The sequence below is a fragment of the Pseudomonas sp. LP_7_YM genome, from assembly GCF_004364435.1.
Lineage (GTDB): Bacteria > Pseudomonadota > Gammaproteobacteria > Pseudomonadales > Pseudomonadaceae > Aquipseudomonas.
Genome location: NZ_SOCT01000008.1, coordinates 56,732 through 172,074, shown reverse-complemented (window position 1 = coordinate 172,074; position 115,343 = coordinate 56,732). Strand labels below are relative to the sequence as shown.

General features: G+C 58.5%; 100 protein-coding genes and 4 pseudogenes (2 of these 104 running past the window's edge). 54 read left to right on the top strand and 50 right to left on the bottom strand.

Going from position 1 to position 115,343, the window contains the following annotated elements:
- Positions 1-1,117 carry the 5' portion of an acetolactate synthase 3 large subunit gene (locus EC915_RS18735; RefSeq protein WP_133752007.1) on the bottom strand. Its footprint begins 608 nt before the window's first position, so the window shows 1,117 of its 1,725 coding nt (coding positions 1-1,117); its start codon is at positions 1,115-1,117; its stop codon lies off the left edge, out of view.
- Positions 1,118-1,527: 410 nt separating this feature from the next.
- Between EC915_RS18735 and EC915_RS18730 the strand changes: the two genes are divergently transcribed.
- The gene (locus tag EC915_RS18730) at positions 1,528-1,953 is read left to right on the top strand and encodes a DUF4124 domain-containing protein (protein WP_133752006.1); all 426 of its coding nucleotides are present in this window, start codon (positions 1,528-1,530) and stop codon (positions 1,951-1,953) included.
- 3 nt (positions 1,954-1,956) lie between these two features.
- Here the strand turns inward: EC915_RS18730 and EC915_RS18725 are convergent, their stop codons facing one another.
- Genes EC915_RS18725 through mrcB form a run of 3 tightly spaced genes read right to left on the bottom strand, consistent with a single transcriptional unit; the run spans position 1,957 to position 5,363 of the window.
- Entirely contained in the window at positions 1,957-2,286 is a 330-nt protein-coding gene (locus EC915_RS18725; RefSeq protein WP_133752005.1) for a YqcC family protein, read from the bottom strand.
- Positions 2,279-3,025: a M48 family metallopeptidase gene (locus EC915_RS18720; protein ID WP_133752004.1), complete on the bottom strand. Its 747-nt coding sequence runs from the start codon at positions 3,023-3,025 to the stop codon at positions 2,279-2,281. Before EC915_RS18720 ends, EC915_RS18725 begins: the two co-directional genes overlap by 8 nt.
- A gap of 16 nt (positions 3,026-3,041) precedes the next feature.
- Positions 3,042-5,363 (bottom strand): penicillin-binding protein 1B, encoded by a 2,322-nt coding sequence (gene mrcB, locus EC915_RS18715; RefSeq protein WP_133752003.1) that lies wholly within the window; start codon positions 5,361-5,363, stop codon positions 3,042-3,044.
- A gap of 132 nt (positions 5,364-5,495) precedes the next feature.
- On the opposite strand from mrcB, the gene EC915_RS18710 reads away from it, so the two are divergent.
- The 3 genes from EC915_RS18710 to EC915_RS18700 all read left to right on the top strand — a co-directional run bounded on the left by EC915_RS18710 (position 5,496) and on the right by EC915_RS18700 (position 7,979).
- Positions 5,496-7,031, top strand: a complete 1,536-nt coding sequence (locus EC915_RS18710) for a bifunctional aminoglycoside phosphotransferase/ATP-binding protein (RefSeq protein WP_133752002.1) — start codon at positions 5,496-5,498, stop codon at positions 7,029-7,031.
- 100 nt (positions 7,032-7,131) lie between these two features.
- Positions 7,132-7,476: a pentapeptide repeat-containing protein gene (locus EC915_RS18705; protein ID WP_133752001.1), complete on the top strand. Its 345-nt coding sequence runs from the start codon at positions 7,132-7,134 to the stop codon at positions 7,474-7,476.
- A gap of 242 nt (positions 7,477-7,718) precedes the next feature.
- Positions 7,719-7,979 (top strand): TfoX/Sxy family protein, encoded by a 261-nt coding sequence (locus EC915_RS18700; protein WP_133752000.1) that lies wholly within the window; start codon positions 7,719-7,721, stop codon positions 7,977-7,979.
- 275 nt (positions 7,980-8,254) lie between these two features.
- Here EC915_RS18700 and EC915_RS18695 read toward each other — a convergent pair whose 3' ends face one another.
- Genes EC915_RS18695 through EC915_RS18685 form a run of 3 tightly spaced genes read right to left on the bottom strand, consistent with a single transcriptional unit; the run spans position 8,255 to position 10,958 of the window.
- Positions 8,255-9,022 (bottom strand): heme ABC transporter ATP-binding protein, encoded by a 768-nt coding sequence (locus EC915_RS18695; protein WP_133751999.1) that lies wholly within the window; start codon positions 9,020-9,022, stop codon positions 8,255-8,257.
- Positions 9,022-10,008, bottom strand: a complete 987-nt coding sequence (locus tag EC915_RS18690; protein WP_166651030.1) for an iron ABC transporter permease — start codon at positions 10,006-10,008, stop codon at positions 9,022-9,024. The genes EC915_RS18695 and EC915_RS18690 overlap by 1 nt, the downstream gene beginning before the upstream one ends.
- 50 nt (positions 10,009-10,058) lie before the next feature.
- A complete protein-coding gene (locus tag EC915_RS18685; protein WP_133751997.1) occupies positions 10,059-10,958 on the bottom strand; it encodes a hemin ABC transporter substrate-binding protein in 900 nt (299 codons plus the stop codon).
- 168 nt (positions 10,959-11,126) lie between these two features.
- Between EC915_RS18685 and EC915_RS18680 the strand changes: the two genes are divergently transcribed.
- Positions 11,127-11,456, top strand: a complete 330-nt coding sequence (locus tag EC915_RS18680; protein WP_133752022.1) for a Rieske (2Fe-2S) protein — start codon at positions 11,127-11,129, stop codon at positions 11,454-11,456.
- Positions 11,457-11,466: 10 nt separating this feature from the next.
- Here EC915_RS18680 and sfsA read toward each other — a convergent pair whose 3' ends face one another.
- Together sfsA and EC915_RS18670 are read right to left on the bottom strand one after the other, a co-directional pair.
- Positions 11,467-12,189 (bottom strand): DNA/RNA nuclease SfsA, encoded by a 723-nt coding sequence (gene sfsA, locus EC915_RS18675; protein WP_133751996.1) that lies wholly within the window; start codon positions 12,187-12,189, stop codon positions 11,467-11,469.
- Positions 12,189-13,361 carry a pyridoxal phosphate-dependent aminotransferase gene (locus EC915_RS18670; protein ID WP_133751995.1) on the bottom strand — a complete coding sequence of 391 codons (1,173 nt, stop codon included), beginning with the start codon at positions 13,359-13,361 and terminating at the stop codon, positions 12,189-12,191. The genes sfsA and EC915_RS18670 overlap by 1 nt, the downstream gene beginning before the upstream one ends.
- Before the next feature lie 347 nt (positions 13,362-13,708).
- Between EC915_RS18670 and dksA the strand changes: the two genes are divergently transcribed.
- The 12 genes from dksA to EC915_RS18610 all read left to right on the top strand — a co-directional run bounded on the left by dksA (position 13,709) and on the right by EC915_RS18610 (position 28,874).
- The gene (gene dksA / locus EC915_RS18665) at positions 13,709-14,152 is read left to right on the top strand and encodes an RNA polymerase-binding protein DksA (protein WP_133751994.1); all 444 of its coding nucleotides are present in this window, start codon (positions 13,709-13,711) and stop codon (positions 14,150-14,152) included.
- A gap of 220 nt (positions 14,153-14,372) precedes the next feature.
- Complete coding sequence (gene gluQRS / locus EC915_RS18660; protein WP_133751993.1) at positions 14,373-15,260, top strand: tRNA glutamyl-Q(34) synthetase GluQRS; 888 nt, start codon at positions 14,373-14,375, stop codon at positions 15,258-15,260.
- 124 nt (positions 15,261-15,384) lie between these two features.
- Positions 15,385-15,561 (top strand): hypothetical protein, encoded by a 177-nt coding sequence (locus EC915_RS18655; protein ID WP_002552060.1) that lies wholly within the window; start codon positions 15,385-15,387, stop codon positions 15,559-15,561.
- On the top strand, positions 15,545-18,499 hold the full coding sequence (locus EC915_RS18650) for a sensor histidine kinase (protein WP_133751992.1): 2,955 nt from the start codon (positions 15,545-15,547) through the stop codon (positions 18,497-18,499). Before EC915_RS18655 ends, EC915_RS18650 begins: the two co-directional genes overlap by 17 nt.
- 22 nt (positions 18,500-18,521) lie before the next feature.
- The gene (locus EC915_RS18645; protein WP_133751991.1) at positions 18,522-19,961 is read left to right on the top strand and encodes a sigma-54 dependent transcriptional regulator; all 1,440 of its coding nucleotides are present in this window, start codon (positions 18,522-18,524) and stop codon (positions 19,959-19,961) included.
- A gap of 842 nt (positions 19,962-20,803) precedes the next feature.
- On the top strand, positions 20,804-22,201 hold the full coding sequence (locus EC915_RS18640) for a polynucleotide adenylyltransferase PcnB (RefSeq protein WP_133751990.1): 1,398 nt from the start codon (positions 20,804-20,806) through the stop codon (positions 22,199-22,201).
- A gap of 17 nt (positions 22,202-22,218) precedes the next feature.
- The gene (gene folK, locus EC915_RS18635) at positions 22,219-22,698 is read left to right on the top strand and encodes a 2-amino-4-hydroxy-6-hydroxymethyldihydropteridine diphosphokinase (RefSeq protein WP_133751989.1); all 480 of its coding nucleotides are present in this window, start codon (positions 22,219-22,221) and stop codon (positions 22,696-22,698) included.
- 254 nt (positions 22,699-22,952) lie between these two features.
- On the top strand, positions 22,953-23,753 hold the full coding sequence (panB, locus tag EC915_RS18630) for a 3-methyl-2-oxobutanoate hydroxymethyltransferase (protein ID WP_133751988.1): 801 nt from the start codon (positions 22,953-22,955) through the stop codon (positions 23,751-23,753).
- Positions 23,750-24,604: a pantoate--beta-alanine ligase gene (gene panC, locus EC915_RS18625; protein ID WP_133751987.1), complete on the top strand. Its 855-nt coding sequence runs from the start codon at positions 23,750-23,752 to the stop codon at positions 24,602-24,604. Before panB ends, panC begins: the two co-directional genes overlap by 4 nt.
- A gap of 311 nt (positions 24,605-24,915) precedes the next feature.
- Positions 24,916-26,580 (top strand): glucose-6-phosphate isomerase, encoded by a 1,665-nt coding sequence (pgi, locus tag EC915_RS18620; RefSeq protein ID WP_133751986.1) that lies wholly within the window; start codon positions 24,916-24,918, stop codon positions 26,578-26,580.
- A 176-nt stretch (positions 26,581-26,756) separates the two neighbouring features.
- Entirely contained in the window at positions 26,757-27,626 is an 870-nt protein-coding gene (locus tag EC915_RS18615; RefSeq protein WP_133751985.1) for an oxygenase MpaB family protein, read from the top strand.
- Positions 27,627-27,695: 69 nt separating this feature from the next.
- Entirely contained in the window at positions 27,696-28,874 is a 1,179-nt protein-coding gene (locus EC915_RS18610; protein WP_133751984.1) for an acetyl-CoA C-acetyltransferase, read from the top strand.
- 130 nt (positions 28,875-29,004) lie between these two features.
- Here EC915_RS18610 and mgtA read toward each other — a convergent pair whose 3' ends face one another.
- Positions 29,005-31,740 carry a magnesium-translocating P-type ATPase gene (gene mgtA / locus EC915_RS18605; protein ID WP_133752021.1) on the bottom strand — a complete coding sequence of 912 codons (2,736 nt, stop codon included), beginning with the start codon at positions 31,738-31,740 and terminating at the stop codon, positions 29,005-29,007.
- A 710-nt stretch (positions 31,741-32,450) separates the two neighbouring features.
- Between mgtA and EC915_RS18600 the strand changes: the two genes are divergently transcribed.
- The 3 genes from EC915_RS18600 (at position 32,451) to EC915_RS18590 (ending at position 36,864) form a co-directional block, all read left to right on the top strand.
- Positions 32,451-33,467 carry a class I SAM-dependent rRNA methyltransferase gene (locus EC915_RS18600; RefSeq protein ID WP_133751983.1) on the top strand — a complete coding sequence of 339 codons (1,017 nt, stop codon included), beginning with the start codon at positions 32,451-32,453 and terminating at the stop codon, positions 33,465-33,467.
- A 112-nt stretch (positions 33,468-33,579) separates the two neighbouring features.
- Entirely contained in the window at positions 33,580-36,546 is a 2,967-nt protein-coding gene (locus EC915_RS18595) for a DUF748 domain-containing protein (protein WP_133751982.1), read from the top strand.
- Positions 36,547-36,582: 36 nt separating this feature from the next.
- A complete protein-coding gene (locus tag EC915_RS18590; protein WP_133751981.1) occupies positions 36,583-36,864 on the top strand; it encodes a DUF2845 domain-containing protein in 282 nt (93 codons plus the stop codon).
- Between the two features lie 51 nt (positions 36,865-36,915).
- Here the strand turns inward: EC915_RS18590 and EC915_RS18585 are convergent.
- Together EC915_RS18585 and EC915_RS18580 are read right to left on the bottom strand one after the other, a co-directional pair.
- Positions 36,916-37,201, bottom strand: a pseudogene (locus EC915_RS18585) (HlyD family type I secretion periplasmic adaptor subunit); the annotation flags it as partial.
- A gap of 30 nt (positions 37,202-37,231) precedes the next feature.
- Positions 37,232-37,570 (bottom strand): annotated as a pseudogene (locus EC915_RS18580) (type I secretion system permease/ATPase); the annotation flags it as partial.
- A 729-nt stretch (positions 37,571-38,299) separates the two neighbouring features.
- On the opposite strand from EC915_RS18580, the gene EC915_RS18575 reads away from it, so the two are divergent.
- The 11 genes from EC915_RS18575 to EC915_RS18530 all read left to right on the top strand — a co-directional run bounded on the left by EC915_RS18575 (position 38,300) and on the right by EC915_RS18530 (position 52,529).
- The gene (locus EC915_RS18575) at positions 38,300-39,280 is read left to right on the top strand and encodes a glycosyltransferase family 2 protein (RefSeq protein ID WP_256658782.1); all 981 of its coding nucleotides are present in this window, start codon (positions 38,300-38,302) and stop codon (positions 39,278-39,280) included.
- A gap of 582 nt (positions 39,281-39,862) precedes the next feature.
- The gene (gene rfbC, locus EC915_RS18570) at positions 39,863-40,408 is read left to right on the top strand and encodes a dTDP-4-dehydrorhamnose 3,5-epimerase (RefSeq protein ID WP_133751980.1); all 546 of its coding nucleotides are present in this window, start codon (positions 39,863-39,865) and stop codon (positions 40,406-40,408) included.
- Positions 40,408-41,235 (top strand): ABC transporter permease, encoded by an 828-nt coding sequence (locus EC915_RS18565; protein ID WP_133751979.1) that lies wholly within the window; start codon positions 40,408-40,410, stop codon positions 41,233-41,235. The genes rfbC and EC915_RS18565 overlap by 1 nt, the downstream gene beginning before the upstream one ends.
- Positions 41,225-42,574, top strand: a complete 1,350-nt coding sequence (locus EC915_RS18560; RefSeq protein ID WP_133751978.1) for an ABC transporter ATP-binding protein — start codon at positions 41,225-41,227, stop codon at positions 42,572-42,574. The genes EC915_RS18565 and EC915_RS18560 overlap by 11 nt, the downstream gene beginning before the upstream one ends.
- Before the next feature lie 7 nt (positions 42,575-42,581).
- Complete coding sequence (locus tag EC915_RS18555; protein ID WP_133751977.1) at positions 42,582-47,195, top strand: glycosyltransferase; 4,614 nt, start codon at positions 42,582-42,584, stop codon at positions 47,193-47,195.
- 37 nt (positions 47,196-47,232) lie between these two features.
- Positions 47,233-48,507: a DUF2142 domain-containing protein gene (locus EC915_RS18550; RefSeq protein ID WP_256658781.1), complete on the top strand. Its 1,275-nt coding sequence runs from the start codon at positions 47,233-47,235 to the stop codon at positions 48,505-48,507.
- A complete protein-coding gene (locus EC915_RS25340) occupies positions 48,494-49,120 on the top strand; it encodes a hypothetical protein (protein ID WP_256658780.1) in 627 nt (208 codons plus the stop codon). Before EC915_RS18550 ends, EC915_RS25340 begins: the two co-directional genes overlap by 14 nt.
- 12 nt (positions 49,121-49,132) lie before the next feature.
- Positions 49,133-50,233 carry a DegT/DnrJ/EryC1/StrS aminotransferase family protein gene (locus tag EC915_RS18545; protein WP_133751976.1) on the top strand — a complete coding sequence of 367 codons (1,101 nt, stop codon included), beginning with the start codon at positions 49,133-49,135 and terminating at the stop codon, positions 50,231-50,233.
- Positions 50,230-51,180, top strand: a complete 951-nt coding sequence (locus EC915_RS18540) for a glycosyltransferase family 2 protein (RefSeq protein ID WP_133751975.1) — start codon at positions 50,230-50,232, stop codon at positions 51,178-51,180. The genes EC915_RS18545 and EC915_RS18540 overlap by 4 nt, the downstream gene beginning before the upstream one ends.
- Positions 51,167-52,117: a WxcM-like domain-containing protein gene (locus EC915_RS18535; protein WP_133751974.1), complete on the top strand. Its 951-nt coding sequence runs from the start codon at positions 51,167-51,169 to the stop codon at positions 52,115-52,117. Before EC915_RS18540 ends, EC915_RS18535 begins: the two co-directional genes overlap by 14 nt.
- 4 nt (positions 52,118-52,121) lie before the next feature.
- Entirely contained in the window at positions 52,122-52,529 is a 408-nt protein-coding gene (locus tag EC915_RS18530; RefSeq protein ID WP_133751973.1) for a GtrA family protein, read from the top strand.
- A gap of 212 nt (positions 52,530-52,741) precedes the next feature.
- On the opposite strand, the pseudogene EC915_RS18525 reads toward EC915_RS18530, so the two are convergent.
- From EC915_RS18525 to EC915_RS18465, 13 genes and pseudogenes are all read right to left on the bottom strand, one after another.
- Positions 52,742-53,362: pseudogene (locus EC915_RS18525) on the bottom strand (IS66 family transposase); the annotation flags it as partial.
- A gap of 4 nt (positions 53,363-53,366) precedes the next feature.
- A pseudogene (locus EC915_RS18520) lies at positions 53,367-53,702 on the bottom strand (group II intron reverse transcriptase/maturase); the annotation flags it as partial.
- Between the two features lie 352 nt (positions 53,703-54,054).
- On the bottom strand, positions 54,055-54,417 hold the full coding sequence (gene tnpB / locus EC915_RS18515) for an IS66 family insertion sequence element accessory protein TnpB (protein ID WP_256658779.1): 363 nt from the start codon (positions 54,415-54,417) through the stop codon (positions 54,055-54,057).
- A 231-nt stretch (positions 54,418-54,648) separates the two neighbouring features.
- On the bottom strand, positions 54,649-55,110 hold the full coding sequence (locus EC915_RS18510; protein ID WP_133751972.1) for a hypothetical protein: 462 nt from the start codon (positions 55,108-55,110) through the stop codon (positions 54,649-54,651).
- Positions 55,111-55,183: 73 nt separating this feature from the next.
- The gene (locus tag EC915_RS18505) at positions 55,184-56,116 is read right to left on the bottom strand and encodes a glycosyltransferase (protein ID WP_133751971.1); all 933 of its coding nucleotides are present in this window, start codon (positions 56,114-56,116) and stop codon (positions 55,184-55,186) included.
- A gap of 32 nt (positions 56,117-56,148) precedes the next feature.
- Positions 56,149-57,039 (bottom strand): glucose-1-phosphate thymidylyltransferase RfbA, encoded by an 891-nt coding sequence (gene rfbA / locus EC915_RS18500; RefSeq protein ID WP_133751970.1) that lies wholly within the window; start codon positions 57,037-57,039, stop codon positions 56,149-56,151.
- On the bottom strand, positions 57,036-57,941 hold the full coding sequence (gene rfbD, locus EC915_RS18495; RefSeq protein ID WP_133751969.1) for a dTDP-4-dehydrorhamnose reductase: 906 nt from the start codon (positions 57,939-57,941) through the stop codon (positions 57,036-57,038). The genes rfbA and rfbD overlap by 4 nt, the downstream gene beginning before the upstream one ends.
- The gene (gene rfbB, locus EC915_RS18490) at positions 57,938-59,014 is read right to left on the bottom strand and encodes a dTDP-glucose 4,6-dehydratase (RefSeq protein ID WP_133751968.1); all 1,077 of its coding nucleotides are present in this window, start codon (positions 59,012-59,014) and stop codon (positions 57,938-57,940) included. Before rfbB ends, rfbD begins: the two co-directional genes overlap by 4 nt.
- A 196-nt stretch (positions 59,015-59,210) precedes the next feature.
- On the bottom strand, positions 59,211-60,548 hold the full coding sequence (locus EC915_RS18485; protein WP_133751967.1) for a DEAD/DEAH box helicase: 1,338 nt from the start codon (positions 60,546-60,548) through the stop codon (positions 59,211-59,213).
- Between the two features lie 61 nt (positions 60,549-60,609).
- Positions 60,610-61,509: a drug/metabolite exporter YedA gene (yedA, locus tag EC915_RS18480; RefSeq protein ID WP_133751966.1), complete on the bottom strand. Its 900-nt coding sequence runs from the start codon at positions 61,507-61,509 to the stop codon at positions 60,610-60,612.
- Positions 61,510-61,664: 155 nt separating this feature from the next.
- The gene (locus EC915_RS18475; RefSeq protein WP_133751965.1) at positions 61,665-62,279 is read right to left on the bottom strand and encodes a PolC-type DNA polymerase III; all 615 of its coding nucleotides are present in this window, start codon (positions 62,277-62,279) and stop codon (positions 61,665-61,667) included.
- A gap of 143 nt (positions 62,280-62,422) precedes the next feature.
- Entirely contained in the window at positions 62,423-62,902 is a 480-nt protein-coding gene (locus tag EC915_RS18470; protein ID WP_133751964.1) for an NYN domain-containing protein, read from the bottom strand.
- 172 nt (positions 62,903-63,074) lie between these two features.
- Positions 63,075-63,866, bottom strand: coding sequence for a DUF2076 domain-containing protein (locus tag EC915_RS18465; RefSeq protein ID WP_133751963.1), 792 nt, complete (start codon positions 63,864-63,866; stop codon positions 63,075-63,077).
- Between the two features lie 198 nt (positions 63,867-64,064).
- Between EC915_RS18465 and EC915_RS18460 the strand changes: the two genes are divergently transcribed.
- Together EC915_RS18460 and EC915_RS18455 are read left to right on the top strand one after the other, a co-directional pair.
- Positions 64,065-64,727 carry a YciC family protein gene (locus EC915_RS18460; protein ID WP_133751962.1) on the top strand — a complete coding sequence of 221 codons (663 nt, stop codon included), beginning with the start codon at positions 64,065-64,067 and terminating at the stop codon, positions 64,725-64,727.
- Between the two features lie 9 nt (positions 64,728-64,736).
- Entirely contained in the window at positions 64,737-65,828 is a 1,092-nt protein-coding gene (locus EC915_RS18455) for an endonuclease/exonuclease/phosphatase family protein (RefSeq protein WP_133751961.1), read from the top strand.
- A gap of 168 nt (positions 65,829-65,996) precedes the next feature.
- Here the strand turns inward: EC915_RS18455 and hrpB are convergent, their stop codons facing one another.
- The 3 genes from hrpB to EC915_RS24880 form a co-directional block, all read right to left on the bottom strand.
- Positions 65,997-68,528 carry an ATP-dependent helicase HrpB gene (gene hrpB / locus EC915_RS18450; protein WP_133751960.1) on the bottom strand — a complete coding sequence of 844 codons (2,532 nt, stop codon included), beginning with the start codon at positions 68,526-68,528 and terminating at the stop codon, positions 65,997-65,999.
- An 89-nt stretch (positions 68,529-68,617) separates the two neighbouring features.
- The gene (locus EC915_RS18445; protein WP_166651027.1) at positions 68,618-69,448 is read right to left on the bottom strand and encodes an ATP-binding protein; all 831 of its coding nucleotides are present in this window, start codon (positions 69,446-69,448) and stop codon (positions 68,618-68,620) included.
- Positions 69,360-69,893, bottom strand: coding sequence for a hypothetical protein (locus EC915_RS24880; protein ID WP_166651026.1), 534 nt, complete (start codon positions 69,891-69,893; stop codon positions 69,360-69,362). The genes EC915_RS18445 and EC915_RS24880 overlap by 89 nt, the downstream gene beginning before the upstream one ends.
- A 265-nt stretch (positions 69,894-70,158) precedes the next feature.
- On the opposite strand from EC915_RS24880, the gene EC915_RS18440 reads away from it, so the two are divergent.
- The 3 genes from EC915_RS18440 to EC915_RS18430 all read left to right on the top strand — a co-directional run bounded on the left by EC915_RS18440 (position 70,159) and on the right by EC915_RS18430 (position 73,431).
- Positions 70,159-71,973 carry a sensor domain-containing phosphodiesterase gene (locus EC915_RS18440; protein WP_133751958.1) on the top strand — a complete coding sequence of 605 codons (1,815 nt, stop codon included), beginning with the start codon at positions 70,159-70,161 and terminating at the stop codon, positions 71,971-71,973.
- 98 nt (positions 71,974-72,071) lie between these two features.
- Entirely contained in the window at positions 72,072-72,497 is a 426-nt protein-coding gene (locus tag EC915_RS18435) for a polyribonucleotide nucleotidyltransferase (RefSeq protein WP_133751957.1), read from the top strand.
- A 31-nt stretch (positions 72,498-72,528) separates the two neighbouring features.
- The gene (locus tag EC915_RS18430; protein ID WP_133751956.1) at positions 72,529-73,431 is read left to right on the top strand and encodes a cation diffusion facilitator family transporter; all 903 of its coding nucleotides are present in this window, start codon (positions 72,529-72,531) and stop codon (positions 73,429-73,431) included.
- Positions 73,432-73,499: 68 nt separating this feature from the next.
- Here the strand turns inward: EC915_RS18430 and EC915_RS25700 are convergent, their stop codons facing one another.
- A complete protein-coding gene (locus EC915_RS25700) occupies positions 73,500-74,585 on the bottom strand; it encodes a DUF6515 family protein (RefSeq protein ID WP_166651025.1) in 1,086 nt (361 codons plus the stop codon).
- A 517-nt stretch (positions 74,586-75,102) separates the two neighbouring features.
- Between EC915_RS25700 and EC915_RS18415 the strand changes: the two genes are divergently transcribed.
- Positions 75,103-75,582 (top strand): Lrp/AsnC family transcriptional regulator, encoded by a 480-nt coding sequence (locus EC915_RS18415; RefSeq protein ID WP_133751954.1) that lies wholly within the window; start codon positions 75,103-75,105, stop codon positions 75,580-75,582.
- A 77-nt stretch (positions 75,583-75,659) separates the two neighbouring features.
- On the top strand, positions 75,660-75,839 hold the full coding sequence (locus EC915_RS18410; protein ID WP_372237926.1) for a DUF2788 domain-containing protein: 180 nt from the start codon (positions 75,660-75,662) through the stop codon (positions 75,837-75,839).
- Positions 75,840-75,993: 154 nt separating this feature from the next.
- Here the strand turns inward: EC915_RS18410 and EC915_RS18405 are convergent, their stop codons facing one another.
- The 4 genes from EC915_RS18405 to EC915_RS18390 all read right to left on the bottom strand — a co-directional run bounded on the left by EC915_RS18405 (position 75,994) and on the right by EC915_RS18390 (position 82,115).
- Entirely contained in the window at positions 75,994-76,626 is a 633-nt protein-coding gene (locus EC915_RS18405; RefSeq protein ID WP_133751952.1) for a pseudouridine synthase, read from the bottom strand.
- A gap of 65 nt (positions 76,627-76,691) precedes the next feature.
- Complete coding sequence (gene amn, locus EC915_RS18400) at positions 76,692-78,188, bottom strand: AMP nucleosidase (protein ID WP_177413404.1); 1,497 nt, start codon at positions 78,186-78,188, stop codon at positions 76,692-76,694.
- Positions 78,189-78,342: 154 nt separating this feature from the next.
- Positions 78,343-79,992, bottom strand: a complete 1,650-nt coding sequence (locus tag EC915_RS18395) for an acyl-CoA dehydrogenase family protein (protein WP_133751950.1) — start codon at positions 79,990-79,992, stop codon at positions 78,343-78,345.
- Between the two features lie 170 nt (positions 79,993-80,162).
- On the bottom strand, positions 80,163-82,115 hold the full coding sequence (locus EC915_RS18390; RefSeq protein WP_133751949.1) for a hybrid sensor histidine kinase/response regulator: 1,953 nt from the start codon (positions 82,113-82,115) through the stop codon (positions 80,163-80,165).
- Between the two features lie 339 nt (positions 82,116-82,454).
- Between EC915_RS18390 and EC915_RS18385 the strand changes: the two genes are divergently transcribed.
- The 4 genes from EC915_RS18385 to EC915_RS18370 all read left to right on the top strand — a co-directional run bounded on the left by EC915_RS18385 (position 82,455) and on the right by EC915_RS18370 (position 86,173).
- On the top strand, positions 82,455-83,252 hold the full coding sequence (locus tag EC915_RS18385; protein WP_133751948.1) for a hydroxymethylpyrimidine/phosphomethylpyrimidine kinase: 798 nt from the start codon (positions 82,455-82,457) through the stop codon (positions 83,250-83,252).
- A 25-nt stretch (positions 83,253-83,277) separates the two neighbouring features.
- Positions 83,278-83,904 (top strand): thiamine phosphate synthase, encoded by a 627-nt coding sequence (gene thiE, locus EC915_RS18380; RefSeq protein WP_133751947.1) that lies wholly within the window; start codon positions 83,278-83,280, stop codon positions 83,902-83,904.
- 50 nt (positions 83,905-83,954) lie between these two features.
- Positions 83,955-85,238: a glutamate-1-semialdehyde 2,1-aminomutase gene (gene hemL, locus EC915_RS18375; protein ID WP_133751946.1), complete on the top strand. Its 1,284-nt coding sequence runs from the start codon at positions 83,955-83,957 to the stop codon at positions 85,236-85,238.
- Between the two features lie 371 nt (positions 85,239-85,609).
- The gene (locus tag EC915_RS18370) at positions 85,610-86,173 is read left to right on the top strand and encodes a tetratricopeptide repeat protein (protein WP_133751945.1); all 564 of its coding nucleotides are present in this window, start codon (positions 85,610-85,612) and stop codon (positions 86,171-86,173) included.
- Between the two features lie 35 nt (positions 86,174-86,208).
- On the opposite strand, the gene EC915_RS18365 is transcribed toward EC915_RS18370, so the two are convergent.
- Positions 86,209-86,535, bottom strand: coding sequence for a DUF1820 family protein (locus EC915_RS18365; RefSeq protein ID WP_062384926.1), 327 nt, complete (start codon positions 86,533-86,535; stop codon positions 86,209-86,211).
- Positions 86,536-86,670: 135 nt separating this feature from the next.
- Between EC915_RS18365 and miaB the strand changes: the two genes are divergently transcribed.
- The 5 genes from miaB to lnt all read left to right on the top strand — a co-directional run bounded on the left by miaB (position 86,671) and on the right by lnt (position 92,137).
- Complete coding sequence (gene miaB, locus EC915_RS18360; protein WP_133751944.1) at positions 86,671-88,026, top strand: tRNA (N6-isopentenyl adenosine(37)-C2)-methylthiotransferase MiaB; 1,356 nt, start codon at positions 86,671-86,673, stop codon at positions 88,024-88,026.
- A gap of 219 nt (positions 88,027-88,245) precedes the next feature.
- Positions 88,246-89,250: a PhoH family protein gene (locus EC915_RS18355; protein ID WP_133751943.1), complete on the top strand. Its 1,005-nt coding sequence runs from the start codon at positions 88,246-88,248 to the stop codon at positions 89,248-89,250.
- Entirely contained in the window at positions 89,243-89,743 is a 501-nt protein-coding gene (gene ybeY / locus EC915_RS18350; RefSeq protein ID WP_133752018.1) for an rRNA maturation RNase YbeY, read from the top strand. Before EC915_RS18355 ends, ybeY begins: the two co-directional genes overlap by 8 nt.
- Positions 89,744-89,748: 5 nt before the next feature.
- Positions 89,749-90,591 carry an HlyC/CorC family transporter gene (locus EC915_RS18345; RefSeq protein ID WP_133751942.1) on the top strand — a complete coding sequence of 281 codons (843 nt, stop codon included), beginning with the start codon at positions 89,749-89,751 and terminating at the stop codon, positions 90,589-90,591.
- Positions 90,592-90,616: 25 nt separating this feature from the next.
- Positions 90,617-92,137 carry an apolipoprotein N-acyltransferase gene (lnt, locus tag EC915_RS18340; protein WP_133751941.1) on the top strand — a complete coding sequence of 507 codons (1,521 nt, stop codon included), beginning with the start codon at positions 90,617-90,619 and terminating at the stop codon, positions 92,135-92,137.
- Positions 92,138-92,209: 72 nt separating this feature from the next.
- Here the strand turns inward: lnt and EC915_RS18335 are convergent, their stop codons facing one another.
- Together EC915_RS18335 and EC915_RS18330 are read right to left on the bottom strand one after the other, a co-directional pair.
- Positions 92,210-92,971 carry a YdcF family protein gene (locus EC915_RS18335; protein WP_133751940.1) on the bottom strand — a complete coding sequence of 254 codons (762 nt, stop codon included), beginning with the start codon at positions 92,969-92,971 and terminating at the stop codon, positions 92,210-92,212.
- A gap of 84 nt (positions 92,972-93,055) precedes the next feature.
- Positions 93,056-93,439 (bottom strand): hypothetical protein, encoded by a 384-nt coding sequence (locus tag EC915_RS18330; protein WP_133751939.1) that lies wholly within the window; start codon positions 93,437-93,439, stop codon positions 93,056-93,058.
- A 301-nt stretch (positions 93,440-93,740) separates the two neighbouring features.
- On the opposite strand from EC915_RS18330, the gene leuS reads away from it, so the two are divergent.
- The 5 genes from leuS to EC915_RS18305 all read left to right on the top strand — a co-directional run bounded on the left by leuS (position 93,741) and on the right by EC915_RS18305 (position 100,157).
- Positions 93,741-96,362, top strand: coding sequence for a leucine--tRNA ligase (leuS, locus tag EC915_RS18325; RefSeq protein ID WP_133751938.1), 2,622 nt, complete (start codon positions 93,741-93,743; stop codon positions 96,360-96,362).
- A gap of 88 nt (positions 96,363-96,450) precedes the next feature.
- Positions 96,451-97,056, top strand: coding sequence for an LPS assembly lipoprotein LptE (lptE, locus tag EC915_RS18320; protein WP_133751937.1), 606 nt, complete (start codon positions 96,451-96,453; stop codon positions 97,054-97,056).
- 42 nt (positions 97,057-97,098) lie between these two features.
- Positions 97,099-98,136 (top strand): DNA polymerase III subunit delta, encoded by a 1,038-nt coding sequence (holA, locus tag EC915_RS18315; protein WP_133751936.1) that lies wholly within the window; start codon positions 97,099-97,101, stop codon positions 98,134-98,136.
- 251 nt (positions 98,137-98,387) lie between these two features.
- Entirely contained in the window at positions 98,388-98,546 is a 159-nt protein-coding gene (gene arfA, locus EC915_RS18310) for an alternative ribosome rescue factor ArfA (protein ID WP_133751935.1), read from the top strand.
- Positions 98,547-98,831: 285 nt separating this feature from the next.
- Positions 98,832-100,157 carry a lytic murein transglycosylase gene (locus EC915_RS18305; protein WP_133751934.1) on the top strand — a complete coding sequence of 442 codons (1,326 nt, stop codon included), beginning with the start codon at positions 98,832-98,834 and terminating at the stop codon, positions 100,155-100,157.
- 196 nt (positions 100,158-100,353) lie between these two features.
- Here the strand turns inward: EC915_RS18305 and lipA are convergent, their stop codons facing one another.
- The 12 genes from lipA to EC915_RS18245 all read right to left on the bottom strand — a co-directional run bounded on the left by lipA (position 100,354) and on the right by EC915_RS18245 (position 111,892).
- Positions 100,354-101,352 (bottom strand): lipoyl synthase, encoded by a 999-nt coding sequence (lipA, locus tag EC915_RS18300; RefSeq protein ID WP_372237925.1) that lies wholly within the window; start codon positions 101,350-101,352, stop codon positions 100,354-100,356.
- Positions 101,353-101,395: 43 nt separating this feature from the next.
- Positions 101,396-102,043: a lipoyl(octanoyl) transferase LipB gene (gene lipB, locus EC915_RS18295; protein ID WP_133751932.1), complete on the bottom strand. Its 648-nt coding sequence runs from the start codon at positions 102,041-102,043 to the stop codon at positions 101,396-101,398.
- Positions 102,043-102,318 (bottom strand): DUF493 domain-containing protein, encoded by a 276-nt coding sequence (locus tag EC915_RS18290; protein ID WP_133751931.1) that lies wholly within the window; start codon positions 102,316-102,318, stop codon positions 102,043-102,045. Before EC915_RS18290 ends, lipB begins: the two co-directional genes overlap by 1 nt.
- A 99-nt stretch (positions 102,319-102,417) precedes the next feature.
- Positions 102,418-103,578 (bottom strand): D-alanyl-D-alanine carboxypeptidase family protein, encoded by a 1,161-nt coding sequence (locus tag EC915_RS18285; protein WP_133751930.1) that lies wholly within the window; start codon positions 103,576-103,578, stop codon positions 102,418-102,420.
- Positions 103,579-103,785: 207 nt separating this feature from the next.
- Positions 103,786-104,826 (bottom strand): septal ring lytic transglycosylase RlpA family protein, encoded by a 1,041-nt coding sequence (locus EC915_RS18280; RefSeq protein ID WP_133751929.1) that lies wholly within the window; start codon positions 104,824-104,826, stop codon positions 103,786-103,788.
- Positions 104,826-105,836, bottom strand: a complete 1,011-nt coding sequence (gene mltB, locus EC915_RS18275; RefSeq protein WP_133751928.1) for a lytic murein transglycosylase B — start codon at positions 105,834-105,836, stop codon at positions 104,826-104,828. The genes EC915_RS18280 and mltB overlap by 1 nt, the downstream gene beginning before the upstream one ends.
- A gap of 17 nt (positions 105,837-105,853) precedes the next feature.
- On the bottom strand, positions 105,854-106,957 hold the full coding sequence (gene rodA / locus EC915_RS18270; protein ID WP_062384967.1) for a rod shape-determining protein RodA: 1,104 nt from the start codon (positions 106,955-106,957) through the stop codon (positions 105,854-105,856).
- A 31-nt stretch (positions 106,958-106,988) separates the two neighbouring features.
- Entirely contained in the window at positions 106,989-108,887 is a 1,899-nt protein-coding gene (gene mrdA / locus EC915_RS18265; RefSeq protein ID WP_133751927.1) for a penicillin-binding protein 2, read from the bottom strand.
- A gap of 31 nt (positions 108,888-108,918) precedes the next feature.
- Positions 108,919-109,386 (bottom strand): 23S rRNA (pseudouridine(1915)-N(3))-methyltransferase RlmH, encoded by a 468-nt coding sequence (gene rlmH, locus EC915_RS18260; protein ID WP_133751926.1) that lies wholly within the window; start codon positions 109,384-109,386, stop codon positions 108,919-108,921.
- A 9-nt stretch (positions 109,387-109,395) separates the two neighbouring features.
- Positions 109,396-109,821 carry a ribosome silencing factor gene (rsfS, locus tag EC915_RS18255; protein WP_133751925.1) on the bottom strand — a complete coding sequence of 142 codons (426 nt, stop codon included), beginning with the start codon at positions 109,819-109,821 and terminating at the stop codon, positions 109,396-109,398.
- A gap of 69 nt (positions 109,822-109,890) precedes the next feature.
- Positions 109,891-110,523: a nicotinate-nucleotide adenylyltransferase gene (gene nadD, locus EC915_RS18250; protein WP_256658783.1), complete on the bottom strand. Its 633-nt coding sequence runs from the start codon at positions 110,521-110,523 to the stop codon at positions 109,891-109,893.
- 94 nt (positions 110,524-110,617) lie between these two features.
- A complete protein-coding gene (locus tag EC915_RS18245) occupies positions 110,618-111,892 on the bottom strand; it encodes a glutamate-5-semialdehyde dehydrogenase (protein ID WP_133751924.1) in 1,275 nt (424 codons plus the stop codon).
- A 323-nt stretch (positions 111,893-112,215) separates the two neighbouring features.
- Here EC915_RS18245 and EC915_RS18240 point away from each other — a divergent pair, with 323 nt between their 5' ends.
- Together EC915_RS18240 and EC915_RS18235 are read left to right on the top strand one after the other, a co-directional pair.
- On the top strand, positions 112,216-112,899 hold the full coding sequence (locus tag EC915_RS18240; RefSeq protein ID WP_133751923.1) for a DNA-3-methyladenine glycosylase: 684 nt from the start codon (positions 112,216-112,218) through the stop codon (positions 112,897-112,899).
- A gap of 3 nt (positions 112,900-112,902) precedes the next feature.
- Positions 112,903-114,219 carry a bifunctional DedA family/phosphatase PAP2 family protein gene (locus EC915_RS18235; RefSeq protein ID WP_133751922.1) on the top strand — a complete coding sequence of 439 codons (1,317 nt, stop codon included), beginning with the start codon at positions 112,903-112,905 and terminating at the stop codon, positions 114,217-114,219.
- A 101-nt stretch (positions 114,220-114,320) separates the two neighbouring features.
- Here the strand turns inward: EC915_RS18235 and EC915_RS18230 are convergent, their stop codons facing one another.
- Together EC915_RS18230 and EC915_RS18225 are read right to left on the bottom strand one after the other, a co-directional pair.
- Positions 114,321-114,911, bottom strand: a complete 591-nt coding sequence (locus EC915_RS18230) for an LON peptidase substrate-binding domain-containing protein (protein ID WP_133751921.1) — start codon at positions 114,909-114,911, stop codon at positions 114,321-114,323.
- 10 nt (positions 114,912-114,921) lie between these two features.
- Positions 114,922-115,343: the 3' portion of an LrgB family protein gene (locus EC915_RS18225; protein WP_166651028.1), read on the bottom strand. It continues 289 nt past the right edge of the window; 422 of the gene's 711 nt are visible here — the last part of the coding sequence; the start codon falls outside the window, past its right edge; it ends in the stop codon at positions 114,922-114,924.

Genomic DNA, 115,343 nt, shown 5'->3' with positions numbered 1-115,343 from the left:
CGCTACCGTCGCCACGGTTGTACGGGAACAGGTCACCGCCCGCGCGCCACTCCTCGATCTGCTTCCACCAGGTCGCAACCGAGTCCTTGTCGGGGGTCTCGCCGATTTCCTTGAGGGTGGCAACCATTTCGGTCAGCACGCTCTCCACAGGACCTACAATCGGCACGTCGGCCTTGATGGTCTTGGAGATCGAAGCGGGGTCGATATCGATATGGATGATCTTGGCGCCCGGGCAGAAACGCGACGGGCCATTGATGACGCGGTCATCGAAGCGCGCGCCCACAGCCAGAATCACGTCGGCATGGTGCATCGCCAAATTGGCGGTATAGCTGCCGTGCATGCCGAGCATACCGACGAATTGACGATCAGTACCCGGATAGGCGCCAAGGCCCATCAGGGTATTGGTGACCGGCGCGTTCAACAGCTGAGCCAGTTCGGTCAGTGACGCGGAACCGTTGCCCATGACCACGCCACCACCGGCGTAAATGACCGGGCGTTTGCCTGCCACGAACATCTCCACAGCCTTGCGGATCTGCCCGGAGTGACCACGGACAGCCGGACTGTAGGAACGCAGCTTGGCTTTCTTCGGGAAGACGTACTCAAACTTCTCCGCCGGGTTGGTCATGTCTTTCGGGATGTCGACCACAACCGGGCCTGGACGACCGGACTGCGCCAGGTAGAAGGCTTTCTTCAACACTTCCGGGATTTCCGACGGATGCTTGATCATGAAACTGTGCTTCACGATTGGCCGGGAGATCCCGATCATGTCGGTCTCTTGAAACGCGTCGGTACCGACCATAGTGCTCGCGACCTGGCCCGACAGAACGACCATCGGAATGGAGTCCATATAGGCAGTTGCGATACCGGTGATGGCATTGGTAGCACCTGGACCGGAAGTCACCAGCACCACACCCGCCTTGCCGGTGGCGCGGGCATAACCGTCAGCCATATGAGTGGCAGCCTGTTCGTGACGAACGAGGATGTGGCTCACAGCCGGTTCTTTGAACAGCGCGTCATAAATATGCAGGAGGGCACCGCCGGGGTACCCATAGATATGCTCTACGCCTTCGTCGCGCAAAAAGCGGACGACCATTTCAGCGCCAGATAAAAGCTCCACGTTGTTCACCTCTAAAACGCCAGAATACCGTCCACACTAACGAGAAGACGGGTCTTGATAGGTTTACTGCCAGCAGAGCATGAGCGACGGTGGTCGCCGACTACGTCAGCACTGACTGAGCAAGTATTGGGAGCTCCCCTAAGTGTTTCGGGGTCATCCCACCCAGCGCGAGGTAACGCGTTGCGGGTGTAACAGGTCGGCGCGGATGTGCGCCTCATGATCTACCGAGACGGTCTGCTTCTGGCAGTCCCTCTACAGCGAGCTTTGGATTGTTCTGATTCGCCCCCCGCAAGTCAAGTCATCGATGCGCTTTCTTCTACCCACCGGCCACGAAAAAGCACCCAATGAGGTCGTTCAAGCACGCCTGTGATAGGTTTCACCCGAACAACACACGACGTGAAGGAAGCCATATGCGCTGGATGATTCTCGCCGCCACCCTGACGCTGGCATCAGGCTCTGCGACGGCTCAAGCCGCACAGATCTATAAATGGGTCGATGCACAGGGCGTTACCCATTTCGACGCGCAGCCGCCAGCCGGACAGCCCGCGCAGGAGCTGGATACGCAAAAGCCAGTCGCCCCGCCGCCTTCGGCACATTCACGACCGGAGTCGGCGCAAGAACAACTGGATGTCGACGCCAAAGTGAGGAGGCAGGTAGCGGCCCAGGAAGCAAAGCGCAAGGACTACTGCGCAACCCAACGCACCAACCTTGCGCAATTGCAGAACAACCCTCGCGTGCGTCAGGAGGTGAACGGGGAGTTCAGGCGTTTTACTGAGCCAGAGCGTCAGGCACGTATCGCCCAGGTCAAGAAATCCCTCGACGATACCTGCAACTAAAGGTCAGTTTGACTCAGTGATCAGGCGGTCAAACTGCGCCAGCAGCTCCTGCAGATGGCGCGTCTCACGGGCACGATTGGCATATACCATCTGCGCCATTTCAAGGATCCCCGACGCATTGGGCAGCGCCAGGTCCTGCTCCAGGATGGTTTTCATTCGGGGCAGAAATATCCATTGCAGCCATTGATCGAAATCCAGCGTATCGACGCAAAACGGCTCGCGGCTCGCCAGAGCCTCGTCGCTGGGCGGCATGTCTGTCCACCAGTCCAGAACACGCAACTCGCGCTCGATCAGCAGTAAGTGATCAGCGATGGCCGGGAAACGCTTATCCATTGGCCTTCTGCCGTGCCAGCGCCGCGCCTGCGGCATCGCCCTGCTTCTCACGGGCCTGCGCAATCAACCCCCACAAGCTGGCTTGCAGACTGGCGCGGCCATTGGCATAGGTCAGACCGCGACGCGCCAGTTGCTCGGCCTGTGGAGCGTCACCCTGAGCCAGACGCACCTGCGCCAGCTTATAGAGAACCTGAGGTTCGCGGGGAGCGACACGCTGAGCGCGTTCCAGGCTCGAGGATGCGCCATTGAGATCACCACTGCTCTGCTGTTGCTGGGCGGTGGTCAGCAGCGCGAGGACCGGACCATCGAGTTGCTCATCAGCAGACAGGCCGCCAGCAGACGCCGACGGAATACCGGTCGGGGCGGAGGCTGGCATGTTGTAAGTGTTACTGGTTGCTGCCGGTGGCGCGTATGCGTTGTTAGCCGGCGTCTGGCTAACCGGTGTCGTGCTGATCGGCGCCGCAGTCGGCGGAACGAAGGTCGAAATCGGCGCAGCGCTGGCGTTTGCCCCCCCCGGGATCATCACCGTGACACCGGAGTCTTCCTGGATCGCCCGAGACTGGGCCTGTGACGCAGCCTGCACCGGAGCGCGCGCGGCGCCGTTGCGGCTAGCCGAGACATGCTCGCCATTGGAAATACGCGAACCGGCGTCCACCACCGGAATCGCGCTGCGCGTCTGGGTCGCACAACCGTTAAGCAAAGCCAGAGCCGTTAAAGCCGGAATCCACCACTTGTTCACTTCACATCCTCTTCGCTTAATTCAACCAGCCTTTGACCCAATCCATCACCGAGTCGGCAGGCGCTGCAGGTCCGCCACACGTCGGCCCGGGTTGTGGCTCACTGCCGCGAATATACGGCATCTGCACGGCGCCCGGGCAGCTCGCATCAGTGCCCTGTCCGGTAGACGCATTGACCCATGCCTGAACCACGTTATCAGGCATGGCCATGTCCAGCGGCAATGGATCTGCTTTTTTCATGAAGCTGGTCCAGATCTGCAACGCGCCGGTGGCGCCGGTGAAAGGCGTCTTGCCGTTATCGTCGCGCCCCATCCAGACAATCGCCAGCAGATCCTGGCTGAAGCCTGCAAACCAGCTGTCACGGGAATCGTTGGTCGTGCCCGACTTGCCGGCCAGATTCAGCGTGCTTGGCAGCACGTTGTATACCGACCTGCCCGTACCTTCACGCATGACGCGCTGCATGGCGTTTTGCAGCAAATAGATGGAACCCGGATCGAAGCGCTGCTGAATCTGGAACGGGTAACGCTTGAGCGGCTCACCCTCGGCGGTCAGCACACTGCGAATACCGCGCAACGGCGTATTGAAACCGCCACTGGCAATCGTCTGGTACATCGTTGCCACTTCGATCGGGCTCAATGCCCCGGCTCCCAGCAACATCGACGGAAAGGCCGGCCACTCACGAGTAACGCCCAGCTTGGTCAGCGTCTTGAAGACATTCGGCACGCCCAGATCCAGGCCCAACTTGGCGCTGGACAGGTTGTAGGAATGCGCCAGCCCCTGGTACAGGAAGATGTTGCCGTGTGCTTTATGATCGAAGTTCTGCGGTTTCCAGATCTGACCGTCCGCGCCTTTGACCTGGAACGGCTCATCCGGCACCCAAGTGGTCAAGGTGTATTGCTGCGGACGCTCCAGCGCCGTCAGATAAATCGCCGGCTTGACCAAAGAACCGATTGGCCGAATGGCATCCAGCGCGCGGTTGAAGCCTGCGAAGCCTGCCTGACGGCTGCCGATAAGCGCCTGCACCTCACCGGTCTCCGGGTTGGTCACCACCATGGCCGTTTCCATTTCGTCCGCACCTTTACGGCCAGAAATCCGGGCGAAGCTCTCGCGAACGGCTGCCTCGGACTTCATCTGCAGAATCGGGTCGAAACTGGTGAAAATGCGCAGCCCCTCTTCGGTCAAGTCTTCGTCGCGGTAATCCTGACGCAACTGACGTTTGACCAGATCCAGGAAGTCTGGAAACGAGCTGTCTGCCAGCGACCCGGTTTTGGTCACGCCCAGTGGCATTTTCTTCGCCGCCGCGACGGCGTCGGCCGAGGCGACACCTTGCTGCTCAAGCAGGTCGAGCACCAGGTTGCGTCGTTCCAGCGCACGGTCCGGGTTGCGCCGCGGGTTGTAATAGGAAGGCCCTTTGACCAGACCAACCAGCAACGCGACCTGATGGAGTTTGAGCTCCGACAAGGGTTGGCTAAAGAAGTACTGGCTGGCAAGACCGAAACCGTGCACTGCGCGCTGACCGTCCTGCCCGACGAATACCTCGTTCAGGTACGCCTCAAGAATCTCCTGTTTGCTGTAGTGAATCTCCAGCAGGATGGCCATCATGGCCTCGGTCAATTTTCGAGTAATGCTGCGCTCATTGGTGAGATAGAAGTTCTTGACCAGTTGCTGCGTCAGGGTAGAACCGCCCTGGCGCATCTGGCCCGCCGAAGCGTTGACCCAGAAAGCGCGTGCGATGGATTTGGGCGATACCCCGAGGTGATGATAGAAGTCACGGTCTTCGACCGTTACAAGCGTATCGAGCAGATAAGGAGGCGCCTGATCAAGCTTGATCAGAATGCGGTCTTCCAGGTTTTTCGGATAAAGACCGCCAATCATCAAGGGTTCGAGGCGTGCCACCGCCAGTTTTGCGCCATTGGCAGCCGTCAGGTCGGCGACGTAATCGCCGGAAAAACGCACGTGAATCTGCTGAGCAGGATCGGCGCCTTCGTAAAATTGAAAACCGCGGGTATTGAGATCGACACTGTTACCGTTCACGGCTGCCGCGCCCGGACCGTTGGCAACGCTTTCACGGCGATAGCCCAAGGCATCGAGTTCGAGCAGGAAGTCGTCGCGAGACAACTTCTGGCCAACGAACAATTCAAGCGGACGCGCGTAAACCTTGGCAGGGATGGTCCAGCGCTTGCCGGAGAATTTTTCCTGGACGATGGAGTCCAGGTAAACGGCGAAGCAGGCCAGAATCACCAGGCCGACGAGGCTGAGTTTCAGGGCCCAGCCCAACAGGCTGCGAAGGCGGTTGTTGGTGGGTTTGGAGGATTTTTTCGAAGTGCGGGATCGAGTCATGGCGGCGGATTATACGCACTTTCAGGGCCGTCGGCAGACCACCCTCGCAGCGGTTTGCAGCAATGCGCCGAGCGGCCATAATGGCCACCTTTAGTCACATCACTATCGACTTATCACCTTCAAGGACCGTCCGTGAGCCAGACACTGATAGCAGCGCTGCAAAATCCTGCCCTGTTCCCCCATCCGGTGGAGCAATTTCAGGTCATCGAGACGCATATTTCCTGGGTGCTGCTCACCGGCCCCTACGTATACAAGATCAAGAAACCGATGAACTTCGGTTTTCTCGACTTCACGACGCTGACCGCTCGCGAGCATTTCTGCCAGCAGGAGCTGAAGCTCAATCAGCGCCTGACCGAAAATTTGTATCTGGAAGTGTTACCCATCACCGGAAGCGCTGAGGCTCCACAACTGGGTGGCACCGGGGACGCGATCGAATACGCGTTGAAAATCCGTCAATTTCCACAGGAAGGTCTGCTCAGCACCTTGCAGGTCAAAGGCGAGCTGACCACTTCGCACATCGACGAGATGGCGCGGCAGATTGCCGAATTCCATCAACAGACGCCCCGTGTGCCTGCAGATAACCCGCTAGGCTCGCCGGAAAGCGCGATGGCGCCGGTCACGCAGAACTTCGAACAGATTCTGCCATTCCTGAGCGAAAAAGCAGACCTGACCCAACTGCATGCCCTGGAGGCGTGGGCCAATGCCAGCTACCAGCGTCTCAAGCCTTTGATGGGTCGGCGCAAGGCCGACGGTTTCATTCGCGAATGCCATGGCGATATCCATTTGGGCAACATCACCCTGATTGACGGCAAGGTGGTGATTTTCGACTGCATCGAGTTCAACGAACCGTTCCGCATGACTGACGTTTACGCCGACATCGGCTTCCTGGCAATGGACCTGGAAGATCGCGGGCTCAAGAGCCTGTCGCGTCGCCTGATCAGCCAGTATCTGGAACACACCGGCGATTATGCGGGTCTGCAATTGCTGAACTTCTACAAGGCCTATCGCGCCCTGGTGCGGGCAAAGGTCGCGCTGTTCAGCCTGTCGGCGGACGCCGATCATGTGCAGCGCGCCGCGACCCTGCGTCAATACCGCAACTACGCCAACCTGGCAGAAAGCTACAGCGCGATACCGTCGAACTTCCTCGCTATCACTCACGGTGTTTCTGCCGTGGGCAAAAGCCATGTCGCCATGCGTCTGGTCGAGGCGCTCGGCGCGATCCGCCTGCGTTCGGACGTCGAGCGCAAGCGGCAGTTCGGTGACAGCCGGGATCTTTATTCGGAAGAAACCAGTACCGCCACCTACAAGCGCCTGAATGACCTGGCGGCAATTGTGCTGCATGCCGGCTTCCCGGTGATAATCGATGCCACCTACCTGAAGCTGGAGCAGCGTCATGCAACAGCGCAAGTGGCCGAAGCCTCCGGCGCACCATTCCTGATCCTCGACTGCGCAGCGCCAAAGGCGGTCATCCAAGGCTGGCTGGCGCAACGGCAGGCCCAGAATGACGATCCTTCTGATGCCACCATGGAAGTCATCGAGGCTCAACTGGCAAAACGTGAGGTACTGACCGCAGACGAAACACTGCGCAGCCGCCACGTTGAAACCAACATCAGCAGCGACCTGGACAAGCTGGTCGATGACATTCGTCAGTACCTGCCGGGCCTGTAAAGAAAGCTGATCACCAGTCATCGAATCGTGGAGGCGGTTCTTCGCTATTCGATGGTGGTGGCATTACACTGGCGTCAGAATTCCAACAAGGAGGCGCCAGATGACTCAGCCCAAACAGCTCGACTCGCCGCTTTTTGCCTTGCTGCGAGCAGACGACATAAATGCTTTCAACCTTCAGCGGCCCAGCACAGGCCCTATCGATCTGGCGGGAGGTGATTTCCGCGGTCTGGATCTACGTGATCTTAATGCCGAAGACATCGACTTCACCGATGCCTACTTCCGCTCCGCCGATCTGCGCGGCGTCGATTTGCGAACCGCCACGCTAGAAGGTGCAAGCATCGCTCACGCGCAAATCTCCGGAGCATACTTTCCCGCCGAACTGAGCGCCGACGAGATTCTCATGTCGGTCAATTTCGGTACTCGTCTGCGCTACCGCACTCGCTAATCCAGAAGCGTCTCTCGCCCTGCACGAGTGTGCAGTCTCCCTCGTCCTGCATGCGCTGACATTCCAGATCTGCAACGCTTGAATTTCCTTCGAATACTACCGTCCGGCGGTTAAAGCCGTTTTTTTTGCTCATAAATCGAGAGAGTGCCAACGGGCATCTACACTCATTCCATGGCTTGCATCTGCAGTTTTTACAAGTCCAGGAGGTTAAAAAATACGGAGTTACACCTGCAGGAGGCAACATGGAAGACGAATTGTTACAGATGAAAAATCTGGGCAAAACAACGACCCAATGGCTGCATGCGGCGGGAATTCACAATGCCGCAGACCTTCGCCGACTCGGCGCCATCCACGCTTATCAAGCCATTAGAACCCGAGGTTTCCGCACCTCGAGGACCCTGCTCTATGCCATCGAGGGCGCACTCAGGGACAAGGATTGGCTCAGCCTCTCCGCCACTGAGAAGGCGTTACTGAATCAACAATTGGCCAGCCCGGAGAAGTAGCCGGACTGCCCCTTTTAGCCCTCTCGGGGAAAAGTTTTAGATTGCCTGTTGACATACAAATGAGAATCACTATGATTATCACATCCGGTCGCGAGACTGGCTGGTAAACTGAAAGGCTCCTTGGTTCGGACTCTCAGATTATCTCCTCATCAGGCTAATCACGGTTTTTGACCCGGCTCTTGCCGGGTCTTTTTTTGCCTGTGATTTGGCCTGGCGCCGAATCGGGCCGCCTCACAGACGATGGAAACAGGCGCTATCCATCCTGTCGATTCTGCTCAGCGGGCAATGATCAGCGGGTGTCCTCGCTCCGGGTGTGGCTGCACCAGCACCTCAAGGCCGAACACGCTTCTGAGCGTCTCCGGTACCAGGACTTCCTGCGGCGTGCCCAATGCAAAGGTCCGGCCTGACTCCAGCAATAACACGCGGTCGCAATAGCGTGCCGCAAGGTTGAGATCGTGCAGAATCACCATCACCGCTCCTCCTCGATTGGCAAACGCGCGCACCGCCTGCAGGATGGTGTGCTGATGCAGGGGATCGAGCATGGACGTCGGCTCGTCGAGCATGAGCGTCAGCCCGCCTTCCCCCGGCCACAATTGCGCCAATACCCGAGCCAGATGCACTCGCTGACGCTCACCGCCTGACAGCGCAAGGTAACTGCGGTCATACAGATGCAGTGCATCGGCAGCCTCGAGCGCCGCCTTTACGATCTCGGCGTCACGCTGCTGTCCGCTGTCATGAGGCAAGCGGCCCATGGCTACGACTTCATGAACCTCGAAGGCGAAGCTCAGCGTCGAGCTCTGAGGCAATACCGCCAAACGCCGGGCCCGTTGCTGGCCTGTCCAGTGAGTCAATGGTTGATCATCCAGCCAGAGCTGGCCCGATGTCGGTTTCAGCTCTGCGCACAACGCACTCAACAATGTGCTCTTGCCAGCACCGTTAGGGCCCAGCACCCCCAGGATTTCGCCAGGCTTGAGCGTCAGGTCGATATCGGCCAGCACGCACTTGCCGTCGCGATGAACGCTGATCTTTTCCGCTTTGATCATCAAGCCCGGCCTCGAACCAGCAGAAACAGAAAGAATGGCGCTCCGATGAACACCGTCACGATTCCGATTGGCAGCTCGGCCGGGGCCAGCACCAGGCGGGCGAATACATCGGCGAACAGCAGCAGACTCGCACCCGCCAGCGCTGAAGCGGGCAAAACTACGCGATGGTCAGGGCCAGCGATCAAGCGCACCAGGTGCGGCACCACCAGCCCGACGAAACCGATCAGGCCTGCCGCCGCGACTGCCGCGCCCACGCCCAGCGCAATGCACAAAATCAACTCGCGCTTGAGCCGCTCGACCTCAACACCCAGATGCCGGGCTTCCGACTCCCCCAGCAGCAGCGCATTCAGCGCCTTGGCCCGGCGCGGCAGCCACAGGATCACCAGCGCGCACACCAGCAGCAGCGGCCACAATCGTGCGTAGCTTGCGCCATTGAGGGTCCCCAGGTTCCAGAAGGTCAGGGTGCGCAGCGAAGCATCGTCAGCCAGATAAGTGAACAGACCAATGATCGAACCGGCCAGAGCGGTCATTGCAACGCCGGCCAGAAGCATGATGCCGACGCTGGTCTGGCCATCCCGGCGGCCCAATCGATAGACGATAGCGGTCACCATCAGCCCGCCCGTGAAGGCGCAGATCGACAGCAGATAGGGTGCCAGGAATTCGGGCATAGCGCCGCCCAGGGATGCGCCAGCGACAATTGCCACGGCTGCACCCAACGCCGCCCCGCTGGACACACCCACCAGGCCGGGGTCGGCCAGAGGATTACGAAACAGCCCCTGCATCCCCACGCCCGACAATGCCAGCACGGCGCCCACTGCAAGCCCGAGCAAGGTTCGAGGAACGCGAATCTGCCCGAGAATCAGCTCGGCCTGCTGCAAGTCTTCGCCAGCAACGGGCCAGCCCATCAAGCGCAGCCCTGCGCGCAGCAAATCCGCCAGCGGCAGGCTGACCGGCCCCAACGCCAGCGACAGCCACACAGCGAGCAGGCAGGCAATACTCAATACGATGAACAGCGCTCTGGGCGGAAGATGGGTCCTCATTGGCCGGATATAGCCTTGGCACCGAACGGGGTTTCGGTCGGATAGAAGGCTTCACTCAGGGTTTTGATGGCGTCAGGCAGACGCGGCCCCAGACCGCCGGCCAGCAGAGTCGGATCGACCTCGACTAAACGTTTGTCCTGGGCCGCCCGCGTCGCTGCCAGCAGCGGATTTTTCCTGAACAGCGCTTCTCGCGAAGGTGCACCGCTCTGCGCGCGATCGGTAAATACCAATACTTCGGGATCCAGTCCGGCCATCGCTTCAGCCGAGAACACCTTGTAACCGGCGTGAGTCGCCAGGTTACGCCCACCTGCCTGCTTGATCAGCCAGTCACCCACCGTGCCGGTTCCTGCCACCATCGGCGCCGCACCGGCGTGGCTGACCAGCAGCAATACACCCGGCGCAGCTTGACGCTGTTGCGCCTGCACCACCCAGTGGTGCTGGTCGGCCAACCGTTTGGCGTACTGCTCGGCCAACTCACGGGCTTGAGCTTCCTTGCCCAGCAGGACGCCGAGCGTTTGCAGATTGCCCTGTAGCGCACTTACATCAGCTGCAGCAGACAGCACGTCGACTTTTACCCCCGCAGCACGCAATTGCTCTAGCACCGGCGGCGGCCCCATTTCTTCAGTGCCCACCAGAATACTCGGACGCAAGCTCAGGATGCCTTCGGACGATAACTGGCGCTGATAGCCAATGCTCGGCAGGGCTTTTATTGATTCCGGATGCTGGCTGGTGGTGTCGATACCCACCAGCCGGGACTCGCCGCCCAACGCAACAACCCATTCGGTTAATGCGCCACCTGCACTGATCCAGCGGGCAGGCGGCTGCGTGTCAGCCAATGCCAGCTGGGTCAATAGAATCCCGGTCAGGATGGCGATCAGCTTGGCAACGAAGCGCATGAGCAAAGAGTCCTTTTATATAGAAGAAGCGCGTCTGCCGAGTCACTTAGGGCAGGGACCGGCCGGATCGACGCTTCATTTGCAAGTCTGTCAGACTAGGCCGCTCGTGACAGCCGGGCAATTTGATAATGACTTGCATTTACACGTCAAGCGAGAAGGAGATCCGTGCTGATTTACTTGTGTGACAAAAACGCACTCGCTGAAGGACAAAGCCGTGGTTTCGAGATGGCCGGCTTGCAACTGCTGGCCGTGAGACGCGCCGGGCAGGTGTACGCCTATCACAATCGCTGCCCCCATCGCGCCGTACCCCTGCACTGGCAACCCGACCAGTTTCTCGATGCCAGCGCCAGCCTGATCCAGTGCGCCACCCACGGCGCACTGTTTCTGATAGAAAGCGGGGAATGCATCGCCGGGCCGTGTGAGGGCAAATCCCTGAACGCCATCGAGTGCGGCGAAAACGCCCAAGGAATATGGGTCAAACTGCCGGAACAGGACTGAGCGCGCGCGGCTAGTCAGGTGTCTGGGTCAGGTGAACCTCAAGCCGACGGTCAACTCGCACTTCTTCAGGCGTCAGTTGCACGCCATACGCCAGCACTTCCACGCCAGCCGCCACCGCTTCTCTGAGCGCGGCCGCATAAGCGGCGTCGATTTCTTCGGCTGGCCTGACCGCTTCGACTCCGGTCAGGTTGACGCAATACAGCAAAACCGCACGCACACCCTCTCGCGCCAGCGTGGCCAACTCACGCAAATGCCTGGCCCCACGCTGAGTGACCGCATCGGGAAAAGCCGCAACATCGCTGTCATCAAAGCCCAGCGTCACGCTCTTCACTTCGAGAAATAACGGACCGTCCGGGTAATCCAGACGGAAATCGACGCGGCTGTTCTCCTGGCCGTATGCCACTTCCCGCTTGAGCGAAGTAAAGCCGTTCAACTCAGTGATCACGCCCGCCAGCAGTGCTTCCTCGACTAGCCTGTTGGCACGCGCCGTGTTGACACAGGCGAAGCGCCCTTGTGGGGTCTCGCTGATCTCCCAAGTGCCGGGCAACTTGCGTTTGGGGTCGTTGGAGCGGCTGAACCAGATACGCCCACCGGGCATCATGCAATTGAACATCGAGCCCGTATTGGGGCAGTGGATGGTCAGTCGTTCGCCACTGGGCGTTTCGATATCGGCCAAAAAGCGTTTGTAGCGTTGCAGCAGGCGACCTTCTTCAAGTTCGGGGGAGAATCGCATCAGCCTTGCCAGCTCCGCAGTCCGCGTTTTATCCGTTCAACCGCTTCCTGCAGACGCTGGAGATTTTGGGTGTAGGCGAAACGTACGTGGTGACCGGCCTGATAACGCCCGAAATCCAGCCCCGGCGTAAACGCAACGTGCTCGGTTTCCAGAAAATGCCGGCAGAACGCGAAGGCATCGCCACCGAACGCACTGACGTCTGCATAAAGATAGAAAGCGCCCTCGGGTTCAACGGCAATGTTGAACCCCAGTTCGCGCAGGGCCGGGAGCAGGAAGTCCCGGCGCTTGCCGAACTCGGCGCGACGCTGTTCGAGAATCTCGATCGTTTGCGGCGCGAAGCAGGCCAGCGCCGCAGTTTGCGCCATGCTGGGCGCGCTGATGTACAGGTTCTGCGCGAGCTTTTCCAGATCCCTGACAGCCGCTTCAGGCGCCACCAACCAGCCGAGACGCCAGCCGGTCATGCCGAAGTACTTGGAAAAACTGTTGAGGACAAAGGCGTCGTTATCCACCTCCAGCACGCTGGCGGCGTCGGTGCCGTAGGTCAGGCCGTGGTAAATCTCATCCACCACCAGATGACCTTCACGAGCCTTTAGCGATGCGGACAACGCAGCCAGCTCGTCGCGATGCAGCAAGGTGCCCGTGGGGTTGGCCGGCGAGGCGACCAACGCGCCTACGCTGTCCTGATTCCAGTGCTGTGCAATCAGCTCCGGGGTCAATTGGTACCGCACCTGCGGTCCGACCGGCACCAACTGCGCCGCGCCTTCTACCAGGCGCAGAAAATGCCGGTTGCAGGGGTAGCCCGGATCCGCCAGCAGCCAATGTTTGCCCGGATCGACCAGCAGACTGGTGGCCAACAGCAACGCCCCGGAGCCACCTGGAGTGATCAGAATCCGTTCCGGGTCGATGCCGAGGCCGTAACGCTGCTGATAGAAACCCGAAATGGCCTGACGCAGCTCAGGCAAACCGCGGGCTGCGGTGTAACGGGTTTTGCCCGCAGCCAACGCCGCCTGACCTGCCTTGATGATTGGTTCGGCAGTGTCGAAGTCGGGCTCGCCAATCTCCAGATGGATGACGTCATGCCCTGCCGCCTGCAATTCATTGGCGCGGGCCAGCAGCGCCATGACATGAAAGGGTTCGATGGCGCGGCTGCGCGCACTATAGGGCTGAGGCATGGGGCTTCCTTTAGTCGCTTGTGTCGGAACAGAAGCCGATTCTACCCAACCGCCTTCGGTGCCACAGGTTTTATCGATGCATTCGAAGGCAGCTTTCGGTGAGCCGCAAACACAGATGATGTCGCAAGAGGGGCTAGAATGATGGCAATGCAAAATAATATAAAACCGCGCGCTTTTGCTGCGGTCATAGTCCGCAGACGCGCTACCGGGCCAAGCTCGACAACCGGGAGTAGCGCGCCCTGATTCGATCTGGTAAGTTCGCCCGCTTGCAGCCGCAGGGCCGGCAGGCGTCGGCGATGGATCTTTACCCTGCGCAATGGCTTAGAAGAGTGAGAGGCGGTCCGTTCATGCCCACCGAAGAAAAGCAAAAAAGCAATCAAACGATTAGCGGTTTCGAACCCTACGTTCCGACGAAGGGCGAGGAGTACATGGGCGAGCCCATGCGCAAACACTTCACCAAGATCCTGACTAAATGGAAACAGGACTTGATGCAGGAAGTCGACCGCACGGTCGATCACATGAAAGACGAAGCGGCCAACTTCCCTGATCCTGCTGACCGTGCCAGTCAGGAAGAAGAGTTCGCTCTGGAATTGCGCGCCCGTGACCGTGAGCGCAAGCTGATCAAGAAGATCGACAAGACGCTGCAGCTGATCACCGACGAAGAATATGGCTGGTGCGAATCCTGCGGCATCGAGATCGGCGTCAAGCGCCTTGAAGCCCGTCCAACGGCTGACATGTGCGTTGACTGCAAGAATCTGGCTGAGATAAAGGAAAAACAGGTCGGTAAATGATCCTGTTTTCGAGCACGACAAAAGACGCTTCGGCGTCTTTTGTCGTTGGTGCGCCTTACCGATCTCGCATCAATCTCGTCGCAGCCAGGCTGCCGGCGGTAAGACCTGAAAACCGCTACCGACGGCGAGCCGTGGCGCTACAGCGCTCACAATGGTGTCCTGCACGAACCAGCATAGCGTCCGGTTTTTCGTACATTCGATTTCCAGTACCATCAGCCCCATGAAATCCCCCTCTTATATAGGGCGCTTTGCGCCAACTCCCAGCGGTTACCTGCACTTCGGCTCGCTGGTCGCGGCGCTGGCGTCTTATCTCGACGCGCGTGCAGCCGGTGGCCAGTGGCTGATGCGCATGGAAGACCTGGACCCACCACGCGAAGAGCCCGGCGCCCAGACAGCCATTCTCAACACGCTTGAAACTTATGGTTTCGAGTGGGATGGCGAACTGGTCAAGCAAAGCGACCGGCACGGTGCCTATCAAGACATCCTCAATCGCTGGTTCAGCCACGGGCTGGCCTATGCCTGTACCTGTTCGCGCAAGCAACTGGAAAATTTTCAGGGCCTCTATCCGGGTTTGTGCCGTAACGCCGGGCACTGGCCGGAAAATGCGGCGATCCGGATTCGGGTGCCCGAACTGGAATACCGCTTCGAAGATAGAGTGCAGGGCGAATTTGGCCAGCATCTGGGCCGCGACGTCGGCGACTTCGTGATTCGCCGCCGCGACGGCTTGTACGCCTATCAACTGGCAGTGGTGCTCGACGATGGCTGGCAAGGCGTTACCGACATCGTGCGCGGCGCCGACCTGCTGGACTCCACGCCACGCCAGCTGTACCTGCAGGCGTTGCTAGGCCTGCCCCAGCCTCGTTATTTGCACGTTCCATTGATCACTCAACCCGACGGCCACAAGCTGGGCAAATCCTATCGTTCTCCGCCCCTCGCCGCCGGCGAAGCCACGCCGTTATTGATTCGAGCGTTGCGCGCGCTGGGTCAATCGCCTCCGGCCGAGCTGTCATTCGGCACCCCGCGCGAGGTGCTCCACTGGGGAATCACTCACTGGAGCGCAGATTTGATTCCACGGGTCACTGCCCTGGAAGAAGCTCGAATAGACTGAGCCAGAGCGGTTGCCGAAAATCGCAGCACAAGGGTGGCAGAAACGTCGCTTGCAGCCTGAGAACCATCCGTTACCATGCCGCTCCTTCGGCTCACGTCCTGTCGCACTCAACCCGGGAGGCCAAATGTATATTTATCGATTGGTCCTGCTATTGGTGGTGGGCATCTATCTCTTCTCACCGGCCATCATGGACTGGTGGATCGACGCGACAGGCGCCTGGTATCGGCCTTACATGCTGTGGCTGATCCTGATCGTGGTGACATTCATATTGCAGAGCCAACGAGATGCCGATGAGCTTTAGCCTGACCCAGATGATTCTGGTCAGCGCCGCCTACTTGCTGGTGCTGTTCGGCGTTGCCTGGATCAGCGAACGTGGGCTGGTCCCGCGCTGGATCATTCGCCACCCCTTGACCTACACGCTGTCGCTGGGCGTCTATGCCAGCGCCTGGGCGTTCTATGGCACCGTAGGCCTGGCTTACGAATACGGCTACGGTTTTCTTTCCAGTTACCTGGGGGTGTCCGGGGCATTCCTCCTGGCCCCGGTGCTGCTTTATCCGATTCTGAAAATCACCCGCACCTATCAGCTTTCATCGCTGGCTGATTTGTTCGCTTTCCGCTTTCGCAGCACCTGGGCCGGGGCGCTGACGACAATCTTCATGCTGATCGGTGTTCTGCCGCTGCTGGCCCTGCAAATTCAGGCCGTCGCAGACTCGATCAGTATCCTCACCCGCGAACCGGTGCGCGACTATGTCGCGCTGGCCTTCTGCATCCTGATTATTCTGTTCACCCTCTTCTTCGGTTCGCGCCACCTCGCCACCCGAGAAAAACACGAGGGGCTGGTGTTCGCCATCGCCTTCGAGTCGTTGATCAAGCTGATTGCCATCGGCGGCATCGGTATCTATGCGCTGTACGGCGTCTTCGATGGCCCGCAGAGCCTAGAGCAATGGCTGTTACAAAACCAGAGTGCGCTGGCCGCCTTGCACACCCCGTTGCAGGAAGGCCCGTGGCGTACCTTACTGCTGGTGTTTTTCGCGTCGGCCATCGTGATGCCGCACATGTATCACATGACCTTCACCGAAAACCTCAACCCGCGCTCGCTGGTCAGTGCCAGTTGGGGGCTGCCATTGTTCCTGCTGCTGATGAGCCTGGCGGTGCCGCTGGTGTTGTGGGCCGGATTGAAACTGGGCGCCACCACCAGCCCCGAATATTTCACCCTCGGCATCGGCATCGCAGCGCACAACAAGTCGCTGGCGCTGCTGGGTTACATTGGCGGCTTGTCGGCTGCCAGCGGCCTGATCATTGTCACCACGCTGGCGCTTTCGGGCATGGCGCTCAACCATCTGGTCCTGCCGCTCTATCAACCGCCCGCCGAAGGCAATATCTACCGCTGGCTGAAGTGGACACGCCGTGGCCTGATCGTGGCCATTATCATGGCGGGCTACGGCTTCTACCTGCTGCTGGGCGCCAAACAGAACCTCGCCAACCTCGGCATCGTCGCCTTCGTCGCGACCTTGCAGTTCCTGCCCGGGGTGCTGTCGGTGCTGTATTGGCCTGCCGCTAATCGCCGGGGTTTCATGGCGGGGTTGATCGCCGGGATCGTGGTGTGGATGCTCAGCATGCTGCTCCCACTGATCGGCAACTTTCAGGGCTTCTACATCCCGCTGCTGAACATGATCTACGTGCTGGACGACACCAGCTGGCACATGGCGGCGATTGCTTCGCTGGCTGTGAACGTGCTGGTCTTCACCCTGATTTCACTGTTCAGCAATCCCAGCCCGGAAGAGGCCAGCGCCGCGGAGGCTTGCGCCGTGGACAATGTGCGTCGTCCGCAGCGTCGCGAACTGCACGCCGTTTCCCCTCAGGAGTTCGCCACGCAGCTGGCCAAACCGCTTGGGGCCAAAGCTGCGCAAAAGGAAGTCGAGCAGGCGCTGCGCGACCTTTACCTGCCGTTCGATGAGCGTCGCCCCTATGCCCTGCGCCGCCTGCGGGACCGGATCGAGGCCAACCTCTCCGGGTTGATGGGCCCAAGCGTCGCTCAGGACATGGTCGAAACCTTCCTGCCGTATAAATCCGGCAGCGAAAACTACGTCACTGAAGACATTCACTTCATCGAAAGCCGACTTGAGGATTATCACTCACGCCTGACAGGTCTGGCCGCCGAGCTCGATGCCCTGCGCCGCTATCATCGCCAGACCCTTCAGGAACTGCCCATGGGCGTGTGCTCACTGGCCAAGGATCAAGAGATCCTGATGTGGAACAAGGCCATGGAAGAGTTGACCGGCATCGGCGCCCAGCGAGTGGTGGGGTCGCGTCTGGAAACTATCGCCGATCCATGGCGACAGTTGCTGCTCGGCTTCATCAATGTGCCGGACGAACACTTGCACAAACAACGCCTGGGCCTGGACGGCCAGACCCGCTGGCTGAACCTGCACAAAGCCGCCATCGACGAACCTCTTGCTCCGGGTAACAGCGGTCTGGTGATTCTGGTCGAAGACCTGACCGACACCCAGATGCTTGAAGACAAGCTTGTCCATTCCGAACGCCTTGCCAGCATTGGTCGCCTTGCGGCGGGTGTAGCGCATGAAATCGGTAACCCGATTACCGGCATCGCTTGCCTGGCGCAGAACCTTCGCGAGGAACGTGAAGAGGACGGCGAACTGACCGAAATCAGCAGCCAGATCATCGAGCAGACCAAACGCGTCTCGCGCATCGTGCAGTCGCTGATGAGCTTCGCTCACGCTGGCGGTCATCAACACGCCGATGAAGCTGTCTGTCTGGCCGAGGTCGCTCAGGATGCCATTGGCCTGCTGGCCCTGAACCGGCGCAATTTCGAAGTGCAATTCTATAACCTGTGCAATCCTGACCATTGGGTCGACGGCGATCCGCAGCGGCTGGCACAGGTGCTGATAAACTTGCTCTCCAATGCTCGGGACGCCTCGCCTGCGGGCAGCGCGGTACGGGTCAGGAGCGAAGCGTCCGAACACACGGTCGATCTGATCGTTGAAGACGAAGGCACCGGAATTCCAAAAGCAATCATGGACCGCTTGTTCGAACCGTTCTTCACCACCAAGGATCCAGGGGAAGGAACGGGCCTTGGGCTCGCACTGGTCTATTCCATCGTTGAAGAGCATTATGGACAAATCACCATCGACAGCCCGGCTGACCCCGAGCAGCAACGCGGAACCCGTATTCGGGTGACATTACCGCGACATGTCGAAGCGACGTCCGCCGTGAACTGAGACCGTCGAGAGTATCGAATCAATGCCGCACATTTTGATCGTCGAAGATGAAACCATCATCCGCTCTGCCTTGCGTCGTCTGCTGGAACGTAATCAGTACCAGGTCAGCGAAGCCGGGTCCGTGCAGGAAGCTCAGGAACGTTTCAGCATCCCCTCGTTCGACCTGATCGTGAGCGATTTGCGCCTGCCCGGTGCGCCCGGTACCGAGCTGATCAAGCTGGGTCAAGGCAAGCCCGTGCTGATCATGACCAGCTACGCCAGCCTGCGCTCGGCCGTGGACTCGATGAAGATGGGTGCGGTCGATTACATCGCCAAACCGTTCGATCATGACGAGATGCTGCAGGCAGTTTCGCGCATCCTGCGTGATCGGCAGACAGTGCAGAGCATTCAGGCCGAACGCGCCGCCAGCGCTGGCAAGGCTTCTGCCTCCGACAAAGCGGCACCCGACAACAGCAATGGTGAAATCGGGATCATTGGTTCGTGCCCACCCATGCAGGATCTTTACAGCAAGATTCGCAAGGTCGCACCGACCGACTCCAACGTGCTGATCCAGGGCGAGTCCGGCACAGGTAAAGAGCTGGTGGCCCGTGCCCTGCACAACCTGTCACGCCGAGCAAAAGCGCCGATGATTTCCGTCAACTGCGCGGCGATCCCTGAAACGCTGATCGAGTCTGAGTTGTTTGGCCACGAGAAAGGCGCGTTCACAGGCGCCAGCGCCGGACGTGCGGGTTTGGTCGAGGCCGCCGATGGCGGCACCCTGTTTCTCGACGAGATCGGCGAACTGCCGCTTGAGGCACAGGCTCGCCTGTTGCGCGTGCTGCAGGAAGGCGAAATTCGCCGGGTCGGTTCGGTGCAGTCGCAAAAGGTCGACGTGCGCCTGATTGCAGCGACCCACCGCGACCTCAAGAGCCTGGCCAAGGTCGGCCAATTCCGTGAAGACCTCTACTACCGTCTGCACGTCATTGCCCTGAAGCTGCCGGCCTTGCGCGAACGCGGCACCGACGTCAATGAAATCGCCAGTGCATTTCTGGCCCGCCAAAGTGCCAAGGCGGGACGCAGCGATCTGCGATTTGCCCCGGACGCCGAGCAGGCCATTCGTCATTACTCTTGGCCGGGTAACGTGCGCGAACTGGAGAACGCAGTCGAGCGGGCCGTCATTCTGTGTGAGAGTCCTGATATCACGGCCGACCTCTTGGGTATCGATATCGAGCTGAGCGATCTGAATGTCAATGAATTCATCGGCCTTGCACCCCAGCAGGCGGGGTCCAGTTCCACCGCCCACGAGCCGACCGAAGATTTATCCCTGGAGGACTACTTCCAGCATTTCGTTCTTGAACATCAGGACCACATGACTGAAACCGAGCTCGCCCGCAAGCTTGGCGTTAGCCGTAAATGCCTGTGGGAGCGTCGCCAGCGCCTGGGCATTCCCCGCCGCAAGACCGGTGTTGCCAGCGAAACCTGATGCTTCTTCCCGTGTTTTTTCGGCAGCGGCGGTCTCAAGGTCGCCGCCTGCCAACTTCCCCCGCCAAGGACTCGCCAACCCTCCCCAAGGCTCTGGAACGCGCTTTACCGAATTTGTGAAAAAACTGTTACTTCGTCAACGATGCGTAACAAAAGCCGGGGTGTACGGTAACGTCACCCCGGCTTTTTCTTACTCATGCAAGATAGCGTCGTTTTGCCACACCCCTGCATTCAGGGTCCTGCAGCGTTTTTCACAAAAGTTGGCACACCTCCTGCTATATATATCGGTACAAGAACAACAAAAATCAGTCACCCGCAAAACCAACATAACAAGAACAATACGAACCGACTCACGCATAACAAAAACAACACGGCGGAGGCGTAGCTAACTGATTCTTTTGGAGAGGCGTTGCATTAGGGATTCGTCCCGCAACCAGGCTGAGAACAACAAAAACTACCCTGAGGTAGTGCCTGAACTGGTTGGATCGATTGATTACTGCAGCACAGCGACCAAAGCAATCCGTTTGCTCTTGGCTCCCGATTGGGAGATTTCACAGGCGAAAGCCGTGAATTGGGCGCTCAACAAAAATAAAAAGCCCAGCAGACAATAAAAATAAGAGCACACACTTTGGGGGAGCTTCGGCTCCCCCAGTAGCTTGCGAAACAGCGATTTAGAGCGGCATACCTGCTTCAACGCCTCGCATATTGTGCCCCCGCCCGAACCGCCTCCACACAGCCTTCGCGCTGCGTCCTACACCATCCCTCGACTAAATGCTAGAATCCCCGCCCATCGTGCGGTCATTCTTCGTCATTGGCCGAATATTCCTTCAAACAGTGCATCCCATGCTGAAGAAGCTGTTCCAGTCATTCCGTTCTCCACCGCGCAAACCGCAGCATCACATGCGTACAACGCCTGAAGTGCTGAGCAGCAGCCAGCATTCGCTGCAGCGCAACCAATTCAGCCGCTACGCGGTGAATATCGTCGAGCGTCTGCAAAACGCAGGCTACCAGGCCTATCTGGTCGGTGGCTGCGTTCGGGACATGATGCTGGGCATCACACCGAAGGACTTCGACGTCGCCACCAGCGCCACGCCTGAGCAAGTCCGCGCCGAGTTCCGTAACGCGCGCATCATCGGTCGCCGGTTCAAACTGGTTCACATCCACTTCGGGCGCGAGATCATCGAAGTGGCGACTTTCCGCGCCAATCATCCTCAGGATGATGAGGAAGAAGACAGCAACCAGTCTTCTCGCAACGAGAGCGGACGGATTCTGCGCGACAACGTCTACGGCACGCTGGAGGACGACGCTCAGCGTCGCGACTTCACCATCAATGCCCTGTACTACGACCCGGTCACTGAACGGGTGCTTGATTACGCCAACGGCGTACACGACATCCGCAATCGTCTGATCCGCCTGATTGGTGATCCTGAGCAGCGCTATAAGGAAGACCCGGTACGCATGCTGCGTGCCGTGCGCTTCGCCGCCAAGCTTGATTTCGGCATCGAAAAACACAGCGCCACGCCGATTCGTCAACTGGCGCCGATGTTGCGCGACATCCCTTCGGCCCGCCTGTTTGAAGAAGTGCTAAAGCTGTTCCTGTCCGGTTACGCCGAGGCAAGCTTCGAGATGCTGGTTGATCTGGAATTGTTCGAACCGCTATTCCCGGCCAGTTCCAGAGCCCTGGAATACAACCCGACCTATACCCACACGTTGATCAGCGAGGCCCTGGCCAATACCGATCTACGCGTGCGCCAGACCAAACCGGTAACCCCGGCATTCCTGTTTGCCGCCTTGCTGTGGCCTGCCCTGCCTGCGCGCGTGCTGCGTCTGCAGGAACGAGGCGCGCCACCTATTCAGGCGATGAACGACGCCGCCCATGAACTGATTGCCGAGCAATGCCAGCGCATCGCGATTCCGAAACGCTTTACCCTGCCTATCCGCGAAATCTGGGACATGCAGGAACGGCTGCCACGCCGTTCGGGCAAGCGTGCTGACTTGCTGCTGGATAACTCGCGGTTCCGTGCCGGTTACGATTTCCTATTGCTGCGTGAATCCGCAGGCGAGGAAACCGACGGTCTGGGCGATTGGTGGACCGAGTATCAGGACGCCAACGACTCAGGCCGTCGCGACATGATTCGCGATCTGGGCAGCAAGTCCGAAGCCACCGGTCAGGGTCCGCGCAAGCGTCGTCGCAGCGGCGTGGGCAAGCGTAAACGCGCGGGTGCCGACGCATCGGAATGATCTCGGGGCAATCGAGCATGGAACGTGTCTACATCGGCATGGGCAGCAACCTGGCCGCCCCTGCGGAGCAACTGCGCGGAGCGCTCAAGGCGATGGCGCAGCTGCCTGACTCCAGCCTTTCGGGCGTTTCCTCGTTTTATGTCAGCGACTCTCTTCTGCCTGGTCAGCCGCGTTACACCAATGCAGTCGCCGCGCTGGATACGGCGCTGGCGCCACTGGCCCTGCTGGATGCCTTGCAGGACATCGAGAATGGCCAGGGCCGCGAACGCCTTGAACGATGGGGCCCGCGCACCCTGGATCTGGACATCCTGCTATTCGGTGATCAACTGATCGACGAGCCCCGGTTAAAAACTCCGCACTATCACATGCAGGCCCGGGCGTTCGTGCTCTACCCACTTGCCGAGCTGGCTCCCGGCATTACCTTGGCTGACGGGCGCAAGCTGAACGAGTTGCTTGCCGATTGCCCGTTTGAAGGGCTGGAGCGCTTGTCAGGCTGACGCCTGGATATGATCGACATAACGACTCCGCTGCCGTAACCCCATCGGTAACATCCCGTTCAAACCGGTAGCACACGCAATTGACTTCCCGTCCCCTCCTCACGAAGATAAGCGTCCCGAAGCCGGACCACCGGCTTGCTAGGCGCCAGACAGGCCTTTTCAAACATCGCGAAACGACGATGTGCCTGGATTTGCAGAATGAATCACGCGTTGCTCGCCGTAGTATTCACAGCGCCTGAATGAGGATTTTTTTCATGCCGGATATCACCGTTACGTCCCTGCTGGGTCTGAAGCAGAAAGGTGAAAAGATCGCCATGCTGACCTGCTATGACGCAACCTTCGCCCACACCGCCAGCCAGGCGGGTGTGGAGGTGCTGCTGGTCGGCGACTCGCTGGGCATGGTCCTTCAGGGCCACGACAGCACGCTCCCTGTGACCACTGCCGAGATGGCGTACCATGTTGCCAGCGTCAAGCGCGGTAACAACGGGGCTCTGATTCTCGCCGACCTGCCGTTCATGGCCTACGCCACCGCCGAGCAAACCTTCGCCAACAGCGCGACGTTGATGCAGGCTGGCGCGCACATGATCAAGGTAGAGGGGGCGGCGTGGTTGGGCGAGTCCATTCGTTTGCTGGCCGAGCGCGGTATTCCGGTATGCGCGCACATGGGCCTGACCCCGCAGGCAGTTAACGTGTTGGGTGGCTATAAAGTGCAAGGTCGCCAGGAATCCCAGGCACGGCAGATGCGCGCCGATGCCATCACCCTGGAGCAGGCCGGTGCAGCGATGATTCTGCTGGAATGCGTACCCAGCGAGTTGGCGCAGGAAATCACTCACGCGGTAAAGATTCCGGTCATCGGCATTGGCGCGGGCAGCGCCACCGATGGTCAGGTGCTGGTGCTGCACGACATGCTCGGCCTGTCCATCACTGGCCGTGTTCCCAAATTCGTGAAGAACTTCATGGCAGGCCAGCCTGACATTCAGTCAGCCATTAGCGCCTATGTCGGTGCCGTCAAAGCTGTCAGCTTCCCCGCTCCCGAACACGGATTCTCTGCATGAACACAGTCAAAACCGTACGCGAACTGCGCGCTGCCATGGCCCGCGCGCGCAGCGAAGGCAAACGTATTGCGCTGGTCCCGACCATGGGTAACCTGCACAGCGGCCACATCGCTCTGGTCACCAAGGCAGCTCAACGCGCCGACTTCGTAGTGGCGAGTATTTTCGTCAATCCGCTGCAGTTCGGTCCCAGCGAAGATCTGGCCAGCTACCCGCGCACGCTGGCGGCCGATCAGGAAAAGCTGCTGCAAGCCGGTTGTCACCTGCTGTTCACGCCCACCGTTGAAGAAATGTACCCCCACGGCATGGCCGATCAGACCATCGTTCGTGTGCCTGTGGTTTCCGAGGGCCTGTGTGGCGGAAGCCGGCCGGGGCATTTCGATGGCGTGTCCACCGTCGTCAGCAAGCTGTTCAACATGGTTCAGCCTGACATCGCCGTCTTCGGCCAGAAAGACTTTCAGCAACTGGCGGTGGTCAGCGCGCTGGTGCGCGATCTGAACATGCCCATTCAGATCATCGGCGAACCCACGGCGCGAGCCGCTGACGGTCTGGCGCTGTCGTCGCGTAACGGCTATCTGACCGATGCTGAACGTGCCACCGCCCCCACGCTGTATCGTGTGATCCAACAGATCGGCGATGCGCTGGATAGCGGTGAGCCTAACCATGAACAGCTGCTGGCCGAGGGCAGGAAACAACTCGAAGCCGCTGGCTTGCGCCCCGACTATCTGGAAATCCGCCAGGCCGTAACCTTGCGCCCAGCCGCAGTGGGAGATCAGGATCTGGTAGTGCTCGGCGCGGTATTCCTGGGCAAGACGCGCCTGATCGATAATTTGCACCTGCCCCGGGAGCAATGACCGGCACAGCATGGAAGGCATTGTGCGATTGGCAGCTATGCTCACCATTCGATACCGGGTTTATGAAACTTTGCGCCATGGATGCCCTATCTGGCGCCGGGCAGTGAACTTTAGCCGCGGCCACAATGCCATATCGGTACAGGTCGCCTGAGTGGGCGACACCATCTTGTTAGAAAAAGTACCAAGCAAAGGGAAAACCAGGCGCAGACATCCGTGTTGTCGGGGATTAGTCTCTGTCTCCTTAAGAATTCAGTCCGGTCCTGGCTTTTCAGTGTCCAAAAGGCAGTCCAAGTACAAGGAAACCTGCAGCGATGGCGTACTACCGCACTCCTCATGACGTCACTACCCTGCCCGCCTGGCAGGCGCTCGAAGCACATCGCAAAGCGATGCAGAATTTCAGCATGCGCGATGCATTCAACGAAGATCCCCAGCGTTTCAATGAATTCACCCTCAGCAGTGCCGGCCTGTTTCTCGACTATTCGAAAAACCTGATCACCACCGAGACGCGCGAGCTGTTGGTCAATCTGGCCAATGAAGTGGGCCTGAAAGACGCGATCAAGGCGCAGTACGACGGCGAACTGGTCAATGCGTCCGAAGGCCGCCCGGCATTGCATACCGCGCTGCGCCGTCCGGTGGGCGACAAGCTGCAGGTCAACGGCATCAACGTAATGCCTGAAGTGCACAAGGTGCTGAACCAGATGACCGATCTGGTGGGCCGGATTCACGATGGTCTGTGGCGTGGCTATACCGAAAAACCGATTACCGACGTGGTCAACATCGGTATCGGTGGCTCATTCCTCGGCCCTGAGCTGGTGTCCGAAGCGTTGCTGTCCTACGCGCAGAAAGGCGTACGCTGCCATTATCTGGCGAACATCGACGGCACAGAGCTGCATGAGCTGACCAGCAAACTGCGCGCCGAAACCACGCTGTTCATCGTCTCGTCGAAGACCTTCAGCACGCTGGAAACGCTGAAGAACGCGACCGCTGCTCGGGCCTGGTATCTGGCCCAGGGCGGCTCCGAAGCCGAACTGCATCGTCACTTCATCGCCGTCTCGAGCAATAACGCTGCTGCGGTGGCTTTCGGTATTCGCGAAGAAAACATCTTCCCGATGTGGGACTGGGTCGGCGGTCGCTACTCTTTGTGGTCGGCCATCGGCTTGCCTATCGCTCTGGCCATCGGCATGTCGAATTTCAAGGAGTTGCTGTCCGGGGCCTACACCATGGACCAGCATTTCCAGAACGCATCGTTCGAGGAAAACATGCCGGTGCTGATGGGCCTGCTGGGTGTGTGGTACGGCAACTTCTGGGGTGCGCAGAGCCATGCGATTCTGCCGTACGACCACTACCTGCGTAACATCACCAAGCACCTGCAGCAGCTGGACATGGAATCCAACGGTAAAAGCGTGCGCCAGGACGGCGTGCCGGTAACCGTAGATACCGGACCTGTCATCTGGGGCGGTGTCGGCGCCAACGGTCAACATGCTTATCACCAGTTGCTGCACCAAGGCACGCTGCTGATTCCAGCCGACTTCATCGTACCCATCGTCAGCTTCAATCCGGTCTCCGACCACCATCAGTGGCTGTACGCCAACTGCCTGTCGCAAAGCCAGGCACTGATGCAGGGCAAGACCCGCGCCGAGGCCGAGGCCGAGCTGCGCGCCAAGGGCGTGCCGGAAGAAGAAGTGCAGCGTGTCGCGCCGCACAAGGTTATTCCGGGTAACCGTCCGAGCAACACCATTGTCGTCGAGCGCATCAGCCCTCGCCGCCTGGGTGCTCTGGTTGCGATGTACGAGCACAAGGTCTTCGTACAGAGCGTGGTCTGGGGCACCAATGCCTTCGACCAATGGGGCGTCGAACTGGGCAAGGAACTGGGCAAGGGTGTCTACAGCCGCCTGGTCGGTACTGAAGAGACCGCCGCCGAAGATGCATCGACTCAAGGCCTGATCAACTACTTCCGTGGTCGTCACCGCGGCTGATCCTGCCCTTTCACTGCAGCACCTAAAACCCGCCGGCTCGCAAGAGCGGACGGGTTTTGTGTTTCTGAGCCCTGTAGCAGTGCAGCTCACCGGCGGTGGCGTTATTGCAATCGCACTGCGGGTCGGCCGTTCTGATAAAGATGGTGCTTACCCACAGCCTGGCGTACCTGGAGCCTATGGAATTCATCCGCACTCGCATCGAAACTCAGGTCATGAGCATGACCGGTCTGGCCCTCGGGCAACTGGACATGGAAAACCCCAAAGGCGATCCCGGACTGTTCGGACCGCAGGCGGTGTGCTGGCAGGTGCATGGCGACTTTCCCAGCATGCTCATCGGCGGAATCTGCGCGTTAATGCTGCAAATGCTGCATTCACGGGTACTGGCGGGGGTGTGGGATCATTCGAATTTTCGCGAAGACATGCTCGGTCGACTGCGACGCACGGGGCAATTCATCTCCGGCACAACGTTCGGCTCGACCCACGACGCCAACTGGCTGATCGACAAGGTGCTGCATATTCATTCGAAGGTCAGCGGCATTGCGCCCGACGGCAGCGCCTATGCCGCCGATGATCCGCAGCTACTGACCTGGGTGCATGTAGCCGAAGTGAGCAGTTTCATGGCTGCGCACCTGCGCTACCTCAATCCTGACCTATCGCGTGCAGAGCAGGACCGTTATTACGCCGAAACCGCTGTCGTGGCTGCGCGTCTGGGCGCTCGCGACATCCCCTGCTCGACGGGTGAGATCGCCGATTACCTGCAGCACATGCGTGCGCAGTTGCTGTGCGATGAGCGTACGCGGGAAGTGCATCGCATCCTGCACAATGCCCCGGCGCCGAGTCGGCTGGCCAAACCGATGGGCAACCTGATGATGCAGGCCGGAGTAGAGCTAATGCCGGAGTGGGCCAGCGCAATGTTCGATATTCAGATGACCGATTTCAAGCGCAAAATGATTCGCGTCGCGGTGAACCGCACGGCGCCGATTCTGCGCTGGGCGGTGCGCAATGCGTCGGTGCATCGCGCCCGACGCAGAATGGGGATGGTTTGAGATCCACCTCTGCCCGGCAGAGTCAACGTCAGAATGCAGCCATCTGCTAACAATAATGAGGATTCGTACATGCAAGACGTCGTAATCGTTGCCGCTACCCGCACCGCAGTGGGCAGCTTCCAGGGTTCGCTGGCGAATATTCCTGCTGTCGATCTTGGCGCTGCCGTCATCCGCCAACTGTTGGCCCAGACCAGTCTGGACCCGGCCCTGATAGATGAAGTGATCATGGGTCAGGTGCTCACTGCCGGCGCCGGGCAGAACCCTGCGCGGCAGGCGGCAATCAAGGCCGGGCTGCCGTTTGCCGTACCCGCCATGACGTTGAACAAGGTCTGCGGTTCGGGCCTCAAGGCGCTGCATCTGGGCGCTCAGGCGATTCGTTGCGGTGACGCCGAGGTGATCGTCGCAGGAGGCCAGGAAAACATGAGCCTGGCCAATTACGTGTTGCCGGGCGCACGCACCGGCTTGCGCATGGGTCACGCAACCATGATTGACACCCTGATCAGCGACGGCCTGTGGGACGCGTTCAACGATTACCACATGGGCATCACCGCCGAGAACCTTGCGCAAAAGTACGAAATCAGTCGTGAGGCGCAGGATGCCTTTGCCGCATCCTCCCAGCAGAAAGCCGTAGCAGCCATTGAGGCTGGACGCTTCGTCGACCAAATCACCACGATCCTGATCCCTCAGCGCAAGGGCGAACCGATCCCGTTTGCCACCGACGAACAGCCACGTGCCGGAACCACTTCCGAATCCCTGGACAGGCTTAAACCAGCGTTCAAGAAAGACGGCAGCGTCACTGCGGGCAATGCTTCTTCGTTGAACGACGGCGCGGCTGCGGTGATTCTGATGAGCGCAAGGAAAGCCGAGGAATTGGGCTTGCCGGTCCTGGCGCGGATTGCGGCTTACAGCAACGCGGGTGTCGACCCGGCCATCATGGGCATTGGACCTGTCAGCGCAACACGTCGCTGCCTGGACAAGGCGGGTTGGTCGCTGGACGAACTGGACCTGATCGAAGCCAACGAAGCCTTCGCCGCTCAGTCGCTGTCAGTGGCAAAGGAGCTGGGTTGGGATATGGCGAAAGTTAACGTCAACGGCGGCGCCATCGCACTAGGCCACCCGATCGGTGCCTCGGGCTGCCGCGTGCTGGTGACCCTGCTGCATGAAATGATCAAGCGCGATGCCAAGAAAGGCCTGGCGACCCTGTGCATTGGCGGCGGGCAAGGTGTGGCGCTGGCGCTGGCGCGGTAATCCCTTACGCCGCGGATGGCTATGTGGGAGATTCATTCGCCAAAGGTGTTCCTGACCTAGGCCCAACAAGCCCTTGGCGAATAAATTTCCACTCAGCGATGTGCCGTCTTTCACAAGGTTGGCGGGTGGATCACTGCCAGCCAAACCTGCGCACATAAAACCCTTTCACTGCCTGAGTCAGCGCGACATAGGCCAGTAGAATCAGCGGCAGGATGACGAAGTACAACGGTGGCAGCGCCTGCAATTTGAAGTAGTGCGCCAGCGGCCCCATCGGCAGGAAGATACCCACTGCCATGATCATCCCGGTCATCACCATTAACGGCAGGGCCGCGCGGCTTTGCAGGAAGGGGATTTTCGGCGTACGGATCATGTGCACGATGAGCGTTTGGGTCAGCAGCCCCACGACAAACCAGCCGGACTGAAACAGGGTCTGATGTTCCGGCGTATTGGCGCCGAATACGTACCACATGACCGCAAAGGTGGTGATGTCGAAGATCGAGCTGATCGGCCCGAAAAACAGCATGAACCGCCCGACATCCGCAGGCTGCCAGCGCTGTGGTTTTTTCAGTAGCTCCTGGTCGACGTTATCGAACGGAATGGCGATCTGCGAGATGTCGTACAGCAGGTTCTGCACCAGCAGATGCATTGGGAGCATCGGCAGGAACGGAATAAACGCACTGGCCACCAGCACCGAGAACACGTTGCCGAAGTTGGAGCTGGCAGTCATCTTGATGTACTTGAGCATGTTGGCAAATGTCCGGCGCCCTTCCAGTACGCCCTCCTCCAGCACCATCAGGCTCTTTTCCAGCAGGATGATATCGGCTGCCTCCTTGGCAATGTCCACTGCGCTGTCCACGGAAATCCCGATGTCGGCAGTGCGCAGTGCAGGCGCGTCATTGATGCCATCGCCCATGAAGCCGACCACATGCCCGTTCGCCTTGAGCTGCCGTACGATGCGCTCCTTGTGCGAGGGCGTGAGCTTGGCGAACACGTTGGTGGTCTCAACTGCCACCGCCAGTTCAGCATCGCTCATGCGCTCGATATCGCCGCCCAGCAGCAAGCCTTGGCGCTCAAGTCCGACTTCACGGCAGATCTTTGCCGTTACCCGCTCGTTGTCACCGGTCAGCACCTTCACTGCTACGCCGTGTTCGGCCAGCGCTTTCAAAGCCGGCGCCGTGCTCTCCTTGGGCGGATCGAGGAAGGCCACGTAACCGATCAGCGTCAGATCGCTCTCGTCAGTCAGGCCATAGGTGTCACGCCCGGCTTGCATCGAGCGCGCAGCCACCGCCACCACGCGCAGGCCTTCTTCGTTGAACCCTGCGGTGACCTGAAGAATCCGTTCGAGCAGCTCGGGCGTCAGTGCTTCTTCGGCCTCGCCGTGACGCACGCGCTGGCACACGCTCAGCACTTCTTCCAGCGCGCCCTTGCACACCAGCAGATGCGGTTGACCCTGCTCCTGCACCACCACCGACATGCGCCGACGGTTGAAATCGAACGGCACTTCGTCGACCTTGCTGAACGCCGTACCGACCTGCAGTTCTCGATGAACCTCCACGTGTTCCAGCACGGCCACATCAAGCAGGTTTTTCAGGCCGGTCTGGTAGTAGCTGTTCAGGTAGGCCATTTCCAGCACGTCATCGGACTCGTCACCCCAGATATCCACATGGCGGGCCAGAAAGATTTTGTCCTGGGTCAGGGTCCCGGTCTTGTCGGTGCACAGCACATCCATGGCACCGAAGTTCTGGATCGCATCCAGGCGCTTGACGATAACTTTCTTGCGCGACAGAAACACCGCACCCTTGGCCAGGGTCGAGGTGACGATCATCGGCAGCATTTCCGGGGTCAGGCCCACGGCGATGGACAGCGCGAATAGCAGCGCCTGCGTCCAGTCGCCCTTGGTGAACCCGTTGATGAACAGCACCAGCGGTGCCATGACGAACATGAAGCGGATGAGCAGCCAGCTGACCTTGTTGACCCCGGCCTGGAATGACGTCGGCGCACGATCGGTAGCGCTGACCCGTTGCGCCAGCGCGCCGAAATAGGTGTGGTTACCGGTGGCGAGGATCACCCCGGTGGCGGCACCGGAAACAACGTTGGTGCCCATGAACAGGATGTTCTCCAGATCCAGCGGGTTGCCGGTATCGGCCTCCTGACGGCGGGCAAATTTCTCCACCGGCATCGACTCTCCGGTCATTGCCGCCTGGCTGACGAACAGATCCTTGGCACTCAATACGCGGCAGTCGGCAGGGATCATGTCACCGGCAGACAACACGATCAGGTCACCCGGCACCAGTTGCCGGATGGGCAGTTCGAGACGCTGTTGCTTGCCGCCTTGAGCCACATCCCGCGGCGCGTCCGCACGGCGCAGCACGGTCGCGGTATTGCTGACCATCGCCTTGAGCGCATCGGCCGCCTGATTGGATCGGGTTTCCTGCCCGAAACGCAGCAGAGTCGAGAGCACCACCATGGAGAAGATCACGGTGGCAGCCTTCATGTCCTCGGTCAGCCACGAGATGAGCGCCAGCAAGGTCAGCAGCAGGTTGAACGGGTTTCTGTAGCAGTGCCACAGATGCTCCCACCAAGGCAGCGGCTGCTCGTGCTCGACCTCATTGAGGCCATGTTGCTGACGCAGCGCCAAGGCTTCGGCCTCGCTCAGGCCATCGTGGTGACTGCCCAGACGCGCGAGCAATTCGGGCACCTCACTTGCGGCGCCACGGGTGAGGGTTTGCGCCAGTGTCGGCGGTACTTCGCGGCTGACGGTGGCATCGGTCAGGCTGTCGAGCATCGCCAGCCGACGGAAGTGCCGACCGAAGTGACGGGTCCGCAGAAAGCCTGCGAAGAACTCTTTAAGGAGGGCGAGCTTCATGGTGGTGAGCTTCATGGCTTTGTCCCCTGGACTGAAGGCTGAAGTTGCAAAGCGCTGCAAAAGTCCCAGGCAGGTACGACCGACCGTACGCGAAGCTCCGCAGAAGCGACACGCATAGCCCGGCCCGCAGCGCTAAAGGCTGCGCGGGTGTGACATCAGGAAAGGGACAGGGGCGATGGCTCTGGCTATTCGGCCTGCCAGCGATGGTCTCAAGGACGGCACCGCAGGCAAATCATGCTGCTGCAGGAACGATCGGCACCGCCGTTTCTCGCGCTTATCGGCGAGACAACGGCAGCGAAAAGACTGCGCGTTACCTTGCCGAGAATTGGCCGGTCATTGAAACCGGCTGACGTCTGTCACTCGAACAAGTACCCACTGTGGGTCTCCGCATTGGTTGAAAACGGGTGAAGAATACGTCCGGTTTTCATGAGAGTAAACCGCCATCATCAAGGCTGCCGAGACTTTTGCGCGGGGCTTCAGGGACGGTTCAGGAAAGCCATTTTTTGCAGTGTGATGTCGACCCACCGTGGGAGCGAACTCATTCGCGAGACATCTGCATGGGCGACATAGTGCTTGGCGTGTGGCGGCCTAGCGAATGAATTCGCTCCCGCAGACCTGCATCGGCCTGTGAGCCATGTGGCAGGCCGAAGACCGCAACACTGCTTACTGTTAAACTCGCACGCCTTTATTCCTGCCCCAAGGCGCCGAGCATGTCTTCCTTGAATCAGGCGCTCAGCGTCGCCCTCGACAATCGCCACTCCCTGCTTGCTGAGCTGCATGCCCAAGGCACGGACTGCTATCGCCTGTTTCACGGCAGTCAGGAAGGTGCCAGCGGTTTGACTGTTGATCGTTACGGCCCGCAATTGCTGGTGCAGAGTTTTCATAACAGCCTTGATCGCGACTCGCTGCTGACCCTGCAGGCGGCCATCCAGAAACACCTTGGCCTTGAACTGATGCTGGTCTACAACGACCGCTCCCACGGTAACTCCCGGGTTGATCGCAGCGACCCTGTCTATAAAGCCGACGACGCGGCGCTGGAAGATCTGGTCGGCCATGAGTGGGGCCTGAACTATCGGGTTCGGGGTCGTCACGCCGGACAGGACCCGTTGCTGTTTCTGGACCTGCGTACGGCCAGAGGCTGGGTCAAGGACCACGCCAAAGGCAAACGTGTGCTCAACCTGTTCGCCTACACCTGCGGCGTCGGCCTGAGCGCAGCAGCAGGCGGTGCGCGGGAGGTGTGCAACCTGGATTTTGCCGAAGGCAACCTCCTCGTTGGCCGCGAGAACGGCAAGCTGAACCCTCAGTTACCAGAGATGCAGTTCATTCAGTCCGACTACTTCCCGGCCATTCGCCAACTGGCGGGGCTGCCTGTTGCCTCACGTCGCAGCCAGAAGCTGCCGAGCTACGTGCGTCTTGAACAGCGCCAGTTTGATCTGGTTCTGCTCGACCCACCGGCGTGGGCCAAGAGCGCATTCGGCACCGTTGACCTGTTGCGCGACTATCAAAGCCTGCTTAAACCTGCGCTGCTGACCACAGCCGAAGACGGGGTACTGATCTGCTGCAACAATCTGGCTAAGGTCAGCATGGAAGATTGGCGTGATCAGGTATTGCGCTGCGCCAGCAAAATCAGTCGCCCGGTTCGCGACTGGCAGGTGCTCACGCCCGGCGCCGACTTTCCGTCAATGGACCAGCAACCGCCGCTCAAGACCTTGATCTTGCAGCTTTGATTGCGCGTTGAACCTGAGGGGTTTTCCTACAGGTATTGAGGCAACCGCCTTCGGAACCAGATTGACGTGCCATACTCAAAGGCACCTCACATCGAGAGAGTTGGCGACCTACATGCCCAAAGGATTGAAACGCGTCATCGGCGCGCTGCTGGCCATCTTCGCCATTTACAGCCTGTTGGGATTTTTCATCCTGCCCGGCATCGCGTTGCGTGTGATCAATCAGCAACTGGCCGATTACGCCACTGTCCCGGCAAAGCTGGACCGTCTGGAGCTTAATCCCTATACCCTGGAAGTGACGCTGTGGGGCCTGAACATCGGTGTTCCGGGCAAGGAGCAGATCGGTTTCGAGCGGCTTTATGCCAACCTGCAGATCGACAGCCTGTGGACCAGGGCTTTGCATCTTGAATCGGTGGAGCTGGACAAACCCAAGACCCAGCTGCTGTTTTCCAAAGACGGCAAGCTCAATCTGGCCGGGCTGTTCAAGCTGCCGGCCAGCGAACCGGCCAAAGCTGACGAGCCGCCGGGCAAACCCTTCCCGCTGCGTATCGGTGAAATCAAACTGGCCGATGGCTATGTGCACTTTCAGGATCTACGCCCCAGCGAGCCCATCGAGTTTCTCTACGACACGTTGAATTTCGAGCTGAAAAACCTCAGCACGCTCTCCGAAGACAACGCCGACATGACCTTGGTCGCGGCAGGCCCGGAAGGCGGAAAGATCGACTGGGTTGGCCGCATCAGTCTGATTCCGATCACTTCCGAAGGCACCCTGAAAGTCACCGACGGCAAGATGAAAGTCTGGTGGCCCTATGTGCGTGACGCCTTGCCGCTGGCGCTGAAAGACGGCGTACTGAATTTCGATACTCATTACAAGCTCAGTCTGGCGAAGGAAACCGAGCTGCTGCTGGACAAAACCAACCTCAGAATCGCGCCCTTTGCCATCGACACGCCGGATGGCCGACCGCTGGTTCGCCTGAAGAGTCTCGACGTCAGCGACACCTCCATCGACCTTGCCAAACAGCGGGTGACCGTCGGCAAGATCCGCAGCCAGGGCCTGGAAACCTGGGCCGCGCGTGAGGCGGATGGTCAACTGGACTGGCAGAAACTGTTCACCAGTCAGCCCTCAAGAGCCGAACAGAAAAAAGTCGAAGCCTATAAACAGCAACCCGCCACGGCATTGACTTCGCAAACCACTGCAAGCCAAGAGCCTGCCGCGCCGGGCAAGCCGTGGCAGGTTCTGCTGCACGATACCCAGCTGCGCGATTACCGGGTGCACCTCACCGACAAGGTTCCCAAAGCGCCTGTCGCGCTGGACGTCGGCCCACTCAATCTGGACATGACCGACTTCGACAGCCTCAATAAATCGCCTTTCCATCTCAAGCTCGACACCGGCCTGGGTAAGCAGGGCAAGCTGACGGCCGAGGGAGAGGTGAATCTCGCACCAGTACGCGCCAGACTCAATGTCACCACCCGCGACATCGACCTGCGCGTGGCTCAGTCGTATGTCACCCCGTTCATTCGGCTTGAAGTACGCAGCGGCATGCTCAATACCGATCTGGCCGTTGACCTGAAAAGTACCGAGCCATTGGCGCTGGGCATCACTGGTAAAGCTCAGGTCGATCAACTGCACACCCTCGACACCCTGAAATCCCGGGACTTCGTGAAGTGGCAGCGGTTGAATGTCGAAGGCTTGAACTTCCAGCTCGGCGACAGCCTGAGCATCGCCACCCTCAACATCGAACAACCCTACGCACGCTTCGTCATCGCCGACGACCGCACCACCAACATTGACGACTTGCTGGTTCCGCAACCAGCAGACGGTGCCCCTGCGACGTCGAAAACCGCCTCCAGCCCGAAAGCCGCCTCCACCGACAAACCGATGGGCATTCGTATCGGTGAGGTGAATATCAATAATGGCTCGGCCAATTTCGCCGACTTCAGCCTCACCCCGAACTTCGCGACCGCCGTGCAGCAGCTCAACGGCAAAATTGGCACCCTGGACAATCGCCAGGACAAACCGGCGCCGGTGAGCATTCAGGGTAAGGTCGATCGGTATGCGCCTGTGACCATCAAGGGTGCCCTCAACCCGTTCAACCCGCTGGCTAGCCTGGACATCACTACCAGCTTCCGCCGCGTCGAGCTGACCACGCTGACGCCCTACTCCGGCAAATTCGCCGGTTATCGCATTCGCAAGGGCCGCTTGAACCTGGACCTGCACTACCTGATCACCAAAGGCCAGCTCAAGGCAGAAAACAAAGTGGTGGTCGAGCAGCTGCAACTGGGCGAGAAGGTCGACAGCCCGGACGCGGTGAACCTGCCGCTGAAACTGGCGGTTGCCCTGCTCAAGGACGTCGACGGCAAGATCTCAATCGAACTGCCAGTAACCGGCGATCTGAACAACCCGCAGTTCAGCGTCATGCCGATTGTCTGGCAGACGTTGCGCAATCTGGTGGTCAAAGCCGCCGCCGCGCCGTTCAAGTTCATTGGTGGGCTGGTGAGCGGCGGCGGCTCGCAAGACCTGGGTACCGTAGCCTTTGCGCCGGGCTCGGACGAATTGAGCGGCGAAGCGCAGGCGTCGCTGAACAAGCTGGCCGCCGCCCTGAAAGAACGCCCTGCCCTGCGCCTGGAAATCGAAGGCACCAGCGCCGAGGCCAGCGACGGCCCGCTGCTTGCCCAGCAACGGCTGGAGCGTGAATACCAAAGCACGTACTACAAGATTCTGCAGCGCCGCGGCGACAAGGTCCCGGCTCAGGCGGGGGATCTGAAAGTGCCTGAGGACGAAAAACCACCGATGCTTGAAGGCATCTACCGCACTCGACTGAAGCAGCAACCGCCGGGCGAATGGGTCAGCCTGGGCAAGGAAGAGCGTCAGAACAAGCTGCGCGATGCTGTGCTCAAATCCTGGAGTTCCAGCGCGCTGTTGCTGCGCCAGTTGGGGCAGGCACGGGCCGGGAGCATCAAGGACTATCTGGTGGACAAGGGACAACTGGCGGACGAGCGGGTCTATTTTGTCGATGCGTCGCTGGGCAAACCGGAAAAAGACGGTCGCGTCATCAGCCCCCTGCATCTGGATAGCGAGTAACGAATTTTGAAGAATGTAATAACCAGGACCGTGGCGATGATCGGTCTGGCAGCGCTGGCCGGCTTTGCACACGCAGACTCGCTGCGTTGCGGCAGCCAGCTGATCAGCGTCGGTGATCGGATGTTCGAGGTGCAGCAGAAATGCGGCCAGCCGGTCAGTCAGGACATTGTTGGCTACAAGGAAACGGTCAACCACTTCCGTCAGGTCGATCAGGTACAGGTGCAGGAATGGGTCTATGGCCCGAACAGCGGGATGTATCAATATCTGCGATTCGAGGGCGGTCGACTGGTGCAGATTGACAGTAAACGGGGACGTTAATCCCGCGCCCTTGACTGCCGATCAGCAATCCATGGAAATGACCCTGCCCCATCAACGCTCGTGCAGTGCCTCGGCCCGCGCTTTCAGGACCGGCTTTAGCAGATAACTGAGAATGTTCTTCTCGCCGGTGATGATGTGCACCGAGGCCACCATGCCCGGGATGATCAGCAATGGGGGCTCATCGGCACCCAGGTGACTGCGTTCGGTGCGCAGTTTGATCACGTAGAAGGTGCTCTTCTTTTCTTCGTCCTGGAATGGTGTTGGCGCCGATCTGTTCCAGCTTGCCTTTCAGACCGCCATAAATGGTGTAGTCGTAGGCCGTGAACTTGATCATCGCCGGGTCGTCAATTTTATTGGTGAGCGTCAACGCGTCCATACCGCCGCTGTTCAGCGCTTTCCGGAAACTTGCGCGGTACACGTCGCGACTCAGCAATACATCCAGACGATTGCTGATGCGCACCATGATGCGCGACCGCACCCACTCCAGCGAACCCAACGTCAGCATCAGAATGGTGAGAATGAGGGTGAGCATGATCAGCGTGGACGTGCTGCTTCTGGGCACCACCCATCCCGAGACTTGAATCATGTAAAAGGTCGGAACCAGCATCAACGTGTTGACGAAAAGACTGAAGAACCCGACCGAGAGGAAACTCCCGCGACAAGCCTTGAGCGCCACTTGCATGTTATTTTCGTGTGAGCGGTTCATAGAATCCATGACTGAGGATAGAAGGCTGCGAAGGCGAGGAAGTGCGGCAACGGCTAAGGCCGGCAGCTTCAGAGCCGTCCACCGACGTAGCGTTCCGCGTTCAGATTCTTTTCCTGCTATCTCGACACTGGACAACTGATGTTATTCGTTGCGGGGCTGTAGACCCGACGAGCTGTCGACCCGTCACTCGCCCCGCTCAGGTACGGCGGATGCCGGTTCGATAGTGAAGCGGTTGGGGATGGCGTACCACTACCGTTGCTCGTTTACATTGAGCCGGGCCATTGGCTCAACAAGCGCCCCACACCATCGCTAGCCAACAGACAAATCCAGAACGCAATGACGAGGTTGGGGCAGCAATGTCGCGGCGAGATAATCAATCATTAGCGCCATCACCATCCTTTCAACATCAGGTTCTGATGAGCAGGCAGGCAATCAATGACATAGCGAGCCCGATGAGTACTGGCTGATCGAAAATCGAGCCCAGAATCAGCACTGGAATGCCCACTAAGACGATTGGGCTACGAAGGTGATTTAAATGCTTCACAACAAAATTCCCGGTTATAGAGGACCAGATTAGCTCACTGCGAGATAACCCGACATCGGTAGCGGTAGCGGTAGCGGTAGCGGACGTCAAGTCTGTGCTGACGATAATCCGAGCTGCAGGTAAGATACCGACCTGTCTTGGCAAATGCCTCATCAACATTCTTAACGGACGAGGTCCAGTCACTGGTGTTGGATCAGATTGAAGAACAAGGTTCGAGCGCCTCCACCACTTCTGGCGGAACGGCTCGACCGACTATTGCCATCCTTATGTGCACATTCAATGGCGGCCGGTTTTTGAGGGAGCAGTTCGACTCCTTCGAAACACAGAGCCTCACCGACTGGGTTTTATACATCTCCGATGATGGCTCGACAGACACGACCTTGCAGATCATCGATGAATATCAAAGCCGTTGGGGTGCCCGGCGCCTCATCTGTTTCGAAGGACCTAGAGCTGGCTTCGCTCAGAATTTTCTCTCTCTGATCCGTCGGAGCGCGGTAAATGCGGATTACTTTGCCTTCAGTGATCAAGACGACGTTTGGCTTGACGACAAGCTCAGCAGGGCCCTTTCCGCCCTTCAATATCTGCCCCTCGAGCGGCCAAACCTCTACTGTTCCAGAACCCGGTTGGTCAATGAGACTGGCAGTGTCATTGGACATTCACCTCTGTTTCACAAGCCTCCCTCCTTTTTTAACGCATTGGTGCAGAGTATAGCCGGGGCCAACACGATGCTTATCAATGACTCTGCTCGCCGGATCTTGAAGCAAGTGCCGCCGAGCATGGGGGTGGTCGCGCACGATTGGCTCACCTATCTTTTGGTAAGCGGGTGTGGCGGACAAGTTATTTACGATCCCCAGCCAAGTCTGGACTACCGCCAGCACGGAAATAACCTGATCGGCTCTCAAACGACGTGGAGGGACCGGGTTCGGCGGCTGGGCGGCTTATGGTCTGGACAACGACAGGCCTGGACTGACGCCAACCTCCATGTCATGGAAAGCATTGATGCGCCGCTAACGGTTGAAGCGCGCACGACTTTGATGCACTTCAAGCGAGGACGCAGCTTGGGCTTGCCGACCCGGCTGTACGAGATAAAGAAATCAGGGGTCTACCGGCAAACCCTTGCAGGCAGCTTGAGCTTGTACCTTGCTGCATGCATGGGAAAGGTGTGACAAGTGTCGGAAATTTCCGAATTGCTATTGGCAGCTGAAATACTCTTGCAGGCGGAACGTTAAAACCTTACCTTCGCCAGCGTTTTGCTTGCACCAATATGCCAAGAATCGCACGGGCGGTCAGCGGCCGGGCCAGAGTCGTGGTGTGATAATCTGCCGCCTGCAAGCCGCGTCATCACACGCTGCTACTTACCCAAACCGCCGATGTACAGAACAAGTGATGCGCTTTGCGGTCTGAGGGCCATGCACAAAACCAGCACAGGATAGAAAGAAGTCATTTGGCAAACCGTGATCACTGGCCAGCGCACTCCGAAGCGCGTTCTGCAGAACACCTGCAATGACCGCTTTGTTGGATGGCATCGGGCTCTAGGGGTGTACGCGATCCGGCACAGCCGCGACTTCTGATGCCCACTCACCGCGTACACCAAACAGCTCCGCCCTCATTGCGCGACGGCTTATCGAACAGGGATGTTCAGCGGCCCGTGCCGCTTGGCGCGCGGGGCGCATTTCAAGACAGTTTTTTATTTTCACCAGCGGAGCCGATAACCCCGGCCCTGGTCGTACATTGGAGATACAGAAGCAATGAGAGCCACCCCCCTCGCCATTCCGGACGTTGTCCTTTTCGAACCCAACGTCTTCGGTGATGAGCGCGGCTTCTTTTACGAAAGCTTCAACCAGATGGTTTTCGAGGAGGCGGTCCGCCGTCCAGTAAGTTTCGTACAGGACAACCACTCCCGATCGGTCAAGGGGGTACTGCGTGGCCTGCATTATCAAATTCAGCAAGCTCAGGGCAAGCTCGTTCGCGTCACTCAGGGGGAGGTGTTTGATGTCGCTGTGGACCTACGCCGCAGCTCCGCCACATTCGGTAAATGGGTAGGCGTGCATTTGAGTGCGACCAACCGTTCTCAACTCTGGATACCTGAGGGCTTCGCCCACGGTTTCGTTGTCCTTTCGGAAAGCGCAGAGTTCCTTTACAAGACCACTGACTATTGGGCGCCCGAATACGAACGCAGCCTTGCCTGGGACGACCCTACCGTGGCGATCCAATGGCCGTACCTTGGTCAGCCAACCTTATCGGCAAAAGACGCCGTCGCTGTGAATTTGCCTGAAGCTGAGGTGTTCCCATAGTGAACCCTCATCTCAGTCCTTCAGCGGGGCCTGTCAGCCTCGCGATCAGCCTCTGGAAAAACAGATCGTTGATCTCGCAGATGACAAAGCGAGAGGTTATCGGGCGTTACCGTGGCTCCGTCATGGGATTGACGTGGTCGTTTTTCAACCCAATCCTGATGCTGGCCGTCTACACGTTCGTGTTTTCGGAGATTTTCAAATCGCGCTGGGTAGGCGTTGATACCGGCAAGGGCGGCTTCGCGATTCTGCTTTTTGTGGGGATGATCGTTCACGGTCTTTTTGCCGAATGCGCCAATCGCGCGCCCTCTCTCGTCATGAGCAACAGCAATTACGTCAAGAAGGTGGTATTTCCGCTGGAGATCCTGCCAGTTATCACTCTCGGCTCCGCGCTGTTCCATAGCTGCATTAGCCTTTTGGTTTTGCTGATCGCTCAACTCCTGATCGTGGGCACGCTGTCTTGGACCGCATTGCTGTTCCCTTTGATACTTGTGCCGTTGATCCTCGCTACGTTGGGGATCAGCTGGCTACTGGCATCCTTAGGCGTTTACTTGAGAGATGTGGGCCATGTGATCACCGTTCTGACAACCGTCCTGCTGTTTCTTTCGCCAGTGCTTTATCCTGTGGCCGCACTCCCTGCCGCGTACCAGCCATGGCTAAAGCTCAACCCGCTGACGTACATCATTGAGGAGAGCCGGAGCGTGCTGCTCTTTGGTAACTTGCCAGACTGGGGCAGCCTAGCCATCGCAATTGCGGTCGGTGCGCTGATCGCAACTGTCGGTTTTTGGTTTTTCCAAAAAACACGCAAAGGATTCGCTGATGTCATCTGATGAATCGGTTATCAGCGTTCGTAACGTTTCCAAATGCTTTTATAGCTATGACAAACCTCACGATCGCTTGAAGCAGGCTATCGTCCCTAGATTCCAACGCTGGGCTGGCGATCAGGTCACTACTTATGGCAGAGAGTTCTGGGCGCTGCGTGACGTTAGTTTTGATGTCAGAAAAGGCGAAACCGTAGGTATCGTTGGCCGCAATGGTTCGGGGAAATCCACGCTGCTGCAAATCATCTGCGGGACTCTAACGCCGACCTTGGGCGAAATCGAGACACGGGGCCGCATCGCTGCACTTCTAGAGCTTGGTTCAGGCTTTAACCCCGAATTTACGGGCCGTGAAAATGTGTATCTGAACGCGGCCGTGCTCGGATTGACGCGTGATGAAGTGAATGAGCGCTTTGATGCCATCGCTGGCTTTGCAGATATCGGGGAATTTCTCGACCACCCTGTTAAAACCTATTCAAGCGGTATGGCGGTTCGGCTGGCGTTCGCTGTTCAGGCACAGGTTGAGCCTGAAATCCTGGTAGTGGACGAGGCGTTATCCGTTGGCGACGCACGCTTTCAGGCTAAATGCTTCGAACGTCTAAGGCAGTTGAAAGAAAACGGCACTAGCATTCTGCTCGTTACTCACTCCAGCGAGCAGGTTGTGACGCACTGCAACCGCGCCATTCTGCTGGAAAAAAGTCGCGTGGAAATGATCGGTGAATCACGTCCTGTTGTTAACCGATATACCGATATTCTCTTCGGCAGAGAAAAACAGGGCGAAACACTAGCCACAGGCTCCGAAGTTACGCTAGCGCCAGCGAATGTCACCGAAATTCCGACAGATGAGCTCTCGCTATCTCACGACGTGGATGTATATAGCACTCGACCTGGCTACAACCAACATGAGTACCGTTGGGGCGACGGTGGTGCAACTCTTACGGACTTCCACCTTAGCGCCGCCGGGAAATCTTACCCCAGCAGCGTCGAGCCAGGCGATGACATCACGCTAACGCTGGCATTCAGCTTTAGTCAGCAGATCATAAATCCCATATTAGGCTTCACGATCAAAACAAAGGAAGGCGTCACGGTTTACGGCACAAACTCCTATCTCCTTGATTGCCAAGAAGCCCGGGAGATGGCTGAGGCCGGCGCTCGCGTCCGTGCACGGTTGCAGTTCAAGAACAGGCTCGCGACCGGCGACTACTTCATTTCTATCGGTCTTGCCTCCAGAGAAGGCGAAGAAATTGTTCCTCATGACCGTCGATACGACTCCATTCACTTTGTCGTTGAGCCAACGCCCCGACTCTTGGGCCTGATCGATCTAGCTCTCACCATGGAAATCACCCGGTAAGCCCACGATGCATACACTAGAACAATATGGTTATACCAAAGACAGCGCTACTGGCGTGTGGGTGCGCTCTGATTTCCAAGGGATTGCCTACAGCGACGGCGATGATGCTGAAACGGAGTTGGCGAAGATCATTAGCGAAGCTGATGACGTTTCGGTCTTATCCGATGAATTACCGCAGTACTGCACTGATTGGGCAAAGCTCTACCACCTAAGCTCCACGCGGGGAAACATTCTCCGGCCATTCGAGCACGTGCTCCAAGGTCGAGTTCTTGAAATCGGCGCAGGCTGCGGAGCCATTAGCCGGTATCTGGGTGAATGTGGAGCCGATCTGCTTTGCCTGGAAGGGAGCCCGCGCAGAGCAGCCATTGCGGCAAGTCGGACACGTGACTTGCCCAATGTAACCGTACTCGCCGAACGCTTTGACGACTTCAAGGTAGAGGAAAAATTCGATGTAGTAACCCTCATCGGTGTCCTCGAGTACGCGAGCATGTTCAGCAGCGCGTCAGATCCGGCGCTCGCTATGTTGATGCGGATCAGGGAGTTGTTGAAGCCTGACGGCCATCTTTTCATCGCCATCGAAAATCAGCTGGGTCTGAAATATTTCGCAGGCGCTCCAGAAGACCATATTGGCGTGACCATGTACGGTATCGAAGGCCGTTATGAACATGGTCAACCAAAGACCTTCGGCAAAAGCGAACTTGAAAGGCTTATCGCGTCAGCAGGCTTCGCGACATCAGAGTTTCTGGCTCCAAGTCCTGACTACAAGCTACCTAATTCGATCATTACCGAGTCGGGCTTCAAGTGCACCGGCTTTGACGCAGCCGCACTAGCTTGGCAGAACGTGAAGAAAGACCCTCAGCTGCCGGAAGCAACCACATTCAACCTTGAAAAGGCTTGGCCTGTAGTCGTCAACAATCGACTGGGCATGGACCTTGCGAATTCGTTCTTGGTTGTCGCTGCCTGCCAGACGAGCGAGCCATTGGCGAAGAACATTCTCGCTTATCACTACAGCACTGGCAGGAGGACCCGTTATTGCAAGGAGTCTCTGTTCGTCAACACACCGCAGGGCATCCAGGTCAAATACAGGAAACTGGGCAAGCCCGAACGCCATCCGGTTGATGAAGAGCCGGGGAATTCCTTCAGGTACGTGCTGCCCAGGATCGATACCTATGTAAGTGGCAAGGTTCTGAGCCTTGAGTTTCTGGATATCGCCGCACGCCGAGACTGGAACATCGAGAGTTTCGTGCCGTTTTTGAATGAATATATCCTCGCGCTCAAAAGCCTGCTCGCAGATGATGGAGCCAGCCAGGACCTAAGCACCGTACATTCCGTGCTTCCTGGGAAATATATAGACGCGGTCCCACAAAACATTGTCATTACAGCGGACGGCACCCCGCAGCTGATTGATGTCGAATGGGAGATGATGGACGGCGTTGAACTTGGCCATCTGTTGATGCGTGCGCTTTTATTGCTTATGGCTGCCGCTAACCCTTTCTACCCGAGCGCAGCATCGTTCAGCAGGCAAGAATTTGTCACCAAGCTATTAGCCAGTGCCGGACTGAACATCAATTCAGAAGACTGTGATCGATACATCGCCATGGAGGCTGTGTTTCAGGAGAAGGTGACGGGAGCCAAGGCCGACCAGTTTCTAAACTGGGCACCCGAAGCCCATATTCACAAAGTGGGTGGAGCGAATGCGGCTCCACCTAAATATTCGAGCTTGTACATCAGCGACGATAATGGTGATTTCTCAGAGCAATCGGCGCTGCACCAGAAAGTAGAGTACGGGCAGCAGCGCGTGAGGTTCTCCCTTCCGGACCAGCTACCAGCATGCAGGATCCTACGTTTCGACCCGGTGAATCAGCGGCAAGGGTTTTCCATTGGTGCCATCACGGTATACTCTCGCTCAGAACCGGTCTGGGAATGGCAAGGTGATATCAACGACCCCCTTGTAGCCGCATTCGCAGTGAAGATCGCCCAGCTGGGGAATGACACGCTTTATCTGGCGCTGAGTGATGACCCTAGTGTGACGCTTCCCCTGACTGGTGAATCGCTCCAAGGCACAGACTCGCTTGAGCTGGAAGTAAGCCTCACTATATTCACGGAAGAGCAACTGGCTCACGAGATCAACGTGCTAAATGAATCTGGGCTCCTTAGCCCACACGCAGACTTGCAAAGCAAACTCGACCTCATCGTCGGCTCGAACAAAGAAATCGCAGATGCCCTGGAGTTTGTAAAAGCCTCAGTGAGCAGCACCGGCACCATAAGCGAGCTGAACCAATCGCTGCTCGAGAAGGAAAGAAAGCTCCGCGAGCTGCATGATGAGCGTCAGCGGATGGTTCAGGAGCACGAATCGCAGATTCAGGTGCTGACCGATCAAAAGCAGTTGGAGCTACAGGCGAAAGACCTGCAAGTGCAAGAGCTCATCGGATCAAAAGCTTTGGACAACGCTAACTCCGAGGAGGAGCGGCTTCAAATCATTGAGGCCCTCAGCGACCAGATTACTCTGAAAGACGAAGCGCTTCAGGCCACCTTGGATAAATGGCAGGAATCGCTTTCAGAAAAAGACGTTCACATCCGAAATCTGGAAGAACAGCTTCGCGTACAGCAGGTCGAGAAAGACACGCATATCCATAATCTCAACCTGCACCTTATAGCCATCCAGTCGTCTGCGAGCTGGAAAGCAATGGGCCCTGCCCGCAAAGCCAAAAGAATCGCTCGTCGTCTAAAGAAAGCGTCCTCTCTTTTGCCTTCTGTCATACGTCGGGGCGGCGGATTGCAAAATACAATCCGCAAGGCTATTGCCGTGTGGCGCCAGCAGGGCACCGCGGGGCTGGTAGCACGTGTCCGCTGGATCGCTGGGACAAGCAATTTTGAGTTCGTGGGCCAGGAAACCCGCGAGGTACTCAACCGTCACGACTATTCGACTTGGGTTAAGTACTACGACACCATGGATGACAGCGCTCGCTGGAGGATCAATGAGGAGATTCGAAAGTGGAAATCCAAACCGCTTATCTCGATCATCATGCCCGTGTATAACCCTCCGCTCTCTATGTTGCGTGAGGCAGTCAATAGCATTAGCTCGCAGTTGTACAAAGACTGGGAACTCTGTATCGCGGACGACGCATCCTCTGACCCTGAGGTCACTGCGTATCTTAAATCATTGCAAAAGCAGGATCGCCGCTTCAAAGTGGTGTTCCGTAAGGAAAATGGTCATATTTCCAACGCCAGCAATTCGGCGCTGGAGTTGGCATCGGGCAGATTCATCGCCCTGATGGACAATGACGATTTGCTTCCCGAAAACGCGCTGTACTGGGTAGCGCGAGCCATTCACGACAATCCTGACGTCGGGCTTATCTACTCCGATGAAGACAAGATCGACAATTCGGGCCAGCGTAGTTCGCCTTACTTCAAATCTGACTGGAATGAATTCCTGTTCCGCTCGCAAAATATGGTTTGCCACTTGGGCGTTTATAAGCTCGATTTGGTCAAGCAAGTAGGCGGGTTCCGCCCAGGTTTCGAGGGCGCACAGGATTACGATCTTGCTTTGCGTTGCGCAGAGCATTTGCAGCGTGACCAGATCGTTCACATACCTCGAGTTCTTTACCACTGGCGGATTCACTCCGGCAGCACAGCCCTCGGAGGCAGTGAAAAGCCATATGCAGCATTGGCCGGCGTTAAGGCACTAGACGAACACTTGCAACGCAAAGGCAACATCGGTATTACGGAACTCCTTCCGATGGGTATGTATCGCGTACGCTACATGCAGCCTACCGTAGCCCCGCTGGTCTCATTGATCATCCCTACCCGCAACGCATATGCGCTCGTCAAGCAGTGCATCGACAGCATCGAACAACTGACGACATACCCTAATTACGAGATCATTCTCATCGATAATGGATCCGATGATCCGGTGTCGCTGGAGTACTTCGCGGAGCTTGATCAGCAGGAAAACATCCGCGTAATGCGTGATGACGGTCCGTTCAATTACTCAGCGCTCAACAATAAGGCTGTACAGCTGGCACGCGGTGAGCTGGTCGGGCTTGTAAATAATGACATTGAAGTCATCACCCCTGAATGGCTTGATGAGATGGTGTCAATCGCTCTTCAACCCAATGTGGGCGCGGTGGGCGCACGTCTTTGGTATCCGGACAACCGTTTGCAACACGGTGGTGTGGTCGTCGGCGTTGGCGGAGTGGCTGGCCACTCTCATAAATATCTGCCAAAGGGTGATTATGGGTACTTCTGCCGGGCCTCGCTCATTCAGGAATTTTCCGCCGTCACTGCAGCCTGCCTGATCATCAAAAAATCAATCTTCGAGCAGGTCAACGGTCTGGATGAAGAAAACCTGAAGATCGCCTTCAATGACGTTGATTTTTGCTTACGGGTGCAGGAGGCGGGCTACATCAACGTCTGGACCCCTTTCGCCGAGTTGTACCATCACGAATCAGCAACCCGAGGTCTGGAAGATACGCCCGAGAAGAAGGAGCGGTTTTCCAAAGAGGTGCTGTACATTCAAGCGCGCTGGCCCAAAATCCAGGAAGACTACACGTACAATCCAAATCTTACACTTGATCACGAAGATTTCGGCTTGGCGTGGCCTCCGAGAGTCAAGATATAAATAAATAAAGATTTCCAAACTTTACAGGGCTTCTATAGTGCTTCAGCCACAGATCACCAACAGTTCCCCTGGACTAAATGACTTCCGCTGCCAGCTTTTGCTGGCAGCCTTTTATTTAATCTTGGTTTGTGCTTGGTCGATAGGAATCGCATTCAATGGCGCACCTGATGAATCGACTCATTTTTTCCTGCTGGAATTTTTGAATAAGTTCCACACACTACCGTCCGCCGTGGAGCCTCGAGAGCCGTTGCTTGGTTTGATTTCAGGGCGCACATGGCAACCCGGCGAATTCTGGTACCACGGACTTCCTTTCCCGCACGTGCTAGGTGCTTGGATCACGACAAAAATCAGCGCGTGGTTTCTGCCTGCCGACGTGCTCTACATAGGGGCTAGGAGTTTCAACTGGATCTTGGGCGGGATTTTCATTAGTTCACTATTTCGCGCTGCGCGCTCCCTAGGTTCTCCTCTCCTAATCTCGGCATTAATCGCGGCCTGCATTTCACTTATCCCACAAGTGACCTTTGTCTTTTCGTACTTCAACAGCGACGGCTATGGGCTGACCAGCATTGCTCTTTTATTGAGCACATCGATTAGTTTTATAAATTCACCAACGCGGAAAAGGGCGCTCTACCTAGGTCTCGCCATCGGGATGATGCTGATGGCAAAACTGTATTTTTTACCGGCACTTGTATTTGTGGTGGTTAATCTCTTGACTAACAGAGCATTCAAAAATAAGCGCCTGTTTGTGCACTTACCTACATCGATTATCGCTGCCAGCGTGGTAGCTGCCCCTATGCTGCTGCTTGTTTATTCAAGCTATGGAGAGATATCGGGGGTCTCTGGGCAGATCGACTTTGTAAACATGCATAAGACTAATCCTGCAGCAGGCTTTGGCACCTGCTATATTTTTTGCGGAGGTCAAACGCTCAATTACAGCAACCTACTCTCCTGGCTGGGTTTGACGCTCAGAAGCTATTTCTCTGTTACAGGGTGGATGAATATTTTTATTCCCAGTATTTACTACCCTGTTGCCGCCTCAATATTCTTACTGGCAGTGTTAGCCTCGCTGTACCAAGCCAGGCGAATGGGCAAGTCAGAGTCAAGTAAAGACATGGTGGTGAACTTCGTCCTCCCGGTCGTCATGATTTTGGGCCTGTATCCAGCCATGATCCTTTTAAGCCTCATTGCGTCGCAGAACTCTCTTCCACAGCCTCAAGGCAGATACCTGTTTGTCACCATTCCTTTCCTCGCCTTTCTGTTATCCATAACGACTCAACGCATACTGGAGAGGACAAACCATGAGCATGCGTAGCTATAAGTCTCACGCGTTAAAAAAGAGAATGTCCGTAATTCTGCTGCTCATTTTTCTTTTTCTCGCCGCAGCTAACATGGCCACGTGGAAGGAAAACATAACTTCACTATCCAATGCCCAGAACTCCGTCTTGGGGCGCTTCGCTCAGGAGGCTCTGGCCGCAGGCGACAAATCTACGACCGATCTGGGACTAACGCTGAGTGAGGCGGACCTCGTCGATCGTACGATGATTCCCGCGATTGAACACGCCACTCTGCTTTTGCCCGCGACGAGCAACACCGCGACAGTCGGCAGCATTGATGAAATCAGAAGAACAGATAAAGGCTGGGCGGTAAGGGGCTGGAGCTTTCCGACCGACACCGGCGAGCGCCCGGAATTCTTGATCGCGAGTCAGAACGGCAAGGTTATCGGCGCACTTAGGTTCAATCAAAAGCGGCCCGACGTCGTGAAAGCTCTGGGGCGACAAGACGCTTTGCTCTCTGGCTTTTCGGGCCAGATCACTACCGCGACGAAGCCAGCGGACTGTAGTATCACGCTTTTTACTTTAAGCTCTTCTCTTAAGCTTTACCCTATGCCTGACGCGTGTGAAAAAGCCGCTCACCCTATTCCCTGATTCGGACATACCATGGAAAATATTGTTCTTTTCTCCGCCACCAAGGCAAACGCAGGCATCGACTTCGTCACGCCTCTTAAAAAAGTTTTGGATAGCCACTGGTACATTCTTGGCAACGAAGTAAAGCTTTTTGAGGAAGAATTCGCGAGCTATGTGGGCGTTGAGCATTGCGTGAGCGTCGCAAACGGCTCAGAAGCGCTGGAATTGGCGCTTCGCGGGCTGGGTGTGGAGCAGGGCAACCGCGTCGTAGCGATCGCCAATGCAGGCTTCTATAGCAGTACCGCGATCCACGCGATCGGCGCAGAACCGGTATACATTGACGTTGACGCTGATACATTGACCATGTGTCCCAAGGCATTAGCATTAGTCATTGATACCAAACCCGCAGCAATCATCGTCACACATCTGTACGGCCAACTGGCAAACATCGAAGAGATTGTGCGCATTGCATCGGCTGCAGGTGTGCCAGTGCTGGAAGACTGCGCTCAATCCCATGGGGCTCGCCGTAATGGCAAGCAGGCAGGCAGCTTCGGAAACATCGCCTGCTTCAGCTTTTACCCCACCAAAAACCTCGGTGCTTTGGGCGACGGCGGTGCCGTTGTCACTCGTGACGATCAGCTCGCCGCCCGCATTCGCCAGTTACGTCAGTATGGATGGTCACAAAAGTATGAAGTCGCAATTCCTGGTGGCCGTAATAGCCGACTGGATGAAATGCAAGCTGCAATACTGCGCGTGAAATTACCCCTCCTTGACGAGTGGAATGCTCAGCGCCGTTCAATTGCTCAACGGTACAACACCGCATTTGCATCGCTGGATATGCAACTGCCGTCCTTCACCGCTGAAGACTACGTTGCCCATCTGTATGTGGTACGCCTCAACAATCGCGCGAAGTTCGCAGCGGCACTGAAAGAGAAATCGATCAACACCGATATTCACTATCCAATCGCCGACCATCGACAACCTGCGTACCATGCTTCACCAACAAATTCTCTCGCTGTCACAGAGCAGGCTTGTGACACTGTGATTTCGCTGCCTTGCTACCCAGGCCTTACGGATGAGGAAGTGGATCGCGTCATTGAGTCAGTAACGGCTTACTTCTCAAAGGAGCAATAATTTTGCTGACGCTGGTCATCCCGGTCTACCGCAACGAGAGCAACTTGCCGGATCTGCTGCTTGCGGTGTCGGCTCTCAACGTGCAGCTGCACAATGATCTGGAAGTCGTGTTCGTCGTCGACGGCAGCCCCGACCGCTGCTACGAGATTCTTAGGGCAGAACTGCCGCTGCAGCCATTCCGCTCCAAGCTCATTTTGCTATCTCGCAACTTCGGCTCGTTCATGGCAATACGCACCGGACTGCAGAATGGCAGTGGCGATCGATTTGCGGTGATGGCTGCGGATTTGCAAGAACCTCCAGAGCTGGTTCTGAAAATGAACCGTGTTCTGATGCGTCAGGATATCGACGTTGTGGTTGGAGTACGTGAGGGCCGTCAGGATCCATGGGCAACGCGTACGGCATCGAGGATTTTCTGGGGCCTTTATCGCCGTTACGTAATACCTGAGATTCCGCCTGGCGGCGTTGACATGTTTGCGTGCAACAAGGCATTCAGAGACACATTGCTCACTCTGGATGAACGTCACAGTTCTTTGATTGCGCAGATTTTCTGGTTAGGGTATCGCCGCGAGGTTGTCACTTATACTCGCCAAGAGCGAGTCCACGGTAAGTCGGCCTGGACATTACGCAAGAAAGTCAATTACCTGATGGACAGTGTCTTTTCATTCACTGATTTGCCCATCAGACTGCTAACCCGCGTAGGAGCCTTCGGATCTGCGTTGGCGGCGCTATTTGGCGTTTTCACCTTGATTGCCAAGCTAGATGGCATGATTGAGGTGCCTGGATACGCGATGATAATGCTCGCGATCACCTTTTTGGGCTGCCTGAATCTCTTGGGACTCGGTATCGTTGGCTCTTATGCGTGGCGCACTTACGAGAATACAAAGAACCGGCCATTGGCGATTCCAATGCGGGTTGAAGATTTTGGAGACAGGCATGAGCACTACTAGGGATTTCTTCGTCCATAGCCACGCGCTGTGCGAATCGGAAACAATTGGCAAGGAGAGCCGGGTGTGGGCGTTTGCTCACATATTGCCTGGCGCCACACTGGGCAGCGAGTGCAACGTCTGCGATAACGTTTTCATCGAAAACGACGTGGTTATCGGCGACCGAGTTACGTTGAAGTGCGGCGTGCAAGTCTGGGATGGCATCACCATCGAGGACGACGTCTTTATTGGCCCTAACGCGACCTTCACTAATGACCTCTTTCCTCGCAGCAAGGTCTATCCAGAGACATTCGCTCGCACGATCATCAGGCGTGGTGCTTCACTGGGCGCTAACTGCACTATTCTGCCCGGTATTACCATCGGCATAAACGCGATGGTTGGCGCCGGCGCCGTTGTCACCCGTTCAGTGCCGCCTAATGCAATCGTGGTTGGCAATCCCGCCAAGATCATCGGGTATGTTGACGCCAAGCCGGTTACCGCCAGTGTTGAAGGCATGCAGCAGGCAGATAAACCCGGTTCACTTCAAACATCCGTGAAAGGCGTCACGCTGCACACAATGAACGAAGTTGCAGACATACGCGGGAGTTTGTCAGCGGGAGAGTTCGAGCGCTCCGTGCCGTTCAGGACAGAGCGCTACTTTCTGGTCTATGACGTACCTACCGCTGAAACCCGCGGGGAGCATGCACATCGCCGTTGCCATCAGTTCCTGGTCGCGGTCAAAGGTTCCGTTCACGTCGTAGCAGACGATGGGGTAAATCGAGAAGAGTTCGTGCTAGACAAGCCGAACGTCGGTATTCACTTACCACCTATGACATGGGGCATCCAGTACCGCTACTCTGCTGACGCCGTGCTAATGGTCTTCGCATCCCACTACTATGATGCGGATGACTACATTCGGAATTACGATGAATTCAAGTCACTGATTCAAAGAAGTAGCTAGCCAGATGCTCAATCTGGCTCTATCTAAGCTTATGAAATTGGACTTTGCCCGATTCTTAGTTTCGGGCGGTTTCAATACCGTCCTTACTTATGGCATCTATTTATTACTGCTATTGGTCATACCTTATACGGCCAGCTACACCATATCCTATGCAATAGGCATATTGCTTGCTTATATTTTAAACAGGTTTTTTGTATTCAAAAGTCATCGCGGCTTGCAATCGGCCCTGCTTTTACCGCTGATTTACGGAATACAGTATGGTCTAAGCATGCTGATACTTTGGTTTTGGGTGGAGAAATTCGATCTCGATGAAAGGCTCGCGCCAATTGCCGCCGTTGTGATCACATTTCCCATTACTTATATTTTTTCGAAAATTGCCTTTTCAGATAAAGCAAAAAATATTGCAGATTGAAAAAAACGACATATCTGAGGCACATGCCCTTCTGCGTAGCGGACAGCATGTGTTTTAGAGAGCTCACTGCAACTGGCTTAAATGAGCGAGAGCCGATTGCCCAGCACCGTGATCGACAGTAATTAACGTCGCAAAAAAGCCCGGTACACCTGTTATGAAGTTATGTATCCAGCGCTTGCTTGGTAAGCGTCCGGGCATCACGCCTTGCGTGATTAAAACGGTTGCCAGTTATGCGGCAGCAGTTGGTCGATTTCACTCGCCCGCTGAGTCGGCAGCCGCGTGAGAACATCCTTCAGATACGCATACGGATCATGGCCATTCAGGCACGCAGACTGGATCAAACTCATGATCGCTGCCGCCCGTTTGCCGCTGCGCAACGACCCTGCAAAGAGCCAGTTCTTACGTCCAAGAGCCCATGGTCGGATCTGGTTCTCTGCCCAGTTGTTGTCTATGGGTACAGCCCCGTCATCGAGGTAGCGCGACAGCGCTGCCCAGCGTTTCAGGCTGTAATCGAGAGCTTTACTGATGGCCGAACCTTCAGGCACGAGGGCACGCTGGACGATCATCCAGACATGCAGCATATCCATTACCGGGACGGCTTTTTCTTGCCGTATTCGGCGTCGTAAGTCTGGTTCCAGGTCGCGAACTTCACTTTCGATTTCATACAGCAACTGGATGTAGCGCAGGGCTTGCTCGGCAAGCGTGCTTTTATTCGTAGCGTGCAGCTCGAAGAACTTGCGCCGTGCATGAGCCATGCAGCCGACTTCGGTCACGCCGAGTTCAAAGCTGGCCTTGTAGCCACCAAAATCGTCACAGACCAACTTACCTTTCCAGTCATCGGTATCCATAGGAATCCGAATGAAAAAGACAGTCTAGTCGCGGCTCTATAAGCAGCTTAACAACAGTCTGAGCCACCCGATCAGCCACAGTAGGAATACCCAGCTTGCGTTTGCCTCCTGATTGCTTCGGAATCTCTACCTGCCGAACCGGCGGCGGTAAGTAGGAACCTGATGACATCCGATTCCACAGCTTGTAGAGGTTCCATTGCAGCTTCTGCTCGAACTGGGCAATAGATTGTTCGTCTATCCCAGCGGCTCCTCGATTGGCTTTCACACGCTGGTAAGCCTCCCAAACTGTCAGTTTGGAAATGCTGTACGACTTTGCTGTACTCATACCACTCCTCCCCACCAAAGCGGGTTGATGGCATGAGCCAGCTGGGCAACGCCATCCCTTCGCTCCATTCTCATTACAAGAATTTCATCACTACTACGAATGGCTCCGCCACTCGGCCTTTGCATCGGTATTCTTCCTTGCGGTGGTAGCCGCTTGTCATTTCCCTTGGCATCAAAGGCGAGGTTCTCACGTTCCGAATCAAAGCCTGTATTGAGCTCATGCCGCCTATACACCGGCTGCCATCTGGACAGTAGACAGGTAGCTTCCGGACTGATCCCGAGGCTACTGGGCGACCTCGGTTTTGACAGCATTTGAATACTTAACGATGCGTCTTCGGACGGTTTGCTTTCGCTCATCTTCTCAATACGTACCTGACACCATCATTGGCGCCTTTTCCAACGGTCGCTCGCCACCACGCCTTTTGAACGCAGCAGCACCGGGTGGTTTGAAGCCAGCTCCTGCAAGCAGACTCCGGGAGACCTACTCCCATCTTTGATACAGCATCGCTGACTGACGTCAGCGTTCGTGACACACCCCAATACAGCACTTTGACTCGGTTGCGGTGGCGATTCAGGAAAACGAAAAGTACGGGGTCAAACACCGCCACCTTGATATCCAGTTCGACCAAGGCAGCCAAGCCGTCGATGGACTTTCGAAAGTCGACGGGTTTCGGGTAGAGGTACACTTTTTCAACTTTGGCATCGGGGCGCATCATGACGGCGGGCTCCTGAAGGATATCGGGAGCCCAGCATCAGGCGTCAAATGGCAGCTTTGAATGTGTAGGCGATGGATCGCTTACGTTATACCTGCCAAAGGCCTGCTGTTTGATCCCCGCAGCACCAGTCTGCGCTTTGGGATGTAGCGCGCGCTGAACTCGCTTTAGCTCTCAGGACCTTGATTGCGGGGTGATACCCTACGCGATCTCAATATAGGTACCACCTATCTACTACTGAACTACCAAGACTTTTTTTGGCTGGCACACCAGGAGCGAGTTTCCGTCTGGTATTTCTAATATGATGCCATAGCCGCCTGGTTCAAGCTTCGAAAGATCTGCTCTAAAGTTAAAACCCGTCTTGAGGAGCTTATCGTTGTTATAAGCCTTAACAACGTCCGGTCGGTCTGTCATGGTCGGGCCATCAAACGTAAAGGGAACTCCGGCAGCTCCGGTCAAGCGCAGTCTCAGTTTTTTGGGCGATATCCTCTTTGATGCGTCAATTGCCCATCCGGCAAAAACCACTGTGTCCCGATGAACATAGACTGTGGTATCGGGTTTGCCGCCAATGACATCTAGCGAGCAAAGATCCGTAGAATAGTGGGTGACGTTCTTATTCTCGACTTTGCTATCGCACCCTGCGATAGCCGTCAAACCAATGGCCAGCACACTGATAGTCGCTAAAGTTTTATGCATACTATTTCCCGATCTTGAATGTAGTTGAAATCGCTCAGTTCCAGAGCCTTCGCGTCTTATGGCTGTACGTAACTTATACCGCATGCTTCTTTAGGCTGGAGCCGAAAAGCTTCGCCATTAGGTAGAGAGCGGGAAAAATGAGCTGATCACGACGCTTTCGCCGACAGTCGCGGGACATTTGAAAGATCTGCCCGCATCTCAAACGTATGAACGAACTGTTATCCAAAAAACCTTTCACATCTTTTAACACCAACGAGCGAGTCAGCTCTATTTGCTGATACCACCAACCGTCGACTATTCGATGAAGTCTTGAAATGCCGGATGAGATTCCAGAGTTCACACCAATATGGTTATCCGCATGCTGCCGATAATCCATCCCGGGTACCGGATCAATAAACCACTTAAACCCATGGCTGCGCGCATATGCATAGCAAAACCAATCATGTAAAGCGATCTCCTGCACCCTTTCCCACTTATCCACGATCAGCTGCTTGAACCCTGATGCCAGCGCAGGCTTGAGCACATACGTGCATCCCGGCCCCGCTGCTTCGAACAGGTAATCCCATTGCACTTGAGGCTGGGCCTTGTCGACAAGCATTCTTCGGCCATTGGGCCAAAACGCGACGACGTTGCTGGAGTAACCATCGATATGGTCCGAGCGCAGTGTTGCAATCGCACGCTCAAGCTTGTCGGGGTACCAGATGTCGTCTTGGTCGGAGAAGGATACGAAGTGATACGCACTGAAGTCGACGTCGCGTATCAATCGGAAGAAGTTGCGCGCGGCTCCTTTGAATGGCCCGACAGGCGGGAGCAAGGTGACATTGGGATGGCTCAGCGCGTATTTGGCGCACCAGCTCTCGGTGCCATCGGTCGAGGGGTCGACGCTGATGTAGATGCTGACGTGGACATTGGTCTGCGCGAGGATAGAGGCCAGTTGCTCCTCTATCCACGGCATGCCGTTATAGGCAGCCAACAGCACAGCGACTTCGGGTAACTCAAAAGACATGCTGTTGGTAACCTGCTTGGTAAGGTTATTTATCAATCGACGCCGTGGTCCAGCATTTGCTGCAGGTATTGACCGTAACCGGTTTTCTTCAGCTTCTCGGCTTGGGAGGCAACCTGTTGTTTAGTGATCCAGCCGTTGGCGTAACCGATCTCTTCGAGGCATGCCACTTTCCAGCCTTGACGCTGTTCGATGGTGTGCACGAAATGGCTGGCTTCCAGCAGCGATTCATGGGTACCGGTGTCCAGCCAGGCAAAGCCGCGACCCAGCATCTGCACGGTCAGGCTCTTCTGCTCAAGGTATGCACGGTTTACGTCGGTAATTTCAAGCTCGCCGCGCTCGGAAGGCTTGATGCCTTTGGCGATCTCGACGACCTGGTTGTCGTAGAAGTACAAGCCGGTCACCGCATAGCTAGATTTCGGCGCGGTTGGCTTTTCTTCTATGCTCAGCGCTCGGCCGTCTTTGTCGAACTCGACAACACCAAAACGCTCTGGGTCATTTACGTGGTAGCCGAACACGGTTGCGCCTTCAGTCTGCTCGCCTGCAGCGCGCAGGTTGTCCGAGAAGTGTTGGCCGTAAAAGATGTTGTCGCCCAGAATCAGGCAGCAAGGGTCTTTACCAATGAACTCTTCGCCTATGATGAAAGCTTGGGCCAGGCCATCCGGGTTGGGCTGTTCGGCGTAGGTCAGTTCGATGCCGTACTGGCTGCCATCACCCAGCAATTTGCGGAAGCTGGGTAAATCTTCTGGCGTCGAGATGATCAGGATCTCACGCATGCCAGCCAGCATCAGAACCGACAACGGGTAGAAGATCATTGGCTTGTCGTAGATTGGAAGCATTTGCTTGGAAACGCCCAGGGTTAGCGGATGCAAACGCGTGCCCGAACCGCCGGCCAGAATGATTCCTTTACGATTGGTCGTGTTCATTTGTTAAGAGCTTCCATAAGCATGCGGGTTATGCCACTTTGCCAGTCCGGCAAGTGTAGAGAAAAGGTGTCGCGAAGCTTGTCCGTTGCAAGACGGGAATTCAAGGGACGGCTGGCTGGTGTGGGGTACTCGGTGGTCGCAATTGGATTAATCGTCTCGACCGCGAGTATCTCACCGTTGGCGCGAGCGAAATCAATTACGTAGGTCGCGTAGGCGTGCCATGACGTTTCACCTGTTGGCGTCAGATGATAGATGCCGCACAACTCAACGTTTACCAACGCTTTCTGCAATGCGGCAACGGCGACGTCGGCCAACAGATCGGCGCCTGTCGGCACGCCGATCTGATCCGAAATCACGTTCAGCGATGCCCGATCTTTCGCCAGCCGCAGCATGGTTTTGGCAAAGTTGTTGCCTCGCGCCGCATAAACCCAACTGGTGCGGAATATCAAATGCTTGCAGCCCGAGGCGACAATCAACTGTTCGCCTTCCAGCTTGGTGGCGCCATAGTAGTTAACCGGCGCAACGGCGTCGATTTCTTTCCATGGCGTCACACCGCTGCCGTCGAACACGTAGTCGGTCGAGTAATGCATAAGCAGAGCGTCGAGACGTTTCGCCTCTTCGGCCAACACCTGGCTGGCCAACGCGTTGATCGTATGCGCAAGTTCCCGTTCGGTTTCGGCCTTGTCCACGGCGGTGTAAGCAGCAGCATTGACGATGACCTGCGGCGACACGCTGCGAATGGCTTCGCGCAGACCGGCGAGGTCCGACAGGTCACCCACGAGGGTGCCGTAAGCGGTAGAAGTCGGGTGGCGATCCAGTGCAGTCACTTCACCCAACACGCTCAACGCGCGCTGCAATTCCCAACCGACCTGGCCGTTCTTGCCAAGCAGAAGGATCTTCATGGCGTGTCTTCTCGGGCTGCGTAGTTCTTGTCGATCCACTGCTGGTAGCTGCCGCTTTTGACGTGCGCCACCCACTCAGGATTGTCGAGGTACCACTGCACCGTTTTGCGGATGCCGGATTCGAAGGTTTCTTCCGGAACCCAACCCAGCTCGCGCTGAATCTTGCTGGCATCAATCGCATAACGCAGATCGTGACCCGGACGGTCCTGAACGTAGGTCAGCAGATCGACGTGAGGACGGAAGGCCGAATCAGGGCGCATCTCATCGAGCAACGCACAAACGGTGCGGACGACTTCGATGTTCTGCTTCTCATTATGGCCGCCGATGTTGTAGGTCTCGCCTACTTCGCCTTCGGTGACCACTTTGTAAAGGGCGCGGGCATGGTCTTCCACAAATAGCCAATCGCGGATCTGGTCACCTTTGCCATAGATCGGCAGCGGCTTGCCTTCCAGCGCGTTGAGGATGACCAACGGGATCAGCTTCTCGGGGAAGTGAAACGGTCCGTAGTTGTTCGAGCAGTTTGTGACCAGAGTCGGCAAGCCGTAAGTACGGGCCCAGGCTCGAACCAGGTGGTCAGAGCTAGCCTTGCTGGCCGAGTAAGGCGAGCTTGGCTGATACGGGGTGGTTTCGGTGAAGAGATCTTCCGGCCCATGGAGATCGCCGTACACTTCGTCGGTCGAAACGTGGTGGAAACGAAAGGCGCCCTTCCGGGCTTCGTCCAGCGACGACCAGTAGCCGCGCGCAGCTTCCAACAGCACGTAAGTGCCAATGATGTTGGTCTGAATGAACTCGGACGGCCCGCTGATGGAGCGGTCAACATGGGACTCGGCCGCCAAGTGCATAACAGCGTCAGGTTGATGTTCGCGGAACACGCGATCAAGGTCTTCGCGGTTGCAGATATCGACGTGTTCGAACGCGTAGCGATCGCTCTGATCAACTGTCTGCAGCGACTCGAGGTTACCCGCGTAAGTCAGCTTGTCGACGTTGACGACCGAATCGGTGGTGTTGGCAATGATGTGCCGTACGACTGCTGAGCCGATGAAGCCTGCGCCGCCAGTAACTAAGATCTTCACGCGAATTTCATACCCTGATTGTTGGCAGCGTGGGAGCTGCCGGATCCATGAAAAGCAAAGCTGACAGCGAACGATCAGCCATTTATGCAGTTCGTCTCTCGGATACGTCTCAACATTGACGCCTACGATCAACGAAATTAACAGACCGCATTTTAGCCTCAACGTCCGTTATTACTACAGCGGATTTGGATGACTCTTACGGCTTGCGCTTGCGCGGCCCGGTGTTGAACACAGGGACTTTCCTCACCGGTTTCGCAGCCGGCGCTTCGGCCACGCTTTCGCCGCTGTCGACCCACTTGCCGAGGTTGCGTTTGCCGCTACCGCCGCTGGTCTTGGGTTTCTTAGGCTTTTTCGGCTTTTTCAGAATCTGGCCGCTGGTGTCGGTGGCCGGCACACGATGTTCCGGCTCGAAATCCGGTTCTTCTCGGCGCTGCAGCGTCTGGCGAGTCAGCACCTCAATGGCGCTGAGCAACTCGACTTCGTCGGCGCATACCAACGAGATCGCCTCGCCCGTCTGCCCGGCACGACCGGTGCGGCCGATGCGGTGCACATAATCTTCAGCAACGATGGGCAAGTCGAGGTTGACCACGGTCGGCAGATCTTCAATGTCCAACCCGCGCGCTGCGACGTCGGTCGCGACGAGAATCTGCACTTCTCCGGCCTTGAAACGATCCAGCGCCCGTTGGCGAGTGGCTTGAGGTTTATCACCGTGGATGCCATCGGCATTGATGCTCAGGCCCTGAAGGCGCTCCACCAGTTGATCGACGCCCACACGGGTTTTGGCAAAGACCAGTACCTGGCTCCAGCGTTGTTTCTTGAGCAGGTGAATGAACAGCTCGCTCTTGCGCTTCTTGTCGACCGTCACCACCCACTGCTTGACCGACGACGCTGCGACATTACGTGGGCTGACTTCGATGCTCAGTGGGTTGTCGAGCATTTGCCCGGCCAGCGCGCGGATCGAATCGGAAAAGGTCGCCGAAAACAGCAGGGTCTGCCGACGCTTCGGAAGCGCAGCGTAGATATCGCGTAGCTCTTCGGAGAAGCCAAGATCGAGCATGCGATCGGCTTCGTCGAGAATCAGTGTCTGGACCTGGGAAAATTTCACTGCGTTCTGACGGTGCAGGTCAAGCAACCGGCCCGGTGTCGCCACCAGCACGTCGACGCCACGGCGCAGCTTCATCATCTGCGGGTTGATGCTGACCCCGCCATAAACGGCGTAGGTGCTCAGCGGCAGGTGCTCGGCGTATTGGCGAATCGCCTCATGAACCTGCTCAGCCAACTCGCGGGTGGGGACCAGTATCAGTGCCCGCACCGAATTGGCAGCGGCTTTCGGGCCTTCCATGGTCAGGCGTTGCAGCACAGGCAAGGCAAAACCCGCTGTCTTGCCGGTGCCGGTCTGGGCAGCCGCCATCAGGTCGCGACCCTCCAGCACCGGCGGGATCGCCTTGGCCTGAACAGGGGTTGGCGTCTGGTAGCCGAGCGTTTCAAGGGCGCGCAGCAGGGGTTCGATCAGGCCGAGTGAAGCGAATGTCATGGGAATACCGTTGGAAAAAGGTCAGCGCACGAGGGGCTGCGGATAGACAATGGCGCGCAGTTTACCCTTTCTGCACAGGTTTCTGCTTGCGCCACTGCGGCAGGCCGATCAGCACCACTGCGCTGATGATAACGGCCATGGCTGCGGCTTCCGGCGGGCCGATATGCTCATCGGCAAAGAGCACGCCCAGCATCACTGCCACTGCGGGATTGACATAGGCATAGCTGGTGGCTGCTGCCGGTCGCACGTTTTTCAGCAGGTACATATAAGCGCTGAATGCGACGATGGAGCCGAATATCACCAGGTAAGCCATGACCAGCCAGCCGGAAAGCCCCGGCGTTTGAGTCAGGCGCTCGCCGCTCAGGTAGCTGCCGATCAGCATCATAGCTCCGGCTATCAGCATTTCGCAGGCACTGGCCATCGGCCCGGGAGGCAGCGGCAGGTAACGACTCCATACCGAGCCGAACGACCAGGTGGCCGCAGCCAGAATGACCAGCGCCGCACCCAGCGGGCTGGCTTGCAGGTTCGAGCCAAAGTTGAGCAATGCGATGCCGATCAGGCCCAACACGATCCCAGCCCACTCAAGCCCGGTATTGCGATGCCCCCACAACAGACCGAACAGCAGCGTGAACAGCGGCACCACGGCAATCGCCAGCGCGGCGACACTTGAGGCAACGCCTGCATGTTCAGCCAGGGTTACTCCACCATTGCCACACGCCAGCAACAGGAAACCGATCATCCCCGCCGCTTTCCACTGTTTCCAGGTCGGCATGGGCGCACCGCGAAAACGCATGAACGCGAAAAGAATTGCGCCTGCGAGGGTAAAACGCACGCCCGCCATCATCAGTGGAGGCCAGGTTTGAACACCGATGCGAATGGCCAGGTAGGTGGAGCCCCAAATCACGTACAGCGCGAAAAAGGCCCCGATGAGCAGCAAGGGGAAACGGCGAGAGGCAGGCATGACAGGCTCGACTTTTTGTTCTGTGGCTGAGCCCAAGACAGCGGCTGGCAACCAGATTCTTTTGGAGCACCATCTTAGGAAAGCCAGGCACAGAGGATCAGTAACAAATAAGGTTTATTCGACCCGTACACTTTCCAGGGGCCTCGGGCAGCGCGTTAAACGCTGCGATGTTTGCTGATGGCCTCAGCGATTTTTTTCGCAGGAACCTTCTGTAAGGTGCAAAGCAAACGATGTGAAACCCCGCCAAGGCCATGGGTGTGGCGCAGCTCGCGACTCAGGTGCACCGTGAGATTGGCAGCCATTTCAGCATCGGCCATAGCCCGGTGAGCCTTTCCCGTATGCGGCAATCCTGCCCAAGAGGTCAGCGTGCCGAGTTTGTGGTTCGGTGCGCCGGGCATAAGGCGTCGCGCCAGGAGCATCGAACAGGCGAAACTCTGCTGACGATTGCGCTTGATGCGGGACAGCTCGTAGTCCCAGAACTTCTGGTCGAAAGACGCGTTGTGTGCCACCAGCGGCGTCAGCCCGACGAACTCTGCGACCTCGTTCATGACCCGATCGGCCGGCGGCGCAGTGCGCAGCATGCTGTTGCTGATCCCCGTCAGCGATTCGATGAACGATGGAATCCGCACGCCGGCGTTCATCAGGCTCTGATACCGCTCGACGATAACGCCCTGCTCCATGATCACCACGGCAATTTCAGTCGCGCGGCAGCTGTTGCCGGGAGAAATGCCGGTGGTTTCGAAGTCGATGACGGCGATGCGTTCCTGCATGGGGTTAAGCCTTTAACGGTGAAAGTTTTAATGGGCGTCGACTCATCCGAGGTCACCTGTCTTCGAGCGATGGGAATACGTCGAAGGGGCCGATGCCTGGCGAATGAACTCGCTTTGCAGGGCTGCATTTTTCCAAAAGAATCTCAGCTCTTGAGCAGCAAGCCGCCCTCGATTGGCACGTAACGACTGGCTGCACGGATCAGGGAGTTGGCCGTCAGCCCCGGCACGCCATACGCCACAGCTTCGACGCCGTGCTTGCTGATAATGCGGTCGAGCAGCAGGTCAAAATCCCCGTCACCCGACGCCAGCACGACCTCGTCAACATGGGGCGCAACGTCCATGATGTCGATGGTGATGCCTACGTCCCAGTCGCCCTTGGCCGAGCCATCGCTGCGCTGGATGTAGGGTTTGAGTTTGACGGTAAAACCGAGGTTGCGCAGGATCTGCTGGAATTGCTGCTGCTTGCTGTCACCGCGATCAATAGCGTATGCGTACGCTTCGACGATCTGCCCGCGCTGGCTGATATCCGCCCACAAAGCGGAATAGTTGAAGTGACACCCATGGGCTTGGCGCACGGTGTAATACAGGTTCTGTACGTCGGCGAACACCGCAATTCTTCTCACCAGGACTCCTCGATGCGCTGACAGGCGACGATGGCCCGCACATCGGGCCGGCGCTCAGTATGCCAGCTTGGGGAGGGATTGAAGAGAGGCGTCGGATTTATCCAGAGGCGCACAAACGGCTGTGGGGGCCAGCTTGCCCCCACAGGTCTTGCGCCAGCCTGGAAGTTATCGGTCAGACGTAAGAATCGTCATCATCTGCGCCAAACATACCGCTGTCATCGCTGCCGTAATCCGTATTCGCTATGCCGCCCGAATCATTGCCCCAGCCACCGTTGTCGGTCACGCGCTGCTGATCGTCGCCCCAGCCGCCGTTGCCGCTGTTGCTTTCACTGGCAGGCTGCGCCGGTTGCTGCTCGATGATCTCGACGATTTCCTGTGGCTGGCTGTTGTGGTGAAACAGACTGCTGATCCCTTCGGCCAGCATCACACCGCCTGCCACACCTGCCGCCGTTTTCAGGGCGCCGCCAAGAAAGCCTCTGCCCATCGGCGCGGCGGGCGCCTGCTGTGGCGCAGAGGCGTAGTTTGCCTGCTGCGGCGCGTTGTACGGTGGCGGGCTGCCCGGGCCGCTGTCACGCCAACCACCGGCAGACGGCTGCGCGCTGGCAGACCGGGAAAAGGGCGCCGCCGGCTGCTGGGCCTGTGGCTCGCGCGAGCCACCGCCAAAGATACTCGACAGAAACCCGCCACTGCCTTGCGCGGGTGCAGGCTGCGCCTTGGCGCGCTGAAGTTCGGCCTGCAACTGTTGAATCTGCTCGTCGCGCTGACGGCTCTGGGTTTCCAGCTGTTTGATCGCGACTTCCTGAACCAGGATCGCCTGCGCCATGTAGTAAGGCGCGGCAGGCTGGCGTGTCAGGTGCTCCTTGATCAGCGCCTCGGCTTGAGCGTCACGGGGGGCAGAGTCGGTTTCCGCTTGCTTGAGTTTGCCAAACAAGCCGTCGATCAGGGTTTGTTCTTCGCTGTTCATGGCGACCTCGTTAGATTGCCGTAGGAATTCTGTGACTGACCAGTGTCAGACACGAACAGTAATGGGGCGTTTCAAAGGCGTTTCAATAGGATGTAGAAAAAGTTAACTGCGCCCGCCACCGCCCGTCCGAAGGGCCAGCTTGGCCCGCCTGGCGCCTCTACGTTAGAGTGTCCGCCTGCTTTTACCTGTGACCCTTTCATGAATCCGCTGACGATCGTCCAAGACTCGCTGTACTTTTTTCGACGCAATGTGGTCAGCATTCTCGCGCTGTGCCTTCCGTTGGTGATCCTTGAGGCCCTGACCAGGCAAATGCTGTCCGGCGCCACGGACACTGACGGCTCAACGAGCTGGCAACTGCTGATCGGCCTGCTGTTCTACCCGCTCTATACCGGCGTGCTGATCCTGTTCATGAGCGCCAAAACCCGCGGCGATGTGCCAGCCAAACGCCATCTGCTGGCCACAACCTTGCGTATGTGGCCCACCTTCGCGGTCCTGACCGCCCTGAGCACCCTGCTGATCATGGCTGGGCTGTCGCTGTTCATCCTCCCCGGCGTGTGGGTGATGATCAAGCTGGTGTTTGCTGAGTATCTGCTGGTGCTGCACGGTCTTGGGCCGCTGGAGGCGATGCGTCAGAGTTTCCGCATGACGCAGGGCCATATGATGCGGATTCTGGGGTGTGTGCTGTTCGTGTACCTCCCGCTCGGGGTGCTCGAAGGCTTGAGCTACTACGTGCTGCCGGGCCAGCAAAGCCCTGCGTTGTCACTGGCTGTCGATAGCATTTCCAGTTTCCTGCAGCTGTTCATCAGCGTGGTGATGTTTCGACTGTTCATGCTGATCGACAAACCCGCGCGACCAGCCTGAGGAGCGCCGATGCAACGTTCAATGCGCTACATCGTTGCTTTTGCGCTGTTGATCGCGCTGGCTGCCGGGCTCCTATACGACGTCACCTGGCACCCGGCCAAGCATGAAAAGTCGCCGGTCACCTGCAACGCCAAAGACGCCCCACCTCCCCTGCTGGCGTCGGGTCAAGCGCTGAAAGTCATGACCTGGAACATCCAGCATCTGGCCGGCAAACGCTATGTATTCTGGTACGACATGGCCGACGGAAGCGGCCCGGACGAACGCCCTACCCCCGAAGACATCGCCTATAACCTGGACGAAGTGGCGCGGGTGATTCGAGATGAGCAACCGGATATCGTGCTGTTGCAGGACGTGGACGATGGCGCCAAAAACACTGACTACACCGATCAGTTGGCACTGCTGCAGGAACGCGTCACCGATCTGTATCCATGCAGTACCGAGGCGTTTTACTGGAAGGCCGATTTTGTTCCCAACCCGCATATTTACGGAAGTGTCGGCACCAAGCTGGCGATGCTCAGCCGTTATCGGGTAGATCGGGCCGAGCGTCTGCGACTGCCATCGCCCAAGGGCAATCTGCTCAGTCGCCAGTTCGAGCCTAAACGCGCTTTGCTGGTGAGTTATCTGCCGCTGCGCAACGGCGGGCAGCTGGCAGTGGTGAACACGCATCTGGGGGATTTGCGCCTTGGCGATGACACGTTGCAGCGCCAAGTGTCAGCGACGATCCAGCTCATGGAGAGCTTCGAACGCAGCGGGACGCTTTGGATCAGCGGCGGCGATTTCAATCTGCTGCCCAAAGGGCAATATGAACGCCTGCCTGTCGAGCAACGAGCGCCATATGCCCCACACAGCGAGCTGGGTGCTCTGTGGGAGAAATACCCGATGATCCCTAGTAACGACGACGTCAATGATGAGGATCGTGGCAAGTGGTACACCCGGTTCCCCAATGACCCACGGGTAAGCGGGCCGGATCGTACGCTGGATTACCTGTTCTACAGCCCGGCATTACAGCGGGTCGATGCGCAAGTGCGGCGGACCGATACGCTGCTGATTTCCGACCATCTGCCAGTGATCGGGCGGTTTTTGCTGCCGCTTGGAAGGTAGTTTCGAATGTGGCTTCCAAGGCAGCTCCGAGGTCACTCCAGCCCTCGTTGGGAGCGCGCTCATTCGCAAGCTGTCGTCAACGGTGGCATGGGTTAAAACGGTTGTACCGGCCTCTGGTGAACCCGCTGGCTTTTACAGAGTGATTGAGACCGGACGACAGCTCGCGGTTCAGTTTCTCGGCTTCACCCGCGCCGTCGGCTCTGCAATCAACGGGTCATCCGGCCAATAATGCTTGGGATATCGTCCCTTCAAATCCTTCTTCACCTCGGCGTAAGTGCTGCGCCAGAAGTTCGCCAGATCCTGAGTAACCTGCACCGGCCTGCGCGCCGGAGATAACAGGTGCAGCTTGACGATCTGCCGTCCGCCCGCAATCCGAGGCGTGTCGCACAGGCCGAACAACTCCTGCAGCCGCACCGCCAAAATGGGCGGGTGTTCGCTGTAATCCACACGCACCGACGACCCCGATGGCACACGCAAATGATGCGGCGCCTGTTCGTCCAGTCGTTGCGGCAGCGGCCAGGGCAACAGGTTATGCAGGATCGAAGACAGGTCCAGATTACTGAAATGGCTCAGCCGGGTGACCTTGCCCAGATACGGCAGAAGCCAGTGTTCAAGCGTCGCCAGCAATGCCTGGTTGCTGACATCCGGCCACTCACTGCTGTCCTGTTTCTGCAGATCCAGTTGCCGAAGCAAGCCGATCCGCGCTTGCCATTGGCGCAACTCTGCGGTCCAGGGCAACAGTTCCAGCCCCTTGCGTCGCACCAATGTCAGCAGCGCCTGACCGCGAGCGGCGTCATCCAGCCCGGATAAGGGCTCACGACTGATGATCAGCTCACCGGCTTTGCGCTGACGTTCGGCGCGAAACACACCTTCGCGCTCGTCCCAGTCCAGCTGATCAAGGAGAGTGACCTGCTCGGCAAGGATCGAACCGAAGAGTGCAGAATCGAACTCGGCCGCCAGATAGATGCGCTCTTCCCTCTGACCCTGACGGCTGCCCAGGTCCGCGACCACCAGCCACGGCTGTTTCATCAGCGCGTCGGGTTCTGCGAACAGCGCAGCGCGACCATTGGCCAGTCGGTATTCGGCGCCTCCAGCCTTGCGCTGTTGAGCAACGCGATCAGGGTACGCCAGCGCCAGCAAGGCGCCGAGCCAGCGTGGATGATCGGGATCGACCACCGGCTGCTTTGGGGAGACTTTCACATAGCTGCGATATTGCCGGGCCAGCTGTTTGGCCCGCTGCACCCCGCCTTGAGCGCCACGCGCTGCGCGTTCGGTGCCCGCCAACAGTGTCAATCGGCTGTGCAGGTCCGCCCCCGCACCGCGCAAGATGTCGCGCTCGCCCAGCAATGCCGCAACGTCACAGGCCAAGGCGCCAAGCCCCAGCTCCTGGCCGCGCAGCAGCAGATGAGCGATGCGCGGATGGGCCGGGACTTCAGCCATCGCCTGCCCGTGTGGCGTGAGTTTCCAGTCTTCGCCCGGCTTGCGGGAAAGCGCGCCGAGACGACCGAGCAAATCCTGAGCCTGTGCGTAAGCCGCAGCCGGAGGCGTGTCCAGCCAAGTCAGATGGGAAGGCTCGACACCCCAACGTGCCAGTTGCAATGCCAGAGCTGCGAGATCGGCCTGAAGGATTTCCGCAGCGCCATAGGCCGCAAGCTGGTCATGCTGTGCTTCTGACCAAAGGCGATAACACACGCCGGGCTCCAGACGCCCGGCCCGACCGGCACGCTGCGTGGCACTGGCGCGGGAGATGCGCTGGGTATCGAGTCGGGTCATGCCGCTGCCCGGATCGAAACGTGGCACCCGCGCCAACCCTGCGTCGATCACCACCCGCACGCCGTCGATGGTCAGGCTGGTCTCGGCGATGTTGGTCGCCAGCACCACCTTGCGCACGCCGGGCGGAGCCTGCTCGATGGCCGCACGCTGCGCATTTATGTCCAGTTCGCCGTGCAATGGACACAGCATCACATCGCTGCGCTCGCCCAGCATGTCAGCCAGCTGTTGATTGACCCGACGAATCTCCGCCTGCCCCGGAAGAAACACCAGCAGGCTTCCCGTTTCATTGCCCAGCGCGTCGAGAATGGTCTGGACGACCCGCGGCTCTATGAATTCGCCCGACTGGAATGGCCGCCCCCACTGCATCGTCACCGGGAACATGCGTCCTTTACTGCTGATCACCGGCGCGCCATCAAGCAGGCTCGACAGCCGCTCGCCTTCCAGGGTTGCCGACATCAGCAGGATCTTCAGCGGCTGTTCGTCGCGAAACAGCGCCCTGCCGTTCAGGCTCAATGCCAAGGCAAGATCAGCATCGAGACTGCGCTCGTGGTACTCGTCGAAGATCAGCAGGCCGACGCCCTCCAGCGACGGGTCTTCCTGCAGGCGACGGGTGAGGATCCCTTCGGTGACGACTTCGATCCGGGTATCGGGGCCGACCTTGCTATCCAGCCGGATCCTGTAGCCAACGGTCTGGCCAACCCGCTCGCCCAGCTCCGACGCCAACCGCTCCGCCGCCGCCCGCGCTGCAAGCCGCCTGGGCTCGAGCATAAGAATGCTTTGCCCGGTGAGCCATGACTCGTTCAGCAGAGCCAATGGCACGCGTGTGGTTTTGCCTGCGCCGGGAGGCGCCTGTAATACAACATCAGGGTGTTGACGCAAGGCTTGAAGCAGCGACGGCAAGGCGCTGTCGATGGGTAGAAAACTCATGATCACTCCCGAACAGGTGGCGCAGTATACGCCGTGCCGGGGTGGCCTATGCGAGGGTTAAACCGGTGCTGGTGCCAGTCCCAAAGGCATCAGGCTTCGCCGACCAGTTGATCGATGGCCGTCTTCAGTTCGCTCATCGCAAAAGGCTTTGGCAGCCAATGCACCCGCCCCTCTTCGAATGCCGCAGTGGGTACGGAGTTTTCAGAGAAGCCTGAGATAAACAGCACCTTGAGGCCCGGACATTTCTGCATCGCCAGCGATGCCAGTTCGTCCCCGCCGATACCTCCGGGCAGTCCGATGTCAGTGATCAGCAGCCTCAAGGTCGCTAGTTCGGGCAACAGTCTCAAGGCCTCGGTCGCTGTGGCCGCTTCGGTGACGAGGTAACCGATATCCTGCAGCGCCTCACCCACATGATCACGGATGCCAGCTTCGTCATCAACCACCAGCACCGCGCCCTGCGAACTGGAACCGGCGTCATTGGCAGCCACCCCGGTGCCCGGGACAACCGCTGGCAATACGCCTTGATACACCGGTAACAACAGGCTAACGGTGGTGCCCTGCCCCACCACCGAATCGATCTGAGCCTCGCCAGCGGATTGACGAGCAAAACCCTGGACCATCGACAGCCCCAAACCGGTGCCGGCTCCCCGCGGCTTGGTGGTGAAGAAAGGATCGAATGCTCGCTGCAGAACGCTGCCGGGCATGCCAAGGCCGGTATCGGTCACGCGGATCTGCGCATAGTCACCCTCGGGCAGCACCGCAGTGGCCTGCTGCGCAGCGATTTTGACCTCACTGACTTCAATGCGCAGCCGTCCACCCCGAGGCATGGCATCACGGGCATTGATGCACAGGTTCAATACCGCATTTTCCAGCTGATGCGCATCGCACAGGCACAGCAAGGCGGTAGCCGGTGCCAGCAATTGGAATTCGATGCGCGGCGTCAGTGTGCGGCACAGGTTGCAGACCATGGCCATTGCCAGGCTGACCAGACCAGACCAGACCCAAGCTGAACGTATTGACCCAACTGAACCAGTCGCTCTCGAAGCCCTTCGGGCCGATGAAAAAATACTGCGCTGCAAGTACTGCCAGCGCACAGCCCAACACCGACGCACCGGCACCGGCACCGGCACCGGCACCGAACCAGAATCCACAAAACATGAGCCCGGGAATAAAAAACAGGTAAGGCAGTGCCGTGCTGGGCATCTGGGCTCGTAACAAACCGCAAAGCGCGACGACAGCGATTGTCCCCAGATAGCGCGCAGCAGGACCGGGGTGCGTGCGCACCGGGCGACGGCCTTTATGCAGAATCGAAGCAAACAAATCGTTCACCAGCAGACGTTTGAAGGAGCCAGTCGATTCGGACATGCACTCGCCCCTCGGAGATCGGTTTGGCATGGGCGACAGTTAATGCCATCCCATGCCAGCGCGCTTACAGGATATCGGCAAAAACTACTCTAGACTTGAGTCGATCGTCGCCAACAGCCATGATGGCCATCTGATAGTCTTTGTCGAAGTACTCCAGTGAAAAGTCTGATTAGGCGTCGGGTTGGGTCATGGATAAGCTGCCCGAAATGAATGGGCCCTCATCCGACCCTGGCCGCCCCATTACGAATTACCTCAGGAAGGATCCATGCACAGCTCCAGCTCAACTCTCGACGAACGAGCACGTCTGGCTGAAGTCGATCGCCTGACCGCGGATCTGTCAAACGGCTCTGACCCTGTACTCAACAGCGTAGTGGCGATGATTTCGGCGCATTTTGGCGTCGCCACCGCGCTGGTCAGCATCGTTGACCGTGATTTCCAGATTTTCAAGGCCAAGATAGGCCTTGAATTACAGCGAACATCGCGAGAAGCGTCCTTCTGCGCCCACAGTCTTGGCGACGCCGACGTGCTGGAAGTATGTGATACGCATACCGATGCCCGTTTCGCCGACAACCCTCTGGTCTGTGGCGCACCTTTTGTTCGTTACTACGCCGGCGCCCCTCTGGTTGTTCAGCCAGGGCTGGCGCTGGGCAGCCTGTGCGTGATCGACCAGACGAAACGAGCGCCCATGAGCGCTCAGGACAAGGCTTTTCTGCAAAATGCAGCGGGCGTGGTGGTAGCCCGCCTGCAATCCATACATTCGCAGCACTTCTTCGATCAGATGACTGGCCTGCCCAACCGGCAACGCTTCGAGCTGGACATCCACAGTGTGAGCGACCCGCAATCGCAACGGGCGGCGATCCTGATCGAGCCATTGTCTGCGGTGGGCATGGACAGGCTGGTCAAGTCGCTGGGTCTGGATTTCTTTGTTGACTTCATGCGGGCGGTCAAAGAACTGCTGCTCGGGTTATTGCCCCCCGGCGTGAAGCTGTATCGGACCAATACTTTATGCTTCGCCATAATAGCGGACTGTCGTGTCCTGGACTCTCTGCCCCGCTTGCTTGACAGCATTACCGAAGCCCTCGGACGGCCAGTGAACAGCGGTAATGTACCGGTCCTGGCCGATGTCGGCATCGGCGTGCTGAATTTCGGTGCAGAAGGTCAAGTACCTGTTGATAGCTTGCGGTTGATGGCCAGCATTACGGATGCAGCGCGCAAGTGCACCCACCGCTGGCTTCACTACGATCCGGCGATCGATGCATCGTTACGCCGCAGCGTGACGTTGCTCAATGCGATCGAACCCGCATTGCTGGCCCCTGACCAATTGCGACTGGCTTATCAGCCTCGCGTTGACCTGAGCAGCGACCGCTGCGCGTCTGCTGAAGCGTTGCTGCGCTGGACTCACCCGACGCTGGGCGAAGTCAGCCCGGCAGAATTCATCGGCTTGGCCGAAACCACCGCCTCGATACGCAATATCACTCGGTGGGTCGTGCGCAACGTGTGTCAACAGCTGGCGCAATGGCGTAACCAAGGATTGACCATCAAGATCTCGTTGAACGTTTCGGCGCTGGATCTGACCGACGGCAGATTGTTCGATGAACTGACTCAGGCTCTGGACACCTACGGTATCGACCCGCAGTACCTTGAACTCGAGTTCACTGAAAACGTTCTGGTAACCGACTTTGCCGCCGTCCGTGAACAGCTTCTGCGCTTGCGTCGCTTGGGTGTAGCCGTGGGCATCGACGACTTCGGCAGCGGTTACAGCAACTGGACCTACCTGCGGCAGATCCCCGCCACCAGCGTGAAGCTGGATCGCTCGCTACTGGCCGACCTCCAACCGGGCAGCAGCGACTGGCACATCGTGCGCGGCTTGATCAGCCTGGCCAGGGACCTGAATCTCACCGTGGTGGCAGAAGGGATTGAAACCGAACTTCATTACCACCTGTTGCGCGGCTGGGGTTGCCACGAGGGTCAGGGTTACTACTTCGCAAAACCCCTTGCGCCTGAACAATTGGTCGATTGGCTGGCCAATGGACGTTGGCCCTCCAGCATTCCCATGACCGTACTCAACAGCGATCTCTGAAATTCGGTCTCTTCATACAGAACCGTCCAGTGCGCCGGATAGTCTTATTGCTTAGGCATTTGCCTTGTATAGTTGCGACTTTCTCTGAGGGGATCTCCATGCCAATCACTTCCCGTTTGATCGGCGGCGCTCTGGCCGTAAGCCTGCTGGCTCAACTGACCGCCTGCGGCAGTATTTTCTACCCTGACCGTCGCGGTCAGATTCAGGGCAATGGCCGGATGGACCCGGCAATCGTAGTGCTCGATGCTGTCGGTCTTTTGTTCTACATCATTCCCGGCGTCATCGCCTTTGCTGTCGACTTCGCGACCGGTGCAATCTATCTGCCTTCCGGTAAACAGGCCCGGATAGACCCGCAGAAACTGCAACCTGCCGTTAAGGCCGACGGTTCGGTGGACAACGCCAAGCTGCAAGCGATCATCCAGACCGAGCTGGGCCGCACACTGCCGCTGGACGATCCCCGCCTGATTCAGCACAAAGGCAGCGCGCAGCAACTGGCCTCGCTGGGTCTGGCACCGTCCGCTTGATGTCTTCGACGTTCTGCCTGAAGGAAGCACCATGAGCACCAGCCCTGAACATGCCCGGTTACTGCGTCTGGCGACGCGGGCATCGCTGGCGGTCGCCAGCATTCTGATCGTCGCCAAGGCCGTGGCCTGGTGGATGAGTGGCTCGGTCAGCCTGCTGGCGGGGCTGACCGACTCGCTGCTCGACGGCGCAGCGTCGTTCCTCAATCTGCTGGCGGTGCATTACGCGCTGCGTCCTGCCGATGATGATCATCGGTACGGGCATGGCAAGGCCGAGGCATTGTCGGGCATGGCTCAGTCCTTGTTCATCGCAGTCAGTGCATTTCTGATCGGTTTTCAGGCCTTCGAGCGCATTCAGCATCCGCAGCCTCTTGGGGCGCCGGGATTGGGCATTTTAGTGATGCTGTTGTCGATCGCCCTTACCATTGCCCTGCTGACGTTCCAGCATAAGGTGGTGAAGGAAACCGGCTCGGCGGCCATTCGTGCTGACTCGCTGCACTACCGTTCCGACCTGCTGCTCAATATCAGCATCATGGTGGCGCTGGGCCTGGCGTACTTCGGGTATGACCAGCTGGATGCGTATTTTGGTCTGGTGATCGCGTTCTACATCCTGTGGAGCGCGGTGTCGATTGCCCGGGAAACGATCTCGGTGCTAATGGATGCCGAGCTTGAACCCGGGGTCAGCGCAAAAATGCTGGAGCTGGCGCAGAACGTACCCGGCGTGCTCGGCGCTCATGACCTGCGTACGCGTATCTCCGGCAATCACTGGTTCGTGCAGCTGCATCTGGAATTGCCTGGGGCGCTGACGCTTCGGGTTGCGCACGGCCTGTGCGAGCAGGTCGAGCGCGCGATCATCGCCGAATACCCCAAAGCCGAGGTGCTGGTACACGCCGATCCACAGGAAGTACTGCAGGCCAATGGCCCGGTATTGAACTGATCTAACGTGCAGTGAAGATGATCGCCTGTGCAAGTGAGCCTCACTCGCACAGGCGGATCATCGGGTCATCACTGCTGAACGCTATACCCCCGCCCCGCATAACACCCGGCCATGGCCTGACGATAAACCCCGACCACGTCAGGCGCAGGCTGGTATGTGGCAGCCGCCGGATCAAAGTTGCTTTGCTGCACGGCATAGCGGTAGCAATCATAACGGTCCTGCTCGACCTGCTGCTGCGTCTGGCCATTGCCTGGGTACGCAGCCACGTCATAGGGGTCAGCAGGCTGTTGGATCTGTTGCGGCGAGTATACCGGCTGCGCACCCTGCGGCGGTTCGGCCACGATGTATTCGTTGGTACTCTGCTCGTAGCTGTAATAGGTGCCCGCTGCCAGGAAGAACAGAGCGCTGCCCAGCCAGACTTGCTGCGCGTAATCCGGCAGGTAGCGTACCCGCACACCACGCGGCGGAGCGATGACTACGTAACGCGGGCCTTGTGGGCGATACCAGTAGCCACCTGAATAGAAATAATCGTTACCGCGATACGGCACGCGCGAGTAGCCACCCGGCATGCGGTCTATCTCGTAGCCAGGCCTATAGCGCGGCCCGCCGCCCCAGCCATCACCACCAGGCTGACCGTTGCCTGGACGATGCTCACCGCCACGCCAGGGATTGTTTTCACGGGGCTGATCGCGGTAGAAGCCCTGACGCGGCTCTTGGGTCTGCACCACGGTGTCGGGGCGACCCTGGATCGGCAGGCTGCTCTGGCGATCCTGCAACTGGCGCTGCTGCAATTGTTGTTGCTGCTGGCGTTGCTGTTGTTGCTGTTGTTGCTGATTACGCTCGCGGTCCTGCTGCTGGCGCTGTTGATCGGCACGCTGTTGCTGGTTCTGCTGAACCTGACGCTGCTGCTGCTGCTGCTGCTGCTGCTGCTGCTGCTGTTGTTGGTTAAAGCTGCGCTGCTGATTCTGTTGCTGCTGACGCTGCTGCTCGAAGCCACGCTGCTGTTGCTGGCGTTGCTGCTGCTCATTGTGCTGTTGCTGCTCATGCTGTTGCTGTTGCTGTTGCTGTTGATTGTTATCGTCGGCCAGCACCTGAGCACTGATGCTCAAGGCCAGAAGACTGACACCTGTCAAACGCCAGATGCACGTGCTCATGCTTTCCTCACTGCGGCGCGGATACCTGTTGATAGGACTGCATTGTGGATGCGCCGTTCGCCGCACTGTATCAGCGCGCTGATCGAAACTGTAGGCACGCGCTTGCCCGCGATGGCGTTGAATCAACAAAAGATTCATCGGCTGACACACCGCAATCGCGTCCAGGCGCGCTATCAAGATCGTCTTTGCATAAATCGCAGGCACAAAAAAGAGGGCTCATCGGCCCTCTCGCGAATATTTCGTCCTGGCTCGACGCTTTTGACGCCGGCTCACCTCGCATCGTCTTCTGGACAGTGCGTAGCCCGGTGGCCTGATCAACCCTGTGGGGCTGGAGGCCGCGGCTGGCCTGATTCGGCGGGCCGCGCTGGACGCTGTGTCCGGGCAGTGATTCTGGTTAAAAGAATAGGCTTGGAAGCGCGCCACAGGATTGCGAATATTGCTGACTAAAACACCGCTTGCGCAATTTTTCACTTCGGATGAATAATTCGGCGCAATCGTTCTTAAAAAGGTGCCTTCCGTGAGCAAGCTCGATAGATATGACCTGAGTATTTTGGCCGAACTGCAGCGTGACGCACGCATCTCCAATCAGGAGCTGGCAGAACGCATCGGCCTCTCGCCATCGCCTTGCTCGCGACGGGTCAAACAGTTGGAAGACGATGGCTATATCGTTCGTCAGGTCGCGCTGCTGGATCGCAAAAAACTGGGGCTGAGTCTGACGGCCTATGTGTTGATCGGCATGGACCGCCACACCCCTGACCGTTTCGAGAACTTCGAGCAGCAGATACGCAATCTGCCGCAAGTTCTCGAATGCAGCCTGGTAACCGGTGTCGATGCCGACTATCAACTGAAAGTGGTGGTGCCGGACATGGACCACTATCAGAAATTCCTGCTAGGCCATCTGACCCGTATCGACGGGGTCACCAGCGTACGCTCGAGTTTCGTGCTCAATCAGGTTCTGGCCAGTACCGAACTGCCGCTGGTGCACCTGCGCAACTGATGTCTGCACGTGTTCTAACGTCAACGTCCGAGCACTCCATGGAGATGAGCGTGGAAACCGAGTTATTCGAACAATGGATGATGACCATTCTGATTACTGTGCTGGTCGGTTTCATGGGCTTCATCGTCTGGGACCTGGCGAAAAAATCCCAGGCAGGCCGTTATGGCACGGTGATTCTCTTCGCAGTGCTAGGCCTGGGCGTGCTGGCGTTCGTGATCAAGAGTGTGGTGATTGCTTATCTTGAACAGCATCCATAACCCTCTATTTCACGATTCTTAATGGGCGCAAATTCATTCGCGAAAAATGTTTCAGGCTACGAGGGCGGTTGGCTGTTCAATCCCATCGCGAATAATTTCGCTCCCATATGGGGTTGTGAACAACCTCGCAGAAACGTGATCGCCTGATCCACCCTTACAACTTCGCCGGCACTTCGCGCCACTGCCCTTGATCCAGATCCTCGATGCTCCAGTCGCCAATTCGCACCCTGACCAGCCGTAGGGTAGGCAGCCCGACCGCTGCAGTCATCCGGCGCACCTGCCGATTCCGGCCTTCTTTGATCACCAGTTCCAGCCAATGCGTCGGGACACTTTTGCGAAAGCGTACCGGCGGATTACGCGGCCAGAGATCGGGTTCGTCCAGTCGCCTGGCTTCTGCGGGCAACGTCGGGCCGTCGTTGAGCTCGACGCCCTCGCGCAGTTTTTGCAGCTGCTCCTCGCAAGGCTCACCTTCCACCTGCACCCAATACGTCTTGGCCAATTTGTGTTTGGGATCGGCGATGCGCGCCTGCAACTGACCGTCGTTGGTCAGCAAGAGCAGGCCTTCGCTGTCACGGTCCAGCCGTCCGGCCGGGTAGATTCCGGGGATCTCGATGAAATCCTTAAGCGTCGCCCGGCCTTCGCCATCGCTGAATTGGGTCAACACATCGAACGGCTTGTTGAACAGGATTAACCGGGGCTCTGCAGGCGGAGCCTTGGCGACACGGCGGGGTGCCCCGGAAGCATTCGGTGCCGGGCGGCGGGAGACAGGACGTTGATGGCGGGGCATATCGGCTCAAAGCATGAAAACGGAAAGGGCCACTGTAGTGGCCCTTTCCCTGAACAGCCAGCAAATCAGCGGAACGGCGGCTCATCGAAGCTGCGCAGTTTGCGCGAGTGCAGCGAGTTGAGCTGGGTGCGCATCAGGTCCAGTGCCGCAATGCCGATCTTCAAATGCTGAGTCACGGCGCGCTCGTAGAAGGCGTTGGCCGAGCCTGGCAACTTGATTTCGCTGTGCAACGGCTTGTCGGAGACACAGAGCAAAGTCCCGTACGGGACGCGCAAACGATAGCCCTGAGCGGCAATGGTGCCGCTTTCCATGTCCACAGCCACGGCGCGCGACAGGTTGATCAGTGGTCGCTCCTGCGCCCAGCGCAGTTCCCAGTTACGGTCGTCGTAAGTCAGCACGGTGCCGGTGCGCAGGCGTTTTTTCAGGTCCTCGCCACGCTCGCCCGTGATCTGCGCTGCCGATTCCTGCAAGGCCAACTGCACTTCGGCCAGGGCGGGGATCGGGATGTTCGGTGGCAGTACACGATCAAGAATGCCGTCACGACGCATATAGGCGTGGGCCAGCACGTAATCGCCGATGGTTTGCGACTGACGCAGCCCGCCACAGTGACCGATCATCAGCCAGCAATGCGGTCGCAGCACGGCCAGGTGGTCGGTGATGTTTTTGGCATTGGATGGGCCGACACCAATGTTGACCAGGGTGACGCCGTGACCGTCATCAGCGATCAGGTGATAGGCCGGCATCTGATAACGGTGCCAGACCACGCTTGCGACGATGGCCTGGGCCTCGCCGTAATCCATGCTTTTGTCGACGATGACATTGCCCGGCAGGACCATTTTCACGAAACGCGGATCGTCACGCAGTTTCTCAAGGCCGTGGACGATGAACTGGTCGACGTAGCGGTGGTAGTTGGTCAGCAAAATCCACGGCTGCACATGGCGCCAGTCGCTGCCGGTGTAGTGCACCAGCCGGCGCAGCGAGAAGTCCACACGGGCCGCATCGAACAGTGCCAGTGGCAGCGGGTCGGTGTTGGCCCAGTCGTACAGGCCATCGGCGATGCCATCGGTGGCAGCAGACAGGTCGGTACTTGGGAACACACGGGCAAGCGTCGCGGCGGTAACGCCAGTGCCCGCCAGTTCGTCGCCCTGCTCGACCACATACGGGTAAGGAATGTTCTGCTCGCTGACCCCGACTTCGATCGTCACGGTGTAGTCGTTCATCAGCGGCACGAGCTGTTCGAGCAAGTATTTGCGGAACGCTGCCGGGTGGGTGACGGTGATGCTGTAAGTGCCAGGCAGTTGAACCTTGGCATAGGCGCGAGTGGTCAGCGGCACGTCGCCGTGGCAGTGATAGGTCAGACGCAATTCGGGGTAGCGGAACAGCAGACGCTCGGCGGCGTCGGGCTCGACGCGGTCTTTGAGATAACGCTTGAGCGCCTGGCTCAAGGCGCTGGTTGCACGACCGTGCAACTGGGCAAGCCGGTCCACAGCTTGCTCGGCGGTTTCTACGACAATAAAAGCTTCAGTCACAATGCGCATCCTTCTGTTCTTGCAAGGCCCCATCTTGCCTGCAACAGCGGGAGAAGACACGAGCGGCGTTGACGAGAAACAAAACCGGGCGCGGCATTCCCCAGGTGCGGCGAATTCATTCGCAAAGCGGTGGGAGATCCGAAACACAGGTGTCGCTCATGCCGACGTATCGCGAATGGATTGTCGATCAGGCCATTGTCGGGGACGAGCGCGCCACCAGTGCCTGGACATCCACCCCTCGCGGCAGCGTGCCGTAGACCCGGCCGGGGTGCTGCAAACGCCCGGCGATAAAGCCGTCACTGACCACCGAATTACCCGCTTCCAGCAGCAACTTGGCTTGAAGTCCGACGGCAATGTCCTCTGTCAGCTGCCGGGCGCGGTACTGGATGTCATGGGTGTCCTTGAACGCCGTCTTCAACTGACTAATGTGCGCCGCCAGACGCGCGTCGCCATGTCCGTCGCCCAGCTCATCGAACAATGCATCCAGCACGCCCGGCTCCTTCGACAACGCACGCAGTACGTCCAGGCATTGCACGTTGCCCGAGCCTTCCCACGTCGAGTTCACCGGCGCCTCCCTATAAAGACGCGGCAGGATGGTGTCTTCGATGTACCCGGCACCGCCCATACACTCGGCAGCTTCATTGATCATTGCCGGGGCCCGTTTGCAGATCCAGTACTTACCCACCGCCGTCACCAGCCGGGCGAAACGCGCTTCGTGGGCGTCGTCCAGACGTTCCAGAGCACGCCCCATGCGCAGGGTCAGTGCCAGCGCGGCCTCACTCTCCAGCGCCAGATCGGCCAACACGTTCTGCATCAACGGTTGCTCGCTGAGTACACGCCCGCTGACCGTGCGATGCGCGCAATGATGCGCAGCCTGAGTCAGCGCCTGACGCATCAAGGCGCTGGAACCGGCCATGCAATCAAAGCGGGTCATGGCGACCATCTCGATGATCGTCGGCACGCCGCGCCCTTCTTCGCCAACCATCCACGCCAGCGCACCCCGAAACTCCACTTCGCTGGAAGCGTTGGACCAGTTGCCCAGCTTGTTCTTCAGGCGCTGTATGCAGAACGCGTTAGGTGTGTCATCCGGGCGGTGGCGCGGCAGCAGGAAACAGGTTAGGCCCTTGTCCGTCTGGGCCAGGGTGAGGAAGGCATCGCACATGGGGGCAGAGCAAAACCACTTGTGGCCCACCAGCTCGTAAGCCTGACCGGGCCCAGGCTGACCGACCGGATAAGCCCGGGTGGTGTTGGCCCGCACGTCGGTGCCACCCTGCTTCTCGGTCATCGCCATGCCAATAGTGACCCCGGTTTTATGAGCGATCCCGACGTTGCGCGGGTCGTACTGAGTCGCGAAGATTTTCGGCAGCCAGATGTCGGCCAGCTCAGGCTGCAATCTCAGGGCCGGAACGCTGGCGAAGGTCATGGTCAGCGGACAGCCGCTCCCCGCCTCGGCCTGAGTGTGCAGGTAACTCATGCACGCGCGGGCAACGTGAGCGCCTTCCCGTGGATCCGTCCAGGGCAGCGAAGCAATACCGTGTTCGACAGCGGTCTGCATCAACTGATGGTAAGCGGGATGAAACTCCACCAGATCGATGCGATGACCGTAGCGGTCATGGCTGACGAACACCGGCTTGTTCTGGTTGGCGAGAAACCCCGCCTCCATCAGCGGCCCGCCTGCCAACGCGCCGTAGGCATCGATTTTCGCCTGCGCCCAGCCCGCACCGAAACGCCTCGACCATTGCTGCAACGGCAGGTCGATGCGGTAAAGATTGGTTCCGTCCAGCGACGGCGGCTGATTGGTGACTTCGTGGGTTTCGGCGAACTGATGCAGATTCATGAGCGGGCTCCGGTTCGAGTTGGCGCGCAGCGCCAGCGGATGCGAACCAGTGAATCACGCAGCGGAAGACGAAAAAAGCGCCATAGCCGACTAAATGACGGCGCTTTTGCCCTGTCAGTCAGCAAGCGGGCTCCCATAGGTAGTGCGCAGTTACCTCACTCTGACTGCGATCAAACCACCGGCGGCGCCCCTCGCTGTACGTCCAGACTCAACCTGAACTGACTGCCATTGCCTGGCTCGGACTGATGGCTCAAACGGCCACCCAGCAATTCGATCAATTGACGGCAGATCCCCAGCCCAATGCCAAGGCCACCGTACTCGCGGGTCATCGATCCATCCACCTGATAGAAGTTGGCGTAAAGGGTTTCTTCGTCCCGAACGAAGCCAATGCCGGTGTCGATGACATCGATCAGCAAGCGCACCTGCTGATCGTCGGTGTGACCCTTTACGCAAATCCTGACCGAACCGTGCCGGGTGAACTTGATGGCGTTGTCGGTCAGGCACTCCAGGCACTGACGCAATTTCAGCGCATCGCCCTGCAAGCTGTCCGGCAGTTCTTCATCGAGCTCGACGCTCAAGGCCAGGCCCTTGCCGCGGGCCACAGGCTCGAACGTGCTGCGTATCCGAAACAGTAAATGCCGCAGGCCAAAGGCTTGGCTCTGCACCGTGACGCGGCCGGCCTGCAACTCGGTGAGGGTCAGAATGCCGTTGACGATGCCCATCATGTTCTGCGCGGAGTCGGCCGCGGTCTGGCGGTACAACTGGATATCATGCTCGGCTGCGTCCAGCTGCATCAGTTCAAGCGAGCCGATGACGCCATTCATCGGCGTGCGCAGTTCGTGAGTGAGCGTGGCCAGAAACTCGTCTTTCAAGCGGTTGCTGACAGCCAATTGCTGGTTGAGCTTCTCCAGGTCCTTGCTCGACTGCGCCAGAATCTGCGTCTGGCGCTCCCGCAGAGTGTTGATGCGATCGGCCAATGCCAGCGACAGCAGTGCAACTTCCACTACCGAACCGATCTGACTGGCGTACATGGTCCAGAAATTATTCGGCAGTAGGCCCAGCAACATGGTGGCGTTGACGACGCCGCCCAGCAGAAACGCCGACCAGCCGAAGATGAAGTAACGTGCGACACGGCGGCCCTTGAGCCAGGCAACGATGCCAATCAGCAGAATCACCGGGGTAAACACAAACACCAGGCCCGTGACCAGGCGCAGCGCTATGCCGTAATCCAGCGTTAAGGAGAGCACCATGATCACCGCCGCGCAGGCCATCATCAGCCACAGCGGAACATCCAGCCACCGCCCCAGCCTTCGGGTTTGCAGGAATTTACGGGCGAACTGGCTGGCGAAAAGGATCGCTGCGGCAATCAGGTAAGTGGTCGATGTGTTGGCCCACCAGGGATTGTCCGGCCACAAAAATTCGATCCCGGCGCCATTGACCGACACCTGATACAGCCCGAAACAGGTGATATAGCAGATGTAATAGAGGTAGCTGGTGTCACGCACGCTCATATAGATGAACAGGTTGTAGACCAGCATCACCGCCAGTACGCCGTAGATCATGCCGAGAATATAAAGCCGCGCCGGTTGATCCTCGATGTACGCATGACTGGCCCAGAGATTGAGCGGGGCCTGCACCGAGCCATGGCTGGAAATGCGCACGTAGGCAGTCTTGCTTTCGTTGGGCGCAAGGTTCAGTTCAAACAGGTAGTTGTTCTGTTTTACCTGACGGCTGTCAAAGGGCAGCATGTCGCCGGTCTGCCAGGTCAGGCTTGGCTCGGCTGTGTCGCTCGCCAGGTACAGATCAACGTGATCCATCGGAGGATACGCAAGCTCCAGTAACCAGTCGGCAAAGGCCACCGGATTGACCGGCCGGTAGGTCAGTTGCACCTTCAACCAGAACACCGATTTTGAAAAACCTGCGTTAAGCGCGTTACCTTCCAGCGCGCGAAACCGGGACTGACCTTCGGGCGACGCCACTTCCTTGATCGTGGCAACGCCTGTCGCATCTTCGAATACCTGGGTCGCGGAACCCAATGCCAGCATGCGCGTGGTCTCATCAAACTCCACAGCGCTGGCCAGTGTCGGCAGCAGGATCAGCAGCAGGGTCAGAAAAAGACGCATGCAACCCCGCCAACCGTACTCTGAGCGGCGAGCTGATACCCTTGATCCATGGGAGGCAACATTCGATTCAGGACCGAAATTTCGGCCAGTCTGCTTAACGGGTAAAGCACTTGCGCTCACTCTTTTGACGGAAAAAACGGCATACCGTCCGACAGCATAACGACTGATAGCTGCTTGACACTATCTGTATCGTCACCCGACATACTTTCATGACGCTTTCAGGTCAATTGGTACTATCGTGCCTGCGAGCGTTGAATTAGAGCCTTCCAGTCCGGCTGCTTGAAAAATCTGCCAGCGACCGGCAGCCCGCCAAAAGCTTTAGTGGTAAGCTCGCGCACCATGAATATCTATAGCTCCCGCCCTGTTGTCCTCTGTTTCTCCGGCCACGATCCCAGTGGCGGTGCCGGCTTGCAGGCCGATATCGAAGCACTGCTCGCTCAGGGTTGTCACGCTGCGCCAACGATCACTGCGCTGACGATTCAGGACACCGTGAACGTTACCGACTTTCGGGTGCTGGATCGCGAATGGGTCCTTGCACAGGCTAATGCCGTGCTTAACGACTCACCGGTCGCTGCCGTGAAGCTGGGAATGCTCGGCTCGCTGGAGATGGTCGACACCGTGGTCGGTTTGCTCCAGGCCAATCCGCATCTGCCCACGGTCTGCGACCCTGTCCTGCGTGCCGGGGGCGGCGGGCGGCTTGGCAGGGATGAAGTGGGCTATGCCATGCGCGAGCGTCTGCTGCCGTTGGCGACCATAGCCACGCCGAACCTGCCTGAGGCGCGGATTCTGGCTGAACTGCCCGAGGGCAGCGCCGACGAATGCGCCGAAAAACTCCTGCCGTTCTGCGAGCATTTGCTGATCACAGGTGGGCACGGCGACGAGCACGAGGTTCACAACCGCCTCTACATACGCAACGCAAAGCCGCGCACCTTCACCTGCCAGCGGCTGCCAGGCAGTTATCACGGCTCCGGCTGCACACTGGCAAGCGCGCTGGCCGGTCGTTTGGCGCTGGGGCAGGACCTGATCGGGGCTGTGCAAATAGCACTGGACTACACTTGGCGCACGTTGCGCGACGCAGAGCAACTGGGCAAGGGGCAGTTCGTGCCCCGGCGCCTGCCGTTGGATTTCTGCTCGTAACGCCACGAAAAAAGAGGCACCCCTGATGAAACTACGTGGCCTGTATGCCGTTACCGACAGCCAGCTACTGGCTGGCAAATTTCTGGCCTATGTCAAAGCAGCACTCGACGGCGGCGTGACACTTCTGCAATACCGCGACAAATCCGGTGACGAGACTCACCGCCTGCGCGAGGCCTCGGAACTGCTGAAACTGTGCGAGTGCTACAAGACCCGCTTGATCATCAACGATGACGCCGAAGTCGCCGCACGGCTTGGCGTCGGGGTGCACCTGGGGCAAACCGACGGCTCACTGCCGGACGCCCGCGCTCTGCTCGGTCACAAGGCCATCGTGGGTGCCACCTGCCATGCGCAGCTTGAACTGGCGGAAAAAGCCAGGGTCGACGGAGCCACCTACGTCGCATTCGGCCGCTTCTTCAACTCCAGCACAAAGCCCGGCGCGCCCGCGTGCAGCCTGGAAATGCTGGCCGAAGCACGTCAGCGCATCAAGTTGCCCATCGCTGTCATCGGTGGCATCACCCTGGAAAACGCCGCGCCACTGGTGGCTCACGGCGCTGACCTGCTCGCGGTGGTGCATGGCTTGTTCGGCGCCGAGACGACCCAGGAAGTGACGCGCCGCGCCCGTGCCTTCAACGACCTCTTCAAACCGGCCTGACCTGACGTCGGGCCGGTTCATCTCATTCGATTCAAGCAGAGACCTTCATCATGTCCCGTTCTGAAACCCTGTTCGCCAACGCCCAGAAACACATCCCAGGCGGCGTCAACTCGCCGGTTCGCGCATTCAAAAGCGTCGGTGGCACGCCGTTGTTCTTCAAACATGCCGCTGGCGCCTACGTCACCGACGAAGACGACAAACGCTATGTGGATTACGTGGGCTCTTGGGGGCCGATGATTCTCGGCCACAGTCACCCGGATGTACTGGATGCCGTGCGCAAGCAGCTGGAACACGGTTTGTCCTACGGCGCACCGACCGCGATGGAGACCGAGATGGCCGATCTGGTCTGCTCGATCGTGCCGTCGATGGAAATGGTGCGCATGGTCAGCTCCGGCACTGAAGCCACCATGAGCGCAATCCGGCTGGCCCGTGGTTATACCGGCCGCGACAGCATCATCAAATTCGAAGGTTGCTACCACGGCCACTCCGACAGCCTGCTGGTCAAGGCCGGTTCAGGTGCGCTGACGCTGGGAGTGCCGAGTTCGCCGGGCGTTCCCGCTGCATTCGCCAAACATACGCTAACCCTGCCGTTCAACGACATCGACGCCGTTAAGGCGATGCTGGCTGAAGTGGGCCAGGAAGTGGCCTGCATCATCGTCGAGCCGGTTGCTGGCAACATGAACTGCGTGCCACCGGCGCCGGGGTTCCTGCAAGGCCTGCGCCAAGCATGCGACGAACACGGTGTGGTGCTGATTTTCGACGAAGTGATGACCGGCTTCCGTGTCGCCCTCGGTGGCGCCCAGGCTCACTACGGCGTGAAGCCTGATCTGAGCACCTTCGGCAAAATCATCGGCGGCGGCATGCCGGTGGGTTGCTTCGGCGGCAAACGCGAGATCATGTCGCACATCGCGCCGCTGGGGCCGGTGTATCAGGCAGGCACGTTGTCGGGTAACCCGCTGGCCATGGCGGCGGGCCTGACCACGCTGCGCCTGATCAGCCGTCCCGGTTTTCATGACGAACTGAGCGCTTACACCACGCGCATGCTTGAGGGGCTGCAACAACGCGCGGACGCTGCGGGCATCCCGTTCGTGACCACTCAGGCGGGCGGTATGTTCGGCTTGTACTTCACCGACGCCAAACAGATCGTCACCTTTGAGGACGTCATGAGCAGCGACGCCGATCGCTTTAAGCGCTTCTTCCATCTGATGCTCGATGGCGGCGTGTATCTGGCGCCAAGCGCGTTCGAAGCCGGCTTCACCTCCATCGCCCACGGCGAGGCAGAGTTGCAACACACACTGGATGCCGCCGAGAAGGCATTCGCGCAGTTGAAATAAAGCAGGTCAACACGAGCCGATTGGCTGATTGCGACCGGGCACCGTGGGGGGCAATTCGAAAAAGCGCTGCACAACCTGAGTAGACGTCGGAGACTCCGACGACAGCGAATGCGGTGGGCCGGTCAATAAGGTGACTGGCACAGCGCATTCGCCAGCAAGCCAGCGACTAAAAAAGCTGATTGGCTCGCGGAAGATGCGTTGAAAACCAAGCCTGGCGGCGGCCCGGTCGCCTGAATACAGGCCAATCAGACCCGTGCAGCAGAAAATCAGTAAAGACTTTGTAAGGTTGGCCCTGCTTATTTCATAATGCGCAGTCAGCACGTTTAGCTGGACGGCTTGCCCGCACCCTTTTCAGAGGTAAATCGACTTCCATGAACCGCACCGGCCGCGCCCTTGCATTGGGCTGCCTGTTGCTTCTTCATCCCCTGCTGGCGAATGCAGGTGGCAACTCGTTGTTAATACCAGCGGTGGGTCGCTGCACCCTGAATACCCAGCCAGACAACCTGCCGGCGGCGTTGTCGACCTGTCAACAGGCGGCGCAAGGCGGTGATGCCCAGGCACAATACGAGTTGGGACAGTTCTATTACGACGGCAAAAGTGCGCCGCGTGATCTCACCCAGGCACTCAACTACTTCGAACAGGCCTCATTGCAGGGCCATCCGCAGGCGCAGTATCAACTGGGTCTGATGTTCTTCCGTGGAGAAGGGGTGCAGGCCAATAACATCCAGGCCTATATCGTGCTGAAGATGGCAGCGGTCAATGGCTCGGAAGATGCGCTTGATCAGGCCGACGAAGTATCAGCGCAAATGAAGAAAGAGGACCTTGAAGTTGCCACCCAGGTGCTGGGGCAAATCTTCCGCAAATACCTGCTGGAACTGCAAACCGCCGAAGGGCGCACACCTTTCGCGCCCTTTCCTGACAGCGCCAAGCCCTGATTTCAGGGCCCGCCGCCAAAGGTGTCTCGCAGAAACTATTTGTCCGGCATCGGCATTGGAAACGGCATGACATTGCCGGTCTGACGCGCTTCGCTGATCTTCGCTGTGCCCATGCGCTCGACTTCATCGATACGCACGATCGAATGCATCGGCACGAAGCTGCGCACCACACCGTCGAACTGCGCCTTCAACTTCTCTTCGCTCGGGTCTACCACAACGGTCGTACGCTCGCCGAAGACGAACTCCTCCACCTCCAGAAATCCCCACAGATCGCTTTGATAGATCTGCTTGGCGTACATCTCGTACACCTGTCCCTGATTGAGAAAAATCACCTTGTAGATTGGAGCTTCGCGTTTGGTCATAACAGGCAGGCAATGATCGGTGTTTTGAAAAGGGCGCGAACTATAGCATGCCGCGGGTTACGCAACGCTAGGAAGCTGGGGCCATGGTCCCTATAATGCGCGGTTCTTCGAATCACCTGATGAATCCGAACCCGTATGGCCAAGAAGCTTTACATTGAAACCCACGGCTGCCAGATGAACGAGTACGACAGTTCGCGCATGGTTGACCTGCTGGGTGAACATCAGGCACTGGAAGTCACCGCCCGTGCGGAGGACGCCGATGTCATCCTGCTCAACACGTGCTCGATTCGCGAGCGGGCGCAGGATCGCGTCTATTCCCAGCTTGGCCGCTGGCGTGAGCTTAAGCTGGCAAATCCGGAAATGGTGATCGCCGTCGGTGGCTGCGTCGCCAGTCAGGAGGGTGCGGCGATCCGTGATCGCGCGCCTTACGTCGATGTGGTGTTCGGTCCGCAGACCCTGCACCGCCTGCCGGAGATGATCGATGCCGCGCGCATCACTCGCCTGCCGCAGGTCGACGTCTCGTTTCCGGAAATCGAAAAGTTCGATCATTTACCCGAACCACGTGTCGATGGCCCTTGCGCCTATGTGTCGGTGATGGAAGGCTGCAGCAAGTACTGCACGTTTTGCGTGGTGCCCTACACCCGCGGCGAGGAAGTCAGTCGTCCGTTCGATGACGTAATCACCGAAGTCATTCACCTGGCCGAGAACGGCGTGCGTGAAGTCACGCTCCTTGGGCAGAACGTCAATGGCTATCGCGGCGTGACCCACGAAGGGCGCGTGGCCGACCTTGCCGAGCTGATTCGCGTCGTGGCTGCCATCGACGGCATCGACCGCATTCGCTACACCACCTCGCACCCGCTGGAGTTTTCCGACAGCCTGATCCAGGCCCACGCTGAAGTCCCGGAACTCGTCAAACACCTGCATCTACCGGTGCAATCGGGTTCGGACCGGATTCTAGCGGCCATGAAACGCAATCACACCGTCCTCGAATACAAGTCGCGCCTGCGCAAGCTGCGGGCGGCGGTGCCGGACATCTGCATCAGCTCGGACTTCATCGTCGGGTTCCCCGGCGAAACCGAGAAGGACCATCTGCAGACCATGAAGCTGGTAGAAGACGTGGGTATGGACTTCTCCTATTCGTTCGTCTACAGCTCGCGGCCCGGCACACCGGCGGCGGATCTTGCCGACGACACCTCGGAAGAAACCAAGAAAGAACGCCTCAAGCAGCTGCAGGATCTGATCAACCGCCAGGGCTACGAGATCAGCCGCAAGATGGCTGGCACCGTGCAGCGCATTCTGGTGACCGACTACTCGAAGAAAGACCCCGGCGAGCTGCAAGGTCGCACCGAGAACAACCGCATCGTCAACTTCCGCTGCGACAACCCCAAGCTCATCGGCCAGTTCGCCGACGTCTACATCGACAGCGCGCAGCCGCACTCACTGCGTGGGTCATTGTTGCAACAGGCCGTGGCCGCGCACGAGCTGCGGTAGCGAATTCATTCGCGATGGGGCCGTACATCCGCCCCCTCCCTGCCGGACTTAACGGCGTTTCGCGAATGAATTCGCCCCCACAGGGCTGATCTGTCCGGCGCGGCACCCCAGGCCAAACCTGTCACCACCCAACCATTAGTAAGTGAGCCCTTTCGGACACTGCCCACAGGGGTTATCCTTCGTTTCACATTCACTGCCGTCGGGCGGCTAAAAACCACTTTGAACGCACCTATCGAACCACATCGCTTCAGCCTTGAACCTATCGAGGCACATCGCTTCGCCAATCTGTGCGGCCAGTTCGACGAGCACTTGCGCTTGATCGAACAACGTCTGGACATCGTGATCCGCAATCGCGGAGGACAGTTCGAGATGATTGGTGATTCCAAACACACCACTTCGGCCGAAAACCTGTTGCGTCGGCTGTATCGGGAAACCAAAAGTACCGAGCTGTCACCGGACATGGTCCATCTGTTTCTGCAGGAATCCGGCGTCCAAGAGCTGGACAACCACCCCGCAGCCGAAGTCGGCGTAGCCCTGCGTACCAAAAAAGGCATGATTCGCCCGCGTGGCTTGAATCAGCAACGGTACGTGAAGGAAATCCTCGCCAACGATATCAACTTCGGCATTGGCCCTGCCGGTACCGGCAAGACCTACCTTGCCGTGGCAGCCGCTGTCGACGCGCTTGAGCGCGAGCAGATCCGTCGCATTCTGCTGGTTCGTCCTGCCGTTGAAGCAGGCGAAAAACTCGGCTTCCTGCCCGGCGATCTGTCGCAGAAGATCGACCCATACCTGCGTCCGCTCTACGACGCTCTGTACGAGATGCTGGGCTTTGAATACGTGGCCAAGCTGATCGAAAAACAGGTCATCGAAGTTGCGCCGCTGGCTTATATGCGCGGCCGTACGCTTAATAACAGCTTCATCATTCTCGACGAGAGCCAGAACACCACCGTCGAGCAGATGAAGATGTTCCTGACCCGTATCGGCTTCGGTTCCACCGCCGTGATCACCGGTGACATCACCCAGATCGACCTGCCGAAAGGCACAAAATCCGGGTTGAACCACGTCATCGAAGTGCTCAAGGACGTGCCGGGCATCAGCTTTACCCACTTCAAGCCCAAGGACGTCGTGCGCCATCCGCTGGTGCAGCGCATCGTCGAAGCCTACGAGCGCTTCGAAGAACGCAATGATCAGAGCGGGTCACGGGACACCCGCCGCGATGCTTGAGCTGGATCTGCAAACGGCCACTCAAGCCAGCGCCCCAAGCGAAGCCCAATTCCGCCTTTGGTGCGAAATGGGCCTGCGCCAGCGCTCGGCGGATTCAGAGATGACCATTCGGCTGGTCGACGAAGCCGAAGGCCGGGAACTGAACCACACCTGGCGTCACAAAGACTACGCCACGAACGTGCTGTCGTTTCCAGCGGACGTGCCTGATGAGTTCCTCGATATCCCGCTGCTGGGCGATCTGGTGATCTGCGTTCCTGTCGTCGCCCGCGAGGCCGCCGAACAGGGTAAGGCACTGGACGCACACTGGGCGCATCTGGTGATTCATGGCTGTCTACATTTGTTGGGCTACGATCACATCGACGATGATGAAGCCCGGGAGATGGAAGCGCTGGAACAAGAGTTGCTTTCAGAGTTGGGCTATCCCGATCCCTACGCCGACGACGAGCTCGTCGGCACACCACCTACAGAAACACCCGGCAAGGACCACGAGTAAGGGCTATGAGCGAAGACCGATCGAGCAACGGGCAAAAGTCATGGTTGGGCAAACTGACCCAGGCATTTGCCCATGAGCCGAAAAACCGTCAGGAGCTGCTGGAGCTGCTGCGCGAAGCCCATCAGAACAAACTGCTGGACAGCGAAGCGCTGGCCATTGTCGAGGGCGCCATTCAGGTCGCAGACCTGCAGGTGCGCGACATCATGGTGCCGCGTTCGCAAATGATCAGCATCAAGGCCAGCCAGAGCCCACGTGAGTTTCTACCTGCGGTGATTGATTCCGCACACTCGCGCTATCCAGTCATCGGTGAAAGCCACGACGATGTGCTCGGCGTACTGCTGGCCAAAGACTTGCTGCCGCTGATTCTCAAGGACGACGGCGGTGCCGCCGACGTCAAGAATCTGCTGCGCCCGGCGACGTTCGTCCCCGAATCCAAGCGCCTGAACGTGCTGTTGCGTGAATTTCGCGCCAACCACAACCACATGGCCATCGTCATCGACGAATACGGCGGCGTGGCGGGTCTGGTCACCATCGAGGATGTGCTGGAGCAGATCGTCGGCGACATCGAAGACGAACACGACGTCGAGGAAGACAGCTACATCAAACCGCTGCCCAGCGGTGACTTCCTGGTCAAGGCGCTGACGCCGATCGAAAGCTTCAACCAGTTCTTCGACAGCGAATTCTCCGATGATGAATTCGACACCGTAGGCGGTCTGGTGATGAATGCATTCGGGCATCTGCCCAAGCGTAATGAAATCACTGAAATCGGCGCGTATCGTTTCCGCATCCTGAACGCCGACAGCCGTCGTATTCACCTGTTGCGCCTGAGTCCGATCTCCCGCTCGTAACATTGTTTTGTCATAAGGAATATCAATGCGCTGGATCACCCGCCCCGGCTGGCCCGGTAACCTGCTGGCTGTGGTGGCTGGCGCGCTGATCACCCTGGCCCTGGCGCCGTTCGATATCTGGCCACTGGCGATTGTTGCGCTGGTGCTCTTCTATCTTGGCCTGCGTGACCTGAAACCTCGCCAGGCCCTGTGGCGCGGCTGGTGCTACGGCTTCGGGCTGTTCGGCGGTGGCACCAGCTGGATCTACGTCAGTATTCACACCTACGGTGAAGCGCCAGTCTGGCTGGCGGGCTTCCTGATGGTGCTGTTCTGCGCCTCGGTTGCCTTCTTCTTTGCCCTCCCTGCCTGGATCTGGGCACGCTGGATCCGCCGCAACGAAGCGCCGCTGGCCGATGCCATGGCATTCGCAGCGCTTTGGTTCGCTCAGGAAATGTTTCGCGGCTGGTTCCTTACCGGCTTTCCCTGGCTTTATTCCGGTTACAGCCAGCTCGACGGCCCACTCAAAGGCCTGGCGCCTCTGGGCGGCATGTGGTTGATCTCGTTCAGTTTGGCGCTGACTGCCGCGCTGCTGTGCAACCTGCCTCGTCTGCGTGTACGTAAAAGCTTTATGGCAGTGGGTATCGTGCTGTTACTGGCGCCGTGGGTAGTCGGGCTGACGCTCAAAAGTCACCCCTGGACGGAGCCATCCGGCGCTCCCTTGAAAGTCGCCGCCATGCAGGGCAACGTCGAGCAAAGCATGAAGTGGGACCCGGCCGCACTGAATGCGCAATTGGCCCTGTACCGCGACATGACTTTCACCTCGCAAAAGGCTGACCTGATCATCTGGCCCGAGACCGCCGTTCCGGTACTCAAGGACTCCGTTGATGGTTACCTTTCGATGATGGGCAAATTCGCCGCCGATCGTGATTCGGCGCTGATTACCGGTGTTCCTCTACGGCAGAAAGGCGGGCGCGGTGAAAACCGTTACTACAACGCCATTACCGTGACCGGCGAAGGCGATGGCACCTATCTGAAACAGAAGCTGGTGCCTTTCGGTGAGTACGTGCCTTTGCAGGACCTGCTGCGCGGCGTGATTTCCTTCTTCGATTTGCCAATGTCGGACTTCGCGCGTGGCCCGGCCGAACAGCCATTGCTGCAAGCCAAGGGTTACCAGATCGCGCCGTTCATTTGTTACGAAGTGGTGTACCCGGAGTTCGCCGCCGAGCTGTCGTCGCAAAGCGATTTGCTGCTGACAGTCAGCAACGACACGTGGTTTGGCACCTCCATCGGCCCCCTGCAGCACCTGCAAATGGCACAGATGCGCGCACTGGAAGCGGGGCGCTGGATGATTCGCGCGACCAACAACGGTGTCAGTGCGCTGATCGATCCGTTCGGCAAGATCACCACCACCGTGCCGCAGTTCGAACGCGCGGTGATGTATGGCGAAGTCACGCCCATGCAAAAGCTCACGCCGTATCTGCACTGGCGCTCGTGGCCGCTGATCATTTTGTCGGTGCTGTTGATCGGCTGGGCGCTGTTGGCAAGCCGAATTGCGAAGACGGTTTGACGCAACATCTTGCCAGGTAAAACCGACCTGTAATGACCGTTCCCACGCTCAGTGTGGGAACGATCAGTGGGTTCACCGATAAAACACCCGATACCCCAACCACCCCGCCGCTTCGTTCAACAGCTGGCCCATTTGCCAGACGGCTTTGGACTCAGGCATCCAGCCACCGAAGGGTCTGGCGTTGTCCACGCTCAAAAACCCGACAGGCGCAGCCACGACGCTGAAACCGGCTTGCTCGAAACTCCACACTGAGCGCGGCATGTGCCACGCCTGAGTCACCACGACCACGCGCTTGATGCCCGACGGCAGCAAAATCGCAGCGCTCATCGTGGCGTTTTCCCACGTGGTACGGCTCTGCCCTTCCTGCCAGCGCACCGTTACACCGAAGTCGTCGCGCAGGGATGCGGCCATGATCGCCGCTTCGCTGGGGGGCTCGCCGTAATGCAGCCCACCCGTGACGAGGACAGGAAGCCCGGAGGCCTTGGACAGACGCGCCGCATAGCGCATGCGTTCAAGCGCAACACCGGTGGGAATATCGGTTCCCCAGCTTGGATCATTGCGCTCGCGTCCGGAACCCAACACCACGATGGCATCGGCCCGCTGCGCTAACGTCGACCATTCGCTCTGAGACAGCGGCGGGATCCTTTCGATCCCCTTCGCCGACCATTGCACCGCCACTGGCAGGCTCATCAGCCACATCCCGCCCAGCCCGATCACAAACAGCGCACGCGCCAGACGCGGCCTGGTATTGCGCACCAACCAGGCAGTCAGCAGAAGCAGCAGCAAGAGGCCGGGTGGCAAAAGCAGGTTTTTGATGAAGTAGCGAAAAGGCATCGGGCATCTCCAGAGATGCCGAAGCCTAAAAGGATTGACGCTAAGCAACAATGCTTAATCAGACGGGCTCAGGGCCCGTAGTCGTTACTGCTTGAAATGTTTGCTGGAACTGTAGCGACTCAGCTTTGCTGATACCTCGGCGCGACGCTGATCCCTCAACCAGATGACATTGGGCGAAGAGTGCGAAGCGCGGACCGGCTCCGAAGACTCTCGTACGCCGCTGGAATTCCGTTTCCTCGTGCCTGGCGAATCCATCGCCACGACGTTTTCGCTCGCATCGCTTCTGTCCAGATACGCCTCGATGATCTGAAATTCGGCGTGACTCAACCCACGCAGTTCCAGTTCGACAGGATGTTCATTACGAAGCCGGACTGACGTTTTCGCCATGTCCAGGGCAAGCCCTAGACGCTCGATCAAACGGTCATACAGATCAGCTTGCTTGTTTATAGGGTGCGCCAGCTCTGTCATCCGTTCACCTCACTGAAGATAAAGACATACCCTCGCCCAAGAGCTTAGCGGCACTGCGAAAAGCGGCGCGATGCCGCGACCAACGGCCAATGGAGGGCGACGAGCGCCCGAACCATGCAATCAGGGTTTCCCTAGTAACTCGGCGCTCATGTATGCTACGGCGCTTCCTGTAATTCCACTTCCGCTCAACCGGGCTCGCACCCGTCGCGCTGCCAAAGGCATCATCTGACAAGCGATGGCCATCAGGTCCGGCACCGCAGCGAAGAGGTCAAGGGTCACCAATCTCTAGTAAAAAGTAGCCATGCACGAACTCTATCAGCCCCGCGAAATCGAAGCCGCCGCCCAGACCTTCTGGGAAGAGCAAAAGTCTTTTGAAGTCAGTGAACAGCCAGGCAAGGACACCTTCTATTGCCTGTCGATGTTCCCTTACCCCAGCGGCAAGCTACACATGGGTCACGTGCGCAACTACACCATCGGTGACGTAATCGCCCGCTATCAGCGCATGCAGGGCAAAAATGTCCTGCAGCCGATGGGGTGGGACGCGTTCGGCATGCCGGCGGAAAACGCCGCGATGAAAAACAATGTCGCGCCCGCCAAATGGACCTACGAAAACATCGCCTACATGAAGACCCAGCTCAAGAGCCTGGGCCTGGCCATCGACTGGTCGCGTGAAGTCACCACCTGCAAGCCGGATTACTATCGCTGGGAACAATGGCTGTTTACTCGCCTGTTCGAAAAGGGCGTGATCTACCGCAAGAACGGCACCGTGAACTGGGACCCGGTTGACCAGACCGTTCTGGCAAACGAACAGGTGATCGACGGCCGTGGCTGGCGTTCGGGCGCGTTGATCGAAAAGCGTGAAATCCCGATGTATTACTTCAAGATCACGGCCTATGCCGATGAGCTGCTGGAGAGCCTCGACGCGTTGCCGGGCTGGCCTGAACAGGTCAAGACCATGCAGCGCAACTGGATCGGTAAATCCCGCGGCATGGAAGTGCAATTCCCGTACGATCAGGCCTCGATCGGCGAAGCCGGTGCTCTGAAAGTTTTCACCACCCGCCCGGATACACTGATGGGCGCTACTTATGTAGCCGTTGCCGCCGAGCACCCGCTGGCCTCTCTCGCCCTTAAAAGCATGCCTGCGGATAAAGCGGCTGAGCTGCAAGCCTTCATCGATGAATGCAAAAGCGGGAGCGTCGCCGAAGCCGACGTTGCCACCCAGGAAAAGAAAGGCCTGCCGACCCCGCTGTTCGTCGAGCACCCACTGACCGGCGAAAACCTGCCGGTGTGGGTCGCCAACTACGTGCTCATGCACTACGGCGACGGCGCCGTGATGGCCGTACCGGCCCACGACGAGCGCGATTTCGAATTCGCGACCAAATACAACCTGCCGGTCAAGGCAGTAGTGCGCACCAGCGCGGGCAATGAAACGCCAGCGCCTTGGCAGGATGCATACAACGAACACGGTCAGTTGATCAATTCCGGTGAGTTCGACGGCCTGAACTTCGCTGGAGCCTTCGACGCTATCGAAGCCGCCCTGATCAAGAAAGAACTCGGCAAGTCGCGCACCCAGTTCCGTCTGCGTGACTGGGGCATCAGCCGTCAACGCTACTGGGGTTGCCCGATCCCGATCATCCACTGTGATGCTTGCGGCGACGTGCCGGTCCCTGAAGACCAGTTGCCCGTCAAGCTGCCGGAAGACGTAGTGCCGGACGGTGCTGGTTCGCCACTGGCGCGCATGCCCGAATTCTACGAGTGCAACTGCCCGAAATGCGGCGCGCCAGCCAAGCGCGAAACCGACACCATGGACACTTTCGTAGAGTCCTCGTGGTACTTCGCCCGCTATGCCTCGCCTCATTACGAAGGCGGGATGGTCGACCCGAAGGCTGCTAACCACTGGCTGCCGGTTGATCAATACATCGGCGGTATCGAGCACGCGATCCTGCACCTGCTCTACGCACGCTTCTTCCACAAACTGATGCGCGATGAAGGCCTGGTCAGCTCCAACGAGCCGTTCAAGAACCTGCTGACTCAAGGGATGGTGGTCGCGGAGACCTTCTATCGCCTGGAAGCCAACGGCAGCAAGAGCTGGTTCAACCCGGCCGATGTCGAGTTCGAGCGTGACAGCAAGGCCAAGATCATTGGCGCCAAGCTGATTGCCGACGGTCTCCCGGTGGAAATCGGCGGCATCGAGAAAATGGCCAAGTCGAAGAACAATGGTGTCGATCCGCAATCAATGATCGACCAGTACGGTGCCGACACCTGCCGTCTGTTTATGATGTTCGCTTCGCCGCCTGACATGAGCCTGGAATGGTCCGACTCCGGCGTAGAAGGCTCGCACCGTTTCCTCAAGCGCGTATGGCGTCTGGCTCAGGCTCACGTCAGCGCGGGCTTGCCGGGTGCGCTGGACAAGCCCACGCTGAACGATGAGCACAAAGCCGTACGTCGTGCCATTCACCTGGCGATCAGGCAAGCCGGTCAGGACGTCGGGCAGCATCACAAATTCAACACCGCCATCGCTCAGGTGATGACGCTGATGAACGTGCTGGAAAAAGCACCGCAAGCCTCGGAGCAAGACCGCGCCTTATTGCAGGAGGGTCTGGAAACCGTCGCCTTGCTGTTGGCGCCCATCACCCCGCACATCAGCCATGAGCTGTGGAATGTCCTGGGCCATGTAGACCCGGTCATCGACGCTGGCTGGCCCGTGGTCGATGAGTCGGCACTGGTACAAGACACGCTGCAGCTGGTGATACAGGTCAACGGCAAGCTGCGCGGCCAGATCGAAATGCCTGCCAGCGCCAGCCGCGAAGATGTCGAGGCCGCTGCCCGCACCAACGAAAACGTTCTGCGCTTCATCGACGGCCTGACGATCCGCAAGGTCATCGTGGTGCCCGGCAAACTGGTGAATATCGTTGCCAGCTGAATGGACCAGGCGCCTGGCACTGCCGGGCGCTGAACACACTTCCAGATCCCGCACTTCGGGCTCAAACGGATTCAAGGGGAACAACAAGATGATCAAACGCAATCTGCTGGTAATGGGCCTCGCGGTGTTGCTGAGCGCCTGCGGTTTCCAGCTGCGCGGCACCGGAACCAACGCCTTGTCGATCAAGGAGCTGGACCTCAGCGCACGTGATGCTTACGGCGAAGTTGTCACCCAGCTGCGTCAGACCTTGAGTAACAGCGGTGTTCATGTCTACACCGGCGCTCAGTACAAGCTGTTCCTGGCCCGCGAAGATGAAACCCAGCGTACTGCCAGCTATGCAGGCTCCGGCCGTTCGGCTGAGTATGAGCTGACTAACGTCATGCAGTACGAGATTCACGGTACCAAGAACGTCCTGCTCCTGAGCGACAACGTGCAATCGACCAAAACCTTCGTGCACGACGGCAACAACCTGATCGGTTCCGATCAGGAAGCCGACCAGATCCGCAAGGAAATGCGCAGCGATCTGGTGCAGAAGATGATCGCCCGCCTGCAACAGCTGAGCCCGGAACGTCTGGACGAGCTGCAAGCCAAGGCTGATGCCGCTGCCCGCGCGCAAGCCGACGCAGAAGCTGCCGCTCAGCGTATTCGTGACGAGACGCCACAACAGTCTCCGATCGAAATCCCCTCCAAGTGATGGCATCGGGGCCGGTTCGCCGGCCCCGATCATTTCTGATCGATGAAACTCGCCCCCGCCCAGCTTTCCAAACATCTTCAGGGTGCACTGTCGCCTGTCTACATTGTCAGCGGCGATGATCCGCTGCAATGCCAGGAAGCCTGTGACGCCATTCGGGCTGCAGCCCGGCAGCAAGGTTTCGATGAGCGTCAGGTGTTCAGTGCCGACGCCAGTTTTGACTGGGGTACGCTGCTGCAGGCCGGTGCCAGCATGTCCTTGTTTGCCGAACGGCGCCTGCTGGAATTGCGCCTGCCCTCAGGCAAGCCGGGCGATAAAGGCGCTGCCGCTCTGCTCGAATACTGCAACCGTCCTGCCGAAGACACCCTGCTACTGATCAGCCTGCCCAAGCTTGATGGCTCCGCGCAGAAAACCAAGTGGGGCAAAGCCCTGGTCGAAGGTGCGCAGACCCAATTCGTGCAGATCTGGCCGGTGGACGCCAGCCAACTGCCGCAGTGGATACGTCAGCGCCTGGCGCAAGCGGGCCTGGCCGCGAGCCCTGATGCGATAGAACTGATCGCCGCGCGCGTAGAGGGCAACCTGCTCGCCGCGGCTCAGGAAATCGAAAAGCTCAAGCTGATGGCCGAGCAGGGTCAGATCACGGTGGAAACCGTGCAGGCCGCGGTGGCCGACAGTGCGCGTTTCGACGTGTTCGGCCTGACCGATGCCATCCTCAACGGCGAAGCATCACACGCCCTGCGCATCCTCGAAGGCCTGCGCGGCGAAGGTGTCGAGCCTCCAGTGATTCTCTGGGCGCTGTCGAGGGAATTGCGCGTGCTCGCAAACCTGGCGCTGCAATACAGCCAGGGGGTGCCGCTGGACAAGGCGTTCAGTCAGGCCCGCCCGCCCATCTGGGACAAGCGCAAGCCCCTGATGAGCAAAGCCCTGCAACGGCACTCTGCTAGCCGCTGGGGTCAGCTGTTGATGGACGCCCAACACATCGACGCGCAAATCAAAGGCCAGGCCGAAGGTTCTGCGTGGAGCAGCCTGAGCCGGCTGTCGCTATTAATGGCCGGACAGCGGCTGGGCTTGCCGTCGGAATAAATTACATATCCAAGTTGGACAAACCGTGGGGCTGCCGCTCGGAAACACGGTTTCCGTGAAAGCGAATTCACCGCGAAGGGGCCGCTCAGCTGAGGTCTCCATTGCCTGGCATGTGCTCGCGAATGAATTCGCCCATGCAGATAGACCTGATAGGTCGCGACTAACCCGCCATAGCACAGATCAATTAGACCCCCGCCGGAATCTGTCCGATCATCTGCGCGGTTTCACCATTCATCACGGGGAGCACCACCATGAGCAAAGCCAAAAAACGGCCAAACATGGCCAAATCCATCGTCGCCCAGCCATTGTTCCGCAGCCGTCAGGAACAACCTACCAAGGGCAAAGGCAGCTACCGCCGCGAAGCCTTCCAGTCGAGAGATTGGGAGGCTTCTTCCGTTATGGCGGCTTGATTCCTAAATTACGGAATAGCCACCGCTGATCGCCTGGAACGAATCTAAACGTGGCTTCATCACTTAAAGTGGCAGGAAGCGTTAGGGAAATAATAGGTATGGCTATGCCGGTCAGAGCGTAGAACCTCTGCTGATCCGACCGCGAACTGCTCAATCCTGCATTTGCCGGGGGACAGACAACGTTTCTTGGTCAACGAAAACACTTCAGGTTACTGACCGGCGCCCCGTCCGCTGGGTCGACATGTTAAGGTCTGCACCTTACGGTTTATCCCTGTGGACCCCAGAATGCCCCATAGCTTTCCTCGTCGCTGGCATGTCCGCCAGATGATCGCCGCCTCCAGCCTCTTCGTGCTGGTCGCGTGTGCGGAGCAACCCACCGCCGCCGTCGCCACCCCTCTTCAAGCCGCTTCTCTGGTTGCGAAAACCGCACCCTCCACTGCGGTGGCTCAGCCGGATGACGCCAATTTCGAAATTCAGCCTGCGATGACCTTTGCTGAATGGCAGTCCATGTTTCGCGCCCAGGCATTGAGCGCAGGCATTCGTTCCGATGTGTTCGATAAGGCTTTTGCAGGCGTCACGCCAGACATGAGCGTGGTCAAGGCTGACCGAAGCCAGCCCGAGTTTTCTCGTCCCGTCTGGGAGTACCTCGACAGCGCGATATCTGCCGTGCGGGTGCGCAAGGGCCAGGCATTGCTGGCGCAATATGCCGACACGCTGACTCAGATCGAACAGCGCTACGGCGTTGATCGTCAGGCGTTGGTTGCCGTGTGGGGCATGGAGAGCAGCTTTGGCCAGTTTCAGGGTACGCAATCGGTCATCCGCTCTCTGGCGACGCTGGCGTATGAAGGACGCCGGCCGCAATTCGCTCAGGAGCAATTGATCGCCGCATTGCAAATCATCCAGCATGGCGATATCGATGCACCGAGCATGTTGGGCTCGTGGGCCGGAGCCATGGGTCAGACCCAATTCATTCCCACCACTTACAACACTCATGCTGTCGACTTCGACGGCGACGGGCGCCGCGATATCTGGAACTCGCCAGTCGATGCTCTGGCTTCAACCGCGCATTACTTGCAAAGCTCTGGGTGGCAGAAAGGTCAGCCTTGGGGCTTTGAAGTACAACTACGCCAAGGTTTTGATTACGCCCTGGCTGACGCCTCAACGCGCAAGACCGTCGCTGAATGGCAACAACTAGGCCTGACATTACCTAATGGCTCAGCGCTCCCGGCCAATGAAATGCAACAGCAGGCAGCGTTGTTGCTGCCAGCGGGCTACAAAGGCCCGGCGTTTCTTGTGCTGGATAACTTCCGCGCGATTCTGAAGTACAACAACTCGTCTTCTTATGCACTGGGAATTGGCCTGTTGTCCGAGCGTTTCTCTGGCGGCGGCTCCGTGCTTGGCCAATGGCCACGCGGCGACCGCCCTCTGAGCCGCTCCGAGCGCATCGAGTTGCAAACCCTGCTCTCGGCACGCCAGTACGACGCCGGCGCCCCGGACGGCATTATCGGTGCCAACACGCGCAAGGCCATCCGCAATGCTCAACAGTCGTTGGGCTGGCCCGCAGACGGCTATCCGACACAGGAGTTGCTGGAGAGTCTGCGCAAGCCGTAGTGGCGCCTGTGTGCATGGGGCTTGGTCGTGTTCGCCAGCAAGCCGGCCCCTACAGGTTCTACGTCAGCCAGACTTTAGGCGTCAGCAAACAAAAAATGGGCCGGATAGTGATATCCGGCCCATTTTTGTCTGATCATTCCCACGCTCCGCGTGGTGACACAGCCCCGCACGCCTTGCGTCCAGAGCCGATAACCCATCAACCCGCAGTCAACAACGACTTCACGAGCTTGGCCTGTTCGTCGGCGTGATAAGAGGAACGAACCAGAGGCCCCGAGGCGACGTTCTTGAAGCCCATCTTGTAACCTTCCTCGGCGAACCAGGCGAAGATGTCCGGGTGCACGAAACGCTGAACCGGCAAGTGACTGCGGGAGGGTTGCAGGTACTGGCCCAGGGTCAGCATGTCGATGTTGTGCTCGCGCATGCGCTGCATCACTTCAATGACCTCGTCGTCGGTTTCACCCAGACCCAGCATAAGGCCGGATTTGGTTGGCACGTGAGGGACCATTTCCTTGAAGCGTTGCAGCAACGTCAGCGACCACTGGTAATCTGAACCCGGACGCGCGGCCTTGTACAGGCGCGGCACCGTTTCCAGGTTGTGGTTGAACACGTCCGGTGGCGTGGCGGCAGTGATTTCGAGGGCGATGTCCATGCGGCCCCGGTAGTCCGGCACCAGCGTTTCCAGTTGCACATTAGGCGACAGCAAACGGATCTCGCGGATGCAGTCGGCAAAATGCTGGGCACCACCGTCACGCAGGTCGTCGCGGTCAACCGACGTGATCACCACATACTTGAGTTTAAGGTCAGCGATGGCAACGGCCAGATTCTTCGGCTCGTCTACGTCAAGCGCTTTTGGACGACCATGACCGACATCGCAGAACGGGCAGCGGCGGGTGCAAATGTCGCCCATGATCATGAAGGTAGCGGTGCCGCCGGAGAAGCACTCACCCAGGTTCGGGCAAGAGGCCTCTTCGCAAACGCTGTGCAGCTTGTGCTTACGCAACAGCGCCTTGATACGGTCGACTTCGGGCGAGACCGGGATGCGGACGCGAATCCAGTCCGGCTTTTTCGGCAGTTCAACCGTGGGAATGATCTTCACCGGGATGCGTGCAACTTTTTCAGCGCCGCGCAGCTTTACGCCAGCTTCTACTTTCGGACGTGACGCACGTTCAGGGGTGCTCTCGTTCACTGTCGGGATCAGGGTTTGCACGGCGTCTGCCGCCTCATGCGCAGTAGTCATATCAGTCGATTCCGCCCGTTAGGGTCGTCTGCTCAGCATAGTCGAGGTGTTTGACGAGCTGCGCACGCAGCCGGGCACTAACCTCGGCAAATTCAATCGGGCCTGCCTGTTCACGCAGCTGGGTCATTGCCAGCCCCGCATACCCGCAGGGATTAATCCGTTTAAACGGGTCCAGATCCATGTCGACGTTCAATGCCAATCCATGAAACGAACGACCGTTGCGGATACGAAGGCCCAACGAAGCGATCTTCGCCCCGTCGACATAGACCCCCGGCGCATCGGGTTTGGCAGCGGCCGCTACACCATAACTGGCCAGCAACTCGATCAGGCCAAGCTCGATCCGGGTCACCAGTTCGCGCACGCCAAAGCCCAGGCGACGCACATCCAGCAGCAGGTAAGCCACCAGTTGGCCTGGGCCATGATAAGTCACTTGCCCACCGCGATCGACCTGTACGACCGGAATATCACCAGGAAGTAGAAGATGTTCGGGTTTACCGGACTGGCCCTGAGTAAAAATCGGAGGATGCTGGACCAGCCATACTTCGTCCGGCGTGTCGCGGCCGCGACCGTCGGTGAAGCGTTGCATGGACTGCCAGGTGGGCTCGTAATCGATCAAGCCAAGATCGCGAAAGCCCAGACGCTCGCCCATCACAACACCATGTGCACTTTGCCCGTGGCGCGTAGCTCGCTGTTGATGTCGTAAAGCTGGTCTTGACCGGTGGCGACGATATGCAGCTGCAAGGTGGTGTATTTGCCGTTGCTGCTTTGGCGCTCGGCCTGTTTTTCGTGCAGGATCGTCGCATGTTTCTTGACGATCTCAATCACAGTGTCTGTAAAGCCCACGCCGGTATCGCCGATGATCTTGATCGGATAGTCGGCACATGGGAATTCGATTTTTGGCGCTTTAACGTCGGAATCTGTCATGGCAGTAACGGCCTCGTAAGCCGGAAAACGGACAGTCCCCCGCCGCGATGAACGGCAGGGGGCGTAAGGAGCAACAGTCAGTCAGTGATCAAGAAGTGATCAGTTGAACAGGCTGTAGAAGAACATGCGAACGCTGTCCCACAGGCGGCGGAAGATACCACCTTCGTCAACGGCGTCCATCGCAATGAGATTAGCAGTGCGCACGACTTTGTCTTCCAGCTTGACCTCGACCTGACCGATCACGTCGCCCTTGGCGATGGGTGCGACCAGTTTCGGGTTGATGGTCATGCTGGCGGTGAGCTTCTTGATCTCGCCTTTTGGCATGGTCATGGACAGATCGTCAGCCAGACCGGCCTTGACCAGACGCTCGGTGCCTTTCCAGACGGGTGCCTGGGCCAGCTCAGTGCCTTTCTGGTAGAAGGTCTGGGTTTCGAAGAAACGGAAACCGTAGGTCAGCAGCTTCTGCGTCTCGGCAGCACGAGCCTGCTCGCTATTGGTACCGAATACCACGGCGATCAGACGCATGCCGTCACGAACGGCCGAGGACACCATGCAGTAACCCGCTTCCTCGGTGTGACCGGTTTTCAGACCGTCAACGGTCTTATCACGCCACAGCAGCAGGTTGCGGTTCGGTTGCTTGATGCCGTTCCAGAAGAACTCTTTCTGCGAGTAAATCGCATAGTGCGCCGGATCTTCGTGGATGATCGCCCGAGCCAGCAGTGCCATGTCGTGCGCTGTTGCGTAGTGATCCGGGTTTGGCAGACCAGTCGGGTTCATGAAGTGGCTGTTGACCATTCCCAGATCGCCAGCCGTCTTGTTCATCATGTCGGCGAACGCGTCTTCGCTACCGGCGATGTGCTCGGAGAGCGCAACACTGGCGTCGTTACCCGACTGAATGATGATGCCGTGCAGCAGATCGCTGACGGTCACCTGACTGCCGACCTTGATGAACATCCGCGAGCCGCCGGTGCGCCAGGCGTTTTCACTGACGGTCACCGGATCGTTTTCGCCGATCTGGCCACGACGAATTTCCAGCGTGGCGATGTAAGCGGTCATCAGCTTGGTCAGACTGGCCGGGGGCAGGCGCTGGTCACCGTTGTTTTCGACCAGAACGTTGCCACTGTTGGCATCCATCAGCACGTAAGCCTTGGCAGCCAATTGCGGTGGCGATGGCGTCATCTGTTCTGCCGCGAACGCGGCAGGCGCGACGAATAGCGGGATAAGCAGGCAAAGGCGTTTTGCAAAGGTGGTGATGTTCATCCGTCTCTCGAAAATGCTAATGGGCAAACATGCCCTCGCGGGCAAAGCGGTAGTGCCAGGCTGCCCTGGCGAACGGGATGACATTGTACAGATGCCCCCGCGAAAAGCTGCTGACAACGCTTGCTCTGGGGCAAGTCGTCTGCCAGGCAACTTCGATTCGACCTCACTGACGAAGTTCGAACCCTTGATTTCGGTACTGACCGGGCGCTACTGGTCCGATGTGACGACGCTCGGCGAACCCAGATTGGCCGACCTTACACTGTTCTGCAATTGCTGAGCTTCACCCGGCGTGTCGACCGGCCCCAACCGTACCCGATAAAGCGTCTGTTGATTGCGCGCTATCGAGCTGACGAAAACCGGGGCCCGCACCATCCCGCTCAGCTTGGACCTCAGGAGTTCCGCAGCGTCCGGGTTGGCGAAAGCTCCCACCTGGAGAAACAGCCCAGACGCTTGTCCGGAAACGTTTTTTTTTGCGTCGATCGCGACTGGCGACACCGGCGCGGCATGCTGCTGCGGTGGCGGCGTCCATTGTTCGATCGTGCCTGCCGAGGCAGTAATAACCGGTGCCGGGGCCTGTTGCCGAAGAGGCGGGTTACTGGCCACCTGCGGCTGATCGAGCATCAACGGCGCAGGCTTGCCACGCTGAGCCCAGTATTGCGCAGGGTCGATGCCTTCGACCTTCACTCGCGCAGTACCGATCTCGGCATAACCGAGCTTTTTGGCGGCCGCATAGGACAGGTCGATAATGCGATCGGAGTAAAACGGACCGCGATCGTTGACCCGCAGAATCACCGTGCGGTTATTGTCCAGATTGGTCACACGCACGTAGCTGGGCAATGGCAACGTCTTGTGTGCCGCGCTCATGCCGTACAGGTCATACACCTCGCCGTTGGCGGTGTTCTGCCCATGGAACTTGGTGCCGTACCAGGACGCGGTCCCGGTCTGTGCATACGTGCTGGAATCACTGAGCGGGAAGTAGGTCTTGCCCAGCACCGTGTAAGGATTAGCCTTGTAAGGCCCTGTATGCAGGGTCGGAACGGCATCGGGAATACGCGAGACATCGACATCCCACCACGGCGCACCGTCTTTGTGGGCGCGGTTGATGTCCAGGCCCGGTTGCGCGCGAATGACATTGCCCTGCTGCGCAGTCCGGCCTGTCGGTCGACTGGTGGAGCAACTGACGACCAGCAATGTCAGTGCCACGAAGGCCATCAGTTTCAATGGTTGTTGGATCGGCAATGACCGCATTACTTGACGCCCCGAGCTTGAACAAGCATTTCAGACAGCTGATGCACGGCCATGGCGTACATCACACTGCGGTTGTAACGCGTAATTGCGTAAAAATTTTTCAAACCCATCCAGTACTCAGGGCCAGCGTCGCCTTCCAAACGAAAAGCCGTGACCGGCATATCATCACGCAGCGCATCATGACTCGCCCACCCCAAAGCTCGCAACTCCCCGACGGTCTTCACCGGCTCGATTCCCGGGCTCAGCCCTTCATCGACGTGATCACCGCGCACGCTGGCACGGCTGACCACAGATTCACCCGCCACCCAGCCATGACGCCTGAAATAGCTGGCAACACTGCCGATGGCATCATCAGGGTCATTCCAGATGTTGATGTGGCCGTCGCCGTCAAAATCCACTGCGTAGGCGCGAAAACTGCTTGGCATGAACTGCGGCAAACCCATCGCACCTGCATACGAGCCTTTGAGCGTCAGTGGATCCACCTGCTCTTCGCGAGCCAACAACAGAAACTCGCGCAATTCCTTGCGGAAGAAGTCGGCGCGGGGAGGATAGTCGAAACTAAGCGTCGATAACGCATCGATTACCCGATAATTTCCGGTGTTACGGCCAAAAAATGTTTCAACCCCAATGATCGCCACGATCACCTGTGCGGGTACGCCGTACTCTTGTTCAGCGCGAGCCAACGCCGTTTCGTGCTGCCGCCAGAAGTCCACACCCCGCGCGACACGCGCGTCGGTCAGAAACATCGGACGGTAATCCTTCCACGGTTTGACCCGTTCGGCAGGCCGGGATATCGCATCGAGAATCGACTGCTTGCGCTCCACATTGCGAAAAACCTCTATCAACTGTTCGCCGGCAAACCCGTAATCACGGGTCATGTCGCTGACGAACTGGGCAACCTGAGGAGAGCCTTCATAGTCACCGGCAAGCGACTCCTGCACTGACCCGAGGATGCCCATCAGACCGACCAGCGGCGCATATCGAGCAGCCCAGCCACGCACTACTTGCATTGAATTGTTCACCTTAATCAAACCTGAGCGATCCACTTGCGATGGGTATGGATCGACATCAAAACCCCAAACGCTGACAGCAGCGTAACCAGCGAAGTTCCGCCGTAACTAATGAAGGGCAACGGCACCCCCACGACCGGCAGCAGACCGCTGACCATACCGATGTTGACGAAAACATAAACAAAAAACGTCATGGTCAGGCTGCCCGCAAGCAACTTGCCATAGAGCGTCTGTGCCTGGGCGGTAATGACCAGCCCGCGACCGATCAGCAGTAGATAAATCAGCAGCAGCGCGCAAATGCCCACCAGGCCGAACTCCTCCCCCAGCACCGCGATAATGAAGTCGGTATGGCTTTCAGGCAGAAAGTCCAGGTGCGACTGCGTACCCAGCAGCCAGCCCTTGCCGAAGACGCCGCCGGAACCAATTGCAGCCTTGGATTGGATGATGTTCCACCCGGTGCCCAGCGGATCGCTTTCCGGATCGAGAAAGGTCAGGATCCGCTGCTTCTGGTAGTCATGCATGAAGAAAAACCACATCGCCACTGCAACCGGCACTGCCGCTGCGATTACGCCGATGATCCAGCGCCAGCGCAGGCCCGCCATGAACAGCACGAAGGTGCCGGAAGCAAGAATCAGCAAGGAAGTGCCAAGGTCGGGCTGGCGCACGATCAGAATGAACGGCAGACCGATCAGCCCAAGGCTCACGGCCACGTGTTTCAAATGCGGCGGTAACGTGCGCTTGGACAGGTACCAGGCGATGGTCGCCGGCATGATGATCTTCATAAACTCTGAAGGCTGGAAGCGGATCACGCCCGGTATGTTGATCCAGCGCGTCGCGCCCATGGCGTTGTGGCCCATGACGTCCACCGCCACCAGCAGCAACACGCCGAAGACATAGGCAATCGGCACCCAGCGCGCCATGAAGCGCGGCTCCAGCTGGGCAATGACGAACATCGAGACCAGCCCGATGCCGAACGAGGTGGCCTGCTTGATCAACAGGTCCCAGCTCTTGCCGCTGGCCGAATAAAGAACGAACAGACTGCCGGCGGCCAGTGTCAGCAGCAGGATCAGTAACGGACCGTCGACGTGGATTTTCTGCAGGAAAGTGGCGCGACGGCGCATCACATCTTCACTGGAGAGGATGCGGTCGAAATTACTCTTCACGGGCCGCGGTCTCCGGAGGCTGTGTATTGCTGACGTATTCGGATTTCAGGCGACCCTGCGGGTCAAGCAGCCAGGCATCCATCACCCGACGCACGACAGGCGCCGCCACTCCAGAACCGGACTCGCCGTTCTCGATCATCACCGCAACGACGATCTTCGGGTTGTCAGCGGGTGCGAAGCCCACGAACAAGGCATGGTCTCGGTGACGTTCCTGTATTTTTGAACGGTCATATTTTTCGCCTTGGCGAATAGCGACGACCTGGGCCGTGCCGCTCTTGCCCGCTATGCGGTATTGAGAGCCAATAGCGGCCTTGCGTGCCGTGCCCCGCGCACCGTGCATGACCTGCTGCATGCCGTGGTTGACCTTGGCCCAGTCGGACGGGTCGCGCAGGACAATATCGGGCATGGGGTTTTCATCCATGGGCTTCTGGCCTTCGACAGTCCTGGCCAGATGCGGACGGTTCCATTTGCCCTTGTTCGCCACCAGCGCCGTCGCCTGAGCCAACTGCAGCGGGGTTGCCTGCATATAGCCCTGGCCGATCCCGAGAATCAGTGTTTCACCCGGAAACCAGGCCTGACGGCGGGTGACGCGCTTCCAGTCGCGGGACGGCATCAGCCCTGGCGACTCTTCAAACATGTCCAGCGAGACTTTCTGCCCGATGCCGAATTTGTTCAGGTACGTAGACAGCCGATCGATACCGACCTTGTGCGCCAGATCGTAGAAGTAGGTGTCGTTGGAACGCATGATCGCCGTATCCAGATCCACCCAGCCATCGCCAGTACGGTTCCAGTTGCGGTATTTGTGATCGTAATTGGGCAGCATGTAGTAGCCGGGGTCGAACACCCGTGTACTGGCCGTTACCACCCCGGTATCCAGCCCTGCAATGGCCACCGCCGGCTTGATGGTAGAGCCCGGGGGATAAAGACCTCGCAAGATGCGATTGAACAGCGGGCGGTCGACCGAATCGCGCAATTCCGAGTAAGCCTTGAAGCTGATGCCGGTGACGAACAGGTTCGGATCGAAGCTCGGCTGACTGACCATCGCCAACACCTCACCGTTGTTCGGGTCCAGCGCCACGACCGCGCCACGGCGCCCGGCGAGCGCGGCTTCCGCGGCTTCCTGCAGTTGAATGTCCAGACTCAGGACGATGTCCTTGCCCGGCACCGGGTCGGTTCTTTTCAAAACGCGCAGCACCCGACCGCGGGCATTGGTCTCGACTTCTTCATAACCCACCTGACCATGCAGTTCGGGCTCGTAAAAACGCTCGATGCCGGTCTTGCCCATGTGGTGAGTACCACTGTAGTTGACCGAATCGAGCGTTTTGAGCTCCTTCTCGTTGATGCGGCCCATGTAGCCGACCGAGTGAGCGAAATGCTGCCCCTGTGGATAGTGGCGAACCAGTTGCGCGACCACTTCCACCCCAGGCAGGCGGAACTGGTTGACGGCAATCCGGGCGATCTGCTCCTCAGTCAGCTCGAACAGGATCGGCACCGGTTCGAAGGGGCGGCGCCCCTGTTTCATGCGCTTTTCGAAGATGATCCGGTCATCCGGCGTCAGCTCGAGCACCTGAACGATGGTGTCCAGCACCTGGGCCCAATCGCCGGAACGCTCACGGGTCATGCTCAGGCTGAAACTGGGACGGTTGTCGGCGATCACGACACCGTTGCGGTCAAAGATCAGTCCGCGACTCGGTGGAATCGGCTGCACATGCACCCGATTGTTTTCCGAAAGGGTCGAGTGATAGTCGTACTGGATGACTTGCAGGAAATACAGCCGGGCCACCAGCACGCAAATCAGCACAATGACTGCCACGGCACCGACCACGACCCGGCTGCGCACCAGGCGAGCGTCCTTTTCGTGATCTTTCAGGCGAATCGGCTGAGACATTCAGGGCGTGTTCACAGTGAGGGCAGCGGCGCTACTTGTGATAAGGGTGACCGGACAACACTGTCCAGGCACGATAAATCTGCTCACCGATGAGGATGCGCACCAGCGGATGCGGCAACGTCAACGGTGACAACGACCAGCGCTGCTCGGCACGGGCGCAGACTTCCGGCGCCAGCCCTTCAGGACCGCCCACCATCAGATTGACCGTGCGCGAATCCAGCCGCCAGCGATCGAGTTCCACTGCCAGTTGCTCGGTGCTCCACGGCTTGCCGTGAACCTCGAGCGTGACGATCCGCTCGCTCGGTTGCACCTTCGCCAGCATGGCCTCGCCTTCCTGACGAATCAGTCGCGCCACGTCGGCATTCTTGCCACGGGTGTTGAGCGGAATCTCTATCAGCTCGAGCGCCAGTTCGGACGGCAGGCGCTTGGCGTATTCATGCCAGCCTTCTTCCACCCACTTGGGCATGCGCGAACCGACAGCAATCAGACGCAGACGCACAGTGAGACCTTATTCCTGACCTTTGTTGAGCTTGGTGAAATGCTCATGGGTATTTTCCGGGCTGTGATGCGCAGCGCTGAGCGACCTGCTCTGCTCGGCACCCGCCCACAGGCGCTCCAGGTCGTAGAACTGACGCGCCGAGGCAGTCATCATGTGAACGATGGCAATGTCCAGGTCCAGCAACACCCAGTCACTGTCGCCCTTGCCTTCTTCACCCAACGGCTTGAGGCCGTTTTTCTTCACCTCTTCGCGCACCTTATCGAGCATCGCGTTGATCTGGCGATTCGAGGTGCCCGTGGCAATGATCATGTAATCAGTGATGCTCTGCTTGTCGCGCACGTCCAGGACCTGGATATCCTGGGCCTTCACATCTTCCAGGGCATCGGTGATCACTTTGATCATCGGGTTTTCGATTACTGCATCTTTGCTCGTCATATAAAACTCATTAGCTCTTGTGTTTGGGCGTCTCTTCGCGCTCTTGGCAGCGTCGAAACATACCTCAGTTCAATTAGGCGCGCGGTACAGCCCGTGCGCCTCGATATAGGCCAGTACTGCGTCTGGCACCAGAAAACGTACCGACTTCCCGCTGGCCAGCAGTTGGCGGATCTGGGTGGCAGACACCGCGAGCGGCGTCTGCCAGACGAATGTAATGTTCCCGCCAGGGCCTTTGAGGGCCTTCGGATCGCTGACCGCGCGCGCCGCCAGCAGGTTACGCATGGCGTCCGGCGACTCGCTGTCGGCGTCCGGGCGTTGCAGCACCACGATATGGCAGTACTCCAGCAGTTCTTCCCAACGATGCCAGGTCGGCAGCCCGCAAAAGGCGTCCCATCCCAGCAACAGAAACAGCTGATCATCGGCGGCCAGTTCGGCGCGCATCGATTCCAGCGTGTCGAGGGTGTACGACGGTCTGTCGCGCAACAGCTCGCGGTCGTCCACCGTCAATGGCGACACCCCCTGCACGGCGCTGCGGACCATCGCCAGACGGTCCTGCGCCGACACACTGGGCGTGTCGCGATGAGGCGGCCTGGCGCTGGGCGTCAGGCGCAACTCATCGAGTTCAAGCAATGCCGCGACTTCCAGTGCGCCGCGCAAATGACCGATGTGCACAGGGTCGAAAGTTCCGCCCAGCATGCCGATACGCTTCGGCGCGCACGAGACACAAGCCGCATCCTTGCCGGACTCGGCTACCGCTTTCGCTTGACTGCCTGCGTGCTGCCGATTGTCGGCCAAGTCAGGCTGGCTCCTGCCCGCGCAACTGGCGTCCGTCGCCAACGACGATGTACTTCTCGCACGTCAGGCCCTCCAGCCCAACCGGGCCACGGGCGTGGATCTTGTCGGTGGAAATGCCGATCTCCGCACCCAGGCCGTATTCGAAGCCGTCCGCAAAACAGGTCGGCGCATTGATCATCACCGAGCTGGAGTCGACCTCGGCCATGAAGCGGCGCGTCTGAGCCTGGGAGTCGGAAATGATGGCGTCACTGTGATGCGAGCCATAACGGTTGATGTGCTCGATGGCCTGGTCCAGCCCGGTCACGATGCGGATCGACAGAATCGGCGCCAGGTATTCGGTGTGCCAGTCTTCTTCGGTCGCCGCGATTGCGTCGATCAGTTCGCGAGTGCGCTCGCAGCCACGCAGTTCGACGCCTTTCTCACGGAACCGGACAGCCATTTGCGGCAGGAAATCGACCGCGATGGCCTGATCCACCAGCAGCGTTTCCATGGCGCCGCAGATACCGTAACGATAAGTCTTGGCGTTGAAGGCGATACGTTGTGCGGCCTCCAGATCGGCATGTGCACTGACATAGACATGGCAGATGCCATCCAGATGCTTGATGACGGGCACCCTGGCGTCGCGGCTCACACGCTCGATCAAACCCTTGCCGCCACGCGGAACGATAACGTCAACGTACTCGGGCATGGTGATCAGGGCACCCACGGCAGCGCGGTCGGTGGTTTCGACCACTTGCACCACGGCAGCCGGCAGCCCCGCTTCGTCCAGGCCGCGCTGAATGCAGGTAGCGATAGCCCGATTGGAATGAATGGCCTCGGAACCGCCACGCAGGATGGTCGCATTACCCGACTTTAGGCACAGGCTGGCCGCATCGATGGTCACGTTCGGACGCGACTCGTAAATGATGCCCACCACGCCCAGCGGCACGCGCATCTTGCCGACCTGAATACCGGACGGCTGGAAGTTCATGGCACGGATAGTCCCGATCGGGTCCGGCAGACTGGCGACCTGACGCAAACCGGCGATCATGCTGTCGATACGAGCCGGGGTCAGGGCAAGACGTTCGAGCAGGGCCGGTTCAAGACCATTGGCACGACCTGCGGCGAGGTCCTGCTCGTTGGCAGCCATCAACTCTGCGCGGGCAGCATCCAGCGCGGCGGCGGTAGCGTCCAGCGCGCGGTTTTTCTGCGCGGTGCTGGCGCGGCCGATCACGCGCGAAGCTTCGCGGGCGGCGCGACCCAGGCGGGTCATATAGTCAAGAACGGACTCAGTCATGGTCTCAGAGGTCTTGGCGGAGAAGAAAGCGGCCGATTATAGCTGTCGGGCGGGCCGAACGACAGCGGCGACAGGCGGATGGTCGATATAAGCTGGATTTGCTGAGTGAAACCACGATATGAATCTGTGAACACCTGCAGCAGCCGGCTTGCTGCGGGCCGCGATCAGGCGAACCCGTGGTGCTTGTTGACGTCCAGGCGGCTGAGGCTCAGCGTTCGCCAGCAAGACGGCTCCGACATTAAGGTGCGGCCGCTCAAGCCATTCAGCTGCAATTAAGCCCCAGATTGTTATCATCGTCGGCCACCCCTCCATGTTGCTCACTTATGCCCAACAACTCCCCAGGTGCCCTGCCCGACCGTTTCTTCAACCGCGACGCCCAGACCCTTGCCCGTGATCTGCTTGGCAAAGTGATCCGTCACAAGGTCGGCGAATTGTGGTTATCGGCGCGCATCATAGAGACAGAAGCGTATTACCTCGAGGAAAAAGGCAGTCACTCGTCCTTGGGCTATACAGAGAAACGTAAGGCTTTGTTTCTGGATGGGGGCCACATTTATATGTACTACGCGCGAGGTGGCGACTCACTGAATTTCAGTGCGGGCGGCCCAGGCAACGCGGTGCTGATCAAATCGGCCTATCCATGGGTCGACGGTCGCTCGGGCGAGAACAGTCTCGCGCAGATGTTGCTGAACAACCCCGACGCCAGCGGCAATATTCGCTCGCCCGAGCGCTTGTGCGCCGGACAGACCCTGCTGTGCAAGGCCCTTGGTCTGAAGGTGCCGATGTGGGATGCCAAGCGCTTCGATCACGAGCAGATTTTCGTCGAAGACCTGGGCCAATACCCGCCGCACATCATCCAGACCACCCGCCTGGGCATACCCGCCGGGCGCGACGAGCAACTGATGTACCGCTTCGTGGATGCCGCTTATGCGCGGTTCTGCACGCGGAACCCGATCAGGCGCGGGCAAGTTGAAGGACGCGACTATTTCATCCTCGAGCAAGGAAACTGACCCATGGGCCCATGGCTCGACAGCATCACCGCATGGTTGAGTGCCAACCCGTCCTGGCTGGGCGCGGCAGTCTTTCTGGTTTCATTCGTCGAATGCCTGGCCATTGCCGGGATCATCGTTCCCGGTACGGTCTTGCTATTCGCAATCGCGGCGCTGGCGGGCAGCGGGATCCTGCCGTTGGGCGAAGCCTTATTACTGGGCTTCCTGGGTGGGTTACTGGGTGACTTCGTGTCCTACTTTCTGGGCCGACGATTCCACCAGAATATTCGCAGGCTGCCGGGGCTGCGCCAGCACCCGGAGTGGATAGCAGGGGCTGAAACCTACTTCCAGCGTTACGGTATCGCCAGTCTCCTGGTCGGTCGCTTCATCGGCCCACTGCGCCCGATGCTGCCGATGGTAGCCGGAATGTTCGACATGCCCCTCGTCCGATTCGCTGCGGTGAGCGTGGTTGCGGCAGCGGGCTGGTCGGTGGCATACATCCTGCCGGGCTGGGCGACCGGAGCCGCGATTCGTCTACCCCTGCCAGAAGGCTTCTGGCCCGAGGCTGCGGTGGTCGGCGCGGGACTGGCGGTGTTGCTGGGCGTGGCGATTCAAAGCAGCGTGCGCGCCAAGCCTTACGCGACCTGGCTGATCGCGCTGACCTGCCTGATTCTGCTGATCGGTGTGTTTCTCGGCTGGCCGTATCTGGCGCACCTGGATCAGGGCGTGATGACACTGGTGCAGGAGCATCGCAGTGAAGCTGCTGAAAATTTCGTGGTGCTGGTCACGGGCCTGGGGGACTTCAAGACGCAATTCTGCGCCGCGGCGTTGCTATTGATTGTCCTGGTTATCACGCGTCAGTGGCGACACGCGGTATTCGCCTGCTCGACGACCCTGGGCTCGGCCATCATTAACCAATGCATGAAGCACACGTTCGCTCGCGCCCGCCCTGAAGTGTTGGCCGAGCCTTTGTCCAGTTACAGCATGCCCAGCGGACATGCGTCGGCATCGTTTGCGCTGTTCATGACGCTTGCCGTACTCGCAGGCCGCGGGCAGCCTGTTCGCTTGCGGTTGACCTGGCTGGTGCTGGGCGTGATTCCTGCGGCGTCGATTTGTGTGTCACGGGTGTATCTGGGCGTGCATTGGCCAACTGACGTGCTGGCCGGAATGCTGCTGGCGTTTTTTGCCTGCGCCACGAGCCTGGCGTTCGTGGAGAACAAACAGCCGCTGCCCGCCCTGCCGCTACGCGTATGGTGGTTGCTGTTACCGGTGATCTTCGCGGTACTGGTCGGGTTCGCGGCTCATTCGCTGACACATGGGCTGATTCGATACGAGTATTAATGCCTGCAACGAGCAACAGCCGAGCATCTGTGACGGCATGGGCAGTCGGCGGCGACTTCAGGATGCCGCCGTCGGCAAGCCGGACCGTTACAGGAAGCCGGTCAGGCCTGCCTATCACCCTGCATCTCATCGAGCAGGTTCTGAATCGCATCGAGCCGCTCTTCGGCATCGTCGATTTCCAGCAACTCAATCTTGTCTTCTTCGGCAAACGGCAGCAGGTACGCCAGTTGATTGGCCAGTGAATGCTGCCCGCCGGCCTCCAGCCCCATGTTCAAGGCGGCGACCATCGGGTGTTCGGCTAACGCGGCCAGCAATGCCACCAGATCGTCGTCCTCTTCCTGCAACGGCTGCTCCTGAGGCAATTCCAGCCACTGCACCTCGGCGACCAGCAGATTGTCGCGCTGGGCGTCAGCGCTGATCACGCGAAAACGCCGACCGCCAACCACGCGAATGCCCAGCAGACCGTTGTCCTGTTGCTGAAAGTCGGTCACCCGCGCTTCGCAGCCGATCTGCGAGAAACCTTCAGGCACATCTCCGGTTTCGCCGCCTTCGGTGATGCACACCACGCCAAAGCCTTGGCCCTGTTTCATGCAGCGGCCAATCATGTCCAGATAGCGCGCTTCGAAAATCTGCAGATCGAGCACACACCCCGGGAACAGCACAGCGTTCAGCGCAAACAACGGCAACGACATAGACACACCCTCAAGCAACCAGCGACACCGCCAACGGCAGGAACAACGCTGTGGCAACACCCATCAAACTCATGGCAAGCGCCGCAAAGGCGCCACACTCCTCCCCTTCCTGCAAAGCCGCCGACGTCCCTACCGCGTGGGCCGTCAGCCCCAAGGCCATGCCTCTGGCTTCCGGACTGCGGACACCCGCCAAGGTCAATAGACCGGGGCCAAATATGCCGCCGATGACCCCCGTAATCAACACGAAAACCGCTGCCAGGGCTGCCACGCCGCCGATCTGCTCGGCCACCAGCATGGCAATCGGTGAGGTAACCGACTTCGGCGCCATGGTCATCAGGATCATGTGATTGGCGCCCAGCACCCAGCCCAGCCCCACACAAAGCGCGGTCCCCAGTACGCCGCCAACCACCAGCGTAGTCAAGACAGGCCAGA

Bases quoted from the DNA above. Each gene is read 5' to 3' on its own strand.
- EC915_RS18230 (WP_133751921.1), bottom strand. From the start codon at position 114,911: ATGTCGTTGCCGTTGTTTGCGCTGAACGCTGTGCTGTTCCCGGGGTGT.
- EC915_RS18410 (WP_372237926.1), top strand. From the start codon at position 75,660: ATGATGACCATTCTGATTACTGTGCTGGTCGGTTTCATGGGCTTCATC.
- tnpB (WP_256658779.1), bottom strand. From the start codon at position 54,417: ATGATGCGCCCCGATGCCAAAGTTGAAAAAGTGTACCTCTACCCGAAA.
- mrdA (WP_133751927.1), bottom strand. From the start codon at position 108,887: ATGTCTCAGCCGATTCGCCTGAAAGATCACGAAAAGGACGCTCGCCTG.
- EC915_RS18240 (WP_133751923.1), top strand. From the start codon at position 112,216: ATGCCCAACAACTCCCCAGGTGCCCTGCCCGACCGTTTCTTCAACCGC.
- EC915_RS18705 (WP_133752001.1), top strand. From the start codon at position 7,132: ATGACTCAGCCCAAACAGCTCGACTCGCCGCTTTTTGCCTTGCTGCGA.
- folK (WP_133751989.1), top strand. From the start codon at position 22,219: ATGGAACGTGTCTACATCGGCATGGGCAGCAACCTGGCCGCCCCTGCG.
- rfbC (WP_133751980.1), top strand. From the start codon at position 39,863: ATGAGAGCCACCCCCCTCGCCATTCCGGACGTTGTCCTTTTCGAACCC.
- sfsA (WP_133751996.1), bottom strand. From the start codon at position 12,189: ATGCGATTCTCCCCCGAACTTGAAGAAGGTCGCCTGCTGCAACGCTAC.
- EC915_RS18700 (WP_133752000.1), top strand. From the start codon at position 7,719: ATGGAAGACGAATTGTTACAGATGAAAAATCTGGGCAAAACAACGACC.
- yedA (WP_133751966.1), bottom strand. From the start codon at position 61,509: ATGCCTGCCTCTCGCCGTTTCCCCTTGCTGCTCATCGGGGCCTTTTTC.
- amn (WP_177413404.1), bottom strand. From the start codon at position 78,188: ATGGGGCCTTGCAAGAACAGAAGGATGCGCATTGTGACTGAAGCTTTT.
- EC915_RS18670 (WP_133751995.1), bottom strand. From the start codon at position 13,361: ATGCCTCAGCCCTATAGTGCGCGCAGCCGCGCCATCGAACCCTTTCAT.
- EC915_RS18535 (WP_133751974.1), top strand. From the start codon at position 51,167: ATGAGCACTACTAGGGATTTCTTCGTCCATAGCCACGCGCTGTGCGAA.
- pgi (WP_133751986.1), top strand. From the start codon at position 24,916: ATGGCGTACTACCGCACTCCTCATGACGTCACTACCCTGCCCGCCTGG.
- EC915_RS18590 (WP_133751981.1), top strand. From the start codon at position 36,583: ATGATCGGTCTGGCAGCGCTGGCCGGCTTTGCACACGCAGACTCGCTG.
- EC915_RS18285 (WP_133751930.1), bottom strand. From the start codon at position 103,578: ATGAACATCACCACCTTTGCAAAACGCCTTTGCCTGCTTATCCCGCTA.
- EC915_RS18610 (WP_133751984.1), top strand. From the start codon at position 27,696: ATGCAAGACGTCGTAATCGTTGCCGCTACCCGCACCGCAGTGGGCAGC.
- hrpB (WP_133751960.1), bottom strand. From the start codon at position 68,528: ATGAGTTTTCTACCCATCGACAGCGCCTTGCCGTCGCTGCTTCAAGCC.
- panB (WP_133751988.1), top strand. From the start codon at position 22,953: ATGCCGGATATCACCGTTACGTCCCTGCTGGGTCTGAAGCAGAAAGGT.
- EC915_RS18390 (WP_133751949.1), bottom strand. From the start codon at position 82,115: ATGCGTCTTTTTCTGACCCTGCTGCTGATCCTGCTGCCGACACTGGCC.
- mltB (WP_133751928.1), bottom strand. From the start codon at position 105,836: ATGCAAGTAGTGCGTGGCTGGGCTGCTCGATATGCGCCGCTGGTCGGT.
- EC915_RS18245 (WP_133751924.1), bottom strand. From the start codon at position 111,892: ATGACTGAGTCCGTTCTTGACTATATGACCCGCCTGGGTCGCGCCGCC.
- EC915_RS18560 (WP_133751978.1), top strand. From the start codon at position 41,225: ATGTCATCTGATGAATCGGTTATCAGCGTTCGTAACGTTTCCAAATGC.
- EC915_RS18435 (WP_133751957.1), top strand. From the start codon at position 72,072: ATGCCAATCACTTCCCGTTTGATCGGCGGCGCTCTGGCCGTAAGCCTG.
- lnt (WP_133751941.1), top strand. From the start codon at position 90,617: ATGCGCTGGATCACCCGCCCCGGCTGGCCCGGTAACCTGCTGGCTGTG.
- EC915_RS18455 (WP_133751961.1), top strand. From the start codon at position 64,737: ATGCAACGTTCAATGCGCTACATCGTTGCTTTTGCGCTGTTGATCGCG.
- EC915_RS18505 (WP_133751971.1), bottom strand. From the start codon at position 56,116: ATGTCTTTTGAGTTACCCGAAGTCGCTGTGCTGTTGGCTGCCTATAAC.
- EC915_RS18655 (WP_002552060.1), top strand. From the start codon at position 15,385: ATGTATATTTATCGATTGGTCCTGCTATTGGTGGTGGGCATCTATCTC.
- ybeY (WP_133752018.1), top strand. From the start codon at position 89,243: ATGCTTGAGCTGGATCTGCAAACGGCCACTCAAGCCAGCGCCCCAAGC.
- EC915_RS18725 (WP_133752005.1), bottom strand. From the start codon at position 2,286: ATGGATAAGCGTTTCCCGGCCATCGCTGATCACTTACTGCTGATCGAG.
- EC915_RS18645 (WP_133751991.1), top strand. From the start codon at position 18,522: ATGCCGCACATTTTGATCGTCGAAGATGAAACCATCATCCGCTCTGCC.
- EC915_RS18685 (WP_133751997.1), bottom strand. From the start codon at position 10,958: ATGCGCTTCGTTGCCAAGCTGATCGCCATCCTGACCGGGATTCTATTG.
- EC915_RS18530 (WP_133751973.1), top strand. From the start codon at position 52,122: ATGCTCAATCTGGCTCTATCTAAGCTTATGAAATTGGACTTTGCCCGA.
- EC915_RS18430 (WP_133751956.1), top strand. From the start codon at position 72,529: ATGAGCACCAGCCCTGAACATGCCCGGTTACTGCGTCTGGCGACGCGG.
- EC915_RS18600 (WP_133751983.1), top strand. From the start codon at position 32,451: ATGTCTTCCTTGAATCAGGCGCTCAGCGTCGCCCTCGACAATCGCCAC.
- EC915_RS18510 (WP_133751972.1), bottom strand. From the start codon at position 55,110: ATGCATAAAACTTTAGCGACTATCAGTGTGCTGGCCATTGGTTTGACG.
- EC915_RS18595 (WP_133751982.1), top strand. From the start codon at position 33,580: ATGCCCAAAGGATTGAAACGCGTCATCGGCGCGCTGCTGGCCATCTTC.
- EC915_RS18330 (WP_133751939.1), bottom strand. From the start codon at position 93,439: ATGACAGAGCTGGCGCACCCTATAAACAAGCAAGCTGATCTGTATGAC.
- EC915_RS18695 (WP_133751999.1), bottom strand. From the start codon at position 9,022: ATGATCAAAGCGGAAAAGATCAGCGTTCATCGCGACGGCAAGTGCGTG.
- leuS (WP_133751938.1), top strand. From the start codon at position 93,741: ATGCACGAACTCTATCAGCCCCGCGAAATCGAAGCCGCCGCCCAGACC.
- EC915_RS18465 (WP_133751963.1), bottom strand. From the start codon at position 63,866: ATGAACAGCGAAGAACAAACCCTGATCGACGGCTTGTTTGGCAAACTC.
- EC915_RS18335 (WP_133751940.1), bottom strand. From the start codon at position 92,971: ATGCCTTTTCGCTACTTCATCAAAAACCTGCTTTTGCCACCCGGCCTC.
- EC915_RS18460 (WP_133751962.1), top strand. From the start codon at position 64,065: ATGAATCCGCTGACGATCGTCCAAGACTCGCTGTACTTTTTTCGACGC.
- EC915_RS18345 (WP_133751942.1), top strand. From the start codon at position 89,749: ATGAGCGAAGACCGATCGAGCAACGGGCAAAAGTCATGGTTGGGCAAA.
- gluQRS (WP_133751993.1), top strand. From the start codon at position 14,373: ATGAAATCCCCCTCTTATATAGGGCGCTTTGCGCCAACTCCCAGCGGT.
- EC915_RS18290 (WP_133751931.1), bottom strand. From the start codon at position 102,318: ATGACAGATTCCGACGTTAAAGCGCCAAAAATCGAATTCCCATGTGCC.
- miaB (WP_133751944.1), top strand. From the start codon at position 86,671: ATGGCCAAGAAGCTTTACATTGAAACCCACGGCTGCCAGATGAACGAG.
- EC915_RS18615 (WP_133751985.1), top strand. From the start codon at position 26,757: ATGGAATTCATCCGCACTCGCATCGAAACTCAGGTCATGAGCATGACC.
- EC915_RS24880 (WP_166651026.1), bottom strand. From the start codon at position 69,893: ATGTCCGAATCGACTGGCTCCTTCAAACGTCTGCTGGTGAACGATTTG.
- EC915_RS25700 (WP_166651025.1), bottom strand. From the start codon at position 74,585: ATGAGCACGTGCATCTGGCGTTTGACAGGTGTCAGTCTTCTGGCCTTG.
- EC915_RS18365 (WP_062384926.1), bottom strand. From the start codon at position 86,535: ATGACCAAACGCGAAGCTCCAATCTACAAGGTGATTTTTCTCAATCAG.
- mrcB (WP_133752003.1), bottom strand. From the start codon at position 5,363: ATGACTCGATCCCGCACTTCGAAAAAATCCTCCAAACCCACCAACAAC.
- EC915_RS18235 (WP_133751922.1), top strand. From the start codon at position 112,903: ATGGGCCCATGGCTCGACAGCATCACCGCATGGTTGAGTGCCAACCCG.
- mgtA (WP_133752021.1), bottom strand. From the start codon at position 31,740: ATGAAGCTCGCCCTCCTTAAAGAGTTCTTCGCAGGCTTTCTGCGGACC.
- panC (WP_133751987.1), top strand. From the start codon at position 23,750: ATGAACACAGTCAAAACCGTACGCGAACTGCGCGCTGCCATGGCCCGC.
- lptE (WP_133751937.1), top strand. From the start codon at position 96,451: ATGATCAAACGCAATCTGCTGGTAATGGGCCTCGCGGTGTTGCTGAGC.
- EC915_RS18370 (WP_133751945.1), top strand. From the start codon at position 85,610: ATGAACCGCACCGGCCGCGCCCTTGCATTGGGCTGCCTGTTGCTTCTT.
- EC915_RS25340 (WP_256658780.1), top strand. From the start codon at position 48,494: ATGAGCATGCGTAGCTATAAGTCTCACGCGTTAAAAAAGAGAATGTCC.
- EC915_RS18305 (WP_133751934.1), top strand. From the start codon at position 98,832: ATGCCCCATAGCTTTCCTCGTCGCTGGCATGTCCGCCAGATGATCGCC.
- hemL (WP_133751946.1), top strand. From the start codon at position 83,955: ATGTCCCGTTCTGAAACCCTGTTCGCCAACGCCCAGAAACACATCCCA.
- EC915_RS18485 (WP_133751967.1), bottom strand. From the start codon at position 60,548: ATGACATTCGCTTCACTCGGCCTGATCGAACCCCTGCTGCGCGCCCTT.
- EC915_RS18730 (WP_133752006.1), top strand. From the start codon at position 1,528: ATGCGCTGGATGATTCTCGCCGCCACCCTGACGCTGGCATCAGGCTCT.
- thiE (WP_133751947.1), top strand. From the start codon at position 83,278: ATGAAACTACGTGGCCTGTATGCCGTTACCGACAGCCAGCTACTGGCT.
- EC915_RS18280 (WP_133751929.1), bottom strand. From the start codon at position 104,826: ATGCGGTCATTGCCGATCCAACAACCATTGAAACTGATGGCCTTCGTG.
- EC915_RS18395 (WP_133751950.1), bottom strand. From the start codon at position 79,992: ATGAATCTGCATCAGTTCGCCGAAACCCACGAAGTCACCAATCAGCCG.
- EC915_RS18640 (WP_133751990.1), top strand. From the start codon at position 20,804: ATGCTGAAGAAGCTGTTCCAGTCATTCCGTTCTCCACCGCGCAAACCG.
- EC915_RS18405 (WP_133751952.1), bottom strand. From the start codon at position 76,626: ATGCCCCGCCATCAACGTCCTGTCTCCCGCCGCCCGGCACCGAATGCT.
- arfA (WP_133751935.1), top strand. From the start codon at position 98,388: ATGAGCAAAGCCAAAAAACGGCCAAACATGGCCAAATCCATCGTCGCC.
- rfbA (WP_133751970.1), bottom strand. From the start codon at position 57,039: ATGAACACGACCAATCGTAAAGGAATCATTCTGGCCGGCGGTTCGGGC.
- EC915_RS18475 (WP_133751965.1), bottom strand. From the start codon at position 62,279: ATGCAGGAACGCATCGCCGTCATCGACTTCGAAACCACCGGCATTTCT.
- EC915_RS18555 (WP_133751977.1), top strand. From the start codon at position 42,582: ATGCATACACTAGAACAATATGGTTATACCAAAGACAGCGCTACTGGC.
- holA (WP_133751936.1), top strand. From the start codon at position 97,099: ATGAAACTCGCCCCCGCCCAGCTTTCCAAACATCTTCAGGGTGCACTG.
- EC915_RS18545 (WP_133751976.1), top strand. From the start codon at position 49,133: ATGGAAAATATTGTTCTTTTCTCCGCCACCAAGGCAAACGCAGGCATC.
- rsfS (WP_133751925.1), bottom strand. From the start codon at position 109,821: ATGACGAGCAAAGATGCAGTAATCGAAAACCCGATGATCAAAGTGATC.
- EC915_RS18440 (WP_133751958.1), top strand. From the start codon at position 70,159: ATGCACAGCTCCAGCTCAACTCTCGACGAACGAGCACGTCTGGCTGAA.
- rfbD (WP_133751969.1), bottom strand. From the start codon at position 57,941: ATGAAGATCCTTCTGCTTGGCAAGAACGGCCAGGTCGGTTGGGAATTG.
- EC915_RS18385 (WP_133751948.1), top strand. From the start codon at position 82,455: ATGAATATCTATAGCTCCCGCCCTGTTGTCCTCTGTTTCTCCGGCCAC.
- dksA (WP_133751994.1), top strand. From the start codon at position 13,709: ATGCCCACCGAAGAAAAGCAAAAAAGCAATCAAACGATTAGCGGTTTC.
- lipB (WP_133751932.1), bottom strand. From the start codon at position 102,043: ATGGGCGAGCGTCTGGGCTTTCGCGATCTTGGCTTGATCGATTACGAG.
- rodA (WP_062384967.1), bottom strand. From the start codon at position 106,957: ATGCGCCGTCGCGCCACTTTCCTGCAGAAAATCCACGTCGACGGTCCG.
- EC915_RS18650 (WP_133751992.1), top strand. From the start codon at position 15,545: ATGCCGATGAGCTTTAGCCTGACCCAGATGATTCTGGTCAGCGCCGCC.